The following is a 115,343-nucleotide window of genomic DNA, read 5'->3' as shown; positions in this document are numbered from 1 at the left end:
AAGGCAGACGCAGCTTGAATGGCCCAAGGGGCGTGTAGGGCGCCTCCGGGCCTTGTTGGTGCAGTTCGGACATTTGGATTACCAATGTTATTAGTATGGACGTAAACCAGTACGCCCCGGCAGAACCGGGGCGCGTCATCAGCTGTTGCAGGTGCTCAATAGGCGGCGCGGTAGATCTGCTCGATGTCGCCGGCCGTCAGGCGACGCGGGTTGTTGCGCATCAGGCGGTCGATCTTGCTGGCCTCCTCGGCCATGGCCGGGATGGCATCCTCCGGCACGCCGAAGCTGCGCATGCCCTTGGGGATATCGACGCTGGCGCACAGCTCGGCCATGGCCTCGACGGCCAGGTCGGCAGCGGCCTTGTCGCTCAGGCCAAAGGTCTGCACGCCCATGGCGGTGGCGATCTCGGCCATGCGCTCGACGCAGGCCAACTTGTTCCAGGCCATCACGTAGGGCAGCAGCAGCGCGTTGCTGACCCCGTGGGCGATATTGAAACGCCCGCCCAACGGATAAGCCAGGGCATGCACCGCACCCACGCCGGCGTTGCCGAATGCCATGCCGGCCATCAGGCTGGCGGTGGCCATGTCTTCACGGGCGACGAGGTCGGCCGGGTTGGCGTAGGCCTTGGGCAGCGCCTTGCTGATCAGCTTGATGGCGCCAATGGCCAGCGCATCGGTGATCGGCGAGGCATTCACCGACAGGTACGACTCCACGGCATGCACCAGGGCATCGACGCCGCTGGCCGCCGTCACGCTGCGCGGACAGGTAAGGGTCATCAGCGGGCTGACGAGGGCGACGTCGGGCAACAGGTAATCGCTGACGATGCCTTTTTTCAGTTGCGCCTGCTTGTCGGAAAGAATGGACACGTTGGTCACTTCCGAACCGGTACCGGCCGTGGTCGGAATGGCGATCAGTGGCGGGCCTTTACGCTTGACCTGATCGACACCGAACAGCTCCTCCAACGCGCCGTCATGGCCGACGTAACCGGCCACCGCCTTGGCGATATCGATGGCGCTGCCGCCACCGACGCCGATCAGACCATCATGACCGCCCGTTCGGTACACCTTGGCGCAGGCCTCGACGATGGCGATCTCCGGCTCCGGCTCGACGCCATCGAAGATGCCATAGGCGCGCTCGCCCAGTTGCTTGAGAACGTGCTCGACGGTGCCCGACTTGATCAGGATGGCATCGGTGACGATCAGCGGGTTCAGTATGTTCAGACGGGGCAGTTCGTTCGCCAGTTGCTCGACGGCGCCTTGGCCGGTCAGCAGCTTATTGGCGATCTTGAATGCGGCAATACTCATCATCAGGCCCTTTTATGTGGTGTTCAGCTTTGCGGGTTCGGGCCTGTCATAGCGATTCCTGTGCCAGCCTGACGAAACCCTTGCCGTAGAGGGGTTGCGTCGATTTGCCACAGGCTATTGGGGTGCTGCAGCGATCAGCAAATGGATCAGAAAGACCTCGCCTGATCCATTTTCCGATCAGCCTTGCTCCCAGCGTTTCATCTTCTGCACCAGGGTGGCCTGGCTCATGCCGAGCACGCGGGCGGCTTCGCGGGTGGTCTTGTGCTGCACCAGGGCGTTGCGGATCAGCCGTCGCTCGAGCTGTTCGACCTGCTTGCGCAACGGCAGCAGGCTGTCGTCACTGGCGTCCCGCTCACTGTTGCGCATCTCTTCGGGCAGGTCGAAGAGCTCGACGACCGCCCCGCTGCAGGTAACCACCAGGCGCTCGACCAGATTGATCAGTTCGCGGATGTTGCCCGGCCAGGAATAGTCGGTCAGCGCGTCCAGGGCCTCCAGCCCCCACTCGAGCTGGCGCCCGTAGCGCTGATTGAATTCGGTCAGGTAGAAGTCGAGCAGCGGCTGGATTTCCTCACGCCGCTCACGCAGTGCCGGAATGTGGATCGGTACCACGTTGAGCCGGTAATAGAGATCGGCACGAAATCGCCCGTCGCCGACCATGGCGCGCAGATCATGGTGGGTAGCGGTGATGATGCGAACGTCCACTTCCTTGAGTTCCAGACCGCCGACCGGGATGAAACGACTTTCCTCGATGACCTTGAGCAACTTCACCTGCAGGGCCAGCGGCAGGTCGCCGATCTCGTCGAGAAACACCGTGCCGTGGTGCGCCAGCTCCAGCAGGCCGCGCTTGCCCTTGCTGCCGGCGCCGGTGAAAGCGCCGGGCACGTAGCCGAACAGCTCCGCTTCGATCAGGTTTTCCGGCAAGGCACCGCAGTTAAGCGCCAGGAACGGCTGCGCGGCCCGTGGGCTGCTCTTGTGGATGTACTGGGCGATCAGCGTCTTGCCGACCCCGGTCTCGCCTTGCAGCAGGACCTTCACGTCACTGGCAGCGACCTGGCGGGCCTGAGCGAAAACCCGCCCGGATGCCGGGTGGTCGGCCACCGGTGAAGCGTCGAGCAGATCGTCGCGCTGGCCGGCATGCAGGCGCGCGGTGCTGTTGCGCAGTTGCTTGAGCTGCTGCAATTCGTCGCGCTCGTGCTTCATGCGCAGTAATTCGGTCATGTCGCGCACGGTGCTGACCACGTAGCGAACCTGGCCTTCGGCGGTGAAGATCGGCGTGCCACTGACCAGCAGGCGCTTGCCCTGGCTGACGCTCTGCATCAGCGACAGCGCCCTGCCCTCCTTGAGCACCCGCAGCGACACCGACTGGGAAATCACCCCCTGCTCGACCAGCGCCTGCATGTGCTGGCCGACCACATCCTCGCTGCGCAGCCCGGTGAGCCGCTCGTAGGCGCTGTTGACCTTGAGGGTGATGCCATCGGCATCGGTGATGTACACGCCGTCGTGCAGCGCATCGAGCAGCTCGCGAAAACTGGGATCGTCGAAATCCATGGGGCTTTCCGGGAAACGCGGGAGAGCGCAGCAGTTTACTCCGCCCGATCCCCAGGCATAAAAAAACCGCCGCAACCGAGGGGTGTGCGGCGGTTACGAAACGTAGAGACTTATTCGACCTGGGTACGCAGCTTCTCACTACGCCCGCGCAGCCACTCGAGGGTCAGCAACAGCAGCACCGAGAAGCCGATCAGCAGGGTCGCGGCAGCGGCGATGGTCGGGCTGAGGTTCTCGCGGATACCGCTGAACATCTGCCGCGGCAGGGTGACCTGCTCCGGGCCGGCGAGGAACAGGGTCACCACCACCTCATCGAAGGAGGTGGCGAAGGCGAACAGCGCGCCACTGATCACGCCTGGAGCGATCAACGGCAGGGTCACCCGGCGGAACGCGGTGATCGGTGAGGCGCCAAGGCTGGCCGCGGCACGCACCAGGTTGTAGTTGAAGCCCTGCAGCGTGGCGGACACGGTGATGATCACGAAGGGCACGCCCAATACCGCGTGCACCACGATCAGCGACAGGTAGCCGTTGGCCAGGCCCAGCGGCGCGAAGAACAGGTAGCTGGCGACGCCAACGATCACCACGGGCACCACCATCGGCGAAATCAGCAGGCTCATCACCAGCGCCTTGCCGCGGAACTCCGAGCGGGTCAGGCCGATGGCGGCCAGGGTACCCAGCACCATGGCCAGCACGGTCGCCGCCGGGGCGATGATCATGCTGTTCTTCAGCGCGCGCATCCAGCCAGCCGAGCCGAAGAAATCCTCGTACCAGCGCATCGAGAACCCCTGCATCGGGTAGATCAGGAAGGTGCCGGAGTTGAACGACAGCGGCACGATCACCAGGATCGGCAGCACCAGGAACAGCAGCACCAGGCCGCAGAGCAGGCGCAGGCCGTAGTACCAGGCGCGCTCCACGGGAGACATGTAAGGGCTCAGCATTTTCTATTCTCCGCTCATTAACCCAGACGCAGGCGACCAGCGCCCACCAGCCAGCTGTACACCACGTAGAGCAGCAGCGTGGCGACCAGCAGCAAGCCGCCCAGCGCGGTGGCCATGCCCCAGTTGATGGTGGTGTTGGTGTAGAAGGCGACGAAGTAGCTGACCATCTGATCGCTCGGGCTACCGAGCAGCGCCGGGGTGATGTAGTAGCCGATGGACAGGATGAACACCAGCAGACAGCCCGCACCGACGCCGGCCAGGGTCTGCGGGAAATACACCCGCCAGAAGCTGGCGAACGGATGACAGCCAAGGGAGATCGCCGCACGCATGTAGCTCGGCGATATGCCCTTCATCACGCTGTAGATCGGCAGGATCATGAACGGCAGCATGATGTGCACCATGGAGATGTACACGCCCGCCCGGTTGAACACCAGCTCCAGCGGTTGGTCGATCAATCCCAGCTTGATCAGCGCCGAGTTGATCAGACCGCCCGACTGCAACAGCACGATCCAGGCCGCGACGCGTACCAGAATCGAGGTCCAGAACGGCAGCAGCACCATGATCATCAGCAGGTTGCCCTGACGGGTCGGCAGGTTGGCCAGCAGGTAAGCCAGCGGATAGGCCAACGCCAGGCAGATGGCGGTGATCACCGCGCCCATCCAGAAGGTGCGGGCGAAAATGTCAAGGTAGATGGCCTGATCCGGCGTGGTCTTGACCACGGCGCCGGTGTCATCGACGCGATGGTCGAGCGAAGCCAGCAGGTAGTACGAGGTCCAGGAGCTGGTGTTGCGACGGATCACCTGCCAATAGGCGGGATCGCCCCAGCGCTCATCGAAAGACTCTAGCGCGTCCTTGTAGGATGCCGGTTCGGCCTCGAAGGGTAGCGAGCGCGCGGTCTTGGCCAGCAGGCTGCGGTAGCCGGCCAACTCCATGTTCAGGCGCTTGGACAGGTCACCGATGCTCTGCTTCTCGCGCGCCTCGGCCAGATCCAGCGCCAGTGCCTGATAGACCGGCTCGGCGGGCAAGCCACGACCATCCCAGGTTTCGATGGCGGCCACGGTTCTCGGCATCGAACCGATCACGTCCGGGTTATCCACACTGCGGTTGAGCAGCGCCACGATCGGCACCAGAAAGGTGAAGACGAGAAACAGCACCAGCGGCAGGATCAACGCCTGGGACTTGAGGCGATTCATCCGTTCGGCGCGCGCCAGACGCTGCTTGAGCGAGGGGCCGGCGACCTCGGCATGGGGCACTGCTAGGGCCATGGGGCTAACTCCGGTGAAACAGATAAGGAATTCGGGGGTGAAGCCGGAGCGCCTGCATGCAGGCGCTCCTTGCAACGGGTGAAAGCAGCTGCGCTTTCACCTTTCGAGCGAGCCGTTACTTGGCAGCCCAGGAGTTGAAACGCTGCTCCAGGACTTCGCCGAAGTCGGCCCAGAAGGTCACGTCCATGGCCACCTGATTGGCGATGTTCTGCGGTGCGGTCGGCAGGTCGGCGGCGACCTTGGCGTCCAGCAGATCGACCGCTTTCGGGTTGACCGGCCCGTAGGCGATGTTTTCCGAATAGGTCTTCTGGTTTTCAGCCTGCAGGGTGTAGGCGATGAACTTCAGGGCTTGGTCCTTGTTCTTCGCGCCTTTCGGGATGGCCCAGGCATCGAAGTCGTAGATGCCACCGTCCCACACCACTTTCAGGCTGCTGCCTTCCTTCTGGGTGGCGGCGATACGGCCGTTGTAGGCCGAGCTCATGACCACGTCACCGGAAGCGAGATACTGCGGCGGCTGAGCGCCGGCTTCCCACCACTGGATGTAAGGCTTGAGCTCGTCCAGTTTCTTGAACGCGCGCTCCTGGCCGTCCTTGCTCGCCAGCACCTTGTAGACGTCCTTCGGCGCAACGCCGTCGGCCATCAGGGCGAACTCCAGTGTGTACTTGGCGCCCTTGCGCAGGCCACGCTTGCCCGGGAATTTCTTCACGTCCCAGAAATCGGCCCAGCTGGTCGGTGCGGTGGTCAGCTTGTCGGCGTTGTAGGCCATGACGGTCGACCAGACGAAGAAGCCGACGCCACAGAAGGAAGCGGCGCCCGGTACCAGAGCGTTCTTGTCACCGACCACCGAGTAGTCGATCTCTTCGAACAGGTCTTCGTCGCAACCACGGGCCAGTTCGGGCGATTCCACCTCGACCAGGTCCCACGACACGCTGTTGGTGTCGACCATGGCTTTGACCTTGGCCATTTCACCGTTGTACTCGCCCGCGATGATCTTGCCGTGACCCGCCGCTTCCCACGGCTGGTAGTAGGCCTTGACCTGAGCATCCTTGTTGGCGCCACCGAAGTTGATGACGGTGAGATCCGCGGCGTGAACCTGTGCAGCGCAGACCAGCCCCAGTGTCAGCGCGGAAAGGGAGAATAGCTTCGACATTTTTATGTTGGCTCCGAGTGCTGTGGTAAAGCGGAAAACGCCGATCATTCCGCCAACTGCGGATCAAGGGCGCGAACGTGCTCGACCTGCCAGCCGAGCGGGATCACGTCACCGACGGCGAGCGCAGGATCGAGCTCGGCAATCGGCTGTTTGACGAAGAAATCGGTCTTGCCGCACACCTCCAGACGCACCCGAACATGGTCGCCAAGGTAGATGAATTCGGACACACGACCAGAAAAACGGTTGTCGCAGGTCTGCGCGGCGGCATTCAGGCGAACGCGCTCCGGACGGATCGACAGGCTCACCGCATCGCCAGGCTGGCCGACATTGACGGCCAGGGCCTGGACTTTCTCGCCGCGGCTCAACTGCACGGTGCAGTTGTCACCATTGCGTTCCACCAACTGGCCGGCAAAGCGGTTGTTCTCACCGATGAACTGGGCCACGAAGGTGTTGCAAGGTGCCTCGTAGAGTTCACGCGGCGGGGCGATCTGCTGGATTTCGCCCTGATGGAACACCGCGACGCGGTCGGACATGGTCAGTGCTTCGCTCTGGTCATGGGTCACGTAGACCACGGTCACGCCCAGGCGCTGGTGGATGTGCTTGATCTCCATCTGCATGTGTTCACGCAACTGCTTGTCCAGCGCACCGAGGGGTTCGTCCATCAGCACCAGTTGCGGCTCGAACACCAGCGCACGGGCCAGAGCCACACGTTGCTGCTGACCACCGGAAAGCTGTGCCGGATAGCGGCCGGAGAAGGCGTCGAGCTGCACCATCGACAGCGCACGTTTGACCCGCTCGCCGACGTCGGCCTTGCTCATGCCGCGCACGCTCAAGGGGAATGCCAGGTTTTCGGCGACGGTCATGTGCGGGAACAGTGCATAGTTCTGGAACACCATGCCGATGTCGCGCTTGTGCGGCGGCACGTTGTTCAGGCGCTTGCCGGCCAGGGTGATCTCGCCGGCCGTGGGCGTTTCGAAACCGGCCAGCATCATCAGGCTGGTGGTCTTGCCGGAGCCGGATGGCCCGAGCAGGGTCAGGAACTCGCCTTTGCGAATGTCCAGATTGAGATCTTTGACGATCAGGTTCTCGCCGTCGTAGCTTTTTTGCACGCCACGAAAGCTGACCAGGATGTCGCTCGAAGAAGTGTCGCCCATCACCGCACCTGCCTGTTGTTCTACCGTGGTTCAAGACTAGGACCGGCGTTAGAACCTGCAAATCGGGCGTACTGACACTTTGATATAAGGGAGTCGGAAAGGCGCTTGTAGGGCGAGCCCTACAGCCGTGTCGCAAATGGATACGTCCTCGGAGCGCGCCCACGATTCGATCGACGATGGCCCGAGGCGAGCGCGTCGCGAATAGACAAGTCGGGCTGTCAGACCAGCTTGTGCTCGACCGCGTAACGCACCAGGTCGGCGACCGAATTGAGGTTGAGCTTCTGCATCAGACGCGCCTTGTGGGTACTGATAGTCTTACTGCTGAGCGCCAGATGAGCGGCGATCTCGTTGACGCCCTCCCCCTGCACCAAACGCTCGAACACCGAGAACTCCCGCTCGGAAAGCCGCGCGTGGGGTGGCCGCGAATCGGTCAGGCCGACTTCGAAGACCATACGATCGGCAAGATCGGGGTCAATGTAGCGCCCACCACCGGCGACCTTGCGGATCGCGGTGAGCAGCAGGGCCGGGTCGCTGTCCTTGGTGGCATAACCGGCAGCACCGATCTTCAGCGCGCGGGCGGCCATCTGCGCCTCGTCATGCATCGATAGCACCAGAATCGCCGGAGGCTGGGCCAGGGCGCGAATGCGCGGAATCGCCTCCAGGCCGTTGACACCAGGCATGGAGATGTCCAGCAACACCACTTCGCAGGGTGTGTTGCGCAAGGTTTCCAGCAACTGTTCGCCGTTGCTCGCCTCACCGACCACCTGCAGATCACGCGCCATGCCGATCAGTTGCTTGATGCCCTCGCGGACGATGGTGTGGTCTTCGGCTACCAGTACTCGGATCACGCGTTTAGCCCCTGTTCAGTCGGTGGACACACACTCGCTCAGCGGTACCCTTACCCGTAACAGGGTACCCTCGCCGGGGCGGCTGTCGAGGGTCAATTGTCCGCCGAGCATCAGCACCCGCTCGCGCATGCCCACCAGACCGAAGGAGTCGGCACGTACCGCAGCGGGCTGAAAACCGCGGCCATCGTCGCTGATCGACAGGCGCAGACTGTCACCGAGCAGTTCCAGGCGCACGCTCACCGTGTGCGCCTCGGCGTGGCGCATGACGTTGGTCAGCGATTCCTGAAGGATGCGAAACAGCCCGGTCGCCTTGGCATCGCTCAGTGGCGGTACGTTTTCGGGCACCTCGACCAGGCAGGGAATCTGCGTGCGCGCTTCGAAGCGCCGCGCCTGCCATTCGATGGCCGAGGCGATACCGGCGTCCAGAATCGGTGGGCGCAGCGCCGTTGCCACGTCGCGCACCAGTTGAAACAACTGGGCGATCAGCTTCTTCATGTTGTCCAGTCGGTCACGCAGGCCCGGGTCGAGCTCGGCGAACCCCAGCTCGCACATCGAGGTTTCCAGCTTGAGTACGGTGAGCACCTGGCCCAGCTCGTCATGCACCTCCCGGGCGATGCGCGCCTTCTCCTCCTCGCGCACGCTCTCGAGGTGCGCCGACAGATCGCGCAGACGCATCTGCGATTCGGCCAGCGCCAGCTCGTTGCGTTTGTTCTCGCTGATGTCCCAAACCACGCCGTCCCAGATCAGCCGACCGTCGGCCATGCGCCTGGCCATGGCCTTGATGTCGACCCAGCGCGACTCGCCGGAATGGGTGAGCATGCGCCCCTGCCAATGCCAGTCGCTGTCACTGTCGAAGGCGCGATCCTGAACGCGGTGGTAGTCGGCCTTGTCGTCCGGGTGCACCAGGCTGCGCAGACCGTGATCGGGCGCCAGCAGTGTCGATGCCCGATAGCCGACCAGGCTTTCGCTGCCCTCACCGATGAAGGCGAACAACGCTGGGTCCCCGGGCCGGGCCCGCTCCAGACGAAACACCACGCCAGGCACGTTGGAAGCGATGCCCTGCAGCCGCGCCTCGCTCTCCTGCAGCGCGGCCAGGGCACGGCGGCGCTCGGTGACATCGGTGATGAACACCACCAGATACTCGGTATCGCGGTACTGCAGAAAACTCAGCGATACATCCACCGGCAAGCGACTGCCATCGGCCCGCAGGCATTCGGTCTCGAAGCTCGGCGGCCGCTCGTCACCACTGCGTGCCAGCCGCCACAGGTTGAGCCAGCGGTCCATGTTCAGGCTCGGCTCGAAATCGCTCAACGGCCGATCGACCACAGCGCCGCTGCGACAGCCAAGCATCGCCTCCGCCGCGCGGTTGGCGTAGCGCACATGGCTGTCCCAATTGACCCAGAGAATGCCCACCGTGCTGTTGTCGATGGAAAACTGCGACAGCCGCAGTGCATCGCGGGCGACTTCACGCAGCTCGATCTCGTGACGCGCGGCGAGCAGACGAAACTCCAGGGTGTCGCGCTGGCGACGCATCAACAACGCCAGCAGCAGGGCGAAGATCAACAGCAGACCGAGCAGCAGGCTGATTCCGCGCCAGAAGCTCGACGAGCTTTCCTGCTGCAGATAGCTCGGCGGCAGCCAGCGGTTGTGCAGATCATCCAGCTCGCGAGCGGAGACGCTGCGCAGCGCGACATCGACGATGGCCGACAGCTCCGGCCAGTCACGCCGGGTGGCGACACGCAGCAGTTGCGGAAAACCGATATCGCCAACTATCGCCAGGCCGAGAAATTCCGGCTCACGGGACAGACGCCCCAGTTGCGCTTCATCGAGCACCGCGTAGCTGGCCTGCTGATTGATTACCCGTTGCAGGGCCTGACGCGGCGAACTGGCGGTATCCAGCCTGAGTTTCGGGTAACTGCTGCGCAGGTAGTCGAGGACGGCATCCGATACCTTCAAGGCAATCGGCGAACGACCGTCGAGTTGCTCGAGGTCCACCGAACCGTTGCTGTCGCGCTCGCCGACCAACAAATGCGACACCCGCAGGAAAGGATCGGAAAATACCCAGCGACGCAGCCCGGCAGGCGTCTGGCCGAGGCCGCTGGCGAGGTCGATCTGATCAGTGTGCAGCGCCTCTTCCAGCTCCTCCTGAGTCTGGAAGGTCCGCCAGCGCAATTGCACGCCCATCAAGGCAGCCAGGGTGTGCATCATCTCGACGTTGGCACCGGTCAGGCGGTGCAAGCGCCGGTCGAGTTGCGCATAGGGCGCCTGCAAGACGACCCCGGCACGCAGTACGGGATGATCGGCCAGCCATTGCTGCTGCGCTGCATCGAAGATCGGCGCGGGGGCAGACGGCGACTCGTCCGCCCACGACAGGGTTGGCAGGCTCAGCAGCAGGAAAAACAGCCAGCGGTGGATCATGCTCGGGCACCGAAACGCGAGGAGATAGCAGGCAGGCGCCCGCCGTGAAAGGCCGCATTAAGCTACATCTGGATCTGACAAATCCACGACAAGTGATTAGGCTCTAGGGTCTATTGACGTTTCAGCATGACCTCGGGCCCTTCGATGATGCGCTTTCGCCACTCGCCACGCTACATGCTGTGCCTGATGCTGCTGACAGGCACCATGGCCGCGCATGGCGAGCAGAGCCCGCCAGCCGACACTGGCGAACAAGCCGAAACCAAGCCCGAGCAACGCGCGCCTCTGGCCGAGCGCAGTGAGCTCGAAGCCCTGGCCCTCGAACGTCAGTTGGCGGCCAATGAGCAACAGCGCCTCGACGCCGCCGGCACGCAGTTCCTCGCCCTATGGCTGCCAGCCAACGACCCGGCCCCCAAGGGTGCGGTGATTCTGCTGCCGGGCGACGAGGAGAGTGCCGATGCACCGAGGGTAATCGGCCCGCTGCGCCAGAAATTGCCGGATGCCGGCTGGCACAGCCTGAGCCTGAGCCTGCCGGATCCCCAGGGCGCCAACCTTCCGATACGCGTCGTCGAATCCGCCCCGGCGGCTGGGGAGGTGCCCGCGGAGAAACCTGCCGAGCCCGCCACGCCCGAACCCGCGCCAACATCGGCACCAGCCACCGAGCCGACCCAGAACGCAGAAGCCGCGCGCGCCGCGCATGTCGAGCGGGTGTTCGCCCGGATCGACGCAGGCATCGCCTTTGCCGGGCAACAACAGGCCAAGACACTGGTGCTGATGGGCCACGGCAGTGGCGCCTACTGGGCGGCCCGCTATATCGCCGAGCGCAAACCAGCCAACGTGGCGCATCTGCTGCTGGTGGATCTTCGTCAGCCAGAAGGCTTCGAATCGCCAATCAACGACCTGCTGGCGCAACTCAAGGCCAGTGTCGGTGACTTCTATTATCGCGACAGCACTACCGCTCGACAGGCCGCGCTGCTGCGCAAACAGCTCAGTCAGCGGCAGAAGCAACCGACCTTCGTGCAGGTCGGCCTGGACGCCTTGCCCGGCAACGCCGACGTGGCCGAGGAGCAACTGTTCCGACGCTTGCGCGGCTGGCTCGACAAGCAGGCAGGCGGCAAGTAGACGCACTGCCGCTAGTCCCCCTCAGCGAAAACCCCGGCGCTGGCGAATCAGCGCATAGGCGTTGTGCAGCTCGCGGGTCTTCTCGGTGGCTTCACGGACCTTTTCGGGCACCGCACCACTGCCGGCCATCTTGTCCGGATGATGACGACTGAGCAGGCGCCGGTAGGCTTTCTTGATCTGCTGGGTGTCACTCTCGGCATTCACGCCCAGCAGCCGCAGTGCCTGCTGGTAACTGTCAGGAGCGGCAGTGGGTGGTCCACGGCGCGGTGAGTAGGCGGCACTCAGCGCCTCCTGAGCATCGGCGGAAACGCCCAGCCATTTGCCCCAGAGCAGGATCAGCTCACGTTCCGCCTGCCCCACTCGGCCATCTGCCCAGGCCATGCGCCAGCAGGCGCGCAACAGCGCATCCGCGTCGGCGCGACGGCGCTGCAGGGGCCCGCGCAGATTGTCCTGCCCCGTCTTGCCACGAGAAAAGGCGTCGATGGCGCTGGCCTTGGCTGCCTCGCCAACGGCCAGGCGCTGCATCTCGGCACGAGCCTGGCGGATATGCGCCTGCTGCACCACGCCATCGCTTTTCGCGAGGCGGCCGAGCATGACGAACAGCAAGTGCTCGTCGCCCACCGCCGAGGTGCTGCGCAGTCGCTCTCCCAGCGCCTTCCAGCCACGCAGCCCCAGGCGCCGGTCGAGCACCTGCCCCAGCAGCCCGCCAAGCAGCAGCCCGGGGATGCTCGCCAGCGCGTAGCCCGCAACGGCACCAACCAGCGTCAGCGGCCAGTACATATCAGCGCTCGCCCGTCAGCAGGCGTTCGACCTCGGCCAGCCGCTCGTGGGTACCGACATCGACCCAGCACCCGGAAAAACGCTCACCACTGACCTGCCCGGCCGCCATGGCATCGCGCAGCAAGGGCACGAGCTTGAAGGCTCCCGGCTGGCTGCCGGCGAACAGCGCCGCGCTCAACACGGCAATACCGCTGTAGGTGAAGCTGTCGTGCCCCGCCACGCCATCTTCGACCTGGCCGTCGTGCAGCAGGAAGTCGCCGTTCGGGTGATGTGGCGGATTGTCCACCAGCACCAGATGCGCCTGCCCGCCCAGCGGGCGGCGCAGGTTGGCGAAATCGTAATCGGTGAAGATATCGCCGTTGACCACCACGAATGGCTCATCGCCCAGCAAAGGCAGGGCCTTGAAGATGCCACCGCCGGTTTCCAGAGGCTCGCCCTCGGGCGAGTAGCGGATGCTCACGCCATACCGTGCGCCGTCACCGAGATAATCCTCGATCTGCTGACCGAGCCAGGCGTGATTGACCACCAGCTCGGTAAAACCGGCGCGCGCCAGAGCCTGCACGTGGTACTCGATCAGCGGTACACCGGCGGCCTTGACCAGGGGCTTGGGCGTATGCAGCGTCAGCGGCCGCAGCCGCTCGCCCTTGCCGGCGGCGAGAATCATCGCCTTCATCGGGCAGCCCCCGCGGCGTGCTTGAGCTGGGCAATCAGCTCGCCAAGCTCTGCCAGTTCCGGCCGCCTGCCGAGTACCGCATCTATATAGGCGAAGAAACGCGGCACGTCAGCCAGATAGCGGGGCTTGCCGTCCCGGTGGCAAATACGCGCGAAAATGCCGATCACCTTGAGGTGGCGCTGCACACCCATCAGGTCGCTGGCCCGCAGGAAGTCCTGCACATCGCCTTGCACCGGTATGCCTGCGGCCCGAGCCTGCTGCCAGTAATCCTCGAGCCAGGCCTGCACGCGCGCCTCCGGCCAACTGAGGAAGGCATCCTTGAACAGGCTGGTGACATCGTAGGTGACGGGGCCATAGACGGCGTCCTGAAAGTCCAGCACACCGGGGTTCGGCTCGCTGATCATCAGATTACGCGGCATGTAGTCGCGGTGCACCAGCACCTTGGGCTGGGCCAGGGCGCTGTCGATCAACTGCGTGCAAATGCGCTCCCAGGCAGCCTGCTGCGCGGCATCGAAGGTGATGCCCAGCTCCCTGGCGACATACCAATCCGGAAACAATTGCAGTTCGCGGCGCAGCAGGGCGACGTCATAGTGCGGCAATGGCGTATCCATGGGCAGGCGCTGATAGGCGAGCAAGGCGTCAATGGCGGGCGCGAACAGGCTGTCGGCATTGTCGCTATCGATCACATCCAGGTAAGTCCGGCGGCCCAGGTCGCTGAGCAGCAGGAAGCCCTGTTCGAGATCCGCGGCATGGATATGCGGCACGTTGAGATCCGCGCGCGCCAGCAAAGCGGCCACTTCGACGAACGGTCGGCAATTTTCCTGGGGAGGCGGTGCATCCATCACGATCAGGCTGCGCCCTGCTGCCTCCCAGCGGAAATATCGACGAAAGCTGGCATCGCTGCTGGCCGGTAGCAACGGGGCTTGTGGCACCTCTCCCCACTGCTTGGAAACGAATAGCTGCTGCAGCTGCGGCTCGAGCCACTGTTGCAGGCGTTGCAGACGTACATCTTGATCAGGCATTACAAGGGTCTCCGACGGCGCTAGCCGTTGCGCGGGTCATGCTTTATTATCCAGCATCTTTTTCAGCCCATCGAGAGGCGTGCGGCCCCTGGGCCAAAAGCGCACAGGAAGCCCGGAAAACAAGATGGCAGTAAAATACCCCGCTTTTCGTAAGAAATTCCCGCTTCTGGTAACGGGCGGCCTGCTGGCCCTGCAACCCTTCGCCAGCCCATTCGCCACTGCTGCCGAACAGTTCGATTGCCAGGCTTCGCCTGCTGGCGGTTGGGCCTGTGCGCCGAAAACCAGCACGGCCAATCTGCCGACTCGGCCGACGCACAGCACCAATGCGGTGAGTGCCGGCACGACGGCGGCGGCCACTGCCAAGCCTGGGACCAAGGCCGCACCAACGCAAGTCACCGAAAGTGGTGGCCGGGCGCTGGCATCGCGCAGTGCCGATTACAGCCACCTGGACTGGGTACCGCGCGAGCAGCTGACCAGCGCGCAGCTGGCCGAGATCGGCCCATCCTGCTCTGGCTCTTACATCGAGCCGAGCCGGCCGGGCATGAACGACACCACGCCGATGAGCGAAGCGCCGATGTTCGTTTCGGCTCGCGCCTCCCGCTATCAGCAGGAAGAGCAGGTCGCCACCCTCGCCGGTGATGTGGTCGTGCGCCAGGCAGGCATGCAGGTCGAGGCTGACGAAGCCAACCTGCACCAGGCGGAAAACCGCGGTGAACTGGTCGGCAATGTGCGTCTGCGCGACAAGGGCGCCCTGGTCGTCGGTGATCGTGCCGAGCTGCAACTGGACAACGGTGAAGCACGGATCGACAACGCCGAGTACGTGATGCACGCCGCTCATGTACGCGGCAGCGCGGCCTACGCCAAGCGCGAAGAAACCGCGATCATCCGCCTCAAGGATGGTACTTACACCAGTTGCGAACCTGGCAGCAACGCCTGGCACCTGACGGGTAACAACATCACCCTGAACCCGGCAACCGGTTTCGGTACCGCGACCAACGTCACCCTGCGGGTCAAGGATTTTCCGGTGTTCTACACACCGTACATCTACTTCCCGATCGATGACCGTCGCCAGTCCGGCTTCCTGCCTCCGAGCTTCGGCAGTTCCAGTAGCAATGGCCTGACCCTGCAGACACCGTACTACTTCAACCTGGCGCCGAACTTCGACGCCACCCTGTACCCGACTTACATGGCCGATCGTGGCCTGCTGCTCGAAGGCGAGTTCCGTTACCTGACCCGCAACAGCGAAGGTCAGGTCGGTGCAGGCTATCTGGACGACAGCAATGACGACCGCAAGCTGCAGTCGGGTTACAAGGATCAGCGCTGGATGTACAGCTGGCAGCACAGGCAAGGTTTGAATGACCGCCTGCTGGCCGAGGTCGACTACACCGATATCAGCGACCCTTACTACTTCCAGGATCTGAACACGGATCTGGGCATCGAAACGTCCACCTACGTGAACCAGCGTGGCACGCTGACCTGGCGTGGTGACAGCTACACAGCACGCCTGAATGCTCACGCCTACGAGCTGGCCACCATCACCGATGTGACCCCGTACGATCGCTTGCCTCAGATCACCCTGGACGGCAAGCTGCCATTCGAGCCGGGTGGCCTGAACTTCACCTACGGGACCGAGCTGGTACGCTTCGATCGCGATCTGCGTAGCGGCAACTACATCGACCAAAATGGGAACTCCGAAGGCCCCTGGAATGACGTAAATATCCAAGGTCTAGCACGCTCCAACGGCACCCGTATGCACGTAGAGCCAGCAGTCAGCCTGCCTCTGGACTGGAGCTGGGGCTTCATCAAGCCTCAGATCAAGTACCTCCAGACCAACTATGACCTGGATATCGATCAGCGCGGCAAGGACACGCTCCTGGCCGATGAGCAGTACAGCAGCAGCCAGAATCGTGGCGTTGGCATGTTCAGCGTCGACAGCGGCCTGTATTTCGACCGCCAGACCTCACTGTTCGGTCGCGAAGCTCGCCAGACCCTCGAGCCGCGCCTGTTCTATCTCTATGTGCCTGAGGAAGACCAGACCGATATTCCTGTATTCGACACTGGCGAGAGCAGTTTCAACTACGCATCGCTGTGGCGCGAAAACCGTTTCAGCGGCAAGGATCGCATCGGCGACGAAAACAAGATCTCCCTCGGCGTAACCAGCCGCTGGATCGAATCTAACGGTTTCGAGCGTCAGCGCTTCAGCATCGGCCAGGCCTTCTACTTCGAAGACCGCCAGGTGCAGATGCCGGGCATCGATTACCGCACCCGTGATGAGGCGCAGTCTTCGGTCTCCCCTTACGCGCTGGAATACATGTATCGCTACAACCAGGACTGGCGCTTCACCTCGGACTTCAACTGGGATCCGGATGCGCATCGCACTCGTTCGGGTAGCGCCATGTTCCACTACCAGCCAGCGGATAACCCACGCAAGATCGTCAACGTCGGGTATCGCTATCGCAATGACACCCTCAACTATGACCAGAGCACCGGTCGTTGGGGCTTCGGCAGTGACTATGGCACTGAAACTCTTGCGGATGGCTCGGCTAACCCGAACTTCATCAAGGACTATTACAAGATCAGCCAGCATGACTTCTCCGTCATCTGGCCTCTCGGTCCGCAGTGGAGCGTCATTTCCCGCTGGCAGTACGACTACGGTCGCAACCGTACCCTGGAAGCCTTCGGTGGCTTCGAGTACGACAGCTGCTGCTGGAAGCTGCGCGTCATCAACCGCTACTGGATCGACTACGACGAGGTCAGCCTCAACCCCTCGCGCAACGACGAGCCGGATAACGGCATCTTCCTGCAAATCGTCCTCAAAGGCCTGGGCGGCGTGACGGGTAGCAACGTTGAGACATTCCTCGACCAAGGCATTCAAGGTTATCGTAAACGTGAAGATGAAGCTTTCTGAGTGCGTGCGCCCGCTGCTGTTGGGCGCGCTGTTTCTGGGTACCGCGGCACACGCCGATGTACAGCCCCTCAACCGCGTGGTGGCGATCGTCGATAACGACGTGATCATGCAGACCCAGCTCGACGCCCGTGTCCGCGAGGTTCAACAGACCATCGCCAAACGCGGCACCGAGGTGCCACCGGCCAATGTGCTGACCCAGCAGGTGCTGGATCGTCTGATCATCGAGAACATTCAGTTGCAGATGGGCGAGCGCTCCGGCATTCGCATCAGCGACGAAGAACTCAACCAGGCCATCACCACCATTGCCCAGCGCAACGGCATGAGCGTCGAGCAGTTCCGTGCTGCACTGGCTCAGGACGGCCTGTCGTTCAACGAAGCCCGTGATCAGGTCTCCCGCGAGATGGTCATCAGCCGCGTGCGTCAGCGTCGAGTGGCCGAACGCATCCAGGTGACCGATCAGGAAGTGAAGAACTTCCTGGCCTCCGATCTGGGCAAGATGCAGCTTTCGGAAGAGTTCCGCCTGGCCAACATCGTCATTCCGGTGCAGGAAGATGCCTCCTCCGATGCCCTGCAGACCGCCGAACGGCGTGCTCAGGACATCTACCAGCAAGCACGTCAGGGCGCCGACTTCGGCCAGTTGGCCATCGCCAACTCGGCCAGTGAAACGGCGCTGGACGGCGGCGAGATGGGCTGGCGTAAAGCCGCTCAACTGCCACCGCCGTTCGACAGCATGCTGGGCGCCATGAGCGTCGGTGACGTGAGCGAACCGATCCGTACGCCAGGCGGCTTCATCCTGCTCAAGGTACTGGAGAAGCGTGGTGGCGAAGCAGCGACCGTCCGTGACGAAGTGAACGTACGCCATATCCTGATCAAGCCCAGCGAAATTCGCAGCGAGGCCGAAGCTCAGGTTCTGGCGGAGCGCCTCTACCAGCGCATCCAGTCCGGCGAAGACTTCGCCGAACTGGCGAAAAGCTTTTCCGAAGACCCGGGCTCGGCCCTCAATGGCGGTAGCCTGAACTGGATCGACCCCAACGCGCTGGTCCCCGAGTTCCGCGAAGTGATGAACAATACCGCCAGCGGTGAAGTTTCCAAGCCTTTCAAGAGCCAGTTCGGCTGGCACGTGCTGCAGGTCATGGGCCGTCGCGCCACTGACAGTAGCGAGCAGATGCGCGAACAGCAGGCGCTGAACCTGCTGCGCAACCGCAAGTACGAGGAAGAGCTGCAGACCTGGCTGCGCCAGATCCGCGACGAAGCCTATGTGGAGATCAAGCTGTAAATACGCGTTGATGCTGCACCGAAGAGCCCGGCCCAGTGCCGGGCTTTTTCATTGGCGCCTGCGCTAGAATCGCCAATGCCCTGCCCTCGAGAGCCGATCATGACCAACTGCCTGCGCTTCGCCCTCACCCCCGGAGAACCCGCCGGCATTGGCCCGGATCTATGCCTGCTGCTCGCCACCCAACGCCAGGCCCATGCGCTGATCTGCATCGCCAGCAGCGCATTGCTGAAGGCGCGCGCGGTGGAGCTAGGGCTGACCATCAGCCTGATCGAAACCGCCCCCGGCAACTGGCCGCAGCAGCCGGCCCCAGCTGGCAGCCTGTATGTATGGGATACACCTCTGGGGCAGCCGGTAACAACCGGCAAACTGGACAAGGCCAATGCGGCCTACGTACTGCAGACCCTTACGCGCGCGGGCCAGGGTTGCCTGGACGGCGATTTCGCAGGGCTGATAACCGCGCCGGTACACAAGGGCATCATCAACGATGCTGGCATCGCTTTTTCCGGCCACACCGAATTTCTCGCCGACCTGACGCATACCGAGCAGGTGGTGATGATGCTGGCAACCCATGGCCTGCGCGTTGCCCTGGTGACCACCCACCTGCCGCTCAAGGAGGTGGCTGACGCGATCACCGAAGAGCGCCTGCAACGCGTGACACGCATTCTGCATGCCGACCTGCGCGACAAGTTCGGCATTGCCGCACCCCGTATTCTGGTCTGCGGTCTCAACCCTCACGCTGGAGAAGGCGGCCACCTTGGTCGCGAGGAAATCGACATCATCGAACCGGCACTGCAGCGCTTGCGTGGCGAGGGCATCGACCTGATCGGCCCACTGCCGGCCGATACCTTGTTCACTCCAAAACACCTGGAACACTGCGACGCGGTGCTGGCCATGTACCACGATCAGGGGCTGCCGGTACTCAAGTACAAAGGCTTCGGGGCTGCCGTGAACGTGACCCTGGGCCTGCCGATCGTTCGCACTTCGGTCGATCACGGCACCGCTCTGGATCTGGCCGGCAGCGGCCGGATCGACTGCGGCAGCCTGCAGGTCGCTCTGGAAACTGCCTATGAAATGGCCCAGGGCAGCCGCAAGCTGCAAGCGACAAGCCACAAGTAGAAGCCCTTTCCCTGCTAAACTGAGCGTTTTCGCCTTACCGCTTTCTGCTGTCGCTTATGGCTTGCAGCTTGAAGCTTGGAGCTGCTCTTCGATGTCCGAGCCTTACCAACACCGTGCGCGCAAACGCTTTGGCCAGAACTTCCTTCACGATGCCGGCGTGATCCATCGCATCCTGCGCGCCATCCATGCCCGTGACAGCGAACACCTGCTGGAGATCGGCCCGGGCCAGGGCGCACTGACCGAGGGGCTGCTGAACAGTGGCGCCAGGCTCGACGTGATCGAGCTGGATCTCGACCTGATCCCCATTCTGGAAGCGAAGTTCGGCAATGAACCGCGTTTTCGCCTGAATCAGGGCGATGCCCTCAAATTCGACTTCGCCCGCCTGCAGGCCGAGCCTGGCAGCCTGCGCGTGGTCGGCAACCTGCCCTACAACATCTCCACACCACTGATTTTTCACCTGCTTGCCAACGCCCACCTGATCCGCGACATGCACTTCATGCTGCAGAAGGAAGTGGTCGAGCGCCTGGCTGCCGGCCCTGGTGGCGGCGATTGGGGTCGCCTGTCGATCATGGTCCAGTACCATTGTCAGGTTGAACATCTGTTCAACGTCGGCCCCGGCGCCTTCAACCCGCCCCCCAAGGTGGACTCGGCCATCGTCCGGCTCACGCCGCACAAGCAGCTGCCGCACCCGGCCAAGGACCATCATCTGCTCGAGCGGGTGGTGCGCGAAGCTTTCAACCAGCGTCGCAAAACCCTGCGCAACACCCTCAAGGCCCTGCTCCCAGCCAGCGAAATCGAGGCGGCTGGCGTCGACGGCAGCTTGCGCCCGGAACAGTTGGATCTGGCCGCCTTCGTGCGCCTGGCCGATCAGTTGGCGGAACAACCCGCCCCTTCGCTCACCTGACTTGCCGAGTGCCCATGTCCGACCCTCGTTACCAGATAGACGTCAGTATCGTCACCCGCTACCTGCCGGAGCAGTCGCAGCCGCAGCAGAACCGCTTCGCGTTCGCCTACGACGTGACCATCGCCAACACGGGCAGCCTGCCCGCGCAATTGCTGTCGCGCCACTGGCTGATCACCGATGGCAACGGTCAGGTCCAGGAGGTGCGTGGCGCCGGGGTGATTGGCGAGCAACCGTTGATCGAGCCAGGCACCAGCCACAGCTACAGCAGCGGCACGCTGATGGCGACTCAGGTTGGCACCATGCAGGGCAGTTACCAGATGATCGCCGATGACGGCAAACGCTTCGACGCGCCCATCGCGCCCTTCCGTCTTGCCGTACCTGGTGCCCTGCACTGATGGCGACCTATGCCGTTGGTGATCTGCAGGGCTGCCTCAAACCGCTGCAATGCCTGCTGCAGCGCGTCGCGTTCAATCCCGAGCATGATCGCCTGTGGCTGGTCGGCGACCTGATCAACCGCGGCCCCGAGTCGCTGGAAACGCTGCGTTTCCTGTATCGCATGCGCCACGCACTGGTCTGCGTGCTGGGCAATCATGACCTGCACCTGCTGGCTGCCTCGCGCAACATCGAACGCTTGAAGCGCGGCGACACTCTGCGGGAAATCCTCGAGGCGGAGGATCGCGACGAGCTGCTCGACTGGCTGCGCAGGCAAAAACTGCTGCATTACGATGAGCAGCGTGACATGGCCCTGGTGCACGCAGGCATTCCCCCGCAATGGAACATGGCCAAGGCGCTCAGGCGTGCGGCTGAAGTCGAGGGCGCGCTGGCCGATGACGCCCTCTACCCGATGTTCCTCGATGGCATGTACGGCAACGAGCCTGCGCGCTGGAACAAGGAACTGCAGGGTGTGGCGCGACTGCGGGTGATCACCAACTATTTCACCCGCATGCGCTTCTGCAAGGCGGACGGCACCCTGGACCTGAAAAGCAAGGAAGGCTTGGGCACCGCACCCGCCGGCTACTTGCCCTGGTTCAGCCACAAGCAGCGCAAGACCCGTGGCCAGAAGATCGTTTTCGGCCACTGGGCCTCCCTGGAAGGGCATTGCGATGAGCCTGGGGTGTTCGCCCTGGATTCGGGCTGCGTGTGGGGCGGCAGCCTGACCCTGATGAATATCGACAGCGGCGAGTATCATCGCTGCGACTGCAATGAGGAAACAGCATGAGCGAGTTCAAACGCATCCCCCCGGAACAGGCCCACGCCCTGCGTGAGAATGGCGCGGTGGTGGTCGACATCCGTGACCCGCAGAGCTTCGCTGCCGGGCATATCAGCGGGTCACAGCACCTGGACAACTACTCGCTGCCTGACTTCATTGCCAAGGCCGATCTCGACGGGCCGGTGATCGTCGCCTGCTACCACGGCAACTCGAGCCAGAGCGCAGCTGCGTACCTGGTTGGTCAAGGCTTCTCCGACGTCTACAGTCTCGACGGTGGCTTCGAACTGTGGCGCAACACCTTCCCGCAGGAAACCGCGTCCAGCCAGCCGGAATAAAAAAATTCTCCCGCCAGGCCCGCGCCAGCACTGGGCTTGGCCCCCTCAAGGGCGCCGCGACGGGGCGACTATCGGCGATTGCGCCTTGACCCTGCCGATTCCGAACTATCCTTACCTCAGGCCATCCCAATTCAGGTAGCCGGCCAATCGGCCGAACGGGCCATCGGTAACCACCTTCAGCAGACAGTCAGGCCATGCAACGAATGGTCATGGCAGGAGAAGGCAGCCGATACGCCGCACGGGTAACACCCGGCGGCGGCTGTCCTCTAACCTGCCACGCCACGGACAGGCCGACCACGAGGTTCTGACTGGCTGCGGGGGTGCTCGGGGGATTCATCCCGGTTGCGCAAGCGCCGGGCCTGCATGCACCCGCTCGACCGATCCCGGCCGACTCCAAGCATCGAGCGAGGTGAAGTCATGAGCATTTTCAGTCACTTCCAGCAACGATTCGAGGCGACCCGCCAGGAGGAGTACTCGCTGCAGGAGTACCTCGAACTGTGCAAACAGGATCGCAGCGCCTACGCCAGCGCCTCCGAAAGGTTGCTGATGGCGATCGGCGAACCGGAGCTGCTCGATACGTCGCATACCCCGCGGTTGTCGCGCATCTTTTCCAACAAGGTGATTCGTCGCTATCCCGCCTTCGCCGACTTCCACGGCATGGAAGAATGCATCGAGCAGATCGTTTCCTACTTCCGGCACGCCGCTCAGGGCCTGGAAGAGAAGAAACAGATCCTCTACTTGCTGGGCCCGGTCGGTGGCGGTAAATCGTCGCTGGCTGAAAAGCTCAAGCAACTGATGGAGAAGGTTCCCTTCTACGCCATCAAGGGCTCGCCGGTCTTCGAGTCCCCGCTGGGGCTGTTCAATGCCGCCGAGGACGCCGCGATTCTGGAGGAAGATTACGGTATCGAGCGGCGCTACCTGGGCAGCATCATGTCGCCCTGGGCCAGCAAGCGCCTGGCCGAGTTCGGCGGCGATATCAGCCAGTTCCGGGTGGTCAAGCTCTACCCTTCGATCCTCAACCAGATCGCCATCGCCAAGACCGAGCCTGGCGACGAGAACAACCAGGACATTTCCGCCCTGGTGGGCAAGGTGGACATCCGCAAGCTCGAGGAATACCCGCAGAACGATGCCGACGCCTACAGCTACTCGGGCGCGCTGTGCCGGGCCAACCAGGGCCTGATGGAATTCGTCGAGATGTTCAAGGCGCCTATCAAGGTGCTGCACCCACTGCTCACCGCCACCCAGGAAGGCAACTACAACAGCACCGAAGGCCTGGGGGCGATCCCCTACAACGGCATTCTGCTGGCCCACTCCAACGAATCGGAATGGCATACCTTCCGCAACAACAAGAACAATGAAGCATTCATCGACCGTATCTACATCGTCAAGGTGCCCTACTGCCTGCGCGTCAACGACGAGATCAAGATCTACGACAAGCTGTTGATCAGCAGTTCGCTGGCCAACGCGCACTGCGCGCCGGATACGCTGAAGATGCTGGCCCAGTTCTCCACGCTGTCGCGCCTCAAGGAGCCGGACAACTCCAACATCTACTCGAAGATGCGCGTCTACGACGGCGAAAACCTCAAGGACACCGATCCAAAGGCCAAATCGATTCAGGAGTATCGCGATGCCGCTGGCGTCGACGAGGGCATGAATGGTCTGTCGACCCGCTTCGCCTTCAAGATTCTCTCCAAGGTGTTCAACTTCGACCCCCATGAGATCGCCGCCAACCCGGTGCATCTGCTCTACGTGCTGGAGCAGCAGATCGAGCAGGAGCAGTTTCCCGGCGAAGTACGCGAACGCTATCTGCGCTTCATCAAGGAATACCTGGCACCGCGCTACATCGAGTTCATCGGCAAGGAGATTCAGACCGCCTATCTCGAGTCCTACAGCGAGTATGGCCAGAACATCTTCGACCGTTACGTGCTGTATGCGGACTTCTGGATTCAGGACCAGGAATACCGCGATCCGGAGACCGGCGAGATCCTCAATCGCGTCGCCCTCAACGAGGAACTGGAGAAGATCGAGAAGCCCGCCGGCATCAGTAACCCGAAGGATTTCCGCAACGAAATCGTCAATTTCGTGCTGCGTGCCCGCGCCAACAACAACGGCAAGAATCCGACCTGGCTGAGCTACGAGAAGCTGCGTGTGGTGATCGAGAAGAAGATGTTCTCCAACACCGAAGACCTGCTGCCCGTCATCAGCTTCAACGCCAAGGCCAGCAAGGAGGACCAGCAGAAGCACAACGACTTCGTCAAACGAATGGTCGAGCGCGGTTACACCGAGAAGCAGGTGCGCCTGCTGTCCGAGTGGTATTTGCGCGTACGTAAATCGCAATAACAGCAGCCACAAGCGCCAGGCTTCAAGCTGCAAGAAAAGCACGGGCCAGATACGGCCGACCTGCAGCTTGTAGCTTGCCGCTTTAAGCTGGCCCGGAGGGCCTATGAGCTACGTGATCGACCGTCGCCTGAATGGCAAGAACAAGAGCACGGTGAACCGCCAGCGGTTCATCCGTCGTTACCGTGATCACATCAAGAAGGCTGTGGAAGAGGCGGTTAGCCGCCGCTCCATCACCGATATGGAACACGGCGAGCAGATCAGCATTCCAGGGCGCGATATCGACGAACCGGTGCTGCACCATGGCCGGGGCGGCAAGCAGACCGTCGTGCATCCGGGCAACAAGGACTTCATCGCCGGCGAACGCATCCCGCGGCCGCAGGGTGGCGGCGGTGGCCAGGGGGCAGGCAAGGCCAGCAACTCCGGCGACGGCATGGATGAGTTCGTCTTCCAGATCACCCAGGAAGAATTCCTCGACTTCATGTTCGAGGATCTGGAGCTACCCAATCTGGTCAAGCGCCACCTGACCGGTGCCGAAACCTTCAAGACCGTACGCGCCGGGATCAGCAGCGAAGGCAATCCGTCGCGGATCAACATCATCCGCACCTTGCGTTCGGCACACGCGCGGCGTATCGCACTATCCGGCAGCAGCCGGGCAAAGCTGCGGGAAACCAAAGCCGAGCTGGAACGCCTGCGTAGAGAAGAACCGGACAACTTCGGCGACATTCAGCTTCTTGAAGCTGAAATCGAACGGCTTAGCGCGCGCATTCACCGCGTGCCGTTTCTCGATACCTTCGACCTCAAGTACAACCTGCTGGTCAAACACCCCACGCCCAGCTCCAAGGCGGTGATGTTCTGCCTGATGGACGTGTCCGGCTCCATGACCCAGGCCACCAAGGATGTCGCCAAGCGCTTCTTCATCCTCCTGTACCTGTTCCTCAAGCGCAATTACGACAAGATCGATGTGGTCTTCATCCGCCACCACACCAGTGCCAAGGAGGTGGACGAGGAAGAGTTCTTCTACTCGCGGGAAACCGGCGGCACCATCGTATCCAGCGCCCTGAAAATGATGCAGGAGATCATGGCCGAGCGTTACCCGGTCAACGAATGGAACATCTACGGCGCCCAGGCTTCCGACGGTGACAACTGGAACGACGACTCACCGGTGTGCAGAGACATCCTGATCAAGCAGATCATGCCTTTCGTGCAGTACTTCACCTACGTGGAAATCACCCCGCGCGAGCACCAGGCTCTGTGGTTCGAATACGAACGGGTCGCCGAAGCCTTCGACGAGACCTTCGCCCAACAGCAACTGGTATCGGCGGGAGATATCTACCCGGTATTCCGCGAACTGTTCCAGCGGAGGCTTTCGACATGAGCAGCAGCGCCAGCAACAGGAAACGCCAGCCCCTGTCCACCGGTTCGGAATGGACCTTCGAGCTGATTCGCGACTACGACCGGGAAATCAGCCGGCTCGCCGAACGCTATGCGCTGGACACCTATCCGAACCAGATCGAGGTGATCACCGCCGAGCAGATGATGGATGCCTACGCATCGGTAGGTATGCCACTGGGTTATCACCACTGGTCGTACGGCAAGCAGTTCCTCAGCACTGAAAAATCCTACAGCCGCGGCCAGATGGGGCTGGCTTACGAAATCGTGATCAACTCCGACCCCTGCATCGCCTACCTGATGGAGGAAAACACCATCACCATGCAGGCGCTGGTGATCGCCCATGCCTGTTACGGTCACAACAGCTTCTTCAAGGGCAACTACCTGTTCCGCACCTGGACCGACGCCAGTTCGATCATCGATTACCTGGTGTTCGCCAAGCAGTACATCACCCAGTGCGAAGAGCGCCATGGCATCGACGCGGTCGAGGACCTGATCGACTCCTGCCATGCGCTGATGAACTACGGTGTGGATCGCTACAAGCGGCCCTACCCAATCTCCGCCGAAGAGGAGCGACGTCGCCAGAAGGATCGCGAAGAGCACCTGCAGCGCCAGATCAACGATCTGTGGCGCACCATCCCCAAGAGCGCCAGCAAGGCCGGTGACGGCGACAGCAAGCGCTTTCCCGCGGAGCCCCAGGAAAACATCCTGTATTTCCTGGAAAAGCACGCCCCGCTGCTGGAGCCCTGGCAGCGCGAAGTGATCCGCATCGTGCGCAAGATCGCCCAGTATTTCTATCCGCAGCGCCAGACCCAGGTCATGAACGAGGGCTGGGCGACCTTCTGGCATTACACCCTGATGAACGACCTCTACGACGAAGGCCTGGTTACCGAAGGCTTCATGATGGAGTTCTTGCAGTCGCACACCAGCGTGGTGCTGCAACCGTCTTTCGACAGCCCCTATTACAGCGGCATCAATCCCTACGCGCTGGGCTTCGCGATGTATCGCGACATCCGCCGCATTTGCGAAGAGCCTACGGAAGAAGATCGTCACTGGTTCCCGGATATTGCCGGCAGCGACTGGCTGAGCACACTGAAATTCGCCATGACCAGCTTCAAGGACGAGAGCTTCATCCTGCAGTACCTGTCGCCCAAGGTAATCCGTGACCTGAAGCTGTTCAGCATTCTCGATGATGACCAGAAGGACGAGTTGAGCGTGCCCGCCATCCATGACGAGCCAGGCTACCGCACCATCCGCGAAACCCTGGCGGCCCAGTACAACCTGGGCAATCGCGAACCCAACGTGCAGATCTGGAGCATCGACCGGCGCGGCGATCGCTCACTGACCCTGCGTCACTTCCAGCACGACCGCAAACCGCTGGGCAGCTCCACCGAGGAAGTACTCAAGCACCTGCACCGGCTGTGGGGCTTCGATATCCACCTGCAGACCCTGCAGGGCGAACAGATCGTCAACACCCAGCACGTGCCGCCCAAAAGCGACACGGCCGCGAACGGCGAGTTTCCGCGCCTGGATCTGCATATCCCTCCACTTTGATAGCGGGCCCTGATTGGGCCCGCGTCTTCGTGCGCAACGACAGGCTCCGGCACAGCGGTTATCCTCTGCCGATGACGGAGAACCCTATGCTCATCTATAAAGTTGGCGGCGCCGTACGAGATCGCCTGCTCGGCCGCCCGGTCACCGAGATCGACTGGGTCGTGGTCGGCGCTACTGCCGAGGCCATGCTGGAAGCGGGCTATCGCCCGGTTGGCGCGGATTTCCCGGTGTTCCTGCACCCGCAAACAGGCGAGGAATACGCCCTGGCGCGTACCGAACGCAAGAGTGGCCGCGGCTACGGCGGCTTCACCTTCCATGCCAGCCCGGAAGTGACTCTCGAAGAGGATCTGATCCGCCGCGACCTGACCATCAACGCCATCGCCGAGGATCCAGATGGCGGGCTTATCGACCCCTATGGCGGGCAACGCGACCTGGCTGCCAAACAGCTGCGGCATGTCTCGCTGGCTTTCGCCGAGGACCCACTGCGTGTTTTGCGGGTAGCGCGCTTCGCAGCCCGTTATGCACCACTGGGCTTCAGCGTGGCCGCCGAGACCCAGGCGCTGATGCGCCAACTTGCGGAATCCGGCGAGCTGGACGCCCTGACACCGGAACGCAGTTGGAAAGAGATCTCCCGTGCTCTGATGGAGCCACGACCTGACGTTTTCATTCAGGTACTGCACGACTGCGGAGCCCTGGCAGCCCTGCTACCCGAGGTGGATGCGCTGTTCGGCGTACCGCAGCCACCGGCTCATCACCCCGAGATAGACACCGGCATCCACGTACTGGCCGTGCTGCGCCAGTGCGCTGAACACGGTCAACCGCTGCCGGTCCGCTGGGCCTGCCTGCTGCACGACGTGGGCAAGGGCCTCACCGAGCCCGCCGAATGGCCTAGGCATATCGCCCACGAACAGCACGGCATACCGCTGATCCAGGCGATCAACAGCCGCTGCAAGGTACCCCGGGAATGCCAGGAGTTGGCCGAACTGGTCGGGGAGTTCCACACCCACGCCCACCGCGCCATGGAGCTGCGAGCCTCTACGCTGCTGGAGCTGATGCAGCGCTTCGACGTGTTCCGCCGCCCGCAGCGCTTCGAGGCTTTCGTGGCCGCCAGCGAAATGGATGCCCGGGGTCGTCATGGCCTGGAACAGCGTGAGTACCCGCAAGCCGGCTACCTGCTGGGCGCCATGCAGGCGGTTCGTGACGTCGCCGTGCAGCCCCTTCTTGAGCGCGGTTACAAGGGCGCCGAACTGGGCGACGCCCTCAGTCGCGAGCGCCTTGCAGCGCTCAAGGCTTTCAAGCAAATCCGCGGGGAGACTTAGCACCTCAAGGCGAAAGCGGACCTTCGATTTGGTGGGCTGAAGCCCACCCTACAGCCGCGCATCTAACCGGGTGGGCCGGACGGCGATCCGCTTCAGTCCACCAATTGGCGCCCCACACAATGAACGGCGGCTTTCGCCAGGTTGTCGTTATCGCTTTGGAATGGTTGGAAAACTGCTTCCAAAGATCATGAACAGGTTCTCAGGGCGATGGCAGCAACTCGGCAGGCGTCAGCTCGCTGCCTCGCCACTGAAAGGACACCGGCCACAGTTGCTGCTCGATCCGCGCCTCGCGCCACAACTGGGCGAAGCTGCGCCCGACGCCCGGATGCTCGACGTCCGGTACCAGCAGGGCCAGTGGCCTGAGCACGAAAGCGTTCTTGAGGATTTCCGCACGGGGCAGCACCAGACCATCGAAGCTGCCGACCAGGGCGTCGTACATCAGCACGTCGATATCCAGCGGCAAGCCCTTGCGATCCGGGGCGTAACGGCCATTGTCGGCTTCGATGAATTTCAGCCGGCGATCCAGCTCGAGCAGCGGCAAGGTGGTCTGCCCGGCAATCACCAGATTGAAGAACGGGCCGCTCTTGATGCCCACCGCCAGGCTTTCGAAGACCGGCGAACAGCGCATGTCGGTAACGATCTCGGCCAGCGCATCAAGGCCGGCGCGCAGATGTTCCTCGCGCTGGATGTTGCTGCCCAGGCCCAGCAGTATCGGGGTTAGCGACATCCGCGCTCGATCTCCACGCCAACACCGCCACGGGCAGCAGGCACTGCGCCCGGCTTGGTCAGGCGCAAACGCACCCAGGGGATGCCGAATTCATTCATCAGCAGCTCGACCAGTCGCTCGGCGAAGGTTTCCACGAGGATGAACTGCGATTCGCTGGCGAACGCCTGAATACGCGTGGACACCGAGGCGTAATCCAGCGCCTTGGTCAAATCATCATCCTCGGCCGCCGGACGGTTGTCCCAGCCCAGCCACAGATCCAACTGCAGGCATTGGCGGATGGTGCGTTCCCAGTCGTAGGCACCGATGACGGTATCGACTTCCAGACCCGCGATAAACACTGTGTCCAAGCATGCTCTCCACGGCACGACAAGCTCGCCGTACCTCGTTAGAATCGGGCATCCCCCGGCGCGGAATGGATACCATGTTTTGGTTGCTGGCGATCCTCGCCTACCTGCTCGGCTCGCTGTCCTTCGCTATCCTGCTCAGCCGCATGACCGGCCTGGCGGACCCGCGCGCCAGTGGTTCGGGTAATCCCGGCGCCACCAACATGCTCAGGGTAGCGGGCAAGCGCCTGGCCATTCTCACGCTGATTGGCGATCTGTTCAAAGGTTTGCTGCCGGTCGTGCTTGCCGCCCACCTTGGATTCGACCTGCAACAGCAGGCCTGGCTGGGGCTGGCGGCCGTGATCGGGCACCTTTACCCGGTCTACTTCCGTTTTCGCGGCGGCAAGGGCGTCGCCACCGCAGCGGGCATGCTGCTCGGCCTGTATCCGCCTGCGGCGCTGCTGGCGCTCTGTACCTGGCTGCTGACCTTCACCCTGACCCGTACCAGCTCCCTCGCCGCACTGACCGCGGCGCCGCTGACCCTGCCCCTGCTCGCCTGGCAACAGCCGGCTGCGCTGCTGCCGATGTGCGTGCTCAGCGGGCTGATCGTCTGGCGCCACCGCAGCAATCTACGCGATCTGTGGGCCGGCCGTGAGCGGCATTTCTGACCAGGCAGTTGCACGCTTCAAACTAAGAGCAAACATCCCGCTCTCGTTCAATGCCCTGCACGAGGCTCGCAGCCAGGCAGATCTTCCATCGGCCAGCGTGCCTGTACGCTGATCGCCAGGTCCTGATGCTGCCCGGCCAGCAGGCGCTGGCAACCGGCGTAGGCGATCATCGCGCCGTTGTCGGTACAGAATGCCGGACGGGCGTAGAAGACCTTGCCCTTCAGCGCTGCCAGCATGTCCTCCAGCGACACGCGCAGCGCCTGGTTGGCGCTTACGCCGCCGGCTATCACCAGGCTGTTGAGGCCGGTCTGCTTGAGCGCCCGGCGACATTTGATGGTCAGCGTCTCGACCACCGCCTGCTGGAATGCCAGGGCCACGTCGCAACGGGTCTGCTCGCTGTCGTCGCCATTGGCGCCGCATTGCTGCCAGGTATTGAGGGTGAAGGTCTTCAGACCGCTGAAGCTGAAATCCAGGCCAGGACGATCGGTCATCGGCCGCGGAAACACGAAGCGCCCTGGCGTGCCACGCTCGGCGAGCCGGGCGATTTCCGGGCCGCCGGGATAACGCAGGCCCATCAGCTTGGCGGTCTTGTCGAACGCTTCGCCGGCAGCATCGTCCAGCGACTCGCCGAGCAACTGGTATTCGCCGATTCCATCGACCCGAACCAGTTGGGTGTGCCCACCCGATACCAACAAGGCGACGAACGGAAAAGCCGGTGGAGTCGGCTCGAGCATGGGTGCCAGCAGATGGCCTTCCATATGGTGCACGCCGATGGCCGGGATATCCCAGGCGAACGCCAGGGCCTGGGCGCAGGAGGCGCCGACCAGCAAGGCGCCGACCAGGCCCGGCCCAGCGGTGTAGGCGATGGCGTCGATGTCGGTAGCCACGCAGCCGGCCTCCTCCAGAACCTGGCGGATCAGCGGCAGCATGCGTTTGACGTGGTCACGCGAGGCCAGCTCGGGCACCACACCGCCGTATGCACGGTGCAGGTCGATCTGACTGAACAGTGCATCGGCCAGCAGGCCGCGCTCGCTGTCGTAGAGCGCGACACCCGTCTCGTCGCACGAAGTTTCCAATCCCAGAACAAGCATGGTTTCGCCTTGAGGTTAGACAGACCGGCAGCCCGCCGGGCGTGAAAGGCCGGCATAATAATCGTCGCCAAGTGGCACAGACCAGTGCTTTTCGATCAGAGGCTTTGCATTCCGGTTGACGAGGCGGTAACATCCGCAACCCTTAAAAACCTGTGATCTTTCCGTGCCGTTGCCGGAAGACACAAACCTCCGGTAATAAAGAAGGTAGCTCTGGATGCCAGCCGTCAAAGTTAAAGAGAACGAACCCTTCGACGTAGCTCTGCGTCGTTTCAAGCGCTCCTGCGAAAAAGCCGGTGTTCTGGCCGAAGTTCGTAGCCGCGAATTCTACGAGAAGCCGACCGCCGAGCGTAAGCGCAAAGCAGCTGCCGCTGTTAAGCGTCACGCCAAGAAAGTGCAGCGCGAACAGCGCCGCAGCGTTCGCCTGTACTAATACCGTACAAGCAACGTTCTATGCCTGGCCCACGCCAGGCATTATCGTCAAAGACTCCGCTTCGCCTCCTGGCGAATGATCGGAGTTTTTGCGTTTTTGCCGCTGCCGTTTCCCCGCGCATTGCGGCACTATTGAGCACCTATGGCCGGACTGATCCCGCAATCCTTCATCGATGATTTGCTCAACCGCACCGACATCGTCGATGTGGTGAGTTCGCGCATCCAGTTGAAGAAGACCGGCAAGAACTACAGCGCCTGCTGCCCGTTCCACAAGGAAAAGTCCCCGTCCTTCACCGTCAGCCCCGACAAGCAGTTCTATTACTGCTTCGGCTGCGGCGCCGGTGGCAACGCCCTGGGCTTCGTGATGGATCACGACCAGATGGAGTTCCCCCAGGCGGTAGAGGAACTGGCCAAACGTGCTGGCATGGACGTCCCACGCGAAGACGGCGGACGCGGCGGCAAGCCGCGCCAACCGAGCGACTCGCCACTCTATGCGTTGCTCAAGGCCGCCGCGGACTTCTATCGCCAGGCACTGAAGAGCCACCCGCAGCGCCGCGCCGCGGTCGACTACCTGAAAGGTCGTGGGCTGTCCGGCGAGATCGCCCGGGACTTCGGCCTTGGCTTCGCACCACCCGGCTGGGACAACCTGCTCAAACACCTGGCCGGCGACAGCCTGCAGCACAAGGCGATGATCGATGCCGGCCTGCTGGTGGAGAATCCCGACAGCGGCAAACGCTACGACCGCTTCCGTGATCGAGTGATCTTCCCCATCCACGACAGCCGCGGCCGCGTCATCGCCTTTGGTGGCCGGGTACTGGGCGACGACAAACCCAAGTACCTTAACTCGCCGGAAACTCCGGTGTTCCACAAAGGCCAGGAGCTCTATGGCCTGTACGAGGCGCGCAAGCACAACCGCAATCTCGACGAGATCATGGTGGTCGAGGGCTACATGGACGTCATCGCCCTCGCCCAGCAAGGCCTGCGCAATGCCGTGGCGACCTTGGGCACGGCGACCAGCGAGGAACACCTCAAGCGCCTGTTTCGCCTGGTGCCCAGCGTCTTGTTCTGTTTCGATGGCGACCAGGCCGGCCGCAACGCCGCCTGGCGCGCACTGGAGGCCGCCCTGCCGAACCTGCAGGATGGCCGCCGCGCACGCTTCCTGTTCCTGCCTGAAGGCGAAGACCCGGACACTCTGGTGCGCAGCGAAGGCACCGACGCTTTCCGCGCACGCATCCATCAACATGCCCAGCCACTGGCGGACTACTTCTTTCAGCAGTTGAGCGAAGAGGCGGACCCCCGCTCTCTGGAGGGCAAGGCGCACCTGGTGACCCTGGCCGCGCCGCTGATCGAAAAGATCCCCGGCAATACCCTGCGCGCCCTGATGCGCCAACGCCTGACCCAGATCACCGGCCTCGATACCGACACCCTGAGCCAGATGTCGGCGCCGCCAGCCCGCCAGGCACATGCTCCCGCCCAGCAGAGCAGCGATCACCACGCGCCGCCGTTCGAAGCCATCCCCGATAGCGCTTACTACGACGCGGCACCGAGTTACGAGGAGCAGCAACCGGTACAGGCTTTCGAGCGCCCCGCCAGAAAACAGGGCAAGGGCGAATGGAAAAAGGACGGCGGCAAGTGGAACAAGAAAGGCCGCGACGACTATCACCCGCCACGCACGGCGGTGAGCGTCGAGTCACCCCACCTGAGCGCCTTGCGCAGCTTGCTGCACCACCCGGAACTGGCACAAAGGGTCGACGATGTCAGCAATTTCGCTGCCGAAGGCGACACTTACGCCCAGTTACTGGTAGCACTGGTGGGCACCCTGCAAAAGCAGCCGGCCCTGCGTTCGCTGCAACTGATCGCCCGCTGGCACGGCACCGAACAGGGCCGCCTGCTCAAGGTACTGGCAGAAAAAGAATGGTTAATCGATCAGGACAACCTTGAACGGCAGTTTTTCGACACCATAACTACACTTGTCCATAGCCAGTCGCTAAGACGGCGCGAAACCGCTCTGCGCAGCATCATGCAGAAAAGCCCGAGCGAACTCACCGACGAGGAAAAGGCGCTGCTGCGAGAGCATTACAGCAACCTCACCTCGCCCAGCAAGACCCCAACTGGCGCCTGAGCGCCGAGCTGAGGTATAATCCTCGGCTTGTTTTCAGCCCGCCAAGACCTTCAGTGGATAGGGTGTTATGTCCGGAAAAGCGCAACAGCAATCTCGTATCAAAGAGTTGATCACCCTGGGTCGTGAGCAGAAGTATCTGACTTACGCAGAGGTCAACGACCACCTGCCCGAGGATATTTCAGATCCTGAGCAGGTGGAAGACATCATCCGCATGATCAATGACATGGGGATCCCGGTACACGAGAGTGCTCCGGATGCAGACGCCCTGATGCTGGCCGATGCCGACACCGACGAAGCTGCCGCTGAAGAAGCGGCTGCTGCGTTGGCTGCGGTTGAAACCGATATCGGTCGCACCACGGACCCAGTGCGCATGTACATGCGTGAAATGGGTACCGTGGAACTGCTGACCCGTGAAGGCGAAATCGAAATCGCCAAGCGCATTGAAGAAGGCATCCGTGAAGTAATGGGCGCAGTGGCTCACTTCCCGGGTACCGTCGACAGCATTCTCGCCGAGTACACTCGCGTCACCACCGAGGGCGGCCGTCTGGTCGAAGTGCTCAGTGGCTACATCGACCCGGACGACGGCATCGTTCCTGCTGAAGCTGCGGCCCCCGTGCCCGCTGCGGCCGGCGATGCAGCCGAAGAAAAGGACGATGAAGAAGAAGACGGCGACAGCGACGACGAGGAAGAAGAAGGCGACGGCGGCCCTGATCCGGAAGAGGCTCTGCGCCGCTTCACGGCAGTCTCCGACCAGCTGGAAATCGCCAAGAAAGCGCTGAAGAAGCATGGCCGCAGCAGCAAGCAGGCCATCGCCGAACTCAAGGCGCTGGCCGAGCTGTTCATGCCGATCAAACTGGTGCCCAAGCAGTACGACGCACTGGTAGTGCGCGTGCGTGAAGCGCTGGATCGTCTGCGTGGCCAGGAACGCGCCATCATGCAGCTGTGCGTACGTGATGCACGTATGCCGCGCGCCGACTTCCTGCGCCTGTTCCCGGGCAACGAAGTGGATCTGGACTGGGCCGCGAGCCTGGCCAAGGGCAAGTCCAAGTATGCGGAAGCCATCGGCAACCTGCAGGCAGACATTCAGCGCTGCCAGCAGAAGCTGATCGCCCTGCAGACCGAAAGCGACCTGACCCTGGCCGAGATCAAGGACATCAACCGTCGCATGTCGATCGGTGAGGCGAAAGCCCGCCGCGCGAAGAAAGAGATGGTCGAAGCCAACCTGCGCCTGGTGATCTCGATCGCCAAGAAGTACACCAACCGTGGCCTGCAATTCCTCGATCTGATCCAGGAAGGCAACATCGGCTTGATGAAGGCGGTGGACAAGTTCGAATACCGTCGTGGCTACAAGTTCTCGACCTATGCCACCTGGTGGATCCGTCAGGCGATCACTCGCTCGATCGCCGACCAGGCCCGCACCATCCGTATTCCGGTGCACATGATCGAGACGATCAACAAGCTCAACCGCATCTCCCGTCAGATGCTTCAGGAAATGGGCCGCGAGCCTACTCCGGAAGAGCTGGGTGAGCGCATGGAAATGCCCGAGGACAAGATCCGCAAGGTATTGAAGATCGCCAAAGAGCCGATCTCCATGGAAACCCCGATCGGCGACGACGAAGATTCGCACCTGGGCGACTTCATCGAGGACTCCACCATGCAATCGCCGATCGACGTGGCGACCGTGGAAAGCCTCAAGGAAGCCACCCGCGAAGTCCTGGCTGGCCTCACTGCACGTGAAGCCAAGGTACTGCGCATGCGCTTCGGTATCGACATGAACACTGACCACACCCTCGAGGAAGTGGGCAAACAGTTCGACGTTACCCGCGAGCGTATTCGCCAGATCGAAGCCAAGGCGCTGCGCAAGCTGCGTCACCCGACCCGTAGCGAACACCTGCGCTCGTTCCTCGACGAGTAACGGTTCACGGGAATGAAAAATGCCGGACAGCGCGAGCTGCCCGGCATTTTTTATGCCTGGGAAAACTAGGCGCTCAGCGCGGCGAAGCCCTGGCGAATCGCCTCTTCAGGCAGGTTGTCGCCGATGAAGACGATCACGCTCTCACGCTTCTCGTCAGCCCCCCACCCGCTGTCCCAATCGAACCCATAGAGCCGCAGCACGCCCTGGAACACCATGCGACGGTCCTCCCCGGCAATGCTCAGCACGCCCTTGTAGCGCAACAGTGAATTGCCGTGCTCCTCCAACAGCTCTTCCATGAAGCCGGAAAGCCGATCCAGATCCAGTGGCGTATCGCTGGTGAGCACCAGCGTGGAGATACGGTCGCTGTTCTTGCCAGGTGCAACCGGGCGCAGGCTCGGTGCGATATCGGCGTTGAGGTTGAAACCACGCACATCGAGTAGCTCGCCCAGGTCGATACGGCCGTGCTCGACCACCCGGATAGGCGCCCGTCGGTTGATGCGCTGCAAGCGCGCGATCAAGGCTTCACGGCTGGTTTCGTCGACCAGATCGGTCTTGCTCAACAGAATGCGGTCAGCGAAACCGACCTGAGCCTGGGCGATGGTTTCCTGCAGGTGGCGCTCGGCGTTGGCGGCATCCACCAGGGTGATGATGCCGTCCAGCACGTAACGCTCGCACAACTCCTCCGTCGCGAAGAAGGTCTGCGCTACCGGCGCCGGGTCGGCGAGGCCGGTGCATTCGATCACCAGACGATCGAATGCCAGCTCGCCGCTGTCGAGCTTCTCCAGCAGCAGGAACAACGCCTTCTCTAGCTCCACGTGGATGGAACAGCATACGCAGCCATTGGCCAGAGTCATCACCTGCACCGGCTCGCTGCCAAGCAACTGGCTGTCGATCGGTACTTCACTGAATTCGTTTTCGATGACCGCGATTTTCAGGCCATGCTCGGCCTTCAGCACATAACGCAACAGGGTGGTCTTGCCAGCCCCGAGAAAGCCGCTGAGCACGGTGACCGGAATGGGGGAAAAGGACATAAAACACGTTCCTCTGAATGACACACGCCACGACTAGGCGTGGCGTGTGGTTCTTGAACCAGGCGGTTAGCCCGGAGAGATCAACAGCAGCGGATAGGCCGCCCCTTGCCGCCACCATAACGCGCTTCCTGGCGCTCGCGGAAGAAGGCTTCGTAGCTCATCACCGGCTTTTCCGGATGCTTCTTGGCCATGTGCTCGACATAGGTGTCGTAGTCGGGCATCCCCACCAGCATCCGCGCGGCCTGACCGAGGTACTTGCCCATGCGGCTGAGATCATTGAACACGGGCGACCTCCGGTGCGTCGGCAGGAATGGCCTGATAAGGCGCCTCATTGTCGCTGCGCGAATCCTTTTGCCAGGCGGCACGACCGACCTTGACGGCATAGAACAGCACACTGACCACCACGAACAGGAACAGCACGGTCAGGGTAGCGTTGGTGTAAGCGTTGAGGATCACGTGCTGCATCTGGCCGAGGTCCTTGGCCGGAGCGAGGATCTGACCGGCATCCACCGCCGCCTGATACTTCTTGGCCAGAGCCAGGAAACCGACAGCGGGGTTCGGGTCGAGGAGCTTGATCAGCCCTGCGGTGGTGGTGCAGATCAGCAGCCAGGTGGCCGGGATCAGCGTTACCCACACATAGCGCTGACGCTTCATCTTGATCAGCACCACGGTACCCAGCATCAGCGCGATGCCAGCCAGCATCTGGTTGGAGATGCCGAACAGCGGCCACAGGGTGTTGATGCCGCCCAGCGGATCGATCACGCCCTGATAGAGCAGCCAACCCCACAGTGCCACACAGCCAGCGGTGGCGATGACGTTGGCGAACCAGGACTCGGTCTTCTTCATGGACGGCACGAAGTTGCCCAGCAGATCCTGCAGCATGAAGCGCCCGGCACGGGTACCGGCGTCGACCGCGGTGAGGATGAACAGCGCCTCGAACAGGATCGCGAAGTGGTACCAGAAGGCCATGGTGTTTTCACCTGGCAGCACGCTGTGAAGAATCTGCGCGATGCCCACGGCCAGGGTCGGCGCACCACCGGCGCGGGCCAGAATGGTGTTTTCACCGATGTCTCGGGCAACCGCTTCCAGCTCTTCGGGAGTGATCACGAAACCCCAGCTGCTGACCGCCGCGGCAACCGATTGGACATCCGAGCCGACCAGCGCGGCAGGGCTGTTCATGGCGAAGTACACGCCCGGCTCGATCACCGACGCGGCGACCATGGCCATGATGGCCACGAAGGACTCCATCAGCATGCCGCCATAGCCGATGTAACGGGCATGGGACTCGTTGGCGAGCAGCTTGGGCGTGGTGCCCGAGCTGATCAGGGCGTGGAAGCCGGATACCGCGCCGCAGGCGATGGTGATGAACAGGAAGGGGAACAGCGTGCCCTTCCACACCGGCCCGGTGCCGTCGGTGAACTGAGTCAGCGCCGGCATTTTCAGCTCGGGCATGACCACCAGAATGCCGATAGCCAAGGCGATGATGGTGCCGATCTTCAGGAAGGTCGACAGGTAGTCACGTGGCGCCAGGATCAGCCATACCGGCAATACCGCGGCGACGAAGCCGTAGCCGATCAGCATCCAGGTGATCTGCACACCGGTGAAGGTGAAGGCGGGGCCCCACACGGGATCGGCCGCGATCACGCCACCCAGCCAGATGGAGCCGAGCAGCAGGATCACCCCGATCAGGGAGATCTCACCAATGCGGCCAGGCCGGATATAGCGCATGTAAATGCCCATGAACATGGCGATGGGAATGGTCGCCATGACGGTGAACATGCCCCATGGGCTTTCCGCCAGCGCCTTGACCACGATCAGCGACAGCACCGCGAGGATGATGATCATGATCATGAAGGCGCCGAACAACGCGATGGTGCCTGGCACCTGGCCCATTTCCTCGCGTACCAGCTCACCCAGGGAGCGGCCGTTACGGCGCGTGGAAATGAACAGCACCATGAAGTCCTGCACCGCACCGGCCAGGACCACACCGGCGATCAGCCACAGGGTGCCGGGCAGATAGCCCATCTGCGCGGCGAGTACCGGGCCGACCAGCGGGCCGGCGCCAGCGATGGCGGCGAAGTGGTGACCAAAGAGGATGTGTTTGTTGGTGGGGACGTAGTCCAGACCGTCGTTGTTGAGTACGGCGGGGGTAGCGCGACTGGGGTCGAGCTGCATCACCTTGGTGGCGATGAACAGGCTGTAGTACCGATAGACGACGAGATAGATCGCCACGGCAGCGACGACAATCCACAGGGCGTTGATCGACTCACCGCGGTTCAGCGCCACGGTACCTAGCGCGAAGGCGCCCAGTAAGGCGACGGCAAACCAGGCGATATGGCTAGCCATTCTGGTCATTTGACCTCTCCTGCCGCAGACGTCTGTCCGCGACGTTCATTGTTATTGTTTTGCTCCGCAACAGAGCCCCCGCAACTATCCATATAAGTCCCCTTTCGAGTAATTCGCAAAACTACCCACGGCCCCCTGCGTAGAACTACGTAGGCCAGAACCGAACCTGCCAACCGGTCACGACCCGGTTTTGTGTATGCTCTGGCGGCCCGCTGCCCCGGGGGTGATCAATGCGCCCAGCCCTACCCTGCCAGCAAACCTCCCGTCCGGAGTGAATCGATGCAACTCAAGCACAAGATCGTCGCGCTCAGTCTGCTGCCGATGCTGCTGGCCGTGGCGGTGGTCTGCCTGCTGGTGCTGATCCAGAACCAGCGCCTGGGCAACCAACAGGCGCAACTTATCGAACACAGCATCCTCAGCAGCAAGCAGGCCGAGCTCAAGCACTACGTGGAGATGGCGCTGAGCACCATCGGGCCGCTTTACGACAGCGGCCTCGACGACGATGAGACCAAGCGTCAGGTACTCGCCCTGCTGGCACGTATCAACTTCGGCAGCGACGGTTACTTCTTCGTCTACGACCGTAACGGCAAAAGCCTGATGCACCCTCGCCAAGGCACTCTGGTGGGCAAAGACCTGTGGAACATGACCGACTCCCACGGTCTGCTGGTGATCCAGGCGTTGATCCGTAGCGCGACCCAGGGCGACGGCTTTCAGCGCTACGGCTGGCAGAAGCCGTCCACCGGCCAGATGGCCGACAAGCTCGCTTACGTGACCATGCTCGAGCGCTGGGGCTGGATGCTCGGCACCGGCATCTATCTGGAGGACGTCGATAACGCCATCGCCCAGGTTCGCCACGACGTGGGTAGCGGCATTCGTACCACCATGCTGGCCATCGCCATCGTCGCGCTGATCGCGGTACTGCTGGTGTTCGCCAGCGGCCTGACCCTCAACGTCAGCGAGCACCGCCTCGCCGACCGCAAGTTGCAACAGCTGACCCAGCGCATCATCACGTCGCAGGAAGAAGAGCGCTCGAGGCTGTCTCGCGAACTGCATGACGGTATCAGCCAGTTGCTGGTGTCGATCAAATTCAAATTCGAACTGGCCGCTCACGAACTGGAGGCCGGCAAGGCCAGCGCCGCGCAGACCCTGCGCCAGGGGATCGAGCGCCTGGCAGGCGCGATTGGCGAAGTACGGCGCATTTCCCACGACCTGCACCCATCCCTGCTCGACACCCTGGGCCTCGCCTCGGCCATCGGCCAACTGGCCAGCGAATTCGAGCAGCGCAGTGGCCTCAGCGTGAGCTATCACAACGGCCTGAGCGATACCCGGCTGAGCGATGACATGAACGTGGCGCTGTTCCGCATCCTTCAGGAAGCCCTGACCAATATCGAGCGCCATGCCCACGCCAGCCGCGTGGCAATCAGCCTGACCGGTAACAGCCGCCGGGTTAACCTGCGTATCAGCGATGACGGTGGCGGCTTCAGCCCACGCAAAGCCGAACAGCACAGCGGCGGTATCGGCCTGCGCAATATCCGCGAGCGGGTCGAGCACTTCGGCGGCGACTTCAACGTCACCTCGACGTCATCCGGCACCAAGCTCGACGTAGCCCTGTTACTCTCCGCAGCCACGCCCCCCAACCAGGATCCGCTGTCATGAAGACGATCCGCATCGCTCTCGTCGACGACCACGTCCTGGTCCGCGACGGCATACGCACGCTGCTCTCGATGGTCGAGCGCTTCGACATCGTAGGTGAAGCCGGCAGCGGCAGCGAGGCACTGGAACTGGTGGCACGTGAGCAGCCGGATATCCTGCTGATGGACATCGGCCTCAAGGACATCAACGGCCTCGAACTGACCGGCATCATCAAAAAGCGCCACCCGTCCATCAAGGTGCTGATCCTGAGCATGTACGACAATCAGGAATACGTCAGCAGTTCGCTGCGCATGGGTGCCTCGGGTTACGTGCTCAAGGAAGCACCCTCGCAGGAAATCATCTCGGCCATCGACGTGCTTGCGGTCGGCGGCCGCTTCTACAGCGGCGACGTTGCGCAGAAACTGTCGCAGGAGGAAACCGAAGAAGGCGAACTCACGCCCCGCGAACGGCAGGTTCTGTTGATGATGGCGCAGGGGCTCAACAACAAGGCCATGGCCAGAGAGCTGCAGATCAGCGTACGCACCGTGGAAACCTATCGTCTGAACATCCGCCGCAAGCTGGATATCGAAAAGCCGGCGGATCTGGTCAAGCACGCCATGGAGTACGGCTGGTCACCGGAGACCTGACAATGGATCGCGAATGTTTTCCTGCCCGCGCGATCCTATCCATAGGCCACCCATCACTCACTTCAGCAGCGTGACCCCATCGACTGACGACGGCGATGCGCTGGCTTGGCTATAGTGGACAAAACAAACAGAGGACACCTCACATGAGCGACACCCACGAACGCCGACGTTTCCAGCGCATCGCCTTCGATGCCCCCGCGGAAATCGTCCAGGGCGAACGGATCTGGCAAGTGGAGCTTCACGACATCTCGTTCAAGGGCGTTCTGGTGCGCCGCCCCTGGAACTGGGATGGCGCCACCGGTGAGGATTATCTGGTGCGCGTTACCCTCGACGACAAGCTGCAGGTAGCGATGCAGGTCGAGCTGGTGCATCTCGAGGAGCGTGTACTGGGCTTTCAGTGCCATCACATCGACCTCGACTCCATGAGCCATCTGCGCCGTCTGGTCGAGCTCAATCTGGGTGATGAACACCTGCTCGAACGGGAGCTGGCTGCGCTTTGCGAGGAAGACTGAAAGCCATGCGGCGTCCTGTCGCGCAGGTGCTGCGGCGATGATTGATCTCGATCAAGGCGCTCCGATGGGCCGGATCGCAGGATAGAGACGAACCCAACAGGGGAACATTCCCCACGGAGGCATCGTCATGATCAGCGCCCCTATCGCCAAGGCAATCGACTTCCCTTCGCAACGTCAGGCACAGCGCCCGGCACGCCGCAACGCCTGGCTGGCACGCATCGGCCAGCGCCTGCAGCGTCGCCAGCAGGCCGACGCAGCCTGCCCGATCCACTGAGGCAAACCACGTCCAGGCAAGGACGCGCTTACTCGAAGAGCGCGTCCAGAGCCTGCTCGAGGCGCGTCACGGCCACCACCTGCAAGCCCGCCGGTGCCTCCTTCGGGGCATTGCCCTTGGGCACGATGGCGCGCTTGAAACCGTGCTTGGCCGCTTCCTTGAGGCGCTCCTGACCGCTCGGCACCGGGCGTATTTCCCCGGACAGGCCGACCTCGCCGAACACCAGCAGGTCATGAGGCAGCGGCCGGTTGCGCAGGCTGGATATCACCGCCGCCATCAGCGCCAGGTCAGATGCGGTCTCCAGCACCTTCACCCCGCCTACCACGTTGAGAAACACGTCCTGGTCATAGGTGGGAATACCGCCGTGGCGATGCAGCACCGCCAGCAACATGGCCAGACGGTTCTGGTCCAGGCCCAGGGTCACCCGACGCGGGTTGGCCATGTGGCTGGTATCGACCAGCGCCTGCACTTCCACCAGCATCGGCCGAGTGCCTTCCCAGGTCGCCATGACGATGCTGCCGGGGACCTCTTCCTGGGCACGGGTGAGGAAGATCGCCGAGGGGTTGGAAACTTCCTTGAGGCCCTTGTCGGTCATGCCGAACACGCCCAGCTCGTTGATCGCACCAAAACGGTTCTTCACCGCACGCAGCAGACGCAGGCGGCCATCGGGGTCACCCTCGAAATACAGCACGGTGTCGACCATGTGCTCCAGCACCCGCGGGCCGGCCAGAGCGCCTTCCTTGGTGACGTGGCCGACCAGGAAGATCGCCGTGCCGCTCTGCTTGGCGAAACGCACCAGCAGCGCCGCGCTCTCGCGCACCTGGGCGACGCCACCGGGGGCCGACTGCAATTGCTCGGTGAAGATGGTCTGGATCGAGTCGATCACCATCACCTTGGGTTTTTCCTGACGGGCGGTGGCGATGATGCTTTCGATGCACGTCTCGGTCATCACCTTGAGCTTGTCCTCGGGCAGGCCGAGACGCCGGGCGCGCATCGCCACCTGCTGCTGGGATTCCTCGCCGGTGACGTAAAGCGCCGGGAAACGCTGGGCAATATTGCACAGCGTCTGCAGCAGGATGGTCGACTTGCCGATACCGGGGTCACCGCCGATCAGCACCACCGAGCCGTCCACCAGGCCGCCGCCCAGCACCCGGTCGAGCTCTGCCGAAGCGGTGGTGAAGCGTGGCATCTCCTCGACGCTGACCTCGGCCAGGGTCTTGAGCTGCGCCTGCGCGCCCGCCCAACCCGTCCTACCGCTGGGCGTCGGCGCGCCGGCTTCGATCATGGTTTCGGTCAAGGTATTCCAGGCACCGCACTCACCGCACTGCCCGGCCCACTTGGGAAAGGTCGCGCCGCACTCGGTGCAGCCATACAAGCGTTTGGCCTTGGCCATGAGAGTCGTCCTGCTGAAAAGCGAAGCCCGAAACGATACCGAACAACTGGATAAATTTACAGACATTCGGCATGCCGACTATCAGCAGGCAGCGCGGGCGCCGATAATGCACCGCTTACCCGCGAGATACCTGCCATGTCGATCGAACTCGTTCCCGCCAGCGCCGAGCAACTGCCGCTGATCAACAACCTCTACCAGTTCTACGCCTACGAGTCCTCGGACTGGGAACAGGAGGACGTCGAAATCGACGGGCGCTTCTATGTTCATCAACCGCACCTGCAGCGCTATTGGCAGGACGAGGGCTGGAGCGCGCAGCTGATTCTGGTGGATGGCTTCATCGCGGGCTTCCTGTTGCTTGAGGCTTGCGATCAGCAGGGCGAGGCAACGATGGAATTCGCCGACCTGTTCGTTCTGCGCAGGTACCGCCGCCTGGGCATCGGGCGCGCGGTTTTCCAGCAGGTGGTGAGCGACGGTCGCACCTGGCTGACCTGCTGTTATGCGCAGGACGAACTGGCGAGCGCCTTCTGCAAGCAGGTGCTGAGCGAACTGCCGCAGAATGTGAAGGAGCTGGACCCAGCCCCTGATGAACCCGGGCTGCGCCGCTTCGTGTTGTACCCCTAACCTGCGCCTCAGCGCAGCGATACCCGCAAAGCAATCCCGGCGTTACCACCGCAGTTGGTCAAAACAGCGCCGGGTATCGCTTCGCTCAACGCCAGGCTAGTTCGATTTACGGGTTCCGCACTGCTTGCCGCAGTTGCAGCATCCATTTTCGGCCTTGCCAACCTGCCGAGCCAGATCCTCGCGCAGACCGGAGCGCCGCAGCTTGAGCGCCGAAAGCGGCATACCATCAGGCCGCTCGATACCGTTCTCGATGCGTGCGATGCGTCGGTCCACATCGTCGTACTGCTCGGCCAGCGCCGCATAGGACGGATTGCTGAGCTGGCGTTGCAGCGATTGTGTTTCTGACTGCGCGCAATAGTCGATGTGCATGGCCATGCCTCCTGATGGACGAGTTGGAGGCGACTGTAATCCGCAGCAGGCGGCAGCATGTTGATCCCCGTCAACCCAGTCACGCAGCCTGACCACCGTCTGTCGAGCGCCACGCAACGCATCTGCGCCAACCTCCCAGGGGCATAAATCCTGTAATCAATTCGGACAATTTTCCGGCAGAGGGGTCACAACCGATACGCGCGGCCTGGAGGCGGTGTATGGCAGACGGGCGGTAGTGATTTACACTTCACTGCACGAATCAGACTAATGGGGGTTGTAAATGGGCATCATCAACGAATTCAAGGCATTCGCCGTCAAAGGCAATGTCGTCGACATGGCAGTCGGTATCATCATTGGTGCCGCCTTCGGCAAGATCGTCTCGTCGTTCGTCGGCGACGTGATCATGCCGCCGCTGGGCCTGCTGATCGGAGGGGTGGACTTCTCCGACCTGGCTATCACCCTGAAGGCCGCCGAAGGCGAACTACCCGCCGTGGTGCTGGCTTATGGCAAGTTCATCCAGACAGTCATCGACTTCGTCATCGTCGCCTTCGCCATTTTCATGGGCGTCAAGGCGATCAATCGCCTCAAGCGTGAAGAAGCCGTGGCGCCATCGGTACCGCCCGCGCCGACTCCGCAGGAACTGCTGCTGGGCGAGATCCGCGACCTGCTCAAGGATCAACAGCGCAAGGATTGATCCAATTACCGCAAACGACAACGGCGCCTCAGGGGCGCCGTTGTCGTTCATGCGGGCAGCTTACATGGCCTATTCGCCAGTTGCGGGTTTCAGCAGCACCCGTGTGACCCGGCGCTCCTTGACCTCGATCACGGTCAGCTCCCAGCCCAGGTACTCGACCTTGTCGCCGATCAGCGGCAGACGGTCGAGCAGGCTCATGGCCAGACCGGCCAGGGTCTGATAGTCGTCCGTCGGGCGCGCGGTGAATTCCAGTCGATCGCGCAATACCGCCAGGTTGACCGCACCGTTGACGCGATAACCGCCCTCCACTTCCTCGACATCCGGGCCATCCACCTCGCTGGCATCCGGCAGTTCACCGGCAATGGCCTCGAGAATGTCGGTGAGGGTCAGCAGCCCTTCGAAACCACCGAACTCGTTGACCACGAAAGCCACGTGAGTAGAGCCCTGGCGCATCTGCTCCAGCGCACTGAGCACACTGGAGCTGTCCGGCAGATTGATCGGCGCACGCACCAGGCTCTCGATATCCGGCTGCTGGCCCTTGAGCAACTCCTTGAACAGCTCCTTCTTGTGGACGTAGCCCAGGGGCTCATCACGGGAGTCGTTGCGGGTCACCACGAGGCGCGAGTGCGGCGAGTCGAGCAGTGCCTGATGGATCTTTTCGGGGGCGTCGTCCAGGTTGATGCGGTCGACTTCCATGCGGTCGGTCATGACCTTCTGGATCGACATCTCCGCCATATTCAGCACGCCGCTGATCATCACCCGCTCACGGCGGTCGAACAGTGCGGTTTCACCCTGCTCGCCCTCGAGCATGTCGGCGATGTCCTCGCCCACTTCGTCAGCCTGCACCTTGCCGCCCAGCATGCGCATCACCGCATGCGCCGTGCGGTCACGCAGACCACGCTGGCCCTGCAGGCTGCGCTTGCGGCGCGAACGAGCGACCTGGTTGAACAGCTCGATCAGAATCGAGAAACCGATGGCCGCGTACAGATAGCCCTTCGGAATGTGGAAGCCCAGGCCTTCGGCCGTCAGGCTGAAGCCAATCATCATCAGGAAGCCCAGACACAGCATGATCACCGTGGGGCGCGCGTTGACGAACGCGGTCAGCGGCTTGCTCGCCACGATCATCAAGCCCATGGAGATCACCACGGCGATCATCATCACTTGCAGGTGCTCGACCATGCCCACGGCGGTGATGACCGCGTCCAGAGAGAACACTGCGTCGAGCACGATGATCTGCGCCACCACTGGCCAGAAACGCGCATAGACCTTGCTGCCGGCATGCTGATGGGTACGCCCCTCGAGGCGTTCATGCAGTTCCATGGTGGCCTTGAACAACAGGAACACACCACCGAACAGCATGATCAGGTCACGGCCGGAGAAGGTCTTGCCGAACACGTCGATCAGCGGCTCGGTCAAGGTGACCAGCCACGCGATGCTGGCCAGCAGGCCCAAGCGCATGATCATCGCCAGGCTCAGACCGATCAGACGGGCACGGTCACGCTGCTCGGGCGGCAGCTTGTCGGCGAGGATGGCAATGAACACCAGGTTGTCGATGCCCAGAACGATTTCCAGGACGATCAGGGTCAACAGGCCCAACCAGGCCGTGGGATCAGCGATCCATTCCATTTAGTGTGTAGCTCTCTCTAGGGAAAAACGCAGGCAGCCGAACGCGGCGCGCATGCACGGGGCAGGCACGGAAAGTCTCGGCTGATGGGAAGAATGCGCAACGTTCGGCTGCGCGGAAGGCTTGCACCGGGCGGCGCTGCCTTTGGGAAGTACCGCCCTCGTCCATAACGGCGAGGGCGATCGTCTACTGTCGCTGTCCATGAAGACCGGATAGTGGGAAACAGACCACGCAATCTACTGGAGCGCGAGTCACACTGAAAGCGCTGAGTTTGTAACGGCGCTTTACCAGTAGTTTTCCACGGCCACCTGTCCGGGGCGCCGGGTCAGGCTCAAGTTCAGGCCCCGGGCCTTCAGGCGCTGGCGGATATCGTCGATCATCTGCGGGTTGCCACAGATCATCAGCCGCGAGTGCTCAGGCGCCAGTTCCAGACCAGCGGCACGTTCCAGCTCACCGCTGTCGAGCAGTTCGGTGATGCGGGCATTCAGGCAACCCGGCGCCTGTTCGCGGGTAACCACAGGCAGGTAGGTGAGTTTGTGGGCGTATTCGGCCAGATGCTCGAGTTCGGCGAAACCCTGAATCATCTCCTGGTAAGCCAGCTCGGCGACCGAGCGCGCGCTGTACACCAGCACGATGCGTTCGAAGCGTTCCCAGATTTCGAAATCCTGCAGCATCGACAGGAACGGCGCGATACCGGTGCCGCTACCCAGCAGCCACAGGTCGCGGCCATCGATGAAGCGGTCGAGGGTCAGGTAGCCCGTCGCCATCTTCTCCACCAGCAAGCTGTCGCCTGCACGCAGACGGCTCAGCTCGCTGGTGAACTCGCCACCCGGCACGACGATGGAAAAGAACTCCAGATGCTCGTCGTGGGGCGCCGAGACCAGCGAGTAGGCACGCCAGACGACGGTGCCATCGGCCTTTTCCACACCGAGGCGGACGAACTGCCCGGCGCGGAAACGAAATCCCGCGTCACGGGTGGTACGCAGGGTGAACAGCGTGGGCGTGAGGGTCTGTACGTCGAGAAGGGTCTGGCGGGTGAATTTGTCTTCGCTACTCATCGGCGGCTCCATCGGGACTCATACGCCTAGTGTCGCGCAAAGCCACGCGGCTAAACACCGGCAAAGATCAGGGGCAACGCCAGAGCGGGATCAGCGGGGCAGCGGTTTTGAGGTAATTGGTGGATAAGCTTCGCGTTATCCACCCTACCGGCTGACACCACTGTGTCTGTGGGAACGGGCCATGCCCGTGATTTCGCGCGCATGGCGCGCTCCCACATGAGTGGCCGGGCAAACGACACCCATCCACCGCCCATAAAAAAGCCGACTCTCAGGTCGGCTTCTGTATTGCTGTGGTGCTTACAGCGCGTCGCGGCTGCTTGCGCCATCCACAAGACGGGCGATACCCAGCGGGTTGCCGTTCTTCAGGGCGTCGGGCAGCAGCGCGTCCGGGCAGTTCTGGTAGCAGACCGGGCGCAGGAAGCGGTCGATGGCCAAGGTGCCGACCGAGGTACCACGGGCATCGGACGTCGCCGGGTACGGGCCGCCGTGAACCATGGAGTCGCAGACTTCCACGCCGGTCGGGTAGCCGTTGAACAGCACGCGGCCGACTTTCTGTTCGAGCAGTGCGAACAGCTCCTCGCTGCCAGGCAGATCGCCCGGCTCGGTGAGCAGGGTCGCGGTCAGCTGTCCGTGCAGCCCTTTGATGGCGGTCAGCAACTCGGCCTTGTCGGCCACTTCGACGACGATGGTGGTCGGGCCGAAGACTTCCTCCTGCAGCCGTTCGTCGCCGTCGAGCAGCAGACCGACATCGGCCTTGAACAGTTGCGGGCACGCTTGGCTGCCCTCCTGCCTGGCCCCGCTCAGGTGGGTGATGCCGGGGTGTGCGGCGAGCGCCGCCAGGCCTTTGCCGTAACTCTCGAGACCGCCGGCATTGAGCAGGGTCTGCGCCGGTTGGTCGGCCATCTTGGCGGTCAGGCTTTCCAGAAAGGCGCTGAACGCCGGCGAGCGGATGCCCATCACCAAGCCCGGGTTGGTGCAGAACTGGCCAGCGCCCAGCACCACCGACGCGGCCAGCTCGCCGGCAATTTGCGCGCCACGCGCTTTGAGGGCCTCGGGCAGCACGATGACCGGATTGATGCTGCTCATCTCGGCGAACACCGGGATCGGCTGCGGGCGGGCTGCCGCCATGTCGCACAGAGCACGGCCACCACGCAACGAACCGGTAAAACCGACGGCCTGAATGGCGGGATGCTTGACCAGTGCGGCACCGACGATGCCCCCGTAGATCATGTTGAACACGCCTTTCGGCATGCCGGTTTTCTCGGCAGCACGCAGCAGCGCCGCGCCAACCAGCGCCGTGGTAGCCATGTGACCGGGGTGAGCCTTGAACACCACCGGGCAGCCAGCGGCGAGTGCCGAAGCGGTGTCACCACCGGCCGTGGAGAAAGCCAGCGGGAAGTTGCTGGCGCCGAACACCGCGACCGGGCCAAGGCCGATGCGGTACTGGCGAATGTCCGGGCGTGGCAGCGGTTGACGATCCGGCAATGCGCGGTCGATGCGCGCGCCAAAGAAGTCACCACGGCGCAGCACTGTGGCGAACAGGCGCATCTGCCCGCTGGTACGGCCGCGCTCGCCCTGAATGCGGCCCGCGGGCAGCGCGGTTTCCCGGCAGACGGTGGCGACGAAATCGTCCCCCAGGGCGTCCAGCTCGTCGGCGATGGCGTCGAGAAAATCCGCGCGCTTGCCCGCCGACAGGCTGCGGTAGGTCGGGTAGGCGGCGGCGGCAGCTTCGGCAGCGGCGTCGACCTCTTGCGCAGTGGCCTCGACGAATTCGTACGGCAAGGTTTCACCGCTGGTGGCATCGACGCTCTGCAGTTTCACGGAGCCGCGGGCGCTGTAGGCACCACCGATGATGTTATGGCCGTTGACGGACATGAAATATTCCTCCTGGTTAGAACCAAGCGGGACCAAAACTGGCCCCGGCATGGATAACGATGGATGGTTTACAGGGCAGTCACGCCGCCCGGCTCGAGCGGCTCGTCGGCCGCCACCAGCCCATTGCGCAAGGGTGCGCCGAACTCGTTCATTTCGATCTCGAAGGTATCGCCCGGCTGGGCCTTGATACCGTCTGCATAGGACAGCGTAGCGGTTCCGAAATAATGCACGTGCACGTCGCCGGGACGCAGGAACTGCTGGTACTTGAAGTGGTGGAACTCCAGGTTCTCCAGGCTGTGACACATGTTCTCCTCGCCACTGAGGAACTCCTTCTCCCACAACACCTGGCCGCCACGATGAATGCGGCTGGTGCCGGACAGGTGGGCTGGCAGTTGACCTACGCGCAGCTCAGGGCCATAGGCACAGAAACGCAGCTTGGAGTGAGCCAGGTACAGGTAGCTGCGCCGCTCCAGCACGTGGTCGGAGAACTCGTTGCCCAGCGCGTAACCGAGGCGGTAAGGCTTGCCGTCATCGCCGATGACGTACAAACCGACCAGCTCCGGCTCCTCGCCGCCATCCTCGGCGAACACCGGTACCGGCAGGTCGGCACCGGGGCGCACGACGATGCCGCCATCGCCCTTGTAGAACCATTCCGGCTGCGCGCCCACCTTGCCAGCGCCAGGTTTGCCGCCTTCGAGCCCCCAGCGGAACATGCGCATGGTATCGGTGAGGGTGGCTTCGTCCTGGGCCTTCTGCTGATGCATCTTGTCGCGGGTCGAGGCGCTGCCAAGGTGGGTCAGGCCTGTGCCGGTGATCAGGCAATGCGCCGGGTCCTCGTGATCGAGCGGCGGCAGGATACGACCGCCTTGCTGCAACGCCTCATAAGCCGGGCCGGCCTCGCTGCCACGGCTGTCGACTTCGTCCTGCAGGCTGCGCCCGGCGCGGATGGCGGCCAACGCCAGCTCGCGAGTGCTGCCAACGCCGCGAACGATGCGGACGGCATCGCCTTCGACGACGCCAACCTGACGCAGGCCTTCGGTGGATTCGAACTGGATCAGTCGCATGGCTTGTCTCTCTTGTTGGATGGCTTGCCCATAGGGATACAGAGCAGACTTTACGAAGCGAGCGCCAGCCTGCCTAATGACAGCCTCTGATCAAGCAATAACTATTGGTTATCCCCATGATCGCTTCCCTACCCGCTCTGGTTTCCCGACTGCGCCTGAAACAGCTGCGCTTGCTGATCGCCCTCGACGAACAGGGTTCGCTGCACAAGGCAGCCGACGCTGTGGCGATCAGCCAGCCAGGCGCGACCAAGGCGCTCAACGAAATTGAGTCGGCGTTCGGCATGCGCCTGTTCACCCGTACCAGCCAGGGGCTGGAAGCCAATGACCTGGGGCGATGCGCGATTCGCTATGCACGCCTGATTCACAGCGATCTGGCCCACCTGCGCGAGGAAATGCTGGGCATTCTGCAAGGCCAGGGCGGCCGCCTGGTGGTGGGCGTGATCATGGGCGCTGTGCCGCACCTGACCCGCGCGCTGTCGCGGTTGCGGGCGCGCCAACCGGAGCTGTCGGTGGAAATCGTCGAGGACACCAGCGCACGCCTGCTCAGCCTGATCGACCAGGGTCGCCTGGATCTGGCGATCTGCCGCACCAGCGTCAGCCGCAGACCGGACGACTACGACTGCCTGAGCCTGCACGAGGAACAGCTGAAGGTGGTGGCCAACCCCGCGCACCCGCTGGCGGCCACTCCGGGCCTGAGCCTGGCGCAGCTGGCCGCTTACAGCTGGGTGGTGTTCCCGGCGAACATGCCGATGCGCCTGGTGCTGGAGCGGGCGTTCAGCGATGCCGAGCTGGAATTCCCGCGCTACCCGCTGGAAACCGCCTCGACCTTCGCCACCCTGATGCTGCTGCAGGAAGACCCGAACCTGGTCGCCCTGATGCCAAGGGAAACGGCTCAATACGCGGCACGCTCAGGCCAACTGGCATGCCTGGAACTTGCCCAGGCACTGCATAGCGAGCCCTATGGCGTGATCAGCCGCCATGGCTCGCCGCTGTCGTCACCTGCCCGCTTGCTGCTGGAGGAGCTGCGCGCTTCGTAGCTTGGGTCGGGCCACGTGGGTGTAACCCACCACCATTGAGGAACTGTGCCCCATCCTCTGGCCCCGAATTCGTGTGGGAGCGCGCCATGCGCGCGAAAGAATCGCGGGCATGGACTATGCGTCCCCGCCCGCTCCCACAGGAGTACGCATTAAGCCGGCGTAATCGATCAGCGACGATTGACCGTCTGCGCCGCGCGCAGCACGTCGGCACCGATCTCGGCTTCGAACGCCTGCCATACCGGCCGCATCGCTTCACGCCAGGCGCTGCGCTGCTCGGGGGTCAGTGGCAGGATCTGACTGCGACCGCCAGCGACGATCTGCTCGCGGCTCTTGCGGTTCTGCTCTTCGGCGTCCTGGTTCACCTTGAAGCTGACCTCTTCGATGATCGCTTCGAGCTGCACACGCACCTGATACGGAATGCTGACCCAGAACTTGGAATTGCTGATCAGCATGTAGTTGAGCGAGCCATGATTGGTTTCGGTGATGAACGGCTGCGCGCTATCGAGCTTCTGGCTCGCCAGGTTCGACCAGGGGTTTTCCGCGCCTTGTACGGTGCCCTTCTGCAACGCCGCCAGGGTGTCACTGAACGCGATCTTGCTGGTGCTGGCGCCGAGCTGCGCGAACTGCGCTTCCAGTACCGGCGACGGCTGAATGCGGAAGGTCAGGCCTTCGGCATCGGCAGGCAACTTCAGCGCGCGGTTGGCGGAGAGCTGCTTCATGCCGTTGTTCCAGTAAGCCAGGCCGTAGATGTCGTAGCCCGCCATGGAGCGCAGCAGCTCGCGGCTCTTCTCGCGCTTCTGGAAGCGCTTGACGGCGTCCAGATCGTCGAACAGGAACGGCAGGTCGAACACCTGCAGTTGCTTGGTGTAGGCATCGAATTTCGACAGCGAAGGCGCCAGCAGTTGTACCTTGCCGTCGCGCAGGGCCTGCAGCTCGTCGTCGTCACCGAACAGGGTGGAGTTGGGGTAGACCTCGACCTTCACCTGGGCGCCGAGACGCTCCTCCACCAGTTGTTTGAACAGCAGGGCGCCACGGCCCTTGGGCGTATCGTCGGCAACCACGTGGGAGAACTTGATGACGATGGGTTCCGCAGCGGATACCGACGTACAGATCAGCAGCAGAGCAGACAGGGCAATGGTGACAACGGACTTGAACATGCAACACCTTGGCAATGGCAGGCAACGGCGCATGCACGAGGCAGGCACCTGAAGGAAATGGGTTATCGAGTGACCTCAACGAGGCATCGGCAAAGCGCTGTCGGCTACGCCCGGCACGTGGCTCGGGTGTGCGACTATTATTGGAGGGGCTGCACGGGAGGGGCGTTGGGCTCGACCTTATCGGCAGGGGCGCGATTCTTGTCGATCCCCCGCCGCGGAACAAGCGGCAATAACGCCAACTGCAGCACAGCTTGAAGATTCGCTGCCCGCGCCATGGCAGAATGCGCGCCGCCACACCCACCACGAGATCAGCATGTCGTCGTCCTTCGTCACCCCTTTCGCCACCCTGGAACTGCAGCGCCAGCCCGAGCAACCCGGCATGCCGCTGCAAGCCTTCGATGCCGCCGATGCCTACCTGCTCGAACAGGCACGGACGCTTGCGGGCAGCGCGCGCGTGCTGCTGCTCAACGACAGCTTCGGTGCCCTGGCCTGCGCCCTGGCCGGCCGCACCCAGGTGACCAGCAGCGGCGACTCGCATCTGGGCCAGCTGGCGCTACGCCTAAACCTGGCGCGCAACGGTGTTGCCGAGGATGCCGTGAGCTTCGTGCCGGCCAGCGCGCCGGTGAGTGGCCCTTTCGATCTGGTGCTGATCCGCGTGCCGAAAACGCTGGCCCTGCTCGAGGAACAACTGATCCGCCTGCATGGCCAGTTGGCGCCTGGAGCTCAGGTAATCGCTGGCGGCATGATCAAGCATCTACCGCGCGCGGCTGGCGATCTGCTGGAGAAATACATCGGCCCGGTGCAGGCTTCGCTGGCGGTGAAAAAAGCCCGCCTGCTGCACGCAACGCCAGAAGCCAAAGCGGCGCCGACGTCGCCCTACCCGACCCGCTATCGCCTCGACAAGCCGGCGCTCGAACTGAGCAACCACGCCAACCTGTTCTGCCGAGAAGGGCTGGATATCGGTACCCGCGCCTTTCTGCCTCATCTGCCCAAACACCTGGACGACCGTCGGGTCGCCGACCTTGGCTGCGGTAATGGTGTGCTGGGCATCGCCTACGCATTGAGTAGCTCCAGCGCCGAGCTGACCCTGGTGGACGAGTCCTACATGGCCGTGCAATCGGCTCGGGAGAACTGGCGCGCAGCCTTGGGCGAGCGACCGGTGACCATTCGCGCCGGTGACGGCCTGGCCGAGCAGGAGGCCGACTCGCTGGACCTGGTGCTCTGCAACCCGCCCTTCCATCAGCAGCAGGTGGTGGGCGACTTTCTCGCCTGGCGCATGTTCCAGCAGGCCCGCAACGCCCTGGTCACCGGCGGTGAACTGTGGATCGTCGGCAACCGCCACCTGGGTTATCACACCAAGCTGGCGCGGCTGTTCCGGGGTGTCGAGCAGGTGGCGGCAACGCCAAAGTTCGTGGTGCTGAAGGCGACGAAGTAACACCATTGGAGTCGAGAGAATGAGCGAGCATTGCGAAGGGGGGGAAGTATCACTAAAGTGATACTTTAATTTACGCGTCGGGTCCCCACCATGAAAGTCGAACTGGTCACCAACCTGAAGCGACAGGCCACCAAGATCCTTGCCGATCTTCACGAATCCAAAGAGCCCATACTGATCACAGAGCATGGAATCCCCTCGGCTTATCTGGTGGACGTCGATGACTATCAGTTCATGCAGAAACGCCTTGCACTGCTGGATGCCCTCGCGCGAGGCGAACGAGCCGTGGTCGAAGGCAATACCATCAGCCATGAACAGGCCAAGGAACGGCTGAGCAAATGGCTGAAATAGTCTGGACGACCCCCGCGCTCGAACAACTCGAGGATCTGGCGCAGTACATAGCCCTCGACAAACCGGATGCCGCACGAGCACTCGTCAAAAAGGTGATTGAAGCGGTCGCACGATTGGCCGAATTCCCGATGTCCGGCCGCGGTCCTGCCGAGTTGCCAAACGCTCTCTATCGCGAAGTCGTCGTCCCGCCCTGCCGGATTTTTTACCGCGTTTCGGATACAACGGTTTTTATCATCCACATCATGCGAGAGGAGCGCCTATTACGCGCCCATATGCTCGAGTGAGCCTCATTGGTAACGGCAAATCATGGATGAGCATTGATCAGCACACGCGGCTGGCCTTTCCCCGGGTATCGCTGCGCTCGACACCGGGCTACCAGAGTCACCCGTAGCCTGCGGTTGATCGCAGCGATACCCAGGAATATCTTCCTTACAACGTCAGGGTAAACCGCGACAGCAAGGCGCCGGGCAGCGCCATCGAGCCGGTCTGGCGGGCGCCGTAGGTGCCGTTGGGCAGCAGCAGCTCCGGTTCACGGGTCAGGGCTTCCAGGTTCGGGCCGAGGAAATCGAACAGCGAATCGTCGAAACGCATGGTGTTGACCGGTGCCTGGATGCGGCCGTCTTCGACCCAGAAAGTGGCGAAGCGGGTCATGCCGGTCAGGCGCCCGGCCGGCAGGTCGGAGAAGTTGCTGTACCACAGGTTGCCGATATACAGCCCGGTGCCGAGGCGCTGCAGAATCTCGCCCTCCTCCAGCTCGCCGCCATGCAGGTGCAGCGAGAACGGGTACTCGCCGCTGCCCGCGCCGTTGGCGATCAGCCCATGTTCGGCGGCGCTGCGTGAGCTGACCAGACGCTCGCCCGGCTTGCCCTGGCTGACCAGGCGCAGTGGCTGACGAGGCCCCTCGCGGGTGAAGGCCGGCGCCAGGCCGCCTTCGATACGCTCGTCCAGCGTCACCTTGTCGCTCAAACTGCCGTTGCCGGCGAACAGCCGCTGCAGCGGGCTGCCACCGGTGGCCAGCGCCTCGGCGGAAAAGCCCCAGGCGAACAACCCGAACAATTCCTCCAGCGCCGCCGGCGTCAGGTAGGCGCGATACGCCCCTGGCTTCAGTTCATGGGCGGGTTTGCCCAGGTATTCCAACTGCTCACGGGCGAACGCCAACTTGCGGGCGAAGGCCTGGGCATCCCATTGCTCGCCGGCATAATTGCTTTTCACCGCCTGGCCGTTTTCGTGGAACAGGCTGAACTCGAAGTTGAAGCTGCTCGCCGCGTGCCAGCCGAAGGCGCCCCAGGAGCTGGCGAAGCCCTGGTATTGCGGCCCGGCGGCGTAGAAACCGACCAGATCCAGCCCGGCAGACGCCTCATTGATCTGCGCGATGGCCGCCTCGCTGTGCTGAACCGCCTCACCCGCCGCCGTCTCACTGCGCCACGCCTCGCGATTCAGGCGCAGGTAGGGATCATCGACCAGCGTCGGCACGACCACGCGCAACCGCTGCAGCGCCTGGTCGAGGCGCGGAAGGTCATCGTCGATCACACCGCTGAGGGCCAGTTCGAAGTCGCCATGCCGCTCGTCCTGATACAGGGCCAGGGTGGCGTACACCTGCTGCACCTGGCCGGCCTGGCGCACGCGGGCGTGGTTGAAGCGGATAAAGTCCGAAGCCTCGGCCTGGTACTCCAGGGTAAAGCCCTCGCCGGCCTGCAGCTCGGCGTTCAGGTGCGCGAGCAGCGCCTCGAAATGCTGACGTGCTTCCATCAGGCAGCCCCTCCAAAGACATCGATATCGGCGAACACGCACGCCGGCGTGGCGTGGCCGACGCGGATCACCTGGTTCGGCTCGCCCTTGCCGCAGTACGGCGTGCCCAGCACCTCGAAGGTACTGGCATCGCCGACGGCCTTGAGGTTGCGCCAGAACTGCGCGGAGATACCGCGGTAGTTGGGGTTCTTCACCACGCCCTTGAGTTCGCCGTTCTCGATCAGCCGGCCCCACTCGCAACCGAACTGGAATTTGTTGCGCGCATCATCGATCGACCAGGAGCGGTTGTTGCTCATCAGGATGCCGTGCTCGATGCCGCCGATCATCTGCTCCAGGCGTTGCGTGCCAGGCTCGACATTGAGGTTGGCCATGCGGTCGAGGGTCGGTCGGTTCCAGCTGCAGGCACGGCTGTTGGCGACCCCCTCCAGACCACTGCGCCACTGCGACAGCGCACCACCGAGCGGTCGCTGCAGGATGCCCTCGCGGATCAGGTACTCACGCTGCGCCGGCGTGCCGTCATCGTCATGGCGGTAGCTGGCCAGCTCGCCCGAAACCGTCGGGTCGAAGGTCACGTTGAGCAGCGGCGAGCCGTATTGATAGCTGCCGAAATCTTCCTGGCGGATAAAGCTGGTGCCGGCGAAATTGCGCTCGTCACCGAGGATACGATCCAGCTCCAGTGGATGGCCGATGGACTCGTGGATCTGCAGGATCATCTGATCCGGCATCAGCAACAGGTCGCGGTGGCCGCTCGGCGTGTTGGGCGCCAGCAGCAACTGCAGCGCCTCGTCGGCGATACGGCTGGCGGTGCCAACCAGACCCAGATGATCGATCACCTCCGCACCGCCCTGGCGTGCCAGGTGAGTGCCGCCGAAGCTGCGGCTCTGGCTGTCGGCGCCATCGCTGGCGGTCACCCCCAGTTGCGGGAATACGTAGTGCTGGGCACGCCGCAAACGGGCACCGGCGCTGTTGAGGTAGATCTGCTCGGTGGCGGTGAAACTCAGGCCGGCGTACCAGTCCACCAGGCGCTCGTCACGCGGCACCCGCGCCGACTCGGCCGCCAGCAATTCGTACCAGTGCGCCGGGCGGGCCAGGGATCGCTCGTAGCCGGGCATCACGTCATCGGCCTGCTCATGGGGCACCGGTAGCTCGTGCATATCGAGCAGATTGCTACCGGCAAGCTGGCGAGCCAGCGCCTCGGCCCTGTCGAGCGCCGCCTGCAACCCAGCCTGGCTGAGATCGCTGGTCGCCGCGTAGGCCTCCACGCCAGCGACGCGCACGCTGAGCATGGCGCCCGCATCGTCGGAAAACGACGGCGCCCGCGCCACATTGCGGCGCACCCAATAGCGCTCGGTGGTTTCCCGCACATGGCGCAGCGACCAGAAATCGGCGGTGCAATGCAGGGCGGCGAAGCGGCGTTGCAGGATTTCGCTGAAGGCGAACATGGGGGCTCCCTTGGTAGGCGGCATAGGGAGGCAGTATGGGAAGGATTGCCGGGATTGGGCAACCAGGGCGGCGGCGAGCATCGCGTAGACGGATGGCTATTTGATGGCGTAGTGTCAGAGCCGGCTTTGTATTGACACGCGATTTATAGCCAGCAGCGTACCGATTAACAAACGTCTCCCCGTCAGTGCAATGTGATTTTTCGGTATCGCTATGGTGGATGAAAAAAGCGTCATCCACCCTACTTACTAGCGAGCACGAACAGATGAGCTTATATAGTCGTGTACAGATGGCGGTTACCTGCCTATTGCTTTTGGTTATGACTGAGTCAATATCGCAATCTCACAGAGTTACATAAAAGCTTGAATAGCCAGGGAAGACAAATGAAACAACCAGCATTTTTGCATTCATTTGCTTACGGACTGATACTCAGCATCCCCTTAACACTTACATTTATCTCTGGCTTCTCATCCTCAGAGAACTCAAATGGTGAAAATAATTCATTTTTACTAACCACCTTAGTTATTGGTTTTTTATCACTACCCGGATCGCTTATATTATTTCTCATTGGTTTCACTGCAGCATTCTCGGGAAAAACAGGAGGAATGATCACAGTGGCATGCATAGCGCTATCCATTCCCAACGCTCATATCATGGGCATGCTCTATGCGCATATGTACAAGAAAATAAAGCAAAAAACCAAGAACCAGAACAACATTCTTCTTAGAGACTGCCCAAAGTGCTCATCCCCCATCAACACTCATGCGTGCATTTGCAAACACTGCCATAGCGCCGTAGAACCTCTTTATGTAAACAACCCAACCGCGAACAGACAGGTCATAAAAATATTAAAACTTCAGTCCCTAGGATTTCATGACAATGAAATTGCCAAAAAACTGAATGACGATGGAGATTTTTTTCTCGAGGATCACTCGAATTGGGACAAGAAAAAAATAAACTCACTGATCACAAAACTGAAAACCCACAAAATATGAACCAACAACAATTATTCCATCACCGCGAACAACTTGGGCTCGATCGTTCCCACATTCTGCATGGAAAGGTTTCAACAGGACGCGTCCGAGGCATTGTCAGTTCGGCTCATAAATACTACGCGGAGCGTCAAGCCTGCATTTCCAGGCAGCAAATCGAAGGACATCCGTAGGGTGGACAACGCGAAGCTTGTCCACCATTTTCAAAACATTGTCCCGAATGAACTCGGGTTAGCCTGGGGTCAGTGCCTTGCTCCGGGGCTTGGCTGCGGGGCGTCTCGTCCTTACTGTGTCTCGCAAGATTGCCCCCTCCTCACAACCGCGAGCATCGACTCATGATGAAAAACCTGACCCTCAGCGCCATCACCACCCTGCTTATCGGACTGTCGGGTTTTGCCCAGGCTCAGGAAACGCCGTCGCACCTGGACAAGGTGCTGGAGAAGGGACAGCTGGCCGTGTGCACCACCGGCGATTACAAGCCGTATACCTTCCTGCGCCAGGACGGTGAGTACGAAGGCATCGATATCGAGATGGCCCAGTCGCTCGCGCAGAGCCTCGGGGTGAAGGTGCAGTGGGTGCCGACCACCTGGAAAACCCTGATGCCGGATATGGTGGCGGGCAAGTGCGATATCGGCATGGGCGGTATCTCGGTGACGCTGGAGCGCCAGAAGAAGGCCTTTTTCAGCAGCACCCTGGATGTGGACGGCAAGATTCCGCTGGTTCGTTGCGAAGACGTTTCGCGTTACCAGACCGTCGAGCAGATCAACAGGCCAGAGGTGCGCCTGATCGAGCCGGCGGGCGGTACTAACGAGGCCTTTGCACGGGCATACTTGCCCAAGGCTCAGCTGAATTTCCACGACAACAAGACCATCTTCCAGGAACTGCTGGATAAGCGCGCCGACGTGATGATCACCGACGCGTCCGAGGCCCTGTACCAGCAGAAACGCATGCCCGGCCTGTGCGCCGTCAACCCGACGGACTACATGCAATACGGCGAGAAAGCTTACCTGCTGCCTCGCGACGACATGACCTGGAAGAGCTACGTCGATCAGTGGCTGCATTTGAGCAAGGCCACCGGTGCTTATCAGAAGACCCTTGGCCATTGGCTGGCGGTACCGGGGCAGTAATGAGACACCGATCGTTCCCACGCTCTGCGTGGGAATGCATCAGCAGGACGCTCCGCGTCCGATTCCTCGATAGCCAAACGTGCAAATGAAATGCGGCGCAGAGCGCCACGGGAGGCGTTACCACGCGGAGCGTGGGAACGATCAAAATGGTGGATGGATAAAGCGTCATCCACCCTACGCCCTACCGACAAGTAGGGTGGACAACGCGAAGCTTGTCCACCATTCGTAACCCGAACAGCCCCATTGAGATCGCTCCCAAGCGAAGCGTGGCAACGATCCTCACCCTTACGGCGTACTCAACCCCGCCGCATTCATAAATAGCCGTAGCAGGTACGACACCAGCCCCAGGCTCAGCACGCTGACCGTCCAGATGCCGGCCAGCCAGGCGATGCGTTGCCAGAGGGGTTTCTTTTCGCTGGCCTTGTTCATCAGTGGTACCCCTGATCAGGCGTCACCTTGCCGCGGAATACGTAGTAGCTCCAGGCGGTGTAAACGAGGATGAACGGAATGATGAACAGTGCGCCGACCAAGGCAAAGCCCTGGCTCTGCGGGGGCGCGGCGGCCTGCCAGATGGTCAGCGAGCCGGGCACGATGTTCGGCCACAGGCTGATGCCCAGGCCGCTGTAACCGAGGAAGATCAGTACCAGGGTCAGTACGAACGGCTTGCTGTTGTCGTGGTTGGCCACCGAGCGCAACAGGTAGAAGAAGGTCGCCAGCACCAGCAACGGCACGGGCAGGAACCAGAACAGGTTGGGCAGGCTGAACCAGCGCTCGGCGATGCTCGCCTGGGACAGTGGCGTCCACAGGCTGACGATGCCGATCACGGCCAGCAACAGAAGCGCCAGGGGCCGGGCCATCCCGTGCATCTGTTGCTGCAGGCGCCCTTCGGTTTTCATGATCAGCCAGGTGCAGCCGAGCAGTGCATAGGCGGCGATCAGGCCCAAGCCGCTGAACAGCGGGAACGGCGCCAGCCAGTCCAGCGAGCCGCCGGCGAACGCCCGACCTTCGACCGGAATGCCTTCGATAAACGCGCCCAGCGCCACGCCCTGAAAGAAGGTCGCTGCCACCGAGCCGCCGATGAAGGCCTTGTCCCAGATATGCCGTTTGTGGTCGCGGGCCTTGAAGCGAAACTCGAAGGCCACGCCGCGAAACACCAGGCCCAGCAGCATGAACATCAACGGCAGATACAAGGCACTGAGCACCACCGAGTAGGCCAGCGGGAAGGCGGCGAACAGCCCGGCACCGCCCATCACCAGCCAGGTTTCATTGCCGTCCCAGACCGGCGCCACGGTGTTCATCATCACGTCGCGTTCGCCCTTGTCCGGCACGAACGGAAAGAGGATGCCGATGCCCAGGTCGAAGCCGTCCATGATCACGTACATCATCACGCCGAAGACGATGATCACCGCCCAGATGACGGAAAGATCGATACCCATGGTCATGCCCTCCCGGTTGCAGTGCGGGTGATCGAATCGTTGTCGTCCAGGCCTTCCTTCGCGGCGGACAATGGCCGCGCCTGCGTGTGCCGGGTGCCCGGCCCGCCATCATCCTGATGATCACCTTCGCCGCTGACCGGCCCTTTGCGCACCAGGCGCATCACGTAGCTCATGCCGGCGCCGAACACGGCGAAGTAGACGACCACGAACAGCACCAGGGTGATCCCCAGTTGCGCCGCGCTGTGCATCGACACACCGTCGGCGGTACGCATCAAACCGTAGACCACCCAGGGCTGGCGGCCGATCTCGGTGGTGAACCAGCCGGCGAGGATGGCGATCAGGCCAGACGGCCCCATCCACAGGCAGAAATACAGGAACGGGCGCGACTGGTAGAGGCTGCCGCGCCAGCGCAGCCAGAGGCTCCAGAGCCCGGCCAGGATCATCAGCATGCCCATGGCGACCATCACCCGAAACGACCAGAAGACGATGGTCGAGTTGGGCCGATCCTCCTTGGCGAACTCCTTCAGCGCTGGCACCTGCTTGTCGAGGCTGTGGGTCAGGATCAGGCTGCCCAGGTACGGCACCTCGACCTTGAAGCGGGTTTCCTCGCGCTCCATGTCCGGCCAGCCGAACAGGATCAGCGGCGTCGGCTCGCCGGAGCTGTTGTCCCAGTGGCCTTCGATGGCGGCGATCTTCGCCGGTTGATGCTCGAGGGTATTGAGGCCGTGGAAGTCGCCGATCACCGCCTGTACCGGGGCGACCAGCAGCGCCATCCACAGCGCCATGGAGAACATCTTGCGCATCGCGGGGGTGTCGCGCCCACGCAGCAGGTGCCAGGCCGCCGACGCGCCGACGAAGAACGCGGTGGCGAGAAACGCGGCGGTGGCCATGTGCGCCAGGCGGTAAGGGAACGAGGGGTTGAACACCACGGCGAACCAATCCACCGGAATGACCCGGCCGTCGACGATCTCGAAGCCCTGGGGCGTTTGCATCCAGCTGTTGGAGGCGAGAATCCAGAAGGTCGAGATCAGCGTGCCGATCGCCACCATGATCGTCGAGAAGAAGTGCAGCCCCGGCCCCACGCGGCTCCAGCCAAACAGCATGACGCCGAGAAAGCCCGCCTCGAGGAAGAATGCGGTCAGCACTTCGTAAGCCAGCAGCGGCCCGGTGATCGAACCGGCGAAGTCCGAGAAGGCACTCCAGTTGGTGCCGAACTGGTAAGCCATCACCAGCCCGGAGACCACGCCCATGCCGAAGTTGACGGCGAAGATCTTCGCCCAGAAATGGTAGAGGTCGCGGTACACCGTTTCGCCGGTCTTCAGCCACAGCCCTTCGAGCACCGCCAGGTAACTGGCCAGGCCGATGGTGATGGCCGGAAAGATGATGTGGAAGGAGATGGTGAAGGCGAACTGGATGCGCGCGAGATCCAAAGCCTCTAGGCCGAACATGGGGCGTCCCTCGATCAGGTTATCGACTTTCTAGTTGTCTGCAATCCAGGCAGCGCGCAAAGCGCGTTGACCTGGATCAATCGTTCAACGAAAGACTACGCCCCGCCTCGGCGCTTGCCGCCGTGGTAGGTTGCCGCGCGACAGGCCGTCACGTGCGGCGTTATGTCTTGTTGGCGCGCTATCGGAGGCGGAGGCGCTGTATCGCACGCTTGCCCGTAGCCACTGCACCATGGCCGTTGCGAGAGCCTGGAAAGCAGAGTTGAGCGCCTGGCTGCCGGAAAAACGCCAAGTTACTCATCGATGGCGCGCCCCGGGAACCGGGCAACGCCAGCCATGGACGACCTGTAAGGCCACAGGTCGCCGGTGCAGTCACCAGTCGCTGCCCTGCCCCAGTAGGTCCAGCGCATGATGACGAAGCTCCAGCAGCCGCGGATCGTCGCGACGACGCGGATAGGGCCGCTCGACCTTCAGCTCCGCCAACACCCGCGCCGGGCGTGCCGAGAACACCAGCACGCGGTCGCAGAGCAGCAGCGCCTCCTCGACATCGTGGGTGACCAGCAGGGAGCTGTAGGCCTGTTGTTGCCAGAGGCGGATAAGCTCGCTTTGCATGGCGATACGGGTCAGAGAATCGAGCTTGCCCAGGGGTTCGTCGAGCAGCAACAGACGCGGTTCGTTGATCAGTGCGCGGGCCAGCGCCACGCGCTGCGCCATGCCGCCGGAGAGCTGACGCGGGTAGGCATCACGGAACTCCAGCAGACCGACCTTGCGCAGGGTTTCATCGACCCGGTGCTTCTGTTCCTTGAGCTGCCCACGTGCCTGCAGCCCAAGAGCCACGTTGTCCCACACGCTGCGCCAGGGGTAGAGCGTCGGATCCTGGAATACCAGCACCCGCGAATGATGCGGCCCCGGAATCGCCATGCCATCGGCCAGCAGGCTGCCGTTCTGAAGATTTTCCAGACCGGCGACCAGACGCAGCAAGGTCGACTTGCCACAACCGGACGGGCCGAGCAGGCCGACGCTCTCGCCGGGCGCCAGTTGCAGATCGACTTTGTCGAGCACCGGCAGGCGGCTGTCGCCAAGATCGAAGGCATGGCTGAGGCCGCGAACATCCAGGGTCATGCCGGCTTCCCGATCCACGATTGCTTGCGCAACATTCACCATTTCACGCCCCCTTTCTGCCAGGACAACACCCGGTCACGAACGATGAACAGCAGGGTGATCAATCCCGAACAGAGCAGCGCCATGACCAGCAATGCCGCATACATATTGGCATAGGCCGCCCAGCCCTGAGCCCATTGCAGGTACCAGCCGAGCCCCGCCTTGACGCCCATCATCTCGGCCACCACCAGCACCGAGAACGATGCGCCAAGGCCCATGAATAGCCCCACGAACACATGTGGCAGCGCTGCCGGGATCGCCACCCGCAAAATCAGAAAGCGCGCGTTGGCACCCAGGGTACGGGCCACTTCGTAGTAGGCCTTGTCGACGCTGGCCACACCGGACCAGGTCAATACCGTGACCGGAAACCAGGTCGCCAGGGCGATCAGAAACACGCTGGCGCTCCAACTGCTGGGGAAGAAAAAGAAGCAGATCGGCAGCAGTGCCGTGGAAGGAATCGGCCCAAGAATGCGCAGCACTGGATGCACCCAATAGCCGATGCGCTGCGACCAACCAATCGCAACACCCGCAGCGAAGCCGCTGAGCCCCCCGATCACAACGCCGTTGACCAGCAGCCACAGGGAATGCAGCAGGCTCTCGCCGAGGCGCGCCCAGTCATCGACAAAAACCTCGATCAGCGCCTGGGGAGGCGCGAAGAACGGTACCGGCAGCACCACGACCTTGGCGGTGACCAGCAGCCAGACACCCAGCAGCACGGGGAGCGCCGCCAACCAGGCACCGGTCGGGCGCAGACGCTCGACCAGCCTGCCGAACAGGCCCGGCAGGCTGGTCAGCAATGCCAGCAGCGCGCCAACGCCTGCGCCGAACAACGCCAACTCCTGAGTGAAGGGCCAGGGCTTGCCGCCGTCCGGATAGAACTGGGTGAACAACGCGAAGGCTGTCCAGCTCAGCGCTGCCAGCAGGCCTCCACGCCACAGCGGCGCCGCGGTGCCTTGCGATGTGCGGCTTTGCTCAAGCGAATACGTCGGCATGGATGCTCTCCGCAAATTCCAGAGGATCGGTACGCGGGCGCAGTACTTCGACATTCTTGAGGTCGCGGGCATACACCGCGATCTCCTTGACGAAGGTGTTGCCCACCGAGTAGTAACCATGGGTGTGCTCGGTGAGGATGGCGTGCACCTCTTCCTTGGACGTGTTGATGGCGAACTTGAGAAACTCCTCCGCCACCGCGTCGGGGTTATGCGATGCCCAGGCGTGGGCCTGCAGGATCGAGTGGGTGATGGCCGCCGCCACGGGCGTGTCGTTGCGCGCCAGCTCGCCGCTGACCCCGACCACGCAGCAGCTCATGTTGGCGTACTCCTCGATCATGTTGGTCGCCAGCTCGGCGAAGCCCGGCTGCTGCTTGACCCGATACATGAGCGGGTCGGAGCCGCTGGCGGCCTGGATCTCACCCTTCTGCAGGGCAACGCTGAGCAGATCGATGGGGTACACGCGCCAGGTCACGTCGCGCACTGGGTCTACCCCATGACGCTTGAGCATGAGCGAGAAGAAGTTCTTGTCGGCTGCGGCCATGTCGGTAACGCCGATAGTGGTGCCCTTCAGGGCCTCGAAGCTCTTCGGCCCATCCTCCAGGGTCAACAGGCGCAGGCAGCCGCCGTGAGTGCCGGCGGTCAGCTTGACGTCGAAGCCCTGTTCCAGCGCCTTCAGCCAGCGCAGCGCCATGCCGGTGGCGGCGTCCGCATTGCCGGTGGCCATGGATTCGAGCAGCACCTCGGTGGAGTTGCCGAAGTTGACGAACTCCACGTCCAGGTTGTGCCGCTTGAAGATGCCCTGGCTGTCAGCCACCGCCACCGGCGCCAGGCACACCGCATTGAGGTTGGTGGCCAGCTTGATCTTGCGCGGTTCGGGCAACACCCAGCGATCACTTTCCAGATCCAGGCCGCTGCCAACTGGCTGAGCCCCGTGGCTGGCGTGCCCTGCGTGAGAACCGTGGTCAGCATGGCTGCTGCCGGCCCAGGCGAAGCGGCTGGCGAACGTAGCCGCGGTGGCAGTGCCCGCCAGGGCAAGCAGCTGTCGGCGGTTGAGCGGGGATATGGGCATGGCGCCTCCATTCGAAGAGAGTCGTGCATGCGCCGCGTGGTCGGGTAGCGTGCGGATAGAACGGCATGACGCGTTTCAAGGCCTGTGGGGCGAGCGTCGACAAGAAGGCCTTAGACGGTATCGGCTCGACGAACCACATGGAAATTCAATTTAGGCATAACCTAATATGCCAATTTGGCAAATTGCTCGGACGCCGATGCTGGAAAGCCCGACAGCAGAAAACGATCACCAGGCGAGGGACGTGGCTTATCCTGCCGAGCCGCCGTCCTACCCGGCGCTGCCTGCTACAACCGCTGCCGGCTGTTCCCACGGAGATTTCCATCGATGCGTTCCCTGCCCCCCTTCGCCCTGCGCCCTCGCCACCTGCTGGCCGCCAGCCTGCTGACCTGCGCGGCACTTCCTGCCGTCCATGCCGAAACCAGGCCGGGCACCCTGCAACTGGAAGGCGTGCGGGTGACCGACCAGGTGCTGACCGAGCAGCAGGCGGCCGAAGAGCAGCTCAAGCAGGTACCGGGCGGCACCAACCTGGTGGACATGACGCGCGTCGAGCAGGGCCGCGTGGCCGGCAACCAGGATGTGCTGGCCTACCAGCCGGGCGTGTACGCACAGTCGCCTGGCAACGAGGGCATCAAGATCGCGATCCGCGGCTCGGGCATCAATCGCGGCACCGGCTCTCACGCCTCCGGCAACCACATCATGCTCGATGGTTTGCCTCTGACCGGCTCGGGCGGCACGCCTTATGAACTGCTGGAGCCGCTGTGGATAAGCCGCGCCGAAGTGCTGCGCGGCGCCAATGGTTTCGACAAGGGATCACTGGCTCTGGGCGGCGCCATCGACTACATAACCCGCACCGGCCGTGATGCCGACAAGCTGCAACTGCGCTACGAAGCCGGCAGCCACGGTTACCAGAAACGCAGCATCAGCTCCGGCCAGGTGCTGGGTGATTTCGATTACTACATCAACCTCACCGACAGCCATTACGACGGTTATCAGGATCATGCCTCGGGCAAAGGCAAGGGCGTGGCCGCGAACGTTGGTTATCGCCTCAACGACAACCTGGAAACGCGCTTTTACCTGCGCTATCGGGAAACAGAGCATGACGTCCCGGGCCGCCTGAGCAAAGCGCAGATCAAGCACGACCCACGGGCTGCCGCCGCCAACAACCTGCGCATCGACGCGCACCGCGACCAACCCGGCAGCACCTGGCTGGCCAACAAGACCACCTGGCGGATCGACGATGACTCGACGCTGGTAGCCGGCCTGGCCTATCACCACTACCCGATGGATATCGTCGAGAACAGCTCGCCCAACGGCAACACCTACCGGGTGCGTGTGGATTACAGCGACGTCAGTGGCACCCTGAACTACAACCGCCGCCACACCTTGTTCGGGCTCGACAGCACCACCACCCTCGGCTTTCGCAGCACCACCAATCTGCCAAGCAGCAAGTCCAGAGAGAACGCAGCGTTACCCATAAGTTTCGGCCCTAGCGGCGGCCCGACAACCACTTATCCGGCCGGCACCCTGATGCGCGCCTATGAACACCTGGGCTCGGACAACGTGCTGCACGCCAGCAACGAAACCGAGCTGGTGCCCGATCTGTGGCTGACCACCGGTTTGGCGCTGATCTATACCCGCCGTCAGGTCGAGGTGACCTGGCCGGCCACCGACGACACGCTCAGCGAACACACTTGGGATTACGCCCCGCGCATCGGCCTGCGCTATCAGCTCAACCCCGAGGTGCAGCTGTACGGCAATATCAGCCGCTCGGTCGAACCGCCCCACGCCTGGTCGATGCTCTGGAGTTCGCCGCTGCGTTTCCCGGCCAGCAACCAGCCGTACAGCGCTCGCCAGCGCGCGCCGATCTCGATGGATAACCAGACCGCCACCACCTTCGAGATTGGCGGCCGTGGTGACTCGGCACTAGGCCAGTGGGACGCGGCCTATTACTACTCGGTCGTGCGCCACGAGCTGCTGACCGTACAGGTCGAGCAGAACGTGTTCTCCGAATCCAACGCCAGCCCCACCATCCACCAGGGCATCGAGCTCGGCCTCGACAGCCCGCTGTGGCAAGGCGGCGCAGCCGGTGATCTGGCCCTGCGCCAGGCGTATACCTTCAGCGATTTCCACTACCGCGACGACGACACCTACGGCGACAACCGCCTGCCCGGCCTGCCGCGTCATTACTACCAGGCCGAGCTGCGCTACAGCCACCCGAGCGGTTTCTACGCCGGGCTCAACACCCAGTACGCCTCGAAGGTTGCCGTGGATTACGCCAACTCCTACTACGCCGATGCCTACGCAATCTTCGGCGCGACCCTGGGTTACGCCTCGCCGAAAGACGACTGGCAGACCTGGCTGGACCTGCGCAACCTCACCGACAAGCGCTACGCCGCCACCGTCACGCCTGGCTACAACGACAACGGCGCAGACGTCGCCCGCTCCACCCCGGGCGATGGCTTCGGGGCCTTCGTGGGAGTCTCGTACAGTTTCAACTGACCCTCCCGCCGCATGCGAACCACCATTTTTTGAACGCCCTCACAATAGTTTTGATGAGCTATAGGGCCTGTCGAGCTTATGTGGACAATGGTGCGTTGACCTTTTGCACAGCCCGAAAGGCATGTGCCACTACCCCACGAAGCAGATGGACACGAAAGATGAACGTGAAGGGCACCGTTGGATCGCAACTCCCGAGGGGTTCGTCGACCCGCTTGGGCATGCTGCTCGGCATCACCCTGTCCAGCCTGGCATTGGCTGCATGCGTTCCGCTCGCAGCACCCAACCAGGGCTACTATGCCGGGCAGGCGCAGCCTGCATCACCGCAAGCCATGATGTTGGAAATGCGTAGAGCTCATGACGAAATGTTCGCCCAGATAAAAACCTCGGGCAAAGCCATTCTAATCGTGCCAACTGCCAGCCTGGACGGTACCACCGACTTCCAGAACAACGACTCGATCGCCGAGTTTCTGCGACTTCGCTCGGGGGTTACCGAGTGGACCAATACCTCTCGCCCGTCGTCCAAGTTCTTCGTCGGTTACGACTCCAGCAACGAGCCGGATGAGAACGATCCAAGCCGCTCCTATTTCCAGTTGGTTTTCGGGCGCACGCTCTACAAGATCTTCGTGATCGAGCCGGGTCGCTATACGATCACCGGCGTCAGTTATGTGCTGCCGCGAACTGCCGCCTTCGAGGCACCGGGCGGGCGTAACATCAAGCCATCGTCATTGGGTCATCTGATGCTCAAGGCGCAGAAGATCGATGAGTTCGAGCGCGGCCAGAAATGGGAAGACGCCAGCTACCGCACCGAGACGGTGGAAGAGGACTACTGCACCTCCGTGCGCGTGGTCAACAACGAGTGCATGAGCCGGGCGAAAACCTCCTACGACGTGAAACGACAAACGTCGGAGGCAGGCTGGGTGCCCAGCATCCAGCAACGAACCTTCGAAGCCCGAAATGTCACGGCAACCATCAACAAGGAATTCGCGAGTTTCGATATCGCCGCTGGTGAGGTGGTTGTTACCGATGGCCTGTTTGCCGAACCGCCTGCCGCTGTGCTCAGGAACAAGAGCTGCAAACAGGCGGATCAGGAGCGGATGCGCTGTGAGCTCGAGCAGGTCACCCTGGTTCAGTTGCTGGGTGAGGTCGAGGAAGTCAGAAACAGCCAGAACCCGGCGGACTATGGGCTGCCCAAACTGGCGAACATACTCAGCGAGCTGACCTACCGGCAGATCGACATCAAAGCCCGCGAAACCCCTGGTAAATCGGTGTGGGGGCCGTCTTACACCCTGAAGGCGAAGTAACGTCACCTCCCCCCTGATCTGCCCCGCATGGGGCAGACCCTCTTGGTTCTACGTGCGATACGCCAGCGCACTCAAATAGCAATAAATACTATTTACGAATTATTGCCAATTGCCTATCCTCTGGCCGCTTCCTACACCCAGAGGGCTTCTCGTGCCGATTGCCATGCTGCAGGCCAGCACTCCCGTGCTTCGCGATTCCGCCAAGGTCGACTGGCAAGGCATCGACCTTGGCTGGGCCTACAGCGATCTGCTGCTCAGCCTGAGCCGGCGCACCCGCTGCGTACAACGCGCTTACGATGTGCTGCACGATGCCCTGCTGCGCTTTGCCCTGGCGCAACATCAGCGCCGGATCGAGCAGCCCAATGCCTACCTGCGCCGTGTCGCCCACTCGGTACTGATCGATTTCTACCGCAGCGAGTGGCGGCTGGAATCGCTGGAATCGCATAACCCGGAAGACCTGGCCCCCGACCAGGTGGCACCGTCCTGCGAGCACCTGCTCGATATCCAGCAGCGGCTCAAGGCGTTGCAGCGCATCCTCGACTGCCTGCCCGAGCGTTGCGCGGAGGTGTTCTGGATGGCCCGCATCGAGGGTTACACCCAGCCGGATATCGCCACGCGCCTGGGCATCAGCCTGAACATGGTCGAACGGCACATGATGCGCGCCCTGCTCGACCTGCGCCGCGCCCGCCACCTGCTGCAATCATGAGCGACCCGACCGAACAGGCGGCCGCCTGGTTCCTGCGCCTGCGCGGCGATGCGCGGCTGGCGGAGCAGGCGGAATTCCGCAGCTGGCTGGCAGCCGACCCGGCGAACGCCGAGGAATATCGCGCCTTCGAAGCGCTCTGGAACGACTTCGGCAGTACCCGCCAGACCGAGGCGCTGGCCATGGCCATGGAGCGCCAGCAGCGCGGGCAGCCACGTTACCTGGGCCGGGGCGCCGTCGCTCTGGTACTGATGCTCGCTTCGGCTGCGGGCTGGCTCGGTTATCGGCAGAGCCCTCAGCAGCTCGCGTTGCACACGCCGATTGGCGAGCGCCGGCAGATCACCCTGCGCGATGGCAGCGAACTGCAATTGAACGCCGCCACTCGGATCGACGTCCGTTATGGCTGGCGCCAGCGCAGCATCGACCTGCGGCAGGGCGAGGCGCTGTTCGATGTCGCACGCAACCCTCTGCGCCCCTTCGTGATCGATAGCGGCCTGGCGCAAATCACCGTGCGCGGCACCCGCTTCGTGGTCAACCGCCTGCCGGATCGGCTGCGGATCAGCGTCGATCATGGCCGGGTCGAAGTGGCCAGCAATCGCCACCCGAACGAAACCTGGCAGGTGGAAGCTGGCCAGGTCGTGGAAGTCGATGGTAATGGCCACCTGCGCAAGGTAGACCTGCCGGCCGACAATGCCCTGGCCTTCACCCGCGGCAACCTGGTTTTCGAAGACGCGGACCTCGGCGAGATCGCCGCCAGCCTGTCGCGCTACCGCGAACGGCCGCTGCAAGCCCACACTGGCTACCCGAGCCCGCGCATCAGTGCCGTGCTGCAATTGAGCGACGTGGAGGACTTCATCCGCGCTCTGCCGACCATCGCCCCGGTGCGCGTGACCGAAGGCAGGCAAAGCACCGAACTGAGCGCGCGTTAGAGATTCGCCCCACATCGCCACCGCCACGCAGATAACGGCACAGCGGCGACCATTCGTCGCCGCTGCATCAGGGAAAACGCCGGGCGTTCCGTCCTTCAGGCAAATTCCCATGAGAAGGATGTCTCGATGCGTCATTCGTTCGCGCTACGCAACCTGCTGGCCGTTGCCAGTTTCGCTCTGGTTGCGCCCGTGCTGGCTGTCCCTGTCGATTTGAACCTGCCCGCCCAGCCCCTGAGCCTGTCGCTGCGACAACTGGGCGAAGCCGCCGGTTTGAGCATCGCCGCCGACAGCAGCCTGACCGGACATCTGCACGCCCCTGCCGTGAGCGGCACGCTGGAACCCACGGTGGCGCTGCAGCAGTTGCTCGATGGCAGCGGCCTGACTTACCAACGTGCGGGCAACACCCTGATCATCACCCGCCAGAGCGACACCGGTGCCTCGCTGGAACTGGGTGCCACCAGCATCACCGGTGCAGGCCTGGGTGACACCACCGACGGCACGGGCTCGTACACCACCGGCTCGACCAGCACCGCGACCAAGATGCCGCTGACCATCCGCGAAACGCCGCAGTCGATCAGCGTCATGAGCCGCCAGCGCATGGATGACCAGAACCTGACGCAGTTGACCGATGCGGTGCGTCAGACCCCAGGCCTGAGCGTGAACCAGAGCGGCAACATGGGCTCGGACAGCAGCGCCATTTACTCGCGCGGCTTCCAGGTACAGAACTATCAGATCGACGGTGAACCGCTGCTCAACAGCAATTACAACTCGGTGTTCCAGACCAACGACCTGGCGCTCTACGACCGCGTCGAAGTGATCCGCGGCGCTACGGGACTGACCAATGGCATCGGCACTCCAGGCGCCACCATCAACCTGGTGCGCAAGCGCCCGACCAGCGAATGGAAGAGCAGCATTGGCCTGCAGGCAGGCTCCTGGGATAACAACGCCATCGAACTGGACAGCGGCGGGCCACTCAATGAAAGCGGTAGCGTGCGGGGCCGCATGGTCGCCGTTTATCGCGATGCCGGCTCGTATATCGACCGCCTGCAGGAACGTCACAAGGTACTGTACGGCATTGTGGAGGCCGACCTGACGCCAGACACCTTGCTCACCATCGGTGCAGATGCACAGCAGCACGACGCCAACAACCACGCCCGCGGCGGGCTGCCGCTGTACTTCAGCGATGGTTCGCGTACCGACTGGTCGCGCTCGGCCTCGGCAGCCAGCACCTGGGCCTACTCCGAACGCCATTTCGCCTCGGGCTTTGCCTCCCTCGACCAGCAATTGAACGATGACTGGAAAGCCAAGCTGACGCTCAGCAGGGGCCGTTATGCCTTCGACGAAGTGCTCGGCTATGCCGGTGCGCGTGTCTACCCGAATCGTGAAACCGGAAGTGGTGGCATGCTCTATGGCGGCCGCTGGGGGGCAAAGCCCGTGCAGGACAGCCTCGACATGCACCTGCGCGGCAGCTTCGAGCTGCTCGGTCAGCAGCATGATCTGGTCATCGGCCACTCTCGCCAACAGACCCGCTACAAAGCCGACAACTATGACCTCTGGCGTTTCGCCGGCTGGAGCAGCGACATTCCCAGTTATTACGGCTGGGATGGCAAGACTCCGGCAGAGCCCAACATCCCGGTGAACGGGCGCATGAATTACAACGAGAAGCAGCAGGCGACCTACGCCAGCACGCGCCTACGCGCGACCGACAAACTGTCGGTATTCCTAGGCGGCCGCGTGACCGACTGGGAAAACGTGCAGAAGACCGACAACTACGGCGGCGTCGACGATGAAACCACCCGGCGTACCGAAACCGGTGTGTTCACGCCCTTCGCAGGAATCGTCTACGAGCTCGACGATACCTGGTCGGCCTATGCCAGCTACACCAGCATCTTCAAGCCACAGAGCAATCGCCTGCTCGACGGCAGCTTTATCGACCCGCTGGAAGGTGTCGGCTACGAGCTGGGGATCAAAGCAGGCTTCTTCGAAGATCGCCTGAACTTCTCCACCGCGATCTACCAGATCGAACAGGACAACCTCGCCGTCTCCATACCGGGTGAATTCGCCCCTAATGGTGATCAGGCCTACCGCGCCGAATCCGGCACCAAGACCCGTGGCTTCGAGGTGGAGTTGAGCGGCGAGCTGATGCCGGACTGGCAGCTGACGGCCAGCTATTCGCGCAATATCGTCCAGGACAGCAACGGCAGAGCGCTGAATACCGAGATCCCGCAGAACACCGCCAAACTATTCACCAGTTATCTGCTCGACAACCTGGGCAATGGTCTGACCGTGGGCGGCGGCGTGAACTGGCAGAACGCAATCTACAGCGATGCCATGGGGCCCAACAGCGTGCGCTTCACCCAAGGCAGCTACGCCATCGTCGACCTGATGGCCCGCTACCCCATTACCGAGCAGCTCAGCGCGACGCTCAACCTCAACAACCTGCTCGACAAGGCGTACTACACCAGCACGTCGTCGGCCTACTACGGCACGCCGCGCAATGCGACGCTGGGCTTGCGCCTGACGTTCTGAGCGAAACCAGCCCGGTGTGCGAATGCGCCGGGCTGGTTAGCGTGGCCTCAGAAGTCCAGGGTGGCCGAGACCTTCAGGGTGCGTGGCTCGCCCTGGGTCAGGTAGCCGCCGTTGGTGGACGCCCAGTAGGCCTTGTCAGCGACGTTCTCCAGGCCGGCGCGCAGGGTCAGCTGCCGCTCCTCGTCGAGCTTCATCGCATAACGGCCACCAAGGTCTACTCGCGTCCAGGCGGGGATGCTCAGGGTGTTGGCGGAGTCGTAGTACTGGCCGCCGGTGCGCAGCAACAGCCCGTTGAAGCTCAGGCCGGAAACACCAGGCACGTCCCAGTCGGCGCCGACGTTGTACTGAAACTCCGGGACACCGACAGCACGGTTGCCATCATTGGCGCCCCCGGCAGTGCCGCGCAATTCGGTATCCATCAGGGTCGCGCCAGCAAGCAGACGCAAGCCGGGCAGCGGTTCACCGAACAGATTCAGTTCCACACCGCGGTTACGCTGCTCGGCGTCGACCCGATAGACATTGTCGGTTCCCGTGACGCCTTGGGGCTGTTCGATCCGATAAACCCCGAGGCTGCCGCCAAAGGTACCCCAGTCCAGCTTCACACCTGCCTCGATCTGCTTGGTGCGATAAGGCGCGAACATGGTCCCACGATTGACGGCAGCAGCAGGAGCAGACGGCCCCTGCTGAAGGGACTCGATGCTATTGGCATACAACGAAACCACGTCGCTCGCCTTGAACACCAGGCCATAGGCCGGCGTGGTGATGCTGTCTTCGTAATTGGCGGTACGCGCACCACTGGCGGCGCTCCAGGCATCGGCGCCGATGGACTGGCGGCGCAGCCCAAGGGTCAGCAGCAGTCGGTCATCGAAGAAACCCAGGGTGTCGGAAACGGCAACGCTGCGGGTGATCACCTTGGCGGTCTTGCGCGGGTCGTGCAGGTCGCCGCTGACGCTCGCGACCGGCTCACTCACGGGTTGCGGGTCGTAGAGATTGCCGGGCCGGCGATTGGCTACAGTCGTCGACTCGAAGGCATTGCGCCGCTCCTGCCAAAGACCATTGGTAGAAACATTCAGCTGGTGGCTGACCGGACCAGTCTGCAGACTGCCACGCAAGCCGGCCACGCTGCTGAAGGTCTCCTGATCGAGGGGCGAGTAAAGCCGCCCTACCTGACCGCGACCATCCGGAGACGTAACATACACCGAGGAGTACACACCATTCTCCCGGGTGTACTTGCCGCCACCAGCGAGGTAGGCCGTCCAGTTTTCGCTCAGATCGTACTCGGCGTTGAACATGCCGTAGGTATCTTCCAACTGCGACCAACTCCAGGGCTGGGAGTAGTTGGCATCCGAATCCGGCACCTTCGGTACCTTGCCGCCCAGCCCTGCGGGGGTCAGATAAACCACAGAGCGGCCTTCGTTGATGCGCTGCTTCTGGTAGCCGAAATCGGTCGACAAACGTAGCCGCTCACCGCGGTAATCGAGACCAACGGCGGCCAGGCTGAAGTGCGAATGCTCACCGTCGACCGCCGTTTCACCGTCACGCTTTGCCACATTGACCCGCGCGCCGAAGCGATTGTCTTCACCAAAGCGCCGCCCAAGATCCACATGACCACCCGCACGCGCGCTACTGGCGTAATCGAGAGAGATACTGCGATTGGGCGTGTCTTCGGCACGCTTGGAGACCACGTTGATCGCGCCGCCAACCCCACTTCCGCCCGGTGCAACACCATTGAGAAACGCGTTGGCGCCTTTGAACACCTCGACACGCTCGACGGCTTCGGTGGAAATGATCTGCCGAGGCAGAATCCCGTACAGGCCGTTGAACGCAATATCGTCGGTGTACAGCTGAAAACCGCGCACCACGAACACCTGGGAGAAGTTGCCAAAGCCGTTGGACTGGCGTATCGCCGGATCGCTGGCCAGCACTTCGCCGAGGCTGCGCGCCTGACGGTTCTCGATCAGTTCGCCGGTGTAACTGGCCGCACTGAACGGCACATCCTGCATATCCTGATTGCCCAGCATACCGATGCGCGCACCTCGCGCGACCTGGCCACCGGCGTATTCCACGGGCAGGTCGAGACGACCTTCGCCCTGGCCGCTGACGGTGGTGGCGCCGAGCTGCAGCGAATCGTCGACCTGACCGAGGGGCACCAGGGTCACGGTGCCCTGCTGGTCGATCTGGTAGCTGAGGCCGCTGCCCTGCAGCAGCAACTGCAAGCCTTCGGCAACCGAGTAATCGCCCTTCAAGGCCGGTGCCTGACGATCGCTCGGGGTCAGGCTGGCGTCGTAGAGCAGACGCACATTGGCCTGCTCTGCGAAATCGGTCAGCGCAGCATCGAGGCGCTGTGCAGGGAGATCGAACTCCAGCGCCGACGCGGTCGTGGCAGCGAGCAGCAGATGGGCGGCAGCCAGTGCCTGGAAAAGAGGAGAACGCGTCGTGCGCATGCGGGGTTTCCTGTGTTCTGCAGAGGTCATGCGAAAAAGTCGCATTTGCAGAAACGGAAGACGAAACGCCGATGCTTTTCTGAACCAGGAACCTAAATATTTTTACGCCAGCCGCCAACTATCCATTCTGGCACCTGCAAGAACAGCCCTGCAGCGCTGCACGAACCTCAGTTGCGGCTTACCAGCAGCAGTCCCGGCAGCCTTACCAGGCGCACGGGCAGGTTGCTTTCGATGGCACGTAGCACCGCTTGTGGGTCGTCGTGGGCGAAAACGCCGGTCACCTTGAGGTCACGCACGCTCTGGTCGAGAAAGATCACCCGCTGGCTCTGGCTGCGCTCCAGCTCGGCGAACACCTCGCTCAGCGGCTGTGCACGAAACACCAGCTTGCCGCGCTGCCAGGCCAGTTGCTGACGAGCATCGAGGGGCTGCACCGGCTCCATCTGATCGCCGCTCCAGCGCACCTGCTGGTTCGCACCTACCGGCAGCGGTTGCTCGCGGGCGTCGCTGGCCTGCACCTGCCCTTCGGTCACCGCCAGTACCACCTGACGACCACTGTAGTCGACATCGAAGCGAGTACCGGTAACGCGAATACGCGCTGGCCCCGCCTCGACGAAGAACGGTCGGCTGGCGTCCTTGGCCACCTGGAAGTCCGCTTCGCCCCGATACAGGCGAATGCTCCGGCGCCCTTCGCTGATGCTCCAGTCCAGCGCGGTGGCGCCATTGAGCGTCAGCACGGTGCCATCTTCCAGTTCGACGATACGCACTTCGCCCGGGGCGGTCTCCAGGTCGGCATACCAGCCCACCCAGGCTCCCTGGGGCAGCCAAAGAGCCAGGAGCAGCATGGCGGCGCTGGCCAGGGGTACTGCCCAACGCCGGCGACGGCCACGGCGCAGTGGCAGAACCACCGCAGGCGAGTCCGCGACGGGGGGCTGCTCGCCAAGCTGCCCCAGCAGCGCCCACAACCGATCCACCTCGCTGGCAGCCTGCTCGTGGGCCGGCGAAGCGCAGCGCCATGCCTCGGCAGCGATACGATCGGCTGCGCTGGCGCGGCCGGAATGCAGCAGCACCTGCCACTCTCGAGCCTGGGCGAGAAGCGAAGAATCGGTGGTCACGACATCAAATCCATTTTCTGCTGACACTGTTCCAGGGCCTTGAGGATATAGCGCCCGGCCATGCTCTCGGAAACACCGAGGCGCTGACCGATCTGCTTCTGGGTCAGACCGTCGAGGCGGTTCCACAACAGGGCCTTACGCAAATGAGGGGGCAGATCCTGAAGAATATCCTGCAAGCGGGCAAGCTGTTGTCCATCACCGACAATCTGCTCGGGCCCAGGCTGATCCGACTCCAGCTCCACCGACACGCTTTCCTGTACGGGCCGCGCCTGCTGCTGGCGCCGGTGGTCGATGATCAGGTTGCGGGCGATGCGATAAAGAAAGGCACGCAGATTCTCCACCTCGCCCGTGCCACGGCGCTGAAAGCGCAGCCAGGTTTCCTGACGCAGGTCGGCCGCCAGCTCGTCGCACTTCACCTGGCGGGTGAAGAAACGCAGCAACTCGCCCGCATGGCGCTGGAACTGGCCGTCCTGGGCATCGGAGTCATGGGGCGGGCGCACTCGGAAATACCGCGCAGGAAAGGGGTTGCGAACATATATCCGCTGATAATTATTTTCAATAAAAGGCGACCAGCGTTCTGCCTTGCCATCTCGGCACTCGCCGTAACGGCAAGGCAGCGCAGTCACCTATACTGCGTTGCCCTGATGGAGCGCTGCATGTTTCGCGATGCCTGGCGCCACGCGCCGACCCACCGCAAGGTCTGGGCGCTGGCTGCGCCGATGATCCTTTCCAACCTGTCCGTGCCACTGGTGGCGCTGGTCGACACGGCCGTGGTCGGCCACCTGCCCCATGCCCATCAGTTGGGCGCCGTGGCGGTGGGTAGCAGCCTGTATATCCTGATCGTCGGGCTGCTCGGTTTTCTGCGCATGGGCACCACGGGCTTCGCCGCCCAGGCTTGCGGCCGTGGAGATGGCGGCGCATTGCGTCAGGTGCTGGTGCAGGGCCTCGTGCTTGCCGCCTTGCTGGCGCTGACGCTCGGCGCGCTGGCCGTGCCCTTCAGTGGCCTGGCCCTGGGGCTGATGAATCCGTCGGCCGAGCTGGATGCCCTGACCCGCGACTTTCTGCACACCCGCCTGCTCGGCCTGCCGGCCGCACTGGCCAACTTCGCGTTGATCGGCTGGCTGCTCGGCGCCCAGAACGCCCGCGCGCCCCTGGTGATGCTGCTGGTCACCAACCTGCTGAACATCGTGCTGTCGCTGTGGTTCGTGCTGGGCCTCGACTGGGAAGTCGTCGGCGCTGCCCGCGCTGCGGTGCTGGCCGAATGGGGTGGGCTGCTGGTCGGCCTGGCACTGACCCGTGGCGCCCTGCGCCGTCATCCTGGCAGCACGCAATGGACGGCGATGGGCAAGTGGCAGAGCTGGAGCGCGCTGCTGGGCGTCAACCGCGATATCTTCCTGCGCTCTCTGGCACTGCAGGCGGTGTTTCTGCTGATCACCATTCAGGGAGCACGCCTGGGCGACGCCACCGTGGCAGCCAACGCGCTGCTGCTCAATGGTCTGCTGGTCACGGCCTATGCCCTGGATGGGCTGGCCCACGCGGTCGAAGCGCTGTGCGGCCATGCCATCGGCGCGCGCGACCGACTGGCACTCAGGCGCAGCCTGATCGTCGCCGGTTTCTGGTCGCTGCTGGCCAGCCTGCTTTTCGCGCTGCTGTTCGGCACGGGCGGCCACCTGTTCGTCAACCTGCAGACGGACATCCCGGTGGTCCGCGAAACGGCCGGGCACTACCTGCCCTATCTCGCCCTGTTGCCGCTGTTCGCGGTGTGGAGCTACCTGCTCGACGGCCTGTTCATCGGCGCCACCCGCGCTCGGGAGATGCGCAACGCCATGCTCGTGGCCCTGGCACTCGGCCTGCCAATCGCTCTCGCACTGCAGGGCTTCGGCAACCATGGTCTGTGGGTGGCGTTCCTGGCCTTCATGGCCCTGCGCGGCCTGACCCTGGGTGTACTAGCCTGGCGCCTTGCTCGTCGCGACCTGTGGATAACGGCGCGCAGCAGCGGCTGATTCGTGCAGGCATAAAAAAGCCCGCTGACAGGCAGCGGGCGTTTCCGCGGCAGGATGCTCAAGGCACCAGCGGCAGCTCGCGCTTGTGCTGGGTCTTGTCGTAGGTCTGCACGATAGCCTGGTAGGCCGACTCGTTGACGGGTTTGCCCTGCAGGAAGGCATCGATGTCTTCGTAGCTGACGCCGTGCACCTGCTCATCCGGAATGCCGGGGCGCTCGTCTTCCAGGTCCGCGGTCGGCACCTTCGAGAATACTGCGGCCGGAGCGCCGAGGCGTTCGGCGATCTGTCGCACCTGGCCCTTGACCAGGCCACTCAATGGCGCCAGGTCGCAGGCGCCATCACCGAACTTGGTGAAGAAGCCCATTACCGCTTCCGCCGCGTGGTCAGTGCCGATCACCAGGCCGTTGCGCGCGTTGGCCACGGTGTACTGGGCCAGCATGCGCATGCGCGCCTTGGTATTGCCGAGCACGAAGTCGCGGCGCGACGAAGTCAGCCCGCCCAGTTCGGGGATCTGCCCGGCCAACCCGCTGACTGCTGGGGCAATGTCGATGGTCAACACTTCGTCCGCCGCGATGAAGCCCAGTGCGGCCTGGGCATCGGCCTCGTCGTGCTGAACGTTGTGCGGCAGGCGAATGGCAACGAAGCGGTAGCCCTCATCCTGTTTTTCGCTGCGCAACTGCTCGACGGTGAGCTGCGCCAGACGTCCGGCGGTGGAAGAGTCCACACCGCCGCTGATGCCCAGCACCAGCACCTTGGTGTGCGAAGCGGCCAGAGTGGCCTTGATGAACGCGATGCGTTTGGCGATTTCGGCGTCCACGTCGGCGTCCGAGGTAAAGGGGGCGATGACGCCCAGGGCGGTGGCGATTTCGGCTTGTCGGTTGCTCATGGTGTCTCTCCCTTGGTCAGTTCGCGTCGAGGCGGAAAACATGCTTGAGATAGGTCACGAAGTTCGGATCGCGGCACTGGGTCTTGCCGGGCGTATCGGAAATCTTCGCCACGGGCTGGCCGTTGCAGTCGATCATCTTGATGACGATGTTCATCGGCTCGACACCCTGGATGTCACAGGTCAGGTTGGTGCCGATACCGAAGCTGACATTAATGCGGTCATGCAGCGCGCGGTACAGGTCAAGCGCCTTGGGCAGGGTCAGTCCGTCGGAGAAGACCAGTGTTTTGCCCTGCGGGTCGATGCCCAGTTTCTCATAGTGGGCGATGGCCTTCTCGGCCCATACCAACGGGTCGCCGGAGTCATGACGCAGACCGTCGAACAGCTTGGCGAAGTACAGATCGAAGTCCTGCAGGAAGCTGTCCATGCCAACCGTATCGGTCAGGGCGATCCCCAGCAGGCCACGGTATTCCTTGACCCAGCACTCCAGCGCCGCCTTCTGGCTGTCGATCAACCGAGGGCCTAGCTGCTGGTGGGCCATGAACCATTCGTGGGCCATGGTGCCCAGAGGCCGCAGTTCCAGCTCACGGGCCAGGTGCACGTTACTGGTGCCGACGAAACGGCCCGGGAAATCGTGCTTGAGGATGTTCACCACCTCTTCCTGCACGCGGTAGGAAAAACGCCGGCGGGTGCCGAAGTCGGCTACCTGGAAGCCCGCCAGCTCGTCGGCGGTGGCCTCGCCCTTGAGCCAGTCGAGCTTGCGGTACAGCTGCTCGCGCACCTGCTCGATGACCACTTCGCGGTAACGGTAGCGGTTGCGGACTTCCGAGACGATGGCCAGCAGTGGAATCTCGTAAAGGATCACGTGCAGCCAGGGGCCGCGCACCCGGATCGCCAACTGACCGGCCGCGTCGGTACCGACGTGCACGTAACGCATGTTGAAGCGGAACAGGCTGAGGAAGCGGATGAAGTCAGCCTTGATGAAGGGAATCTTCTCCAGGTAGGCCAGTTGATCCGGGGTGATCGAGGTGTTGACCAGTTGCTCGATCTGGTAGCGGATCTCCGCCAGGTAAGGCGTCAGATCCTCGTTGCTGCGGCAACGGAACTCCCATTCCACTTCGGCGTTGGGGTAGTTGTGCAGCACCGCCTGCATCATGGTCAGCTTGTAGAAGTCGGTATCCAGCAGATTCTGGATGATGCTTGGGGCGAATACGCTCTCACTCATGGTCATTCTCCTCGAGGCGGGCCAACTCGTTGTCGAGCGCTCCGCTATCGGCGCAGATGATGATGCCCTGCGCGCGCATCTGGTCGATGGCTTGCGTTGCGCCGGCTTCGGAAATGGCCCGGCAAGCCGGAAGATACAGCAACACCTGGAAGCCGGCGCCGCGCAATTGCAATGCGGTGTTCTGTACGCAGAAATCCAGGGCCAGGCCGCCGACCACCACCGCCTTCACGCCGGCGACCTTCAGGTATTCGATGACGCCCGTACTGCGCTTGCCGGCCAGGTCGTGAAAGCAGGCGCCGTAGGGGTGCAGATCGGGCTCGACGCCCTTCCAGACGAAGAAGTCGTAGTCGATCGGTGCAGGCAGTTCGTCCAGCAGCTCGAAGCCAGGCGTACCCGGTACGCAGTGGCTGACCCAGGTCAGGTCGGCGTTGGCATGGCTCAGGGGCTGGAGCATCTGCTCATGACGCTCCACCACCCAGATGGCGTTGCGGGCATGGGCGTCCTTGCTGCCCAGACGCAGGGTGCCACGACGCGCCATGTCGTTGAGCGGCGCGGCGATCTCATGGCCGCCTGCCACAGGCAACTCATCGGGGCACAGGCTGGTGAAGCCCTTTTGTGCATCGACATCGAACGTGGCGATCTTCATCTGACACCTCCTGCTGGTGGAGCCGCATCGCTGCGGGGTGGACACATATTCCACCAGGTGTATTATATCTGTCAACACCTGCTCACGAGGAGATTCGCGATGCTGTCGTCATCACTCCAGACCTTCGCCGCGGCCAGCGCCCAGCCAACGCCGCAACACTTCGCCATGGCCATATACGGTGGCGCCTTCGATCCGCCCCACGCCGGCCATGCCAGCGTCATCCAGCGCGCGCTGGACGTCGCGGATCGAGTGGTGGTGGTGCCCAGCTACCGGCACGCCGATGCCAAGCGAATGGCGGACTTCGCGCTGCGTTGTACCTGGGTCGAACGGCTGGCGGAGCGCTTCGGCGATCGCGTGGTGTGCTCTGCCGTGGAGCGCCAACTGGGTGCTGACGGCAACGTGATCTACAGCTACGACCTGATGAACCACATCGCCCAACAGCATCAGTTGCCAGCGCATTGCCTGGCACTGGTGATCGGCGAGGACAACCTCACCCGCCTGACCACCTTTTACCGGGCAGCGGAACTGCGCGAGCGATTCGGGCTGCTGGTGGCGAATGAGGAGATGACCGTGCACAGCAGCGCGATTCGCGCGATGATCGCTGCCGGGCAAAGCATTCCGGATGCATGGCAACTGCCGGAAATCCAGCCCGACATGACGATTTACAGGAGGGCCATGTGAGTTCTGTAGAAGTACTGGCGAGTGTCGACCTGATCGCCCTGCGCATGGATGCCGAGAGCCGGCAGCTACACCTTTTGCTGCACCGTCGCGAGCGCCAGCCCTTCATCGGGCAATGGGCGCTGCCTGGGGTGATCGTCAATGGCAGCACCCGCGACGCGAACCTGGAGGCGGCGGCCCATCGCGTGCTGCGCGACAAGGCCCAGGTCGTGCCACGACACCTGGAGCAGGTTGGCACCGAAGGCAGCGCCAACCGTGATCCACGGGGCTGGTCAATGAGCACCTACTACTTGGCGCTGCTGCCCCCGGACACTGAAACGGCCGATGAAGGCCTGCGTTTCGTGCCGCTGCAGGAGGTGCTGGCCGGGAACATCGCCCTGCCCTTCGACCACGGGAACCTGGTGCGCCTCAGCCTGGAAAGACTGGCGGGCAAATCGGTGTATACCAGCCTGCCCCTGTATCTGACCGCGCCACGCTTCACCGTGCTCGATGCCCTGAACGCAGCCCAGGCCTGCCTGGGCACCACAATCAACAACACCTCGTTGCGCAAACGCCTGGAGCGGATGAAGGAAGCCGGCTGGATTCGCGACACCGGGGAAAAGAATTTCCCGAAAATGGGCCGCCCTCAGCAGCTGTGGGAGCTGACCGAACAGGCCGAGGGCGTGTTCGTGTTTGACCGGAGTTTGTTGGCGGATCGCACAGGTATTTGATATCGCTGCTCGGAGCGACTGCGATGCTGCTGTTATGAAGGGCAGCAGAAGGCGAAAGCCGCCGTTCGCCGATCCACCGTGGGAGCCATCATCAAAGGCGATAGCCGCCTTTCGTAGTCGGGGGCCAATTGGTAGGCTGAAGCGGATCGCCGCCCGGCCCACCCTACAGCTGGTGCTGTGGGAGCCATCAATAGCCGCCGTTCACCGATCCACTGTGGGAGCGCGCCATGCGCGCGAAAAATCGCGGGCATGGCCCGCTCCCACGGATACGGCGCCGATGACCGCTTTTACCTTTTCTGATCGTTCCTCACGCTCCGCGTGGGAATGCCTGCAGGGACGCTCTGCGTCCGATGTCGAGGCCCGGCGGGCGCAGAGCGCCCTGGATTGGACTCCCACGCTGGAGCGTGGGAGCCATCAATAGCCGCCGTTCACCGATCCACTGTGGGAGCGCGCCATGCGCGCGAAAAATCGCGGGCATGGCCCGCTCCCACGGATACGGCGCCGACGACCGCTCTTGCCTTTTCCTAATCGTTCCTCACGCTCCGCGTGGGAATGCCTGCAGGGACGCTCTGCGTCCGATCTCGAGGCCCGGCGGGCGCAGAGCGCCTTGGCATGGCCCGCTCCCACGGATACGGCGCCGATGACCGCTTTTATCTTTTCTGATCGTTCCTCACGCTCCGCGTGGGAATGCCTGCAGGGACGCTCTGCGTCCGATGTCGAGGCCTGGCGGGCGCAGAGCGCCCCGGATTGGGCTCCCACGCTGGAGCGTTGGAGCCATCAATAGCCGCCGTTCACCGCTCCACTGTGGGAGCGCGCCATGCGCGCGAAAAATCGCGGGCATGGCCCGCTCCCACGGATACGGCTCCGATGACCGCTTTTGCCTTTTCCTGATCGTTCCTCACGCTCCGCGTGGGAATGCCTGCCGGGACGCTCTGCGTCCGATGTCGAGGCCAGGCGGGCGCAGAGCGCCCTGGATTGGACTCCCACACTGGAGCGTGGGAGCCATCAATAGCCGCCGCTCACCGGTCCACTGTGGGAGCGCGCCATGCGCGCGAAAAATCGCGGGCATGGCCCACTCCCACGGATACGGCGCCGATGACCGCTCTTGCCTTTTCCTAATCGTTCCTCACGCTCCGCGTGGGAATGCGAAGGTCAGATCGCTGATCCGCGCATCGTCGAAATGCGCCTCGAGCGGCTCGAAGCACTCATGCGGTGCGTGAGTGCGCGGGATGTCGGTCAGCGATTCGGCCCAGGCCAACGCCGCTGGCTCGGCATCACTGAAGTGCGCACTGATGCGCCAACCGCCTCGCCCTTTTCGGTATGCGCATACGCGCAGCATCTTCAGAAACAGGCACACGGTTGCAGGACAGCGGCAATCAACCTGCATCGCATGCAGAATGTCGAGGCTGGAAATGGCGGTGTCCTCAACGGCAATGGACGCTACCTTGAAGAGCTGCAGGCACCACAGGTAGAGTCAGGATCACCGAAAATCACTGATCCATCATTCGCCTTGGCGCATCGGCATGCGATCGATGGTGGCGAAGATCTTCTGCAAGTCTGCATCGGCGCCTTGCTGGATCTTCTTGCCGCCATCCTTGCCGACCAGAATGATCTGCGGTCGCTGGTTACCGGCATCCAGCGCCAACAGCAGGCGTTTGCTGGCGATGGCATCCAGGGGTTGATCGTTACGCTGGGCCTGGTTGCCCACCACGGTGTACAGCACCATGTCGCGTTCGACGAAGGCTTCACGGTTGGCAGGTTGTGCCAGGGCTTCACGCACCCGAACGAGCAGTGGATCGTTGGCATCGTCGGCGAGAAGGATCAACGGCCGGGTTTTCCACAGTTCGGCCTGGAGAGGATCGTCGGCAGCCGGAGCGTTCAAGGCAAATGCCGACAGCAGTAGAGCCAGAATGGCTTTCATCGCGATGCCTCCTTCACAGGTGATCGGAATACAGGCGCCAGACGGCTGGACTGGTGACCACGAGGCCAGCCGCGCAAAACGACTGCCCTCAAATCGCTCGCAAGCGAGCTCCTACAATTTCGCAATCTATCCGATCCCGTAGGAGCCGGCTTGCCGGCGATTTAGTCGCCATCAAGCCGGCTTGCAGAACAGTCACCACTCGCAAGCGAGTCCCGACACATCATCGGTTCTCAGTACGACAGGTACGACGAACGCGTCAGCCCCAGACGCAGCGCGTCGAGGAACTGGGTACGCTCACGGGCATTGATCTTGGCGCTGGCCACCTTGTCGCGGTAGTGGGTCATCAGCTCCTCGGGTGACAGGTGCACGTAGCGCAGCATGTCCTCGATGGTGTCGTGGGTTTCGATGCCCGCGTGATAGATGCTGCCGTCGGCGTTCTGGTAGATGTTCACCGAATCGGTATCACCGAACAGGTTGTGCATGTCACCGAGAATCTCCTGATAGGCACCGACCAGGAAGATGCCCAGCACGTAATCCTCGCCGTCGCGCAGTTCGTGGACCGGCAGGCTGGTTTCGATGGACTGCTCGTCCACGTACTGGTTGATCTTGCCATCCGAGTCGCAGGTCAGGTCCTGCAGCACGGCGCGGCGCAGTGGCTCTTCGTCCAGGCGATTGAGCGGCAGGATCGGCAGGATCTGGCCGATCGCCCAGGTGTCCGGCAGGCTCTGGAATACCGAGAAGTTGCAGATGTACTTGTCGGCCAGCTTGTCGTTGAGCTCGTCGAGCACTTGACGGTGCGAACGCTGGCGCGCCTTCAACTGGTTGTACAGGCGTCGGCAGATGGAGAAATAGCACTGCTCGGCGAGGGCCTTTTGCGGCAGGTCGAGCTTGCCGGCGGAGTATTGCCCGGCAGCCTCGCTGACGTAGTGCGTAGCACGCCAGTAGGTTTCGGCGACCATTTCCGGATCGCTGTCGTCGAGCAGATCGATCAGCACCTGCAGCACTTCCGGCTGCTCGATGCTGCGGTCGATTTCCGGCACGTCGTCGTTGTGTCGCTCGACGTCGGTCACCTGCACCAGCAACACGGCATGGTGCGCGGTCATCGCCCGGCCGCTTTCCGAGAAGATGTGCGGATGGGGGATTTCCTGGCGGTCGCAGAACTCCTTGAGCATGTCGACTACCGCATCTGCGTAGTCTTCCATGTCGTAGTTGATGGAGCTGGCGTTGCGCGAATGAGTACCGTCGTAGTCCACGCCCAGGCCGCCGCCGACATCGATGTGATCGACCGGCAGGCCGAGCGCGCGCAGCTCACCGTAATAACGGATAGCCTCACGGAAGCCCTTGCGGTAGTCGGCGATGTTGGCGATCTGCGAGCCCATATGGAAGTGCAGCAGGCGGATGCCCTGATCCAGGCCGGCCTTGCGGAAGCGCTCGACCACCGACAGCAGCTGCGCCGCGGAGAGGCCGAACTTGGACTTCTCGCCGCCGGTGTCGGCCCATTTGGAGGACGCCAGGGAAGACAGGCGAACGCGCAGACCGATCTGCGGCGCGACCTTGAGCTCGGCCGCCTCCTCGATCACCAGAGAAACTTCCGATTCTTTTTCGATGACGATGAACACGTTGTGGCCGAGCTTCTGGCCGATCAGCGCCAGGCGGATGAACTCGCGATCCTTGTAACCGTTGCAGACGATGGTGCCGCCCTTCGGGGCCAACGCCAACACGGCCAGCAATTCGGGCTTGGAACCGGCTTCCAGACCAATGGAAACGTTCTCGGTGGCGATGATGTTCTCCACCACCGCTTCCTGCTGGTTGACCTTGATCGGGTACAGCGCGGTGTAGCGGTTACCGTATTCGAGGCGCGCGATGCTGGCGTCGAAAGCGCCGGTCAGCTTGCGTACACGGTCCTGCAGAATGTCCGGGAAGCGCACCAGCAAAGGCAGCGACAAGCCACTCTGACGCAGCTCGTCGACTTGCTCGTAGAGGTCGATGGGCGAGCTGCCAGGCCCATTGGGACGGACCTCCACACGGCCTGCGTCGTTGATCGAGAAATAACCAGCGCCCCAATGGCGGATGCCATAGACACTGCGGCTATCGGCCACCGTCCATTGGCTTCCATCGTCCTTACGTGTGCGTCGTGCGGCCATCGAGGTCTCCCTTGTAGCGGATGGGCTGATGCTGTCGAATTACAGTCGACCGAGCATAGAGCCTGGAAATGACGATTGCTCGGCAGTGGACTGGCCGAGCCATCGGTAAGTTTAGAAAGTTGCCTGTTGCAGCGGCCATCAGCCGCCGGACTTCTTGGCCTTGAAACCACGTTTGAGCAGCTCGGCGAGCAGCAGCTCCACATGGTCGCCCTGGATTTCGATCACCCCCTCCTTCAGCGAACCGCCGCACCCACAGCGCTTCTTCAGCACCGAGGCCAGCTCCTTGAGCGGCTCTTCGGCCAGCGGCACGCCGCTGATGGTGGTCACCGTCTTGCCGCCGCGGCCTTTGGTCTCGCGGCGTACCCGGGCAATGCCATCGCCCTCGGGGATCGCCGTGCTCGAGCAGTTGCAGGCATCCACCGGCTGCCCACAATCCGGACAATGCCGGCCGGCGTCGGTGGAATACACCAGGCCACCGAGCCCGGCGGATGAAGAGGCTTTCTTGGCCACCGCGTTTTTCCTCAGTGGATTGGCGAAGCGGCGCAGTGTAACGACAAAGGCCGGCCATGCTAAGAACCGAAATGCGCCACAGGCTGATGGATTGGCGACTCACGCCCGGGCGATGGTGCGCATCGCTCGGAGGTCTGCGTTATCGCTTGGCCAGATAATGCTGCAGAGCCTGCAGCGAATCGGGACAGTAGGGCGTGTTGTGGGTATCGAGCAGCGCCGCCTGCACCGTCACGAAACGGGCCTCGAGCACTTCCTCGGGCTGCAGCACCAGCGGCGCGTCGGACACCGCCGAGAACACCGCACACCACAGGCGATTGTCCGGCTGTTCGAAGAAGAAACGCCCCTCGTCACGCAGCAGCGCATCATCGATACCCAGCTCCTCCGCCAGCTCGCGCTCGGCCGAGGCCAGGTAGCCTTCGCCCGCCGCGACCATGCCGCCAGCCGCCACGTCCCAGTAACCGGGATACACCGCCTTGCTCAGGGTACGTCGGTGCACGCAGAGCTCACCGGCCGAATTGAACAGCAGGATGAAGGTACCGCGACCGATCAGCCCCCGGCTACGCAGCTCGGCGCGCGGCAGCGCGCCGAGTACCCGATCCTGCTCGTCGACCCAGGCGATCAGCTCGGCATCCGAGGCGGCGCGGTGCGCTACCTCGGCTTCGGCGATAGCCATCGATCAGCCCTGGGAGAGCAGTTGGCGCAGATCGATCACCGCCGCGTTGGCACGCGAGATGTAGTTGGCCATTACCAGCGAGTGGTTGGCGAGGATGCCGTAACCACTGCCATTGAGCACCATCGGGCTCCACAGCGTGGCCTGGGCCGCCTCCAGCTCGCGGATGATCTGCCGCACACTGACGGTGGCGTTCTTCTTGGCCAGCACGTCGGCGAAGTCCACTTCGATGGCGCGCAGCAGGTGCGACAGTGCCCAGGCCTGACCGCGCGCCTCGTAGAACACGTTGTCGATTTGCAGCCACGGCGTCTCATAGGTGCGCTCAGTGACTTCCGGCACCTGACCTTCGGCCAGCTGCGTGGTCTCGGTCACTTCGCTATTGAGGCGTACCTGACCGACGCTGGCCGACAGGCGCTGCGACAGCGAGCCGAGACGGGTGGCGACATCACCGAACCAGTTGTTCAGGTTATCGGCACGGGTGTAGAAACGCGCGCCCCCCTGGCCCGGCTCGGACAGACGAGCCAGGTAGCGGTCCAGGGAACCGATGCCGTCACGGTATTCCGACTCGGCGGCAGGCAGCGCCCAGCTGCGGTGATCGAAGTTGAAGCGCGGCTCGGCACGAGCCAGGTCGCCGTCTTCGGTCGATTGCGACTGGGAACGCGCGAAGTCCTTGCGCAGCGCACGGGAGAAATCGCGCACCTGCACGAGCACGCCATATTCCCAGCTCGGCATGTTGTCGAGCCACAGGCCCGGAGGAGCCAGATCGTTGGAAAGAAAACCGCCCGGCTTGTCGAGCAGGGTCTCGGCGACCTGCTTGAGCGTTTCCACCGAGGTATAACCGTTGACCACCTGACGCTGACTGCTTTCGGCTGCGGCCTGGACGCGCTGCTGCACGGGGAACATGTCAGGTTCCTGACTCCAGTACCAGCCGACGACCAACGCGATCAGCAGGTAAGCACCCAGCAAGCCGACGACCAGCCCACCAAGCCGGCCACCGGTGCGACGGCGTGTTCCAGCGGTAGCGCCATCGTCGGCACTGTGCGTGCCGGAGGTGCGGTTCTTCCAATCGAGCATGGCGATTATCCTTTGATCTGCGACGTACAGGGCTTCGACCACAGGGCACTAGCAGGGTTGCGCTAATACTTGCGCGCACATGCCCGGCAGTGAGCCTACGCTGCTCACTATAAGGGAAGCCCGCCTCACTGCGCAGCGCAACAACCTGTTCACGACGTGAAAGCGTCATGAATGGAGGAGACGGGGCAGGTCCGGAACCATCCCGGCCGATCAAGGGTCGGTTTGGGGCTATCCGTGTTGCATGGCCCATCGTGCGGGGCGATTCACAGCATTGACGCCAAAGGAATGGCAAAATATCCATCCAGTGATAGCATGAAGCCACCACTCGGTAGCGATTCGCCGCCACTAGCAGATTAAAGGCCAATGACCGAGCAAGAAGACCCCAGCCGCGACCGGCTCAAGCAGCATTTCGCCCAGCGTGTCATTCACCAGGCCCGGCAGGTTCTGGAGGTATGGCAGCGCCTGCAGCGTGCCGAGTGGAACGATGCCGGCATGCAGGAGCTGCTCGAGGCAGCGCAATTGCTGCAGCGCTATGCCGAACGCTTCGAGCAGGTCGAGCACCGTGGCCTGGCCCAGCGTATCGTCGCCTGCCTGAGTGCGGTGAATGCCAACCGTGGTCGCCTCAACAGCGACGTGATCAGCGAGCTCAACCAGTTGATGCAACGTTTGTCGCGTACCGGGCTACGCCATGGCGATCGCTTCGAGCAGACCACCCTGCCGCCGCTGCGCAAACCGGTCTACCTGGCGCTTCAGCACCTGGAGCGTGCCGAACGCCTTGCCCAGCAACTGGAATTCTTCGGCATGAACGCCAAGCCGCTGGACACGGCCAACGCCTTCCGCGCCGCGATGCTCGAGCGCCACCCGGCCGCCATCCTGATGGAAATAGATTTCGCCGGGCCAGGCAACGGCCTGGTTCTGGCCCAGGGCGTGCAGGAAGGGCTGCAGGACAAGATTCCGCTGCTGTTCTACAGCCATGAAGACACCGACACCCCAACTCGCCTGGCCGCGGTGCGTGCCGGCGGCCGCGAGTTCTTCACCGGCACCCTGGACGCTTCCAGCCTACTGGAACGTATCGAGGTCCTGACGCACGTCGCCCAGTACGAACCCTATCGCGTACTGATCGTCGATGACTCCCGGGCTCAGGCCACCCACACCGAGCGCGTGCTGAACAGCGCCGGCATCGTCACCCGCACCCTTACCGAGCCGATCCAGGCCATGGCCGAACTGGCCGAGTTCCAGCCGGACCTGATCATCCTCGACATGTACATGCCTGCCTGCAGCGGCACCGAGCTGGCCAAGGTGATCCGCCACAACGACCGCTACGTCAGCGTGCCGATCATCTACCTGTCCGCCGAAGACGATCTCGACAAGCAACTCGACGCCATGAGCGAGGGCGGCGATGATTTCCTGACCAAACCGATCAAGCCGCGTCATCTGATCGCCACGGTGCGCAACCGTGCCGATCGTGCACGCAACCTCAAGGCTCGCATGGTGCGTGACAGCCTCACCGGCCTGTTCAACCACACCCACACCCTGCAATTGCTCGAAGATGCCCGCTTCCGCGCCCAGCGCGATGGCCAGCCACTGAGCTTCGCCATGCTCGATATCGACTACTTCAAGAAGGTCAACGACAACTACGGCCACCCCATGGGCGACCGGGTGATCAAGAGCCTGGCGCTGTTTCTCAAGCAGCGACTGCGCAAGAGCGACTGCATCGGTCGTTACGGTGGCGAGGAATTCGCCGTGGTGATGCCCAATACGGACGCCCGCACGGCTGCCAGGGTGCTCGACGAAGTGCGCAAGCGTTTCGCGGAAATTAACTACCCTGCACAGCCTCAGGATCTCAGTTGCACCTTCAGCGGCGGCATCGCCGAGCTGCGCGACGATCTCGATAGCAAACACCTGTCGCAACGCGCCGACGAGGCGCTTTACCGTGCCAAGAATGGCGGTCGCAATCGCGTCGAGATCTACGACTGAACACGTCCCTCGTACCCTGTGCAGCGGGGTAGCCCCGCAGCGCGACTGCAGCATGAAGACGCCACAAGACTTCGCGTCGCTCGAACGGCGCCATAATTGTGACAGGGCGCACGGCGTCACACCCCTGTCATGAAGGCGCAATAACTTACCGACACAGCCGCACTGCATGGCGCAGTGCCAGCACCGTTCCGTCGTCGGTCGAGCCCCATGCGCCTTAAATCACTTACCAATCTCAACACCCTGCTGCTGGTCGGCGTCGGTATCGCCCTGGCCTGCACGCTATGGTGGTCACAGCGGGCACTGGAGCGCCCCTACGTACTGATGGAGCAGTATCTGGGTCTGTCCCAGCAATTTCAGCGCGAAGCCGCAGGCAACATCTTCGGCTACCTGGAAAGCGGCGATGCCCTGCGCCACAGTGCCGCACTGCAAAGCCTCGACGCCCTTCAGGAGAAGGTCGCCCAGTTGCCAGCCAACCTCGCTGGCGATCTGGGCAACAGCCTCAGTGACCTGAAAACCTTTGCCGCCGACCAACTGCTCGCCGCCGGCAAGCTGTCCGGAGATCCCCAGGGTCTGCTGATCCAGGCAGAGCGGGAAATGGCCGGTGCCCTGTCGCAAATCGCCAGGTATGCCGATGAAGGCCAGGGCGACGCGGCGCAAGCCTATGGCCGCCCCCTGTTCGAAGCTTCCCAGCACCTCGCCCGCCTGGCGCTGGCCCGCGACAAGCTGGTCAGCAGCGGGCGCAGCGAACTGGCAGCGGACGTGGAGCGTGAGGTGCAGTCGCTGCAGGAGATGGCGAAGACCATCGAAGGCCTGGCACTGCTTGGCGTCACCGATGAAGCAGCATCGGGCGGTAACGCTTTCGCGTCGCTGATGGGGCTGGACAGCGACAGCCTGGAGAGTGAGGCGCAAGACCGCGGCATCGCCCTGAAACGGGAGCTCAACAGCCTGCTCGGTCGCTACCCGGGCGAGCTGAACCGCACCCGCGCCCTGATCGAGCAACGTGCCCAGCTGGCCGCCGCCACCCGGGCCCGACTGGATGCGGTGCAACAGTCATTCACGACCCTGGAACCCCAGGTGCGAGCCGAACATGGCCGCATTCAGGGCGAAGTGCGCCTGATCCTCGGCGCCATGGTCGCTCTGATCCTGCTCATCGCCTTGATCATCGACACCCTGCAGCGTCGCCTCAGCCGCCTGCTCGAACGCCTGGTGCCTGCACTCTCGGCCTGGGCAGCAGGGGATTTCAGCAGCGACGTGCATCTGGCCACCAATACCCGAGAGCTGCGTGATATCGAAGAGTCGCTGAATCGCCTGCGCGCCTACCTGGTCGATCTGGTGGGCACCATTCACCAGCATGCCGGCCAGGTCTCGGCCTCCAGCCGCACCCTGGCCGACCTCAGCGGTGGCCTGCACGACGGCGCCGAACGCCAGGCCAGCGACACCGCGCAGATCCGTGACGCCCTCGGCGAGCTGGAAGCGACCATCCTTCAGGTCGCCGAGGACGCCAGCCAGACCGCGACCGCCGGGCGCGATGCCGACCGTGCCCTGGCTCAGGGTCAACTGGTCATCGGCAACAGCCTGACCGGCCTGCATGCGCTGGTCGAAGAGGTCCAGGGCAACGCCCAGGCCATCGAGCGCCTGGCAGAGGAGACAGGCACCATTGGCAGCGTACTGACGGTTATCCGCAGCATTGCCGAACAGACCAACCTGCTGGCCCTCAATGCCGCCATCGAAGCGGCTCGTGCGGGCGAGGCAGGCCGAGGTTTCGCCGTGGTGGCAGACGAAGTACGTACGCTGTCGCTACGCACCAGCGCTGCCACCGCACAGATTCAGGATGTCATCGGCCGCCTGCAGCAAGCCGCCAACGGCTCACTGCTGGCGATGCGCAGCCAGGTCGAACATGCCGAAGCCACAGCCAACCAGGCTCGCACGGCAGACGGTGCCCTGGATGAAATCGTCAACGCCATACGCACCATCGCCAGCATGGCCGGACGTATAGCCGATGCCACCGCTTACCAGGGCAGCGCAGTCAGCGAAATCCGCGATCACAGCGAACGCATCCACCAACTGGGCGGTGACAACCTGCTTCGCATCAGCCAGGGCCGCGAACAGAGCAGTGAGCTGCAGGAGTTGAGCGGCCAGTTGAATCAGGCCGTACAGGCCTTTCGCGTGTAAGCGAAGAAAAAGGCGATAGCCGCCGTTCGTTGTCGGGCGCCAATTGGTGGGCTGAAGCCCACCCTACAGCCGCGCATCTAACTGCCGGGGGGGGGGCGGGCGGCGATCCGCTTTAGCTGTGGGGTGGGCTTTAGCCCACCGGATCGAATGTCCGCTGTCGTCTTGGACCTTGCACATGCACGGCCTTATGCCGCACAACTCCCCAGGGGCAGGCGTCCTCAAGCCAGCGAGCTGTAGGGTGGGCTTTAGCCCACCGGATCGAGTGTCCGCTGTCGTCTTGGACCTTGCACATACGCGGCCTTATGCCGCACAACTCCCCAGGGGCAGGCGTCCTCAAGCCAGCGAGCTGTAGGGTGGGCTTTAGCCCACCGGATCGAATGTCCGCTGTCGTCTTGGACCTTGCACATACGCGGCCTTATGCCGCACGGTCATCCGCCAGAGCGGACCGATCCGGGCTGGCGCAACCGTCACTTACAGCACGCCCCATGGCATGCGGCGCTGGCTCCGTTATGATGGCGCGATTCACGCCGTACGAGATCCCCATGCCACGTTTCCTCTGCCTGCTGTTGTTGCTCGTCGCTCTGCCTGCCAGCGCTGGCGTTTTCGACAGCCGCCCGAATGCCGCGCCGCTCGGCCAGGCGCTGAACAACAGCGACGATTTCCTGCCCGTGCGCGAGGCATTCAAACTGAGCCTGGTGAGCAGTTCGCCAACCTCGGCGACCGTGCGCTTCGTCGCGGCCGAGGGTTATTACCTCTATCGCCACCAGTTCAAGTTCAAGGTCGAGCCTGCTGCTCTTGCTGGCGCTGCCGTGAACGTGCCGGAAGGTCTGCACAAGAACGACCAGTACTTTGGCGACGTGCAGGTGTTCTACGAGGTGCTGGATGTCGACGTGCCGCTCGACAATCCGGACAATCGCCCTCTCAACATCGCCGTCACCTACCAGGGCTGCGCCGACAAGGGCCTGTGTTACCCGCCGGAAACCGAGACACTGGCCATCAATGGCGGGGTTGACGGTTCGAGCGGCGAAGCGTTGCCGAGCAAAACTGGCTGGAGCTGGGTGGACCTGGCGCTGATGTTCGCGGCTGGCCTGACGCTGACCTTCACACCCTGCGTGCTGCCCATGCTGCCGATCCTCTCCGGCGTGGTGCTGCGCGGCCGCCCGAGCAGAAGCCGTGGGCTGGCGCTGTCGCTGGCCTACGTGCTGCCGATGGCTGCCTGTTATGCCGCGCTCGGTGCCCTGATGGGGCTGTTCGGCGCCAAGCTCAACCTGCAGGCGATGCTGCAATCACCCTGGATTCTGGTGCCATTCGCGCTGTTCTTCGCATTGTTCGCGGTGGCCATGTTCGGCGTCTTCGAACTGCGCCTGCCGGCCTTCATTCGTGAGCGCCTGGACCGCAAGGCCGCACAGACCCAGGGCGGCACCCTGGCCGGCGCGGCGACCCTGGGGGTGCTTTCCAGCCTGATCGTGTCCCCCTGCATCACCGCGCCATTCACCGCGTTGCTGCTCTATATCAGTAGCACGGGGGATGCCGTTGGTGGCGCGTTGCAGCTGTTCGCTCTCGGTTTGGGCATGGGCACGCCGCTGGTGATCTTCGCAGCGGGCGGCGGCGCACTTCTGCCCAAATCCGGTACCTGGATGGTCGCCGTGCGCAACGCCTTTGGCGTGATGCTGCTGGCAGTCTCGGTGTGGCTGCTCGAGCGGGTGCTGCCCGGTCACCTGTCGCTGGCGCTGTGGGGCCTGCTGGCCGCAGGCGTCGCGCTGTTCCTTGGCACGCTGGAGTTCACGCCCAAGACCCCGCGGGGCAAACTGGCGCAACTCGTGGGGCTGGCCTTGCTGCTCTACGCCCTGACAGCCTGGACAGGAGCCCTGCAAGGCCGCGACGACCCGCTGCGACCGCTGGGCAGCGGTTTGCCTGGCGCCTCGCAGAGCAGCGCGACGGCTGGCAGCTGGCAAACCGTCAGCACCCCCGCCGAACTGGATGCCGCCCTGGCGCAGGCCAAGGGCGCAGGCCAGCCATTGCTGCTCGATTGGTACGCTGACTGGTGCATCAGCTGCAAGAAGATCGAGCGCGAGGTATTCAATTCGCCACAGGTAGGCCCGCAACTGGCCGACTATCATTTGCTGCGTTTCGACATGACCGACAGCACGGCGGCCCAACGTGCACTGCTCGATCGCTACCAGCTGTTCGGCCCGCCAGCTATCCAGATGTTCGACGGCAGCGGCGAGGAATTGCACGACCTGCGGGTGGTCGGCGAGATCGACGCAGCTGCATTTTCCGAACGCCTGGGCCGGGCACGAGAACGATTTTAAGCAATTCGGTCACATATCCGGCCAACCCTGCACGGATCGTGCTGACTACTCCCGAAAACTGGACAGCCCTACGGCAACTCTGGCAGAGTCCGCGCAGCTAAAAAGAAGGAAGCCCGGATCATGTCGACCCTACTGGTTTTGCACGGCCCCAATTTGAACCTGCTCGGCACCCGAGAACCCGGTACCTATGGCGCCACGACCCTCGAGCAGATCAATCTCGACCTCGAGCAACGTGCCCGCGAGGCCGGCCATCATCTGCTGTATCTGCAGAGCAATGCCGAGTATGAACTGATCGACCGCATCCACGCTGCCAGAGGCGAAGGCGTCGACTTCATCATCATCAACCCGGCCGCCTTCACTCACACCAGCGTCGCATTACGTGACGCGTTGCTGGCGGTGAGCATCCCATTCATCGAAGTGCACCTCTCCAATGTGCACAAGCGCGAGCCTTTCCGGCATCACTCCTACTTCTCCGACGTGGCGGTGGGCGTGATCTGCGGTCTCGGCGCCAGCGGTTATCGGCTGGCCCTCGAGGCGGCCCTGGAAAACCTGGCGAGCAAAAACACCTGAAACCGACGCCATGATGCGGCGGTTCATTCGCACAACTTGAACGACCCTGACCAGACTGGGAGTTGAACACCTATGGATATTCGCAAAGTCAAAAAACTGATCGAGCTGCTGGAAGAGTCCGGCATCGACGAACTGGAAATCAAGGAAGGCGAAGAGTCCGTGCGCATCAGCCGTCACGGCAAGCAACCGGCCTACGTCCAGCCTACCTATGCGCCGGCCCCTGCTCCAGTCGCTGCCGCCGCTCCGGCTGCCGCTGCCGAAGCCGCCGCTCCGGCCGCTGCCAAACTGAACGGCACCGTCGTACGTTCGCCGATGGTCGGTACCTTCTACCGCGCCGCTTCGCCAACCTCGGGCAACTTCGTTGAAGTTGGCTCGACCGTGAAGAAAGGCGACATCCTCTGCATCGTCGAAGCGATGAAGATGATGAACCACATCGAGGCCGAAACCAGCGGCACGATCGAATCCATCCTGGGCGAGAACGGCCAGCCGGTGGAATACGATCAACCGCTGTTCACCATCGTCTGATGCACGGGGAACCCGTAATGCAGAAGCTGGAAAAAGTTCTGATCGCCAACCGCGGCGAGATCGCCCTGCGCATCCTGCGTGCCTGCAAGGAGCTGGGCATCAAGACCGTCGCCGTGCACTCCACCGCCGACCGCGAACTGATGCACCTGGCCCTGGCCGACGAGTCCGTCTGTATCGGCCCGGCACCCGGCAACCTGTCGTACCTGAACATCCCGGCGATCATCAGTGCCGCGGAAGTTACCGGCGCGACCGCCATCCACCCTGGCTACGGCTTCCTCGCGGAAAACGCCGATTTCGCCGAGCAGGTGGAAAATTCCGGTTTTGCCTTCATTGGCCCGAAAGCCACCACCATTCGCCTGATGGGTGACAAGGTTTCCGCCAAGCACGCCATGATCAAGGCCGGTGTCCCCGTGGTGCCCGGCTCTGACGGTCCATTGCCGGAAGACGACGCAACCGCCCTGGCCATCGCCCGCGAGGTCGGTTACCCGGTGATCATCAAGGCCGCTGGCGGCGGCGGTGGTCGCGGCATGCGCGTGGTCTGGAAAGAAGAGGACCTGATCAAATCGGCCCGCCTGACCCGCAGCGAAGCCGGCTCGGTGTTCGGCAATCCGATGGTCTATCTGGAGAAGTTCCTCGGCAATCCGCGTCACGTGGAAGTCCAGGTGCTGTCCGACGGCCAGGGCAACGCCATCCACCTCTATGACCGCGACTGCTCGCTGCAGCGCCGTCACCAGAAGGTACTGGAAGAAGCTCCGGCGCCGATGATCGACGAAACCGCCCGTGCCGAAGTGCTGCAACGCTGCGTCGATGCCTGCATCGAAATCGGCTACCGCGGTGCTGGCACCTTCGAGTTCCTCTATGAAGACGGTCGTTTCTACTTCATCGAGATGAACACTCGCGTGCAGGTCGAGCACCCGGTCACCGAAATGGTCACCGGTATCGACATCGTCAAGGAGATGCTCAGCATCGCCGCTGGCAACAAGCTGTCGTACAAGCAGGAAGACGTGAAGCTTCTGGGCCATGCCCTGGAGTGCCGCATCAACGCCGAAGACCCGGATACCTTCATGCCCTGCCCGGGCAAGGTGAAGCACTTCCATGCCCCAGGCGGCTTTGGCGTACGTGTCGACTCGCACCTGTACAGCGGCTACTCGGTACCGCCGAACTACGATTCGCTGATCGGCAAGCTGATCACCTACGGCACCACCCGTGACGAGGCCCTGGCCCGCATGCGTAATGCCCTGGAAGAAATCGTCGTCGATGGCATCAAGACCAACGTGCCCCTGCACCGCAATCTGGTGGTGGACAAGGGCTTCTGCGAAGGTGGCGTGAATATCCACTACCTGGAAAAGAAACTGGGTATGGACAAGCACTAAACCAGAAGGGCCGCGCAATGCGGCCCTTTTTCATTCCCTCAGGTATACCAGATGTCGCTCAAGAGCCGCTGCCAGTCCATCTCCAGCGCCTTTGGCGAAGCCACCATCTGCCTGGCGCTTGCAGTGCGCAGCAGCCTCGGCCTCGGCGTACTGACGCGCTCCTGCGGCCTTTGCCTGCTGGCGTTCGGCCTGTGGACCTGGCTGTTCTACGCTCAGTTCGAAGTAATCGCCCAGCTTGCCGGCATGCTCTCGCTGTTCATCGTCATGGGCGCTGCGGTTCTGGGCTTGCTTCCGGGCATGGGCGGCGCCGGTGCTGCCAGCCTGACCGGCATGGCTGGTATTGCTCCTGCCCTGGGGATGCTGGTGCTGTATGCCGGGCTGCTGACACTGGCCATGATCTGCACGCTCTACATCGCCTTGATCGTGATAAGCATCCGCCTGGCCTTGCGCTGGGTGCTGATGGACAGCCTGCGCGAGCGCGCCTTGCGCCATTATCCGACGCTGGCCCTGCGCCAGGCACAGCCGACTCAGCGGCTGCATGGCGCCCGCTACCATATCGGCCCCTGGCTGGGCCTGAGCGTCGGTACCGTGCTGTGCCTGCTGATACCACTGGTAAATGGCGTGCTGCTGCTCCTGCTGCTGGCTTACCTGAACGTACGCTTCCTGATACCCGCCGCGCTGTCCGACCTTGCCAACGGCAGCGAACAGATGCACGCGGTTCGGCAGCAACGCGGTGCCATGACAGCATTCGGCCTGTTGATTCTGCTGATCGCGCCACTGCCGGGCATCAACCTGCTGCTCCCCGCATTGCTCGGTGCTGGCTCATGCCACCTTGCCTACCGCGGCTTGCTACGCGCAGGGCTCCCGGCTGGCGTGGTCGAGACGCCTCAAGTAAGCTTGCCGCCGCCATAAAGGTTCAACGTCACGTCTTCGAGGTTTCTCCATGCCCTGGTTACAAGTCCGTCTCGCCATCACTCCCGAGCAGGCGCCAACCTATGAAGACGCCCTGCTGGAAGTTGGCGCGGTATCGGTAACCTTCATGGATGCCGAGGATCAGCCGATTTTCGAGCCGGATCTGGGCACCACGCCGCTGTGGAGCAATACCCATCTGCTGGCCCTGTTCGAGGCCGACACCGACGCCGAGGCCCTGAGCGCGCACTTGCGACTGCTGACCGGTGGCGAGCTGCCCGAACATCACTTCGAGGTGATCGCCGATCAGGACTGGGAGCGCAGCTGGATGGACGGATTCGCGCCGATGCGTTTCGGTCAGCGCCTGTGGATCGTGCCGAGCTGGCACGAAGCACCGGAGCCGGACGCGGTCAATCTGCTGCTCGATCCCGGCCTGGCCTTCGGTACCGGTACCCACCCGACTACCTCACTGTGCCTGCAATGGCTCGACGCCCAGAAACTGGACGGTTGCAGCGTGCTGGATTTCGGTTGCGGCTCGGGCATCCTCGCCATCGCCGCGCTGCTGCTCGGCGCCCCCCGCGCAGTCGGCACCGACATCGATCCGCAGGCTCTGGAGGCCTCCCGCGACAATGCCGGGCGCAACGGCATCGCCGAGGAGCGCTTTCCGGTCTACCTGCCGGCCGACCTGCCTCAGGAGCCAGCCGATGTGGTGGTGGCCAACATTCTCGCCGGGCCACTGGTCAGCCTGGCGCCGCAGATTACCCGCCTGGTGAAAAGCGGCGGCCGCCTGGCACTGTCCGGCATTCTTGCCGAACAGGCCGACGAAGTGCGCGCCGCCTACGAAGCCGACTTCGCGCTCGACCCGACCGCGACTCAGGATGGCTGGGTGCGCATCAGCGGCGTTCGTCGCTAAGCCCACTGCCGCGTTGCAGGCGCGGCACTTAATGCTGCTTTTGCAATCTGTTGGGTTAGACTAACGCCCCGTTTTCGCCACCCCGCGGCCCTCGGATTACGCATGACCGAAAGTTTCGTCACCCAATGCCCGAACTGCAGCACCAGCTTCCGCGTGAATCTGGTGCAACTCGGTATTGCCCAGGGCTCGGTGCGCTGCGGCGCCTGCCTGCAGGTGTTCAATGCGGCGCGCCAGTTGCGCGAGCAGGGTCACAACATCCCGGACATGCGAGCGGCTGCGCCTGCGGCGCCAAAAGCCGCACCACCTGCACCTGCACCTGCACCTGCACCTGCACCTGCACCTGCACCTGCACCTGCAATCAGCATTGCGCCAGAAACGCCGCCTCCCGCCAAGCCCGGCAAGCTCGACGACGAAACCCTGTGGATCCACGACGACCTGGACCTCGATGATCTGGATCTGGACGAGGAGCTGGCCAAGCTCGAAGCTCAGGAACAGCAGTTGTCCAGGCAGTTTCTCGAACTCGACCAGCCCTCGCGACAGACGCCGCGCTTCGACCAGGCGGAAGATGACGATGAGCCGGCCGAGGACGAGCGCTGGGCCGAAGCCTTGCTGCGCGACGACCCACCCGTCAGCAAGCTGGAGCTGGAGCCGCTGAGCGAACAACCACCTCTGCAGTCGCCGGATTTCGGCCAGCCGCCACCGCCAAGCAGCCATGTGCCTGACGATATGCCGCCGATCCCGAAGACGCCCGGTATCCGCGATCTGATCGATGCTCCGGTGAAACGCGGCACGGCCCGCGACGATGCCGAGCCGGCCTTCAGCCTGAGTGCGCAACGCGATGAAGAACCTGCCGCCATCGAGCCTGAGCCCCAGGACGAGGATCTGGATGCGCCACCGCCCCCCAGGCAGAAGAAGGCCCAGCGCGCACCGCGCAGCGAACCCAATCTGCGCAACGATGCGCTGTTCGAGCTCGAAGAAGAGCCGCTGCAACTGGATTGGCGCCCGCCGCGCAAGCCCTGGGGCCGCTGGATTGGCTGGGGACTGCTGAATCTGCTGGCCGCTACCGCACTGGCCGGGCAATACGTGATCTATCACTACGCCGAGCTGGCGCGCCAGGATCAGTACCGCCCCTGGTTCGAACAGGCCTGCCCGGTGATCGGCTGCACCCTGCCATCGAAGGTCGATATCGAGCAGATCAAGAGCAGCAATCTGGTGGTGCGCAGCCACCCGGAATTCAGCGGAGCACTGGTCGTCGACGCGATCCTCTACAATCGTGCGCCCTTCTCCCAGCCATTCCCTCTGCTGGAAATGCGCTTCGCCGATCTCAACGGCCAACTGATCGCCAGCCGCCGCTTCAAACCCAGCGAATACCTGGCGGGTGAACTGGCCGGTCAGGCGGAAATGCCCCCACAAACGCCGATCCATATCGCCCTCGACATCCTCGACCCAGGCGCTCGCGCGGTGAACTACAGCCTCAACTTCCACTCGCCGGAGTAGCCGCGGCCAGCCGATGGACGGCTGCCGGCGAGCGGGCGTCTGCGACGCGGCAAGCAGGCAGCGCGACGGCAGACCACAGGTCAACTGTTCAGATTTTGTTCAAAACCACCTTTATCCGGTCATTCAGAGCGGGTATGATCTCCACCCTTTTTCGCACTCTCCTACTGGCCTCAACAGCACGTCTCTTGAGCAGGGAAGCCCTATGTCGGCGCTAAGCATCGGCCCCTATACATTGCCCAATCGACTGATCCTGGCCCCCATGGCCGGCGTCACCGATCAGCCGTTCCGACAGCTCTGCCGCCGCCTTGGCGCCGGCATGGTGGTGTCGGAGATGGTCACCAGCGATGTGCGCCTGTGGAATACGCGCAAGTCGAGCCTGCGCATGATCCACAGCGGCGATCCGGAGCCACGCTCCGTGCAGATCGCCGGCGGGGACCCGCAGATGCTCGCCGAGGCAGCACGGGCCAATGTGCAACTGGGCGCCCAGATCATCGACATCAACATGGGCTGCCCGGCCAAGAAGGTCTGCAACAAGGCCGCCGGCTCCGCCCTGCTCAAGGATCAGCCACTGGTGCAAGCGATCCTCGAGGCCGTGGTAGCCGCGGTAGACGTCCCGGTCACGCTGAAGATCCGCACCGGCTGGGACAGACAGAACAAGAACGGTGTCGACGTGGCACGTATCGCCGAACAATGCGGCATCGTCGCCCTGGCGGTACATGGCCGTACCCGCGCCGACCTGTACACCGGCGAAGCGGAGTACGACACCATTGCCGCCATCAAGCAGGCAGTGTCCATCCCGGTATTGGCCAATGGCGATATCGACTCACCGGAAAAGGCCGCCCACGTGCTGGCCGCCACCGGTGCCGATGGTCTGCTGATCGGCAGGGCTGCCCAGGGGCGCCCATGGATTTTCAGAGAAATAGAGCATTACCTGCGCACCGGTGCCCATTGCCCCGCCCCGGCGCTGACCGAAATTGAACGCATCCTGCTCGAGCACCTGGCCGCCCTCCACGCCTTCTATGGCGATGTGATGGGTGTGCGCATCGCCCGCAAGCACGTTGGCTGGTACCTCGCGACGCTACCCGGCGCCCGTGAGTTCCGAGCCGAGTTCAATCGTCTGGACAGCCAGGAGGCGCAGTGTGCAAGCGTTCGCCAGTTCTTCGGTGATCGCTACAACGACGACGAAGGGGTGGCCGCATGACAATGTTGAACGAGACTTTAGGAAGTGGGATTGCACCCGTGAGCGACAACGCCAGTTTGAAACAGCACCTCAACACGCCGAGCGAAGAAGGCCAGACCCTGCGCGGCAGTGTCGAGAAAGCCCTGCACAACTACTTCGCCCACCTCGAAGGTGCGGACGTCACCGACGTCTACAATCTGGTGCTCACCGAAGTTGAAGCCCCACTGCTGGAAACCGTCATGAACTACGTGAAGGGTAACCAGACCAAAGCCTCCGAGCTGCTCGGCCTGAACCGCGGCACCCTGCGCAAGAAGCTCAAGCAGTACGACCTGCTGTGACCCTGCATTCCCGGAAAGGGCGGCTCTAACGAAGCCGCCTTTTTTGCTAATACTCTGCTCTGATGGACGCTGAAATGACCGACCAGACCACCCGCCTCCCCGTCCGCCGCGCGCTGATCAGCGTGTCCGACAAGACCGGCATCCTCGAATTCGCCCGCGAGCTCGTTGCCCTCAACGTGGAAATCCTCTCCACCGGGGGCACCTACAAGCTGCTCAAGGACAATGGCGTGGCGGCAGTGGAAGTGGCCGATTACACCGGTTTTCCGGAGATGATGGACGGCCGGGTGAAGACCCTGCACCCGAAGATCCACGGCGGCATCCTTGGCCGTCGCGCCCTCGATGGTGCGGTGATGGACGAGCACGGCATCAAGCCGATCGACCTGGTGGCCGTCAACCTGTACCCCTTCGCCGCCACCGTGGCCAAGCCTGGCTGTGACCTGGCCGACGCCATCGAGAACATCGATATCGGCGGCCCGACCATGGTGCGTTCGGCTGCGAAGAACCACAAGGACGTGGCCATCGTGGTCAATGCCGGTGACTACGCCGCGATCGTCGAGTCCCTGAAGGCCGGTGGTCTGAGCTACGCCCAGCGCTTCGACCTGGCCCTGAAAGCCTTCGAGCACACCGCTGCCTATGACGGCATGATCGCCAACTACCTGGGCACCATCGAACAGAGTCGCGACACCCTGAGCACTGCCGACCGCAACCTGTTCCCGCGCACCTTCAACACGCAATTCATCAAGGCGCAGGACATGCGCTACGGTGAGAACCCGCACCAGAAAGCCGCCTTCTACGTCGAGCATGCCGACGAAGCCTGCGTGGCCACTGCCGTTCAGTTGCAGGGTAAGGAACTGTCGTTCAACAACGTGGCGGATACCGACGCTGCGCTGGAATGCGTGAAGAGCTTCGTCAAGCCGGCCTGCGTGATCGTCAAGCACGCCAACCCCTGCGGCGTTGCCGTGGTGCCGGAAAACGAAGGCGGTATCCGCAAGGCCTACGACCTGGCCTATGCCACCGACACCGAGTCGGCATTCGGCGGCATCATCGCCTTCAACCGAGAGCTGGATGGCGAAACCGCCAAGGCCATCGTCGAGCGCCAGTTCGTCGAAGTGATCATCGCCCCGAAAATCAGCGCTGCTGCCCGTGAAGTGGTCGCCGCCAAAGCCAACGTGCGCCTGCTCGAGTGCGGCGAATGGCCGGCCGAGCGTGCTGCTGGCTGGGACTTCAAGCGCGTCAACGGTGGCCTGCTGGTGCAGAGCCGCGATATCGGCATGATCACTGCCGCTGATCTGAAGATCGTCACCCAGCGCGCACCGAGCGAGCAGGAAGTACATGACCTGATCTTCGCCTGGAAAGTAGCCAAGTTCGTCAAATCCAACGCCATCGTCTATGCCAAGAATCGCCAGACCGTCGGCGTCGGCGCCGGCCAGATGAGCCGCGTCAACTCCGCGCGCATCGCCGCCATCAAGGCTGAACACGCCGGCCTGCCGGTTCCAGGCGCGGTGATGGCCTCCGACGCCTTCTTCCCGTTCCGCGACGGCATCGACAATGCCGCCAAGGCCGGCATCACCGCGGTGATCCAGCCAGGCGGTTCGATGCGCGACAACGAAGTGATCGCCGCCGCCGATGAAGCGGGTATTGCCATGGTGTTCACCGGCATGCGCCACTTTAGACACTAAATCGGCCGCACTGAAACCGGCATCTGCCTCGTTGCCCCGGGTTTCGCCATGCTCATTGCCACCAGGCAACTCCGCTTGTCGAAACCCAGGGCGCCTGGCATCTACCGGCTTCATCGCAGCCTCGCAATTCGTAGGGTGGATAACGCTTCGCTTATCCACCGCGGGGGCTCAAGGCCCGCCTCCATAGGGAGAGAGACATGAACGTATTGATCATCGGCAGCGGCGGTCGTGAACACGCCCTGGCCTGGAAAGTGGCGCAGGACAAGCGTGTCGAGAAAGTATTCATCGCCCCGGGCAACGCCGGCACCGCCACCGAAGCCAAATGCGAGAACGTCGCCATCGATGTCCTGGACATTCAGGCGCTGGCCGATTTCGCCGAGCAAAACGTACAGCTGACCATCGTCGGCCCGGAAGCCCCGCTGGTCAAAGGCGTGGTCGATCTGTTCCGTACCCGCAAGCTGGATATCTTCGGCCCCACCGCCGCAGCCGCCCAACTGGAAGGCTCCAAGGCCTTCACCAAGGATTTCCTGGCGCGCCAGAACATCCCTACCGCCGACTACCAGAACTTCACCGAAGTGGAGCCTGCCCTGGCCTACCTGCGTGAAAAAGGCGCACCGATCGTGATCAAGGCCGACGGCCTGGCTGCCGGCAAAGGCGTGATCGTCGCCATGACCCTGCAGGAAGCCGAAGATGCCGTGCGCGACATGCTCGCCGGCAATGCCTTTGGCGAAGCCGGTTCGCGCGTCGTGATCGAGGAATTCCTCGACGGCGAAGAGGCCAGCTTCATCGTCATGGTCGACGGCGAGAACGTGCTGCCGATGGCCACCAGCCAGGACCACAAGCGCGTTGGCGACGCCGACAGTGGCCCGAACACCGGCGGCATGGGTGCTTACTCGCCCGCGCCGGTAGTTACCGCCGACGTTCACAAGCGCGTGATGGACGAAGTCATCTACCCGACCGTGCGCGGCATGGCAGCCGAAGGCAATGTCTATACTGGTTTCCTGTATGCGGGCCTGATGATCGACAAGGCCGGCAAGCCCAAGGTCATCGAATTCAACTGCCGCTTTGGCGACCCGGAAACCCAGCCGATCATGGTTCGCCTGGAGTCCTCCCTGGTGCTGCTGGTGGAGGCGGCCCTGGCCAAGGCACTGGACAAGGTCGAAGCGCGCTGGGATCCACGCCCAACCGTCGGCGTCGTTCTGGCTGCAGGCGGCTACCCTGGCGACTACGCCAAGGGCGACGTGATCGAAGGCCTGGACGACGCCGCTGCGCTCGAAGGCAAGGTGTTCCACGCCGGTACCACGCTGAAGGACGGCCAGATCGTCACGGCTGGCGGCCGCGTGCTCTGCGCCACGGCCATCGGCGCCAGCGTTGCCGACGCCCAGCAGCAGGCCTACCGCCTGGCCGAGAAGATTCGCTGGAACGGCATGTTCCACCGCAACGACATCGGCTATCGCGCGATCGCTCGCGAGCGTGGCGAAAACTGATGTAACAAGACGGCGGCATCAATCGATGCCGCCTGTCGGCAATACCCCGAGGCTCGCGGATCGTCGGCGAGCCCTGGCTGTCAGGATAGCGTCTCCGTGTCATAGTCTGCGCCACCACGGCGGGCTATAATTCAGCGTATAACCTCAAAGGGATTGCCACGTGCGGCTCAGGATCGCCATAGGTTTACTCGTCAGCCTGCTGTTGGCCGGTGTCTGCTTTTCGAGCAGCGCGGCGCAGCGAGTCTCGACACCCTATGCGACCGGCTGGTCGGTTTTCGTCGACGAAAGCGCGCAGATGGATCTCGATGACGTGCGCGAGCGGCGCAGTCAGTTCCTCCCCCTCGATAACCTCGCCTTCACCTATCCACCCAGCCAGAAAGCCGTCTGGCTGCGCTTCGACGTGCCCGAACATCAGGCACCGTACTGGCTGTGGGTGTTCGCTCCGCGTGTGCAGTTCCTCGATTACTACCTGCTGCAGGGCACCCAGGTCGAGCAGAGCGTGCACACCGGCGAGTCGATGCCGCTGAATTCGCGACCACTGCCTTCGCGCGCTTACCTGATGTCCCTGCCCAATGACGGCCAGGCGCGGGAAGTCTATGTGCGGATGACCTCCAACCATCCGCTGATGGCCTGGTTCAAGGTTATCGACGAGAGCGAACTGGTCAGCCTGGAAAAACCCGCCTACCTGTTTGGCGCCCTGCTCGGCGCCCTGCTGCTGGTGGTGGTCTACAACCTGATCCGCTTCGCCTACGCGCGCTCGGCCTGCAGCCTCTGGCTGGCAGGGCTGCACGCAGGCCTGGCAACCTGTGCGGCGGCCAACCTGGGCATGCTCGCGGTCTGGGTGCCGCGCCTGGGGTACAACCAGTCGCTGATCGCCGATATCAGCGCACTGATCGCCGCGTTCTGCCTGTCAGCCTTCGCCCTCGGCTTCTTTCGCAGTACGCCGATGCAGCGCAGCAAGCTCAACTGGCTGTTGCAGGGCCATGCGTTGCTGACCCTGGCGCTGGGCCTGACCATTCTGATCACCGGCCTGCTCTGGTACAGCGCCCTGGTGTATCTGATGGTGTTGCTGGGCACCCTGAGCGTACTGTTGGTCAGCGGCGTGCACTGGCATAACGGTTACCAGTCGGCACGGCTGATCGTCAGTGGCATGGTGGTGTTCAACGTTGGCTTCGGGCTGTTCATCCCCGTTCTGCTCGGTTTCAACCAGCTCGACCCTGGCTGGCTGGTTACCGGGGTGTTCACCATCGCCACGCTCAGCGGCGTGGTGCTCAGCGCTGCGCTGGCCGAACATCAGCGCCAGCTGCAGCGTGCGGCCTCGCGGGCACGCACGGCACTGGCCGCCAATGATGCGGAACTCAAGGCCAAGGCCGAGTTCCTGGCCAAGATCAGCCACGAGATCCGCACGCCCATGAACGGGGTGCTGGGCATGACCGAGCTGCTGCTAGGCACACCGCTGTCGGCGAAACAACGCGACTACGTGCAGACCATTCACAGCTCCGGCAACGAGCTGCTCAACCTGATCAACGAGATTCTCGACATCTCCAAACTGGAGTCCGGGCAGATCGAACTGGACGACGTGCAGTTCGACCTCAACGCCCTGACCGAGGACTGCCTGGATATCTTCCGCGCCAAGGCCGAACTGCAGAAGATCGAGCTGATCAGTTTCATCCAGCCCCAGGTGCCAAGGATCGTCAGCGGCGACCCGACGCGCCTGCGCCAGACCTTGCTGAGCCTGCTCGACAACGCCTTCAAGCAGACCAGCGAGGGCGAGATTCTCCTGGTGGTGGCGCTCGATACCAGCGGCGAACAACCGCGCCTGCGCTTCGCCGTGCAGGACAGCGGGCACCCGCTCAACGCCAGCGAGCGCGAAGCGCTGCTCAACACCGAGCTGCAGAGCCGTGACTTCCTGTCGGCCACGCGCCTGGGGGGGCGCCTGGGCCTGATCATCGCCCGTCAGCTGATCCGCCTGATGGGTGGCGAGTTCGGCATCCAGAGCGGCGGCAATCAGGGCTCGACCCTGTGGCTGACCCTGCCACTGGACAACGCCCGCCTGCAGCAGCCGGGTACCGATATCGACGGCACCCTGCAAGGCACCCGCCTGCTGGTGGTGGACGACAACGACACCTGCCGCAAGGTGCTGCTGCAACAGTGCAATGCCTGGGGCATGAACGTCAGCAGCGTACCCTCGGGCAAGGAGGCGCTGGCGCTGCTGCGCACCAAGGCGCACATGCGCGAATACTTCGACGTGGTGCTGCTCGATCAGGAAATGCCCGGCATGAGCGGCATGCAACTGGCGGCGAAGATCAAGGAAGACCCGAGCCTCAACAACGATATCCTGATCATCATGCTTACCGGCATCAGCCATGCGCCAAGCAAGATCATCGCGCGCAATGCCGGCATCAAGCGCATCCTCGCCAAGCCGGTGGCAGGCTACACCCTCAAGGCGACCCTGGCCGACGAGCTGGCCCAACGGCAACATGGCCAGGTACCCAGCACCAGTGCCAGCACCACGACGCTGGTGGTGCCCGACGACTTCCGCATACTGGTCGCCGAGGACAACAGCATTTCCACCAAGGTGATTCGCGGCATGCTCGGCAAGCTCAATGTGCAGCCCGACACGGCCAGCAACGGCGAGGAAGCCCTCAACGCGATGAAGGCACAGCGCTACGATCTGGTATTGATGGACTGCGAGATGCCGGTGCTCGATGGCTTCTCCGCAACCGAACAGCTGCGCGCCTGGGAAATCGCCGAGCGCCGCCAGCGCACGCCGGTTGTCGCGCTTACCGCGCACATCCTCAACGAACACAAGGAGCGCGCACGGCTGGTCGGCATGGACGGTCACATGGCCAAGCCGGTGGAAATGTCACAGTTGCGCGACCTGATCGAATACTGGGTGGGCGAGCGCCAGGCCCAGCCTGAAGACGACACCGTCCACTCCTGATTGCACTGCTAGAATTGCGTCAGCGCCCTTGATAAGGGCGCTCTCCACGCGCTTCGCCAGCGCCGCCCAAGCCCCGACGAAGCGCCCATGGATATCAAGCAGCTCAAGTTTCTGATCGCCCTCGACGAGACCCGCCACTTCGGCCAGGCTGCCGCGCGCTGCCACGTGACGCAGCCGACGCTGTCGATGCGCCTGCGCAATCTGGAAGACGAGCTGGGGCTGGAGCTGGTGCGCCGCGGGCAGCGCTTCGAGGGCTTCAGCGCGGAGGGTGAACGCATCCTCGCCTGGGCCCGTAGCCTGATGGCCGCTCACGACGGGCTGTACGCCGAGGCGGCTGCCTGTCGCGGTCAGCTGGTCGGCACCCTGCGCCTCGGCGTGGTGCCGCTGTCCGGCTTCGACCCGATGGACCTGGTGCAACTGTTCGCCGAGCAGCATCCCGGGCTGCGCTTCCAGCTGTTCGCGTTGAGCAGCGACCAGATTCTCGAACGTCTGGGCAGCAATCAGCTCGACCTCGGGCTGTCTTACCTCGACCGTCTCGACCGTGAGCACTTCGACAGCCTGGAGCTGGCTGCTACACGCATGGGACTGCTGTACGACCGGCGCCACTTCCAGTTCGCGGAAACCACGCTGCGCTGGGAAAGCCTGATCGACCTGCCTCTGGGGCTGCTGTCTGCCGGCATGCATTTCCGCCAGTCGATCGACCACAGCTTCCGCTCACGGGGACTGACGCCCCTGCCGAAGCTGGAAACCGATGCCGTTCACCAATTGCTGCAGGCCGTCAGCGCCGGCCTGTGCTGCTCGATCATGCCGCTGCGCAATGGCCTTGCCGAATTCACCAATGAGCTGGTGCTGACGCCCATCGAAGACGCCCATACCCTGGCGCCACTGGGGCTGATCATGCGCCGCAGCGCCCCACGCTCGGCACTGGCCGAAGCCTGCTTCGCCGAGGCGCGCGAACTGATCAACCTTTGAGCGGAGCCTCGCTGCCCTCGGGCGGCGTCTGCGCACCGGTTTCACCACGATCGGCGCGCCCGCCCAGGTACCAGCCGAGGAGCCCCCAAATGGCCGCGCATAGCGCTCCGATCACCGCGATCAGCGCCACGCCGTAGCCGAGCATGTCGATCAGGCTTTTCGCCCAGCCGCTGACCGCATCACCACCGCGATAGACCACGGTATCGATGAAGTTCTTGGCCTTGTACTTGCTCTCGGCATCCAGCGGCGCGAAGAGCATTTCCCGCCCAGGCCGCACGAACGCGTATTCACCGATGCGCCGTACGATCATCAACCCCGCCAGCACGGCGAAGGTTGGCGCCATGGCCAACGCGAGAAAGCCCACGCACATCAGCACCGGCACCGCCGCCAGCAACGCGCGCACGCCCAGGCGCTGAGCGACCCGACCGGTGATGAACAACTGTGCCAGCAGCGCTCCAGCCTGCACCACGAAGTCGATCAGCCCGAACACCCGCACCTGCTCGTCACGGTCCGGGAACAGCTCGGCCACCAGCCGCGCCTGCTCGAAGTACAGAAAGGTGGTGACCGTGGCAAGCAGGATGACGAAGGCGGATATCCCCAGCAGGTAGGAGGACTGGAACACCCGCGTCATGCCGCTGAACGGATTGCCTGCCACCGGTCGCCGTGGATTTTCTGCCTGACTGGCGCCCGGCCGCCCTGCTCCGGCGCGCTCGCGCCAGCCCATCAGGAAATGCTTGAGCGCCAAGGCTCCGGCCAGCAGCAACGCCGCCAGCAACGCCAGGCCACTGGCACCGACAGTGCCGACCAGCAGCGCACTGAGCGCCGGGCCGGCCAGGCCACCGACGCTGGCACCCGCGGCGATGAAGGCGAACAACCGCTTGGCCTGCGGCGAATCGAACACGTCGGCCATCAGGCTCCAGGCCACGGACACCACGAACAGGTTGTAGACCGATATCCACACGTAGAACACCCGCGCCGTCCACAGACTCTCGGCCATGACACTGAACGCCACGGCGAAAGCCAGCAGGTTGAGACAGAAGAAGCCGTAGACCCAATCGATGAAATGGATGCGTGGCACCCTGGAGTTGAGCCAGGCGAACAACGGCACGGCCAGCAACATGACCACGAAGGTGGCGGTGAACAGCCACTGCAGATTCTCCACACCGGCCTGAATACCCATGGACTCCCGGATCGGCCGCAGCATGAAGTAGCCGCAGAACAGGCAGAAAAACAGTGCGAAGCCCGCCAGAGCGGCTGCCAGCTCACCAGGCTGTGCATTGATCGCGCGGGCCACGCGCTGCGGCAGAGGAAGGGACATGGCAACGCTCTCGGGGTCGAAGCGTTGCAGTATGGCCTACTCGGGCGAGGCGTATCTCGGCAGCCGGCTCAACCTGCGCTCAACCAGGCCCTGACCTCGCTGTACGGATAGTCCTCCAACTCCGCGAAACCACTGATCTGCCGGGCCTTGAGGCGGGTGAACAGCGGCACGCTGATGCCGCACAGAAAGCGCGCCAGACATTCGTTACTGGGCAATTCACCACCGCGGACGCTTTGGTACTTGCCGATGAACGCACCACACAGCGAGCCACGATCACGACCGGCCAGTGGCACCAGTGATGGAGGCTCGGGCAAGCGGGCGACCTGGCCGCGACAGACCGAGCAGTGGCCGCACTGCCGTGGCGCGCGCTCGTCACCGAAGTACACCGCCAGGCGATGGCTCAGGCACTGCTCACTGGCGAACAATTCGAGCATGGCCTGGATGCGACGGATTTCGCTGCCTTTCTGAGCGAGGAAATAACCGTGCAGCTCGTCCGCCAGGGCCTGGGTGTCGAAGCCCTGCAGCACGGCATAGACATCGGTCATCTGCTTGCTTTCCAGCTCGACCCAGCCACGTTCCTGAAAGAAGTCCAGCGCCTTGACGACCCGCGCGCGCTCGGCCTGATGGCCGCGATAAAGGGCCTCGAAGTCCACCGTGCACCAGGTTCTCGCCCGCGTCGAGGCGTTGACGATGGCCTCGACGAACTGCCGTCGCTCCCCTTCGAAGCGCGCCAGCAAGGCCTCGGGTTCGATCAGGTACTTGAAACGGTATTCGGCGAAGTAGGCATAACGCGGCGCGATGATGCCGCGCAGCTCGAGTTGCACGAGCAGCGTCTTGAGCGGCAACTGGCGGATATTGCTCTGATCGCTCAGCGCATTGATGGTCATTTCCCACTGGTCGCCACTGGCGTTGTCGCGAATCTCCTCGAGCACCCTGACGATGCCACCACGCTCCGGCGTATCGCCGTAGACGAAGTTCTCCAGCACGTTGAGGCTGTCGCGGTTGGCCAGTACCAGGCAGTCGGAGGATTCACCGTCGCGCCCGGCGCGGCCGATCTCCTGGCTGTAGTTCTCCACCGACTTGGGCAAATCGAAATGCACCACGTTGCGGATGTCACGCTTGTCGATGCCCATGCCGAAGGCGATGGTCGCGACGATGCAACCCAGCTCACCCGCCATGAAGCGGCGCTGGATCGCCTCACGGACCTCATGCCCCATACCGGCATGGTAGGCACTGACGGACAGCCCATGCTGAGCGAGCTGCTCGGCGACCTGCTCCGCGGTCTTCTGCTGGGTGACATAAACGATGCTCGGCTCGCCCTTCCTGGCACCCAGCCACTGCTGCAGGCGTCGCTGCTTGTCACGGCCCGCCACGGGCTCGACCAGCAGGTTCAGGTTGGGCCGATAGAAACCGGTGGTGACCACGTCATCCGCCGCGATGGCGAACTTCTTCTGCATGTCCGCGATCACTGGCGGCGTCGCCGTGGCGGTGAGCAGGAGCACCTGAGCGATAGCGAATTGGCGTTGATAATCCGGCAGTTTCAGGTAGTCCGGACGAAAGTTGTGGCCCCACTCGGAAATGCAGTGAGCCTCGTCGACCACCAGCAGGGAAATCGGCACGCCGGCGATGAAGTTGCGAAACCGCTCGTTCTTCAGGCGCTCGACCGAAATCATCAGGATCTTCAGCTCGCCGGACTTGGCCTTGGCCATGGTTTCGCTGACCTGCTCGCGGCTTTGCGCCGAATCGATGCTGGCCGCACTGATGCCGTGCCGATGCAGAAAGGCGAGTTGATCCTGCATCAGGGCCAGCAGCGGCGAGACCACCAGAGTCAGGTGCGGCAAATGCAATGCCGGCAACTGGTAGCACAGGGACTTGCCCGAGCCGGTGGGAAAGATCGCCGCAGCGGAGCGGCCGGCGAGCACGGCGCTGATCACCGCTTCCTGGCCGGGACGCAGTTGGCTGAAACCGAAGACACGTTCGAGGGTACTGGGCATGTGCTGTCACTCCATTGACCGCCTGATGGCCAATAACCGTAGCGTGTATGGGAAGCGTTTTACAGACCGCGCCAGCCATAAATGACAAAGCCGCCCGAGGGCGGCTTTGTCAGAACGTGGCGAGCTTACAGCTGCGGGCCGGCGCTCTTGATGGCATCGCTGACATCGAACTTGGTGAAGTTGTCGATGAACAGCTTGGCCAGGCCTTTGGCGGCCTCGTCGTAGGCGTTCTTGTCAGCCCAGGTGTTGCGCGGGTTGAGCAGGTTGGTCTCGACGCCCGGAACGGCCTTCGGCACGCTCAGGTTGATGATCGGCAGTTGCTCGGTTTCGGTACCGATCAGCGCGCCGCTCTGAATGGCTGCAATCACGCCACGGGTGGTCGGGATGTTGAAACGCTTGCCGACGCCATAGCCACCGCCAGTCCAGCCGGTGTTGACCAGATAGACCTTGGAGCCGAACGCCTGGATGCGCTTGATCAGCAGCTCGGCGTAAACGCCAGCCGGGCGCGGGAAGAACGGTGCGCCGAAGCAGGTGGAGAAGGTCGACTTGATGCCAGGGCCCGAACCCATTTCGGTAGAACCGACCAGGGCGGTGTAACCGGACAGGAAGTGATAGGCCGCCTGCTCTTCGTTGAGGATCGACACCGGTGGCAGCACGCCAGTCAGGTCGCAGGTCAGGAAGATCACTGCATTCGGCTCGCCACCGAGGTTCTTCTCGCTGCGCTTCTCGACGAATTCCAGCGGGTAGGCGGCGCGGCTGTTCTGGGTCAGGCTGTCGTCGGTGTAGTCCGGCGCGCGCTGCTCGTCGAGCACCACGTTTTCCAGCACGGTAC

At 63.0% G+C, this 115,343-nt stretch carries 98 protein-coding genes (2 of these 98 running past the window's edge); 51 read left to right on the top strand and 47 right to left on the bottom strand.

All coding sequences use genetic code 11. The annotated features are described in order from the left end of the window. From FHR27_RS24555 to FHR27_RS24515, 9 genes are all read right to left on the bottom strand, one after another. Positions 1-73 carry the start of a hypothetical protein gene (locus FHR27_RS24555; protein ID WP_179539807.1) on the bottom strand. 1,316 nt of this gene lie to the left of the window's left edge, so 73 of the gene's 1,389 nt are visible here — the first part of the coding sequence; the start codon lies at positions 71-73; the stop codon falls past the left edge of the window. Positions 74-155: 82 nt separating this feature from the next. Continuing rightward, the gene (locus tag FHR27_RS24550; RefSeq protein WP_179539806.1) at positions 156-1,304 is read right to left on the bottom strand and encodes an iron-containing alcohol dehydrogenase; all 1,149 of its coding nucleotides are present in this window, start codon (positions 1,302-1,304) and stop codon (positions 156-158) included. A 177-nt stretch (positions 1,305-1,481) separates the two neighbouring features. Beyond that, positions 1,482-2,852 carry a sigma-54 interaction domain-containing protein gene (locus FHR27_RS24545; RefSeq protein WP_179539805.1) on the bottom strand — a complete coding sequence of 457 codons (1,371 nt, stop codon included), beginning with the start codon at positions 2,850-2,852 and terminating at the stop codon, positions 1,482-1,484. 110 nt (positions 2,853-2,962) lie between these two features. After that, positions 2,963-3,787: an ABC transporter permease gene (locus FHR27_RS24540; RefSeq protein WP_042556600.1), complete on the bottom strand. Its 825-nt coding sequence runs from the start codon at positions 3,785-3,787 to the stop codon at positions 2,963-2,965. A gap of 17 nt (positions 3,788-3,804) precedes the next feature. Continuing rightward, positions 3,805-5,052 carry an ABC transporter permease gene (locus FHR27_RS24535; RefSeq protein WP_042556599.1) on the bottom strand — a complete coding sequence of 416 codons (1,248 nt, stop codon included), beginning with the start codon at positions 5,050-5,052 and terminating at the stop codon, positions 3,805-3,807. A 115-nt stretch (positions 5,053-5,167) separates the two neighbouring features. Further along, positions 5,168-6,202 (bottom strand): ABC transporter substrate-binding protein, encoded by a 1,035-nt coding sequence (locus FHR27_RS24530; protein ID WP_179539804.1) that lies wholly within the window; start codon positions 6,200-6,202, stop codon positions 5,168-5,170. Between the two features lie 44 nt (positions 6,203-6,246). After that, positions 6,247-7,356 (bottom strand): ABC transporter ATP-binding protein, encoded by a 1,110-nt coding sequence (locus FHR27_RS24525; protein WP_179539803.1) that lies wholly within the window; start codon positions 7,354-7,356, stop codon positions 6,247-6,249. Positions 7,357-7,574: 218 nt separating this feature from the next. Then, complete coding sequence (locus FHR27_RS24520) at positions 7,575-8,204, bottom strand: response regulator (RefSeq protein WP_042556596.1); 630 nt, start codon at positions 8,202-8,204, stop codon at positions 7,575-7,577. Between the two features lie 15 nt (positions 8,205-8,219). After that, positions 8,220-10,622, bottom strand: a complete 2,403-nt coding sequence (locus tag FHR27_RS24515) for a PAS domain-containing sensor histidine kinase (protein WP_179539802.1) — start codon at positions 10,620-10,622, stop codon at positions 8,220-8,222. A gap of 126 nt (positions 10,623-10,748) precedes the next feature. Between FHR27_RS24515 and FHR27_RS24510 the strand changes: the two genes are divergently transcribed. Continuing rightward, the gene (locus FHR27_RS24510; protein ID WP_257026975.1) at positions 10,749-11,741 is read left to right on the top strand and encodes an alpha/beta hydrolase family protein; all 993 of its coding nucleotides are present in this window, start codon (positions 10,749-10,751) and stop codon (positions 11,739-11,741) included. A 21-nt stretch (positions 11,742-11,762) separates the two neighbouring features. On the opposite strand, the gene FHR27_RS24505 is transcribed toward FHR27_RS24510, so the two are convergent. Genes FHR27_RS24505 through FHR27_RS24495 form a run of 3 tightly spaced genes read right to left on the bottom strand, consistent with a single transcriptional unit; the run spans position 11,763 to position 14,216 of the window. Further along, the gene (locus FHR27_RS24505; protein WP_179539801.1) at positions 11,763-12,521 is read right to left on the bottom strand and encodes a DnaJ domain-containing protein; all 759 of its coding nucleotides are present in this window, start codon (positions 12,519-12,521) and stop codon (positions 11,763-11,765) included. Position 12,522: 1 nt separating this feature from the next. After that, positions 12,523-13,194, bottom strand: a complete 672-nt coding sequence (gene murU / locus FHR27_RS24500; RefSeq protein WP_179539800.1) for an N-acetylmuramate alpha-1-phosphate uridylyltransferase MurU — start codon at positions 13,192-13,194, stop codon at positions 12,523-12,525. Continuing rightward, a complete protein-coding gene (locus FHR27_RS24495; RefSeq protein WP_179539799.1) occupies positions 13,191-14,216 on the bottom strand; it encodes an aminoglycoside phosphotransferase family protein in 1,026 nt (341 codons plus the stop codon). Before FHR27_RS24495 ends, murU begins: the two co-directional genes overlap by 4 nt. Before the next feature lie 124 nt (positions 14,217-14,340). Between FHR27_RS24495 and FHR27_RS24490 the strand changes: the two genes are divergently transcribed. From FHR27_RS24490 to FHR27_RS24440, 11 genes are all read left to right on the top strand, one after another. Further along, positions 14,341-17,124 (top strand): LPS-assembly protein LptD, encoded by a 2,784-nt coding sequence (locus tag FHR27_RS24490; RefSeq protein WP_179539798.1) that lies wholly within the window; start codon positions 14,341-14,343, stop codon positions 17,122-17,124. Next, complete coding sequence (locus tag FHR27_RS24485) at positions 17,111-18,400, top strand: peptidylprolyl isomerase (protein WP_042556590.1); 1,290 nt, start codon at positions 17,111-17,113, stop codon at positions 18,398-18,400. Before FHR27_RS24490 ends, FHR27_RS24485 begins: the two co-directional genes overlap by 14 nt. A gap of 99 nt (positions 18,401-18,499) precedes the next feature. Further along, on the top strand, positions 18,500-19,516 hold the full coding sequence (pdxA, locus tag FHR27_RS24480) for a 4-hydroxythreonine-4-phosphate dehydrogenase PdxA (protein ID WP_179539796.1): 1,017 nt from the start codon (positions 18,500-18,502) through the stop codon (positions 19,514-19,516). A 91-nt stretch (positions 19,517-19,607) separates the two neighbouring features. Then, on the top strand, positions 19,608-20,420 hold the full coding sequence (gene rsmA / locus FHR27_RS24475) for a 16S rRNA (adenine(1518)-N(6)/adenine(1519)-N(6))-dimethyltransferase RsmA (protein ID WP_179539795.1): 813 nt from the start codon (positions 19,608-19,610) through the stop codon (positions 20,418-20,420). A 14-nt stretch (positions 20,421-20,434) separates the two neighbouring features. Continuing rightward, a complete protein-coding gene (gene apaG / locus FHR27_RS24470; RefSeq protein ID WP_042556587.1) occupies positions 20,435-20,815 on the top strand; it encodes a Co2+/Mg2+ efflux protein ApaG in 381 nt (126 codons plus the stop codon). Beyond that, a complete protein-coding gene (locus FHR27_RS24465; protein WP_179539794.1) occupies positions 20,815-21,639 on the top strand; it encodes a symmetrical bis(5'-nucleosyl)-tetraphosphatase in 825 nt (274 codons plus the stop codon). Before apaG ends, FHR27_RS24465 begins: the two co-directional genes overlap by 1 nt. After that, entirely contained in the window at positions 21,636-21,965 is a 330-nt protein-coding gene (gene glpE, locus FHR27_RS24460) for a thiosulfate sulfurtransferase GlpE (RefSeq protein ID WP_042556585.1), read from the top strand. The genes FHR27_RS24465 and glpE overlap by 4 nt, the downstream gene beginning before the upstream one ends. A 417-nt stretch (positions 21,966-22,382) precedes the next feature. Then, a complete protein-coding gene (locus tag FHR27_RS24455) occupies positions 22,383-24,305 on the top strand; it encodes a PrkA family serine protein kinase (protein ID WP_042556584.1) in 1,923 nt (640 codons plus the stop codon). A gap of 103 nt (positions 24,306-24,408) precedes the next feature. Continuing rightward, a complete protein-coding gene (locus FHR27_RS24450; RefSeq protein ID WP_042556583.1) occupies positions 24,409-25,680 on the top strand; it encodes a YeaH/YhbH family protein in 1,272 nt (423 codons plus the stop codon). Then, positions 25,677-27,248 (top strand): SpoVR family protein, encoded by a 1,572-nt coding sequence (locus tag FHR27_RS24445; protein WP_042556582.1) that lies wholly within the window; start codon positions 25,677-25,679, stop codon positions 27,246-27,248. Before FHR27_RS24450 ends, FHR27_RS24445 begins: the two co-directional genes overlap by 4 nt. 86 nt (positions 27,249-27,334) lie before the next feature. Continuing rightward, positions 27,335-28,567, top strand: coding sequence for a multifunctional CCA addition/repair protein (locus FHR27_RS24440; RefSeq protein WP_179539793.1), 1,233 nt, complete (start codon positions 27,335-27,337; stop codon positions 28,565-28,567). 199 nt (positions 28,568-28,766) lie between these two features. On the opposite strand, the gene folK is transcribed toward FHR27_RS24440, so the two are convergent. Further along, entirely contained in the window at positions 28,767-29,294 is a 528-nt protein-coding gene (gene folK / locus FHR27_RS24435) for a 2-amino-4-hydroxy-6-hydroxymethyldihydropteridine diphosphokinase (protein ID WP_042556580.1), read from the bottom strand. Further along, positions 29,285-29,641 (bottom strand): dihydroneopterin aldolase, encoded by a 357-nt coding sequence (gene folB, locus FHR27_RS24430; protein WP_042556579.1) that lies wholly within the window; start codon positions 29,639-29,641, stop codon positions 29,285-29,287. The genes folK and folB overlap by 10 nt, the downstream gene beginning before the upstream one ends. Positions 29,642-29,715: 74 nt before the next feature. Here folB and plsY point away from each other — a divergent pair, with 74 nt between their 5' ends. Continuing rightward, the gene (gene plsY, locus FHR27_RS24425) at positions 29,716-30,285 is read left to right on the top strand and encodes a glycerol-3-phosphate 1-O-acyltransferase PlsY (RefSeq protein WP_042556628.1); all 570 of its coding nucleotides are present in this window, start codon (positions 29,716-29,718) and stop codon (positions 30,283-30,285) included. 47 nt (positions 30,286-30,332) lie between these two features. Here plsY and tsaD read toward each other — a convergent pair whose 3' ends face one another. Beyond that, positions 30,333-31,376: a tRNA (adenosine(37)-N6)-threonylcarbamoyltransferase complex transferase subunit TsaD gene (gene tsaD / locus FHR27_RS24420; protein ID WP_179539792.1), complete on the bottom strand. Its 1,044-nt coding sequence runs from the start codon at positions 31,374-31,376 to the stop codon at positions 30,333-30,335. Positions 31,377-31,590: 214 nt separating this feature from the next. Here tsaD and rpsU point away from each other — a divergent pair, with 214 nt between their 5' ends. From rpsU to rpoD, 3 genes are all read left to right on the top strand, one after another. Further along, positions 31,591-31,806, top strand: a complete 216-nt coding sequence (rpsU, locus tag FHR27_RS24415; RefSeq protein ID WP_003290642.1) for a 30S ribosomal protein S21 — start codon at positions 31,591-31,593, stop codon at positions 31,804-31,806. A 141-nt stretch (positions 31,807-31,947) separates the two neighbouring features. After that, positions 31,948-33,927 carry a DNA primase gene (gene dnaG, locus FHR27_RS24410; protein WP_179539791.1) on the top strand — a complete coding sequence of 660 codons (1,980 nt, stop codon included), beginning with the start codon at positions 31,948-31,950 and terminating at the stop codon, positions 33,925-33,927. A gap of 67 nt (positions 33,928-33,994) precedes the next feature. Then, positions 33,995-35,842, top strand: coding sequence for an RNA polymerase sigma factor RpoD (gene rpoD / locus FHR27_RS24405; RefSeq protein ID WP_042556576.1), 1,848 nt, complete (start codon positions 33,995-33,997; stop codon positions 35,840-35,842). Between the two features lie 65 nt (positions 35,843-35,907). Here the strand turns inward: rpoD and yjiA are convergent, their stop codons facing one another. From yjiA to FHR27_RS24390, 3 genes are all read right to left on the bottom strand, one after another. After that, positions 35,908-36,873: a GTPase gene (gene yjiA, locus FHR27_RS24400; RefSeq protein WP_179539790.1), complete on the bottom strand. Its 966-nt coding sequence runs from the start codon at positions 36,871-36,873 to the stop codon at positions 35,908-35,910. Positions 36,874-36,953: 80 nt separating this feature from the next. Next, on the bottom strand, positions 36,954-37,157 hold the full coding sequence (locus tag FHR27_RS24395; protein WP_179539789.1) for a YbdD/YjiX family protein: 204 nt from the start codon (positions 37,155-37,157) through the stop codon (positions 36,954-36,956). Next, positions 37,147-39,228, bottom strand: a complete 2,082-nt coding sequence (locus FHR27_RS24390) for a carbon starvation CstA family protein (RefSeq protein ID WP_042556573.1) — start codon at positions 39,226-39,228, stop codon at positions 37,147-37,149. Before FHR27_RS24390 ends, FHR27_RS24395 begins: the two co-directional genes overlap by 11 nt. Before the next feature lie 270 nt (positions 39,229-39,498). On the opposite strand from FHR27_RS24390, the gene FHR27_RS24385 reads away from it, so the two are divergent. From FHR27_RS24385 to FHR27_RS24370, 4 genes are all read left to right on the top strand, one after another. Next, positions 39,499-40,875, top strand: coding sequence for a cache domain-containing protein (locus tag FHR27_RS24385; RefSeq protein ID WP_042556572.1), 1,377 nt, complete (start codon positions 39,499-39,501; stop codon positions 40,873-40,875). Further along, positions 40,872-41,498: a response regulator gene (locus FHR27_RS24380; protein ID WP_042556571.1), complete on the top strand. Its 627-nt coding sequence runs from the start codon at positions 40,872-40,874 to the stop codon at positions 41,496-41,498. Before FHR27_RS24385 ends, FHR27_RS24380 begins: the two co-directional genes overlap by 4 nt. A 143-nt stretch (positions 41,499-41,641) precedes the next feature. Beyond that, positions 41,642-42,010, top strand: a complete 369-nt coding sequence (locus tag FHR27_RS24375) for a PilZ domain-containing protein (RefSeq protein WP_042556570.1) — start codon at positions 41,642-41,644, stop codon at positions 42,008-42,010. 127 nt (positions 42,011-42,137) lie between these two features. Then, on the top strand, positions 42,138-42,284 hold the full coding sequence (locus tag FHR27_RS24370; protein WP_156152819.1) for a hypothetical protein: 147 nt from the start codon (positions 42,138-42,140) through the stop codon (positions 42,282-42,284). A gap of 28 nt (positions 42,285-42,312) precedes the next feature. Here FHR27_RS24370 and radA read toward each other — a convergent pair whose 3' ends face one another. Continuing rightward, the gene (gene radA, locus FHR27_RS24365) at positions 42,313-43,677 is read right to left on the bottom strand and encodes a DNA repair protein RadA (RefSeq protein WP_042556569.1); all 1,365 of its coding nucleotides are present in this window, start codon (positions 43,675-43,677) and stop codon (positions 42,313-42,315) included. 135 nt (positions 43,678-43,812) lie between these two features. Between radA and FHR27_RS24360 the strand changes: the two genes are divergently transcribed. Then, positions 43,813-44,298, top strand: a complete 486-nt coding sequence (locus tag FHR27_RS24360) for a GNAT family N-acetyltransferase (RefSeq protein ID WP_179539788.1) — start codon at positions 43,813-43,815, stop codon at positions 44,296-44,298. 96 nt (positions 44,299-44,394) lie between these two features. Here the strand turns inward: FHR27_RS24360 and FHR27_RS24355 are convergent, their stop codons facing one another. After that, positions 44,395-44,667, bottom strand: a complete 273-nt coding sequence (locus tag FHR27_RS24355; protein WP_042556567.1) for a DUF465 domain-containing protein — start codon at positions 44,665-44,667, stop codon at positions 44,395-44,397. Between the two features lie 280 nt (positions 44,668-44,947). On the opposite strand from FHR27_RS24355, the gene mscL reads away from it, so the two are divergent. Further along, positions 44,948-45,361 (top strand): large-conductance mechanosensitive channel protein MscL, encoded by a 414-nt coding sequence (gene mscL / locus FHR27_RS24350; protein ID WP_042556566.1) that lies wholly within the window; start codon positions 44,948-44,950, stop codon positions 45,359-45,361. Positions 45,362-45,430: 69 nt separating this feature from the next. Here mscL and FHR27_RS24345 read toward each other — a convergent pair whose 3' ends face one another. The 4 genes from FHR27_RS24345 to araD1 form a co-directional block, all read right to left on the bottom strand. Then, entirely contained in the window at positions 45,431-46,987 is a 1,557-nt protein-coding gene (locus FHR27_RS24345) for a TerC family protein (protein WP_042556565.1), read from the bottom strand. 282 nt (positions 46,988-47,269) lie between these two features. Then, positions 47,270-48,043 (bottom strand): ferredoxin--NADP reductase, encoded by a 774-nt coding sequence (locus tag FHR27_RS24340; RefSeq protein WP_179539787.1) that lies wholly within the window; start codon positions 48,041-48,043, stop codon positions 47,270-47,272. A gap of 297 nt (positions 48,044-48,340) precedes the next feature. Next, a complete protein-coding gene (locus tag FHR27_RS24335) occupies positions 48,341-49,918 on the bottom strand; it encodes an aldehyde dehydrogenase (NADP(+)) (RefSeq protein ID WP_179539786.1) in 1,578 nt (525 codons plus the stop codon). Between the two features lie 68 nt (positions 49,919-49,986). Further along, the gene (gene araD1, locus FHR27_RS24330; protein WP_179539785.1) at positions 49,987-50,982 is read right to left on the bottom strand and encodes an AraD1 family protein; all 996 of its coding nucleotides are present in this window, start codon (positions 50,980-50,982) and stop codon (positions 49,987-49,989) included. A gap of 116 nt (positions 50,983-51,098) precedes the next feature. Between araD1 and FHR27_RS24325 the strand changes: the two genes are divergently transcribed. Next, complete coding sequence (locus FHR27_RS24325) at positions 51,099-52,019, top strand: LysR family transcriptional regulator (protein WP_179539784.1); 921 nt, start codon at positions 51,099-51,101, stop codon at positions 52,017-52,019. Positions 52,020-52,186: 167 nt separating this feature from the next. Here FHR27_RS24325 and FHR27_RS24320 read toward each other — a convergent pair whose 3' ends face one another. Then, positions 52,187-53,176 carry a DctP family TRAP transporter solute-binding subunit gene (locus FHR27_RS24320; RefSeq protein WP_179539783.1) on the bottom strand — a complete coding sequence of 330 codons (990 nt, stop codon included), beginning with the start codon at positions 53,174-53,176 and terminating at the stop codon, positions 52,187-52,189. A gap of 313 nt (positions 53,177-53,489) precedes the next feature. On the opposite strand from FHR27_RS24320, the gene FHR27_RS24315 reads away from it, so the two are divergent. From FHR27_RS24315 to FHR27_RS24305, 3 genes are all read left to right on the top strand, one after another. Then, positions 53,490-54,611, top strand: a complete 1,122-nt coding sequence (locus FHR27_RS24315) for a methyltransferase (RefSeq protein WP_179539782.1) — start codon at positions 53,490-53,492, stop codon at positions 54,609-54,611. 90 nt (positions 54,612-54,701) lie between these two features. Beyond that, positions 54,702-54,959, top strand: a complete 258-nt coding sequence (locus FHR27_RS24310; protein ID WP_179539781.1) for a type II toxin-antitoxin system Phd/YefM family antitoxin — start codon at positions 54,702-54,704, stop codon at positions 54,957-54,959. Then, complete coding sequence (locus FHR27_RS24305; RefSeq protein WP_179539780.1) at positions 54,947-55,243, top strand: type II toxin-antitoxin system RelE/ParE family toxin; 297 nt, start codon at positions 54,947-54,949, stop codon at positions 55,241-55,243. The genes FHR27_RS24310 and FHR27_RS24305 overlap by 13 nt, the downstream gene beginning before the upstream one ends. Before the next feature lie 145 nt (positions 55,244-55,388). On the opposite strand, the gene FHR27_RS24300 is transcribed toward FHR27_RS24305, so the two are convergent. Beyond that, on the bottom strand, positions 55,389-56,708 hold the full coding sequence (locus FHR27_RS24300; RefSeq protein WP_179539779.1) for a TldD/PmbA family protein: 1,320 nt from the start codon (positions 56,706-56,708) through the stop codon (positions 55,389-55,391). After that, complete coding sequence (locus FHR27_RS24295; RefSeq protein ID WP_179539778.1) at positions 56,708-58,150, bottom strand: TldD/PmbA family protein; 1,443 nt, start codon at positions 58,148-58,150, stop codon at positions 56,708-56,710. The genes FHR27_RS24300 and FHR27_RS24295 overlap by 1 nt, the downstream gene beginning before the upstream one ends. A 381-nt stretch (positions 58,151-58,531) precedes the next feature. Here FHR27_RS24295 and FHR27_RS24290 point away from each other — a divergent pair, with 381 nt between their 5' ends. After that, a complete protein-coding gene (locus FHR27_RS24290; protein ID WP_156152818.1) occupies positions 58,532-59,143 on the top strand; it encodes a hypothetical protein in 612 nt (203 codons plus the stop codon). A gap of 335 nt (positions 59,144-59,478) precedes the next feature. Next, positions 59,479-60,267 carry a transporter substrate-binding domain-containing protein gene (locus FHR27_RS24285; RefSeq protein ID WP_179539777.1) on the top strand — a complete coding sequence of 263 codons (789 nt, stop codon included), beginning with the start codon at positions 59,479-59,481 and terminating at the stop codon, positions 60,265-60,267. 285 nt (positions 60,268-60,552) lie between these two features. Here FHR27_RS24285 and FHR27_RS24280 read toward each other — a convergent pair whose 3' ends face one another. From FHR27_RS24280 to FHR27_RS24255, 6 genes are all read right to left on the bottom strand, one after another. After that, positions 60,553-60,696: a DUF2474 domain-containing protein gene (locus FHR27_RS24280; protein WP_042556554.1), complete on the bottom strand. Its 144-nt coding sequence runs from the start codon at positions 60,694-60,696 to the stop codon at positions 60,553-60,555. Continuing rightward, positions 60,696-61,703, bottom strand: a complete 1,008-nt coding sequence (cydB, locus tag FHR27_RS24275) for a cytochrome d ubiquinol oxidase subunit II (RefSeq protein WP_179539776.1) — start codon at positions 61,701-61,703, stop codon at positions 60,696-60,698. Before cydB ends, FHR27_RS24280 begins: the two co-directional genes overlap by 1 nt. A 2-nt stretch (positions 61,704-61,705) precedes the next feature. Then, positions 61,706-63,151, bottom strand: coding sequence for a cytochrome ubiquinol oxidase subunit I (locus tag FHR27_RS24270; RefSeq protein ID WP_042556552.1), 1,446 nt, complete (start codon positions 63,149-63,151; stop codon positions 61,706-61,708). Between the two features lie 369 nt (positions 63,152-63,520). After that, on the bottom strand, positions 63,521-64,312 hold the full coding sequence (locus FHR27_RS24265; protein WP_179539775.1) for an ABC transporter ATP-binding protein: 792 nt from the start codon (positions 64,310-64,312) through the stop codon (positions 63,521-63,523). Beyond that, positions 64,306-65,301: an ABC transporter permease gene (locus FHR27_RS24260; RefSeq protein WP_179539774.1), complete on the bottom strand. Its 996-nt coding sequence runs from the start codon at positions 65,299-65,301 to the stop codon at positions 64,306-64,308. Before FHR27_RS24260 ends, FHR27_RS24265 begins: the two co-directional genes overlap by 7 nt. After that, positions 65,282-66,370 (bottom strand): ABC transporter substrate-binding protein, encoded by a 1,089-nt coding sequence (locus FHR27_RS24255; RefSeq protein WP_179539773.1) that lies wholly within the window; start codon positions 66,368-66,370, stop codon positions 65,282-65,284. The genes FHR27_RS24260 and FHR27_RS24255 overlap by 20 nt, the downstream gene beginning before the upstream one ends. Before the next feature lie 324 nt (positions 66,371-66,694). Between FHR27_RS24255 and FHR27_RS24250 the strand changes: the two genes are divergently transcribed. The 5 genes from FHR27_RS24250 (at position 66,695) to FHR27_RS24230 (ending at position 74,331) form a co-directional block, all read left to right on the top strand. Next, positions 66,695-68,869 carry a TonB-dependent receptor family protein gene (locus FHR27_RS24250; RefSeq protein ID WP_179539772.1) on the top strand — a complete coding sequence of 725 codons (2,175 nt, stop codon included), beginning with the start codon at positions 66,695-66,697 and terminating at the stop codon, positions 68,867-68,869. 158 nt (positions 68,870-69,027) lie between these two features. After that, positions 69,028-70,170, top strand: a complete 1,143-nt coding sequence (locus tag FHR27_RS24245; RefSeq protein WP_257026974.1) for a hypothetical protein — start codon at positions 69,028-69,030, stop codon at positions 70,168-70,170. Between the two features lie 151 nt (positions 70,171-70,321). After that, complete coding sequence (locus FHR27_RS24240) at positions 70,322-70,876, top strand: RNA polymerase sigma factor (RefSeq protein ID WP_197077070.1); 555 nt, start codon at positions 70,322-70,324, stop codon at positions 70,874-70,876. Next, positions 70,873-71,802 carry a FecR family protein gene (locus FHR27_RS24235; RefSeq protein ID WP_179539771.1) on the top strand — a complete coding sequence of 310 codons (930 nt, stop codon included), beginning with the start codon at positions 70,873-70,875 and terminating at the stop codon, positions 71,800-71,802. The genes FHR27_RS24240 and FHR27_RS24235 overlap by 4 nt, the downstream gene beginning before the upstream one ends. Before the next feature lie 126 nt (positions 71,803-71,928). Next, positions 71,929-74,331, top strand: a complete 2,403-nt coding sequence (locus tag FHR27_RS24230; RefSeq protein ID WP_179539770.1) for a TonB-dependent siderophore receptor — start codon at positions 71,929-71,931, stop codon at positions 74,329-74,331. 47 nt (positions 74,332-74,378) lie between these two features. Here the strand turns inward: FHR27_RS24230 and FHR27_RS24225 are convergent, their stop codons facing one another. From FHR27_RS24225 to FHR27_RS24215, 3 genes are all read right to left on the bottom strand, one after another. Next, entirely contained in the window at positions 74,379-76,775 is a 2,397-nt protein-coding gene (locus FHR27_RS24225; protein ID WP_179539769.1) for a TonB-dependent receptor, read from the bottom strand. A gap of 167 nt (positions 76,776-76,942) precedes the next feature. Then, positions 76,943-77,887 (bottom strand): FecR family protein, encoded by a 945-nt coding sequence (locus FHR27_RS24220; RefSeq protein WP_179539768.1) that lies wholly within the window; start codon positions 77,885-77,887, stop codon positions 76,943-76,945. After that, positions 77,884-78,387: an RNA polymerase sigma factor gene (locus FHR27_RS24215; RefSeq protein WP_179539767.1), complete on the bottom strand. Its 504-nt coding sequence runs from the start codon at positions 78,385-78,387 to the stop codon at positions 77,884-77,886. Before FHR27_RS24215 ends, FHR27_RS24220 begins: the two co-directional genes overlap by 4 nt. 156 nt (positions 78,388-78,543) lie before the next feature. Between FHR27_RS24215 and FHR27_RS24210 the strand changes: the two genes are divergently transcribed. Further along, a complete protein-coding gene (locus FHR27_RS24210) occupies positions 78,544-79,890 on the top strand; it encodes an MATE family efflux transporter (protein WP_179539766.1) in 1,347 nt (448 codons plus the stop codon). A gap of 58 nt (positions 79,891-79,948) precedes the next feature. Here the strand turns inward: FHR27_RS24210 and nadE are convergent, their stop codons facing one another. Genes nadE through FHR27_RS24195 form a run of 3 tightly spaced genes read right to left on the bottom strand, consistent with a single transcriptional unit; the run spans position 79,949 to position 82,644 of the window. Further along, the gene (gene nadE, locus FHR27_RS24205) at positions 79,949-80,776 is read right to left on the bottom strand and encodes an ammonia-dependent NAD(+) synthetase (protein ID WP_179539765.1); all 828 of its coding nucleotides are present in this window, start codon (positions 80,774-80,776) and stop codon (positions 79,949-79,951) included. A 16-nt stretch (positions 80,777-80,792) separates the two neighbouring features. Further along, a complete protein-coding gene (gene pncB, locus FHR27_RS24200) occupies positions 80,793-81,998 on the bottom strand; it encodes a nicotinate phosphoribosyltransferase (protein ID WP_042556539.1) in 1,206 nt (401 codons plus the stop codon). Beyond that, a complete protein-coding gene (locus FHR27_RS24195) occupies positions 81,991-82,644 on the bottom strand; it encodes an isochorismatase family protein (RefSeq protein ID WP_179539764.1) in 654 nt (217 codons plus the stop codon). The genes pncB and FHR27_RS24195 overlap by 8 nt, the downstream gene beginning before the upstream one ends. A 99-nt stretch (positions 82,645-82,743) precedes the next feature. On the opposite strand from FHR27_RS24195, the gene FHR27_RS24190 reads away from it, so the two are divergent. Continuing rightward, positions 82,744-83,325 carry an adenylyltransferase/cytidyltransferase family protein gene (locus tag FHR27_RS24190; protein WP_179539763.1) on the top strand — a complete coding sequence of 194 codons (582 nt, stop codon included), beginning with the start codon at positions 82,744-82,746 and terminating at the stop codon, positions 83,323-83,325. After that, on the top strand, positions 83,322-84,032 hold the full coding sequence (locus FHR27_RS24185; RefSeq protein WP_179539762.1) for an NUDIX hydrolase: 711 nt from the start codon (positions 83,322-83,324) through the stop codon (positions 84,030-84,032). Before FHR27_RS24190 ends, FHR27_RS24185 begins: the two co-directional genes overlap by 4 nt. Positions 84,033-85,533: 1,501 nt before the next feature. Here FHR27_RS24185 and FHR27_RS24180 read toward each other — a convergent pair. From FHR27_RS24180 to FHR27_RS24160, 5 genes are all read right to left on the bottom strand, one after another. Further along, positions 85,534-85,953: a DUF4174 domain-containing protein gene (locus FHR27_RS24180; protein WP_179539761.1), complete on the bottom strand. Its 420-nt coding sequence runs from the start codon at positions 85,951-85,953 to the stop codon at positions 85,534-85,536. Between the two features lie 230 nt (positions 85,954-86,183). Then, a complete protein-coding gene (speA, locus tag FHR27_RS24175) occupies positions 86,184-88,097 on the bottom strand; it encodes an arginine decarboxylase (RefSeq protein ID WP_042554523.1) in 1,914 nt (637 codons plus the stop codon). 138 nt (positions 88,098-88,235) lie between these two features. Continuing rightward, entirely contained in the window at positions 88,236-88,607 is a 372-nt protein-coding gene (locus tag FHR27_RS24170; protein WP_179539760.1) for a translation initiation factor Sui1, read from the bottom strand. A 139-nt stretch (positions 88,608-88,746) separates the two neighbouring features. Then, complete coding sequence (locus FHR27_RS24165) at positions 88,747-89,280, bottom strand: NUDIX hydrolase (RefSeq protein WP_042554521.1); 534 nt, start codon at positions 89,278-89,280, stop codon at positions 88,747-88,749. A gap of 3 nt (positions 89,281-89,283) precedes the next feature. After that, on the bottom strand, positions 89,284-90,351 hold the full coding sequence (locus tag FHR27_RS24160) for a DUF2333 family protein (protein ID WP_042554520.1): 1,068 nt from the start codon (positions 90,349-90,351) through the stop codon (positions 89,284-89,286). Between the two features lie 363 nt (positions 90,352-90,714). Here FHR27_RS24160 and FHR27_RS24155 point away from each other — a divergent pair, with 363 nt between their 5' ends. The 15 genes from FHR27_RS24155 to FHR27_RS24085 all read left to right on the top strand — a co-directional run bounded on the left by FHR27_RS24155 (position 90,715) and on the right by FHR27_RS24085 (position 111,199). Continuing rightward, complete coding sequence (locus tag FHR27_RS24155) at positions 90,715-92,328, top strand: diguanylate cyclase (protein ID WP_042554519.1); 1,614 nt, start codon at positions 90,715-90,717, stop codon at positions 92,326-92,328. A gap of 207 nt (positions 92,329-92,535) precedes the next feature. Continuing rightward, positions 92,536-94,500, top strand: a complete 1,965-nt coding sequence (locus tag FHR27_RS24150) for a methyl-accepting chemotaxis protein (protein WP_042554518.1) — start codon at positions 92,536-92,538, stop codon at positions 94,498-94,500. 542 nt (positions 94,501-95,042) lie between these two features. Continuing rightward, a complete protein-coding gene (locus tag FHR27_RS24145) occupies positions 95,043-96,812 on the top strand; it encodes a protein-disulfide reductase DsbD (RefSeq protein WP_179539759.1) in 1,770 nt (589 codons plus the stop codon). Between the two features lie 120 nt (positions 96,813-96,932). Beyond that, on the top strand, positions 96,933-97,382 hold the full coding sequence (aroQ, locus tag FHR27_RS24140; RefSeq protein WP_042554517.1) for a type II 3-dehydroquinate dehydratase: 450 nt from the start codon (positions 96,933-96,935) through the stop codon (positions 97,380-97,382). Between the two features lie 72 nt (positions 97,383-97,454). Next, positions 97,455-97,907 (top strand): acetyl-CoA carboxylase biotin carboxyl carrier protein, encoded by a 453-nt coding sequence (accB, locus tag FHR27_RS24135; protein WP_042554516.1) that lies wholly within the window; start codon positions 97,455-97,457, stop codon positions 97,905-97,907. Positions 97,908-97,924: 17 nt separating this feature from the next. After that, a complete protein-coding gene (gene accC / locus FHR27_RS24130) occupies positions 97,925-99,280 on the top strand; it encodes an acetyl-CoA carboxylase biotin carboxylase subunit (protein WP_042554515.1) in 1,356 nt (451 codons plus the stop codon). 51 nt (positions 99,281-99,331) lie between these two features. Continuing rightward, entirely contained in the window at positions 99,332-100,192 is an 861-nt protein-coding gene (locus FHR27_RS24125; RefSeq protein ID WP_179539758.1) for a hypothetical protein, read from the top strand. A 31-nt stretch (positions 100,193-100,223) separates the two neighbouring features. After that, the gene (gene prmA / locus FHR27_RS24120) at positions 100,224-101,102 is read left to right on the top strand and encodes a 50S ribosomal protein L11 methyltransferase (protein WP_042554513.1); all 879 of its coding nucleotides are present in this window, start codon (positions 100,224-100,226) and stop codon (positions 101,100-101,102) included. Positions 101,103-101,204: 102 nt separating this feature from the next. Then, positions 101,205-102,599, top strand: coding sequence for a DUF3426 domain-containing protein (locus tag FHR27_RS24115; RefSeq protein ID WP_179539757.1), 1,395 nt, complete (start codon positions 101,205-101,207; stop codon positions 102,597-102,599). Positions 102,600-102,801: 202 nt separating this feature from the next. Then, entirely contained in the window at positions 102,802-103,800 is a 999-nt protein-coding gene (dusB, locus tag FHR27_RS24110) for a tRNA dihydrouridine synthase DusB (RefSeq protein WP_042554511.1), read from the top strand. Continuing rightward, positions 103,797-104,117, top strand: a complete 321-nt coding sequence (gene fis / locus FHR27_RS24105) for a DNA-binding transcriptional regulator Fis (RefSeq protein WP_042554510.1) — start codon at positions 103,797-103,799, stop codon at positions 104,115-104,117. Before dusB ends, fis begins: the two co-directional genes overlap by 4 nt. A 74-nt stretch (positions 104,118-104,191) precedes the next feature. Beyond that, positions 104,192-105,796, top strand: coding sequence for a bifunctional phosphoribosylaminoimidazolecarboxamide formyltransferase/IMP cyclohydrolase (gene purH, locus FHR27_RS24100; protein WP_042554526.1), 1,605 nt, complete (start codon positions 104,192-104,194; stop codon positions 105,794-105,796). Positions 105,797-105,993: 197 nt separating this feature from the next. Then, positions 105,994-107,283, top strand: coding sequence for a phosphoribosylamine--glycine ligase (gene purD, locus FHR27_RS24095; protein ID WP_042554509.1), 1,290 nt, complete (start codon positions 105,994-105,996; stop codon positions 107,281-107,283). A gap of 160 nt (positions 107,284-107,443) precedes the next feature. Beyond that, positions 107,444-110,227 (top strand): hybrid sensor histidine kinase/response regulator, encoded by a 2,784-nt coding sequence (locus tag FHR27_RS24090; protein WP_179539756.1) that lies wholly within the window; start codon positions 107,444-107,446, stop codon positions 110,225-110,227. Positions 110,228-110,314: 87 nt separating this feature from the next. Beyond that, on the top strand, positions 110,315-111,199 hold the full coding sequence (locus FHR27_RS24085; protein ID WP_042554507.1) for a LysR family transcriptional regulator: 885 nt from the start codon (positions 110,315-110,317) through the stop codon (positions 111,197-111,199). On the opposite strand, the gene FHR27_RS24080 is transcribed toward FHR27_RS24085, so the two are convergent. The 3 genes from FHR27_RS24080 to FHR27_RS24070 form a co-directional block, all read right to left on the bottom strand. Further along, on the bottom strand, positions 111,189-112,517 hold the full coding sequence (locus tag FHR27_RS24080; protein ID WP_179539755.1) for an NTP/NDP exchange transporter: 1,329 nt from the start codon (positions 112,515-112,517) through the stop codon (positions 111,189-111,191). The genes FHR27_RS24085 and FHR27_RS24080 overlap by 11 nt on opposite strands. 68 nt (positions 112,518-112,585) lie before the next feature. Then, the gene (locus FHR27_RS24075; RefSeq protein ID WP_179539754.1) at positions 112,586-114,511 is read right to left on the bottom strand and encodes a RecQ family ATP-dependent DNA helicase; all 1,926 of its coding nucleotides are present in this window, start codon (positions 114,509-114,511) and stop codon (positions 112,586-112,588) included. Between the two features lie 125 nt (positions 114,512-114,636). Beyond that, positions 114,637-115,343 carry the 3' end of a phosphoenolpyruvate carboxykinase gene (locus FHR27_RS24070; RefSeq protein WP_042554504.1) on the bottom strand. The gene runs 835 nt beyond the window's last position, so the window shows 707 of its 1,542 coding nt (coding positions 836-1,542); its start codon lies off the right edge, out of view — the gene reads right to left on this strand; it ends in the stop codon at positions 114,637-114,639.

It is taken from the genome of Pseudomonas flavescens (genome assembly GCF_013408425.1).
In the GTDB taxonomy this organism is placed as follows: domain Bacteria; phylum Pseudomonadota; class Gammaproteobacteria; order Pseudomonadales; family Pseudomonadaceae; genus Aquipseudomonas; species Aquipseudomonas fulva_A.
Note: the sequence above shows the minus strand (reverse complement) of the source record. Positions and strands in the feature narration are given on the sequence as shown.

What these genes read in the sequence shown, in the direction of transcription:
- FHR27_RS24255 (WP_179539773.1), bottom strand. Translation starts at nt 66,370, where the DNA reads ATGCCCATATCCCCGCTCAACCGCCGACAGCTGCTTGCCCTGGCGGGC.
- FHR27_RS24510 (WP_257026975.1), top strand. Translation starts at nt 10,749, where the DNA reads ATGACCTCGGGCCCTTCGATGATGCGCTTTCGCCACTCGCCACGCTAC.
- yjiA (WP_179539790.1), bottom strand. Translation starts at nt 36,873, where the DNA reads ATGTCCTTTTCCCCCATTCCGGTCACCGTGCTCAGCGGCTTTCTCGGG.
- FHR27_RS24325 (WP_179539784.1), top strand. Translation starts at nt 51,099, where the DNA reads ATGATCGCTTCCCTACCCGCTCTGGTTTCCCGACTGCGCCTGAAACAG.
- FHR27_RS24535 (WP_042556599.1), bottom strand. Translation starts at nt 5,052, where the DNA reads ATGGCCCTAGCAGTGCCCCATGCCGAGGTCGCCGGCCCCTCGCTCAAG.
- FHR27_RS24250 (WP_179539772.1), top strand. Translation starts at nt 66,695, where the DNA reads ATGCGTTCCCTGCCCCCCTTCGCCCTGCGCCCTCGCCACCTGCTGGCC.
- FHR27_RS24165 (WP_042554521.1), bottom strand. Translation starts at nt 89,280, where the DNA reads ATGGCTATCGCCGAAGCCGAGGTAGCGCACCGCGCCGCCTCGGATGCC.
- plsY (WP_042556628.1), top strand. Translation starts at nt 29,716, where the DNA reads ATGTTTTGGTTGCTGGCGATCCTCGCCTACCTGCTCGGCTCGCTGTCC.
- cydB (WP_179539776.1), bottom strand. Translation starts at nt 61,703, where the DNA reads ATGGGTATCGATCTTTCCGTCATCTGGGCGGTGATCATCGTCTTCGGC.
- FHR27_RS24310 (WP_179539781.1), top strand. Translation starts at nt 54,702, where the DNA reads ATGAAAGTCGAACTGGTCACCAACCTGAAGCGACAGGCCACCAAGATC.
- FHR27_RS24305 (WP_179539780.1), top strand. Translation starts at nt 54,947, where the DNA reads ATGGCTGAAATAGTCTGGACGACCCCCGCGCTCGAACAACTCGAGGAT.
- FHR27_RS24150 (WP_042554518.1), top strand. Translation starts at nt 92,536, where the DNA reads ATGCGCCTTAAATCACTTACCAATCTCAACACCCTGCTGCTGGTCGGC.
- FHR27_RS24495 (WP_179539799.1), bottom strand. Translation starts at nt 14,216, where the DNA reads ATGCCTGATCAAGATGTACGTCTGCAACGCCTGCAACAGTGGCTCGAG.
- rpoD (WP_042556576.1), top strand. Translation starts at nt 33,995, where the DNA reads ATGTCCGGAAAAGCGCAACAGCAATCTCGTATCAAAGAGTTGATCACC.
- FHR27_RS24295 (WP_179539778.1), bottom strand. Translation starts at nt 58,150, where the DNA reads ATGTTCGCCTTCAGCGAAATCCTGCAACGCCGCTTCGCCGCCCTGCAT.
- FHR27_RS24315 (WP_179539782.1), top strand. Translation starts at nt 53,490, where the DNA reads ATGTCGTCGTCCTTCGTCACCCCTTTCGCCACCCTGGAACTGCAGCGC.
- FHR27_RS24380 (WP_042556571.1), top strand. Translation starts at nt 40,872, where the DNA reads ATGAAGACGATCCGCATCGCTCTCGTCGACGACCACGTCCTGGTCCGC.
- FHR27_RS24145 (WP_179539759.1), top strand. Translation starts at nt 95,043, where the DNA reads ATGCCACGTTTCCTCTGCCTGCTGTTGTTGCTCGTCGCTCTGCCTGCC.
- speA (WP_042554523.1), bottom strand. Translation starts at nt 88,097, where the DNA reads ATGGCCGCACGACGCACACGTAAGGACGATGGAAGCCAATGGACGGTG.
- prmA (WP_042554513.1), top strand. Translation starts at nt 100,224, where the DNA reads ATGCCCTGGTTACAAGTCCGTCTCGCCATCACTCCCGAGCAGGCGCCA.
- FHR27_RS24530 (WP_179539804.1), bottom strand. Translation starts at nt 6,202, where the DNA reads ATGTCGAAGCTATTCTCCCTTTCCGCGCTGACACTGGGGCTGGTCTGC.
- FHR27_RS24195 (WP_179539764.1), bottom strand. Translation starts at nt 82,644, where the DNA reads ATGAAGATCGCCACGTTCGATGTCGATGCACAAAAGGGCTTCACCAGC.
- FHR27_RS24075 (WP_179539754.1), bottom strand. Translation starts at nt 114,511, where the DNA reads ATGCCCAGTACCCTCGAACGTGTCTTCGGTTTCAGCCAACTGCGTCCC.
- FHR27_RS24230 (WP_179539770.1), top strand. Translation starts at nt 71,929, where the DNA reads ATGCGTCATTCGTTCGCGCTACGCAACCTGCTGGCCGTTGCCAGTTTC.
- FHR27_RS24225 (WP_179539769.1), bottom strand. Translation starts at nt 76,775, where the DNA reads ATGCGCACGACGCGTTCTCCTCTTTTCCAGGCACTGGCTGCCGCCCAT.
- FHR27_RS24265 (WP_179539775.1), bottom strand. Translation starts at nt 64,312, where the DNA reads ATGGTGAATGTTGCGCAAGCAATCGTGGATCGGGAAGCCGGCATGACC.
- FHR27_RS24505 (WP_179539801.1), bottom strand. Translation starts at nt 12,521, where the DNA reads ATGTACTGGCCGCTGACGCTGGTTGGTGCCGTTGCGGGCTACGCGCTG.
- pncB (WP_042556539.1), bottom strand. Translation starts at nt 81,998, where the DNA reads ATGAGTGAGAGCGTATTCGCCCCAAGCATCATCCAGAATCTGCTGGAT.
- FHR27_RS24245 (WP_257026974.1), top strand. Translation starts at nt 69,028, where the DNA reads ATGAACGTGAAGGGCACCGTTGGATCGCAACTCCCGAGGGGTTCGTCG.
- FHR27_RS24540 (WP_042556600.1), bottom strand. Translation starts at nt 3,787, where the DNA reads ATGCTGAGCCCTTACATGTCTCCCGTGGAGCGCGCCTGGTACTACGGC.
- mscL (WP_042556566.1), top strand. Translation starts at nt 44,948, where the DNA reads ATGGGCATCATCAACGAATTCAAGGCATTCGCCGTCAAAGGCAATGTC.
- FHR27_RS24360 (WP_179539788.1), top strand. Translation starts at nt 43,813, where the DNA reads ATGTCGATCGAACTCGTTCCCGCCAGCGCCGAGCAACTGCCGCTGATC.
- FHR27_RS24085 (WP_042554507.1), top strand. Translation starts at nt 110,315, where the DNA reads ATGGATATCAAGCAGCTCAAGTTTCTGATCGCCCTCGACGAGACCCGC.
- FHR27_RS24335 (WP_179539786.1), bottom strand. Translation starts at nt 49,918, where the DNA reads ATGTCCGTCAACGGCCATAACATCATCGGTGGTGCCTACAGCGCCCGC.
- murU (WP_179539800.1), bottom strand. Translation starts at nt 13,194, where the DNA reads ATGAAGGCGATGATTCTCGCCGCCGGCAAGGGCGAGCGGCTGCGGCCG.
- radA (WP_042556569.1), bottom strand. Translation starts at nt 43,677, where the DNA reads ATGGCCAAGGCCAAACGCTTGTATGGCTGCACCGAGTGCGGCGCGACC.
- FHR27_RS24490 (WP_179539798.1), top strand. Translation starts at nt 14,341, where the DNA reads ATGGCAGTAAAATACCCCGCTTTTCGTAAGAAATTCCCGCTTCTGGTA.
- FHR27_RS24455 (WP_042556584.1), top strand. Translation starts at nt 22,383, where the DNA reads ATGAGCATTTTCAGTCACTTCCAGCAACGATTCGAGGCGACCCGCCAG.
- FHR27_RS24160 (WP_042554520.1), bottom strand. Translation starts at nt 90,351, where the DNA reads ATGCTCGATTGGAAGAACCGCACCTCCGGCACGCACAGTGCCGACGAT.
- FHR27_RS24445 (WP_042556582.1), top strand. Translation starts at nt 25,677, where the DNA reads ATGAGCAGCAGCGCCAGCAACAGGAAACGCCAGCCCCTGTCCACCGGT.
- FHR27_RS24285 (WP_179539777.1), top strand. Translation starts at nt 59,479, where the DNA reads ATGAAAAACCTGACCCTCAGCGCCATCACCACCCTGCTTATCGGACTG.
- purD (WP_042554509.1), top strand. Translation starts at nt 105,994, where the DNA reads ATGAACGTATTGATCATCGGCAGCGGCGGTCGTGAACACGCCCTGGCC.
- accC (WP_042554515.1), top strand. Translation starts at nt 97,925, where the DNA reads ATGCAGAAGCTGGAAAAAGTTCTGATCGCCAACCGCGGCGAGATCGCC.
- FHR27_RS24525 (WP_179539803.1), bottom strand. Translation starts at nt 7,356, where the DNA reads ATGGGCGACACTTCTTCGAGCGACATCCTGGTCAGCTTTCGTGGCGTG.
- FHR27_RS24155 (WP_042554519.1), top strand. Translation starts at nt 90,715, where the DNA reads ATGACCGAGCAAGAAGACCCCAGCCGCGACCGGCTCAAGCAGCATTTC.
- FHR27_RS24190 (WP_179539763.1), top strand. Translation starts at nt 82,744, where the DNA reads ATGCTGTCGTCATCACTCCAGACCTTCGCCGCGGCCAGCGCCCAGCCA.
- FHR27_RS24290 (WP_156152818.1), top strand. Translation starts at nt 58,532, where the DNA reads ATGAAACAACCAGCATTTTTGCATTCATTTGCTTACGGACTGATACTC.
- FHR27_RS24280 (WP_042556554.1), bottom strand. Translation starts at nt 60,696, where the DNA reads ATGAACAAGGCCAGCGAAAAGAAACCCCTCTGGCAACGCATCGCCTGG.
- purH (WP_042554526.1), top strand. Translation starts at nt 104,192, where the DNA reads ATGACCGACCAGACCACCCGCCTCCCCGTCCGCCGCGCGCTGATCAGC.
- FHR27_RS24485 (WP_042556590.1), top strand. Translation starts at nt 17,111, where the DNA reads ATGAAGCTTTCTGAGTGCGTGCGCCCGCTGCTGTTGGGCGCGCTGTTT.
- FHR27_RS24465 (WP_179539794.1), top strand. Translation starts at nt 20,815, where the DNA reads ATGGCGACCTATGCCGTTGGTGATCTGCAGGGCTGCCTCAAACCGCTG.
- dusB (WP_042554511.1), top strand. Translation starts at nt 102,802, where the DNA reads ATGTCGGCGCTAAGCATCGGCCCCTATACATTGCCCAATCGACTGATC.
- FHR27_RS24115 (WP_179539757.1), top strand. Translation starts at nt 101,205, where the DNA reads ATGACCGAAAGTTTCGTCACCCAATGCCCGAACTGCAGCACCAGCTTC.
- FHR27_RS24300 (WP_179539779.1), bottom strand. Translation starts at nt 56,708, where the DNA reads ATGGAAGCACGTCAGCATTTCGAGGCGCTGCTCGCGCACCTGAACGCC.
- dnaG (WP_179539791.1), top strand. Translation starts at nt 31,948, where the DNA reads ATGGCCGGACTGATCCCGCAATCCTTCATCGATGATTTGCTCAACCGC.
- FHR27_RS24450 (WP_042556583.1), top strand. Translation starts at nt 24,409, where the DNA reads ATGAGCTACGTGATCGACCGTCGCCTGAATGGCAAGAACAAGAGCACG.
- FHR27_RS24270 (WP_042556552.1), bottom strand. Translation starts at nt 63,151, where the DNA reads ATGTTCGGCCTAGAGGCTTTGGATCTCGCGCGCATCCAGTTCGCCTTC.
- FHR27_RS24355 (WP_042556567.1), bottom strand. Translation starts at nt 44,667, where the DNA reads ATGCACATCGACTATTGCGCGCAGTCAGAAACACAATCGCTGCAACGC.
- araD1 (WP_179539785.1), bottom strand. Translation starts at nt 50,982, where the DNA reads ATGCGACTGATCCAGTTCGAATCCACCGAAGGCCTGCGTCAGGTTGGC.
- FHR27_RS24320 (WP_179539783.1), bottom strand. Translation starts at nt 53,176, where the DNA reads ATGTTCAAGTCCGTTGTCACCATTGCCCTGTCTGCTCTGCTGCTGATC.
- folK (WP_042556580.1), bottom strand. Translation starts at nt 29,294, where the DNA reads ATGTCGCTAACCCCGATACTGCTGGGCCTGGGCAGCAACATCCAGCGC.
- FHR27_RS24545 (WP_179539805.1), bottom strand. Translation starts at nt 2,852, where the DNA reads ATGGATTTCGACGATCCCAGTTTTCGCGAGCTGCTCGATGCGCTGCAC.
- glpE (WP_042556585.1), top strand. Translation starts at nt 21,636, where the DNA reads ATGAGCGAGTTCAAACGCATCCCCCCGGAACAGGCCCACGCCCTGCGT.
- FHR27_RS24375 (WP_042556570.1), top strand. Translation starts at nt 41,642, where the DNA reads ATGAGCGACACCCACGAACGCCGACGTTTCCAGCGCATCGCCTTCGAT.
- FHR27_RS24385 (WP_042556572.1), top strand. Translation starts at nt 39,499, where the DNA reads ATGCAACTCAAGCACAAGATCGTCGCGCTCAGTCTGCTGCCGATGCTG.
- FHR27_RS24235 (WP_179539771.1), top strand. Translation starts at nt 70,873, where the DNA reads ATGAGCGACCCGACCGAACAGGCGGCCGCCTGGTTCCTGCGCCTGCGC.
- FHR27_RS24260 (WP_179539774.1), bottom strand. Translation starts at nt 65,301, where the DNA reads ATGCCGACGTATTCGCTTGAGCAAAGCCGCACATCGCAAGGCACCGCG.
- tsaD (WP_179539792.1), bottom strand. Translation starts at nt 31,376, where the DNA reads ATGCTTGTTCTGGGATTGGAAACTTCGTGCGACGAGACGGGTGTCGCG.
- FHR27_RS24340 (WP_179539787.1), bottom strand. Translation starts at nt 48,043, where the DNA reads ATGAGTAGCGAAGACAAATTCACCCGCCAGACCCTTCTCGACGTACAG.
- FHR27_RS24345 (WP_042556565.1), bottom strand. Translation starts at nt 46,987, where the DNA reads ATGGAATGGATCGCTGATCCCACGGCCTGGTTGGGCCTGTTGACCCTG.
- accB (WP_042554516.1), top strand. Translation starts at nt 97,455, where the DNA reads ATGGATATTCGCAAAGTCAAAAAACTGATCGAGCTGCTGGAAGAGTCC.
- FHR27_RS24440 (WP_179539793.1), top strand. Translation starts at nt 27,335, where the DNA reads ATGCTCATCTATAAAGTTGGCGGCGCCGTACGAGATCGCCTGCTCGGC.
- rsmA (WP_179539795.1), top strand. Translation starts at nt 19,608, where the DNA reads ATGTCCGAGCCTTACCAACACCGTGCGCGCAAACGCTTTGGCCAGAAC.
- aroQ (WP_042554517.1), top strand. Translation starts at nt 96,933, where the DNA reads ATGTCGACCCTACTGGTTTTGCACGGCCCCAATTTGAACCTGCTCGGC.
- FHR27_RS24370 (WP_156152819.1), top strand. Translation starts at nt 42,138, where the DNA reads ATGATCAGCGCCCCTATCGCCAAGGCAATCGACTTCCCTTCGCAACGT.
- FHR27_RS24125 (WP_179539758.1), top strand. Translation starts at nt 99,332, where the DNA reads ATGTCGCTCAAGAGCCGCTGCCAGTCCATCTCCAGCGCCTTTGGCGAA.
- FHR27_RS24390 (WP_042556573.1), bottom strand. Translation starts at nt 39,228, where the DNA reads ATGACCAGAATGGCTAGCCATATCGCCTGGTTTGCCGTCGCCTTACTG.
- pdxA (WP_179539796.1), top strand. Translation starts at nt 18,500, where the DNA reads ATGACCAACTGCCTGCGCTTCGCCCTCACCCCCGGAGAACCCGCCGGC.
- FHR27_RS24180 (WP_179539761.1), bottom strand. Translation starts at nt 85,953, where the DNA reads ATGAAAGCCATTCTGGCTCTACTGCTGTCGGCATTTGCCTTGAACGCT.
- FHR27_RS24550 (WP_179539806.1), bottom strand. Translation starts at nt 1,304, where the DNA reads ATGAGTATTGCCGCATTCAAGATCGCCAATAAGCTGCTGACCGGCCAA.
- FHR27_RS24080 (WP_179539755.1), bottom strand. Translation starts at nt 112,517, where the DNA reads ATGTCCCTTCCTCTGCCGCAGCGCGTGGCCCGCGCGATCAATGCACAG.
- fis (WP_042554510.1), top strand. Translation starts at nt 103,797, where the DNA reads ATGACAATGTTGAACGAGACTTTAGGAAGTGGGATTGCACCCGTGAGC.
- apaG (WP_042556587.1), top strand. Translation starts at nt 20,435, where the DNA reads ATGTCCGACCCTCGTTACCAGATAGACGTCAGTATCGTCACCCGCTAC.
- FHR27_RS24515 (WP_179539802.1), bottom strand. Translation starts at nt 10,622, where the DNA reads ATGATCCACCGCTGGCTGTTTTTCCTGCTGCTGAGCCTGCCAACCCTG.
- nadE (WP_179539765.1), bottom strand. Translation starts at nt 80,776, where the DNA reads ATGAGCAACCGACAAGCCGAAATCGCCACCGCCCTGGGCGTCATCGCC.
- rpsU (WP_003290642.1), top strand. Translation starts at nt 31,591, where the DNA reads ATGCCAGCCGTCAAAGTTAAAGAGAACGAACCCTTCGACGTAGCTCTG.
- FHR27_RS24210 (WP_179539766.1), top strand. Translation starts at nt 78,544, where the DNA reads ATGTTTCGCGATGCCTGGCGCCACGCGCCGACCCACCGCAAGGTCTGG.